The 83,064-nt window shown below is 67.5% G+C and carries 77 protein-coding genes, 3 tRNA genes, 1 other RNA gene and 1 pseudogene (1 of these 82 cut by a window edge); 41 read left to right on the top strand and 41 right to left on the bottom strand.

What is annotated here, in order from left to right; all coding sequences use genetic code 11:
- Positions 1–329 precede the first annotated feature (329 nt).
- The 3 genes from JX613_RS06865 (at position 330) to JX613_RS06855 (ending at position 3,499) form a co-directional block, all read left to right on the top strand.
- Positions 330–1,628 (top strand): COG4223 family protein, encoded by a 1,299-nt coding sequence (locus tag JX613_RS06865; protein ID WP_207100714.1) that lies wholly within the window; start codon positions 330–332, stop codon positions 1,626–1,628.
- A 25-nt stretch (positions 1,629–1,653) separates the two neighbouring features.
- Positions 1,654–3,354, top strand: a complete 1,701-nt coding sequence (locus JX613_RS06860; RefSeq protein ID WP_419538820.1) for a heme biosynthesis protein HemY — start codon at positions 1,654–1,656, stop codon at positions 3,352–3,354.
- Between the two features lie 69 nt (positions 3,355–3,423).
- A tRNA-Thr gene (locus tag JX613_RS06855) sits at positions 3,424–3,499 on the top strand.
- A 56-nt stretch (positions 3,500–3,555) separates the two neighbouring features.
- Here JX613_RS06855 and JX613_RS06850 read toward each other — a convergent pair.
- The 3 genes from JX613_RS06850 to metG form a co-directional block, all read right to left on the bottom strand.
- Positions 3,556–3,641, bottom strand: a tRNA-Leu gene (locus tag JX613_RS06850).
- 59 nt (positions 3,642–3,700) lie between these two features.
- The gene (gene rocF / locus JX613_RS06845; RefSeq protein WP_207100712.1) at positions 3,701–4,621 is read right to left on the bottom strand and encodes an arginase; all 921 of its coding nucleotides are present in this window, start codon (positions 4,619–4,621) and stop codon (positions 3,701–3,703) included.
- 75 nt (positions 4,622–4,696) lie between these two features.
- Positions 4,697–6,415 (bottom strand): methionine--tRNA ligase, encoded by a 1,719-nt coding sequence (gene metG / locus JX613_RS06840; protein ID WP_207100711.1) that lies wholly within the window; start codon positions 6,413–6,415, stop codon positions 4,697–4,699.
- Between the two features lie 203 nt (positions 6,416–6,618).
- Here metG and JX613_RS06835 point away from each other — a divergent pair, with 203 nt between their 5' ends.
- Positions 6,619–7,107, top strand: coding sequence for a BLUF domain-containing protein (locus tag JX613_RS06835; protein WP_207100710.1), 489 nt, complete (start codon positions 6,619–6,621; stop codon positions 7,105–7,107).
- 61 nt (positions 7,108–7,168) lie between these two features.
- Here the strand turns inward: JX613_RS06835 and JX613_RS06830 are convergent, their stop codons facing one another.
- Positions 7,169–7,795, bottom strand: a complete 627-nt coding sequence (locus tag JX613_RS06830; protein ID WP_207100709.1) for a GcrA family cell cycle regulator — start codon at positions 7,793–7,795, stop codon at positions 7,169–7,171.
- Positions 7,796–7,926: 131 nt separating this feature from the next.
- Between JX613_RS06830 and JX613_RS06825 the strand changes: the two genes are divergently transcribed.
- The 4 genes from JX613_RS06825 (at position 7,927) to JX613_RS06810 (ending at position 13,279) form a co-directional block, all read left to right on the top strand.
- Positions 7,927–8,745, top strand: coding sequence for an ABC transporter permease (locus JX613_RS06825; protein WP_237168402.1), 819 nt, complete (start codon positions 7,927–7,929; stop codon positions 8,743–8,745).
- Between the two features lie 141 nt (positions 8,746–8,886).
- On the top strand, positions 8,887–10,053 hold the full coding sequence (locus JX613_RS06820) for an aspartate aminotransferase family protein (protein WP_207100708.1): 1,167 nt from the start codon (positions 8,887–8,889) through the stop codon (positions 10,051–10,053).
- Positions 10,054–10,240: 187 nt separating this feature from the next.
- Positions 10,241–11,167 (top strand): ornithine carbamoyltransferase, encoded by a 927-nt coding sequence (gene argF, locus JX613_RS06815; protein WP_207100707.1) that lies wholly within the window; start codon positions 10,241–10,243, stop codon positions 11,165–11,167.
- A 132-nt stretch (positions 11,168–11,299) separates the two neighbouring features.
- Positions 11,300–13,279: a PhoX family protein gene (locus tag JX613_RS06810; RefSeq protein WP_207100706.1), complete on the top strand. Its 1,980-nt coding sequence runs from the start codon at positions 11,300–11,302 to the stop codon at positions 13,277–13,279.
- Positions 13,280–13,409: 130 nt separating this feature from the next.
- Here JX613_RS06810 and JX613_RS06805 read toward each other — a convergent pair whose 3' ends face one another.
- A complete protein-coding gene (locus JX613_RS06805; RefSeq protein WP_207100705.1) occupies positions 13,410–15,005 on the bottom strand; it encodes a phosphoenolpyruvate carboxykinase in 1,596 nt (531 codons plus the stop codon).
- Positions 15,006–15,216: 211 nt separating this feature from the next.
- Between JX613_RS06805 and JX613_RS06800 the strand changes: the two genes are divergently transcribed.
- The 6 genes from JX613_RS06800 to JX613_RS06775 all read left to right on the top strand — a co-directional run bounded on the left by JX613_RS06800 (position 15,217) and on the right by JX613_RS06775 (position 18,455).
- Positions 15,217–15,627 carry an HPr kinase/phosphorylase gene (locus JX613_RS06800; RefSeq protein ID WP_207100704.1) on the top strand — a complete coding sequence of 137 codons (411 nt, stop codon included), beginning with the start codon at positions 15,217–15,219 and terminating at the stop codon, positions 15,625–15,627.
- A gap of 32 nt (positions 15,628–15,659) precedes the next feature.
- On the top strand, positions 15,660–16,661 hold the full coding sequence (gene rapZ, locus JX613_RS06795; RefSeq protein ID WP_207100703.1) for an RNase adapter RapZ: 1,002 nt from the start codon (positions 15,660–15,662) through the stop codon (positions 16,659–16,661).
- Positions 16,658–17,077: a PTS sugar transporter subunit IIA gene (locus tag JX613_RS06790; RefSeq protein ID WP_207100702.1), complete on the top strand. Its 420-nt coding sequence runs from the start codon at positions 16,658–16,660 to the stop codon at positions 17,075–17,077. Before rapZ ends, JX613_RS06790 begins: the two co-directional genes overlap by 4 nt.
- On the top strand, positions 17,077–17,355 hold the full coding sequence (locus JX613_RS06785) for an HPr family phosphocarrier protein (protein ID WP_207100701.1): 279 nt from the start codon (positions 17,077–17,079) through the stop codon (positions 17,353–17,355). The genes JX613_RS06790 and JX613_RS06785 overlap by 1 nt, the downstream gene beginning before the upstream one ends.
- Entirely contained in the window at positions 17,356–17,970 is a 615-nt protein-coding gene (locus JX613_RS06780) for a WHG domain-containing protein (protein ID WP_207100700.1), read from the top strand.
- A gap of 104 nt (positions 17,971–18,074) precedes the next feature.
- Complete coding sequence (locus JX613_RS06775) at positions 18,075–18,455, top strand: DUF2852 domain-containing protein (protein WP_207100699.1); 381 nt, start codon at positions 18,075–18,077, stop codon at positions 18,453–18,455.
- Between the two features lie 31 nt (positions 18,456–18,486).
- Here the strand turns inward: JX613_RS06775 and betC are convergent, their stop codons facing one another.
- The 7 genes from betC to gabT all read right to left on the bottom strand — a co-directional run bounded on the left by betC (position 18,487) and on the right by gabT (position 26,701).
- Positions 18,487–19,977, bottom strand: coding sequence for a choline-sulfatase (gene betC, locus JX613_RS06770; RefSeq protein ID WP_272874511.1), 1,491 nt, complete (start codon positions 19,975–19,977; stop codon positions 18,487–18,489).
- Between the two features lie 4 nt (positions 19,978–19,981).
- Positions 19,982–20,914, bottom strand: coding sequence for a choline ABC transporter substrate-binding protein (choX, locus tag JX613_RS06765; RefSeq protein WP_207100697.1), 933 nt, complete (start codon positions 20,912–20,914; stop codon positions 19,982–19,984).
- Between the two features lie 87 nt (positions 20,915–21,001).
- Positions 21,002–21,877 carry a 3-hydroxybutyryl-CoA dehydrogenase gene (locus JX613_RS06760; RefSeq protein WP_207100696.1) on the bottom strand — a complete coding sequence of 292 codons (876 nt, stop codon included), beginning with the start codon at positions 21,875–21,877 and terminating at the stop codon, positions 21,002–21,004.
- The gene (locus JX613_RS06755) at positions 21,874–22,794 is read right to left on the bottom strand and encodes a phosphate acyltransferase (RefSeq protein WP_207100695.1); all 921 of its coding nucleotides are present in this window, start codon (positions 22,792–22,794) and stop codon (positions 21,874–21,876) included. Before JX613_RS06755 ends, JX613_RS06760 begins: the two co-directional genes overlap by 4 nt.
- Complete coding sequence (gene buk / locus JX613_RS06750) at positions 22,788–23,900, bottom strand: butyrate kinase (protein WP_237168401.1); 1,113 nt, start codon at positions 23,898–23,900, stop codon at positions 22,788–22,790. Before buk ends, JX613_RS06755 begins: the two co-directional genes overlap by 7 nt.
- Positions 23,901–25,340 (bottom strand): aldehyde dehydrogenase family protein, encoded by a 1,440-nt coding sequence (locus JX613_RS06745; RefSeq protein WP_419538819.1) that lies wholly within the window; start codon positions 25,338–25,340, stop codon positions 23,901–23,903.
- Positions 25,341–25,405: 65 nt separating this feature from the next.
- Entirely contained in the window at positions 25,406–26,701 is a 1,296-nt protein-coding gene (gene gabT, locus JX613_RS06740) for a 4-aminobutyrate--2-oxoglutarate transaminase (protein WP_207100694.1), read from the bottom strand.
- Between the two features lie 143 nt (positions 26,702–26,844).
- Between gabT and JX613_RS06735 the strand changes: the two genes are divergently transcribed.
- Positions 26,845–27,423 (top strand): cupin domain-containing protein, encoded by a 579-nt coding sequence (locus tag JX613_RS06735; RefSeq protein WP_207100693.1) that lies wholly within the window; start codon positions 26,845–26,847, stop codon positions 27,421–27,423.
- A 39-nt stretch (positions 27,424–27,462) separates the two neighbouring features.
- Here the strand turns inward: JX613_RS06735 and capA are convergent, their stop codons facing one another.
- Positions 27,463–29,586 carry a caprolactamase subunit alpha gene (capA, locus tag JX613_RS06730; protein ID WP_207100692.1) on the bottom strand — a complete coding sequence of 708 codons (2,124 nt, stop codon included), beginning with the start codon at positions 29,584–29,586 and terminating at the stop codon, positions 27,463–27,465.
- A gap of 74 nt (positions 29,587–29,660) precedes the next feature.
- Complete coding sequence (gene capB, locus JX613_RS06725; protein WP_207100691.1) at positions 29,661–31,409, bottom strand: caprolactamase subunit beta; 1,749 nt, start codon at positions 31,407–31,409, stop codon at positions 29,661–29,663.
- Between the two features lie 264 nt (positions 31,410–31,673).
- Here capB and JX613_RS06720 point away from each other — a divergent pair, with 264 nt between their 5' ends.
- A complete protein-coding gene (locus tag JX613_RS06720) occupies positions 31,674–32,627 on the top strand; it encodes an AraC-like ligand-binding domain-containing protein (RefSeq protein WP_207100690.1) in 954 nt (317 codons plus the stop codon).
- 214 nt (positions 32,628–32,841) lie between these two features.
- Positions 32,842–34,212: a purine-cytosine permease family protein gene (locus tag JX613_RS06715; protein WP_207100689.1), complete on the top strand. Its 1,371-nt coding sequence runs from the start codon at positions 32,842–32,844 to the stop codon at positions 34,210–34,212.
- Positions 34,213–34,497: 285 nt separating this feature from the next.
- On the opposite strand, the pseudogene JX613_RS06710 reads toward JX613_RS06715, so the two are convergent.
- The 3 genes and pseudogenes from JX613_RS06710 to xseA all read right to left on the bottom strand — a co-directional run.
- Positions 34,498–35,931: pseudogene (locus JX613_RS06710) on the bottom strand (ABC transporter permease subunit); the annotation flags it as partial.
- Positions 35,932–36,124: 193 nt separating this feature from the next.
- Positions 36,125–37,144 (bottom strand): IS110 family RNA-guided transposase, encoded by a 1,020-nt coding sequence (locus JX613_RS06705; RefSeq protein WP_207100688.1) that lies wholly within the window; start codon positions 37,142–37,144, stop codon positions 36,125–36,127.
- Positions 37,145–37,216: 72 nt separating this feature from the next.
- Positions 37,217–38,773 carry an exodeoxyribonuclease VII large subunit gene (gene xseA, locus JX613_RS06700; RefSeq protein ID WP_207100687.1) on the bottom strand — a complete coding sequence of 519 codons (1,557 nt, stop codon included), beginning with the start codon at positions 38,771–38,773 and terminating at the stop codon, positions 37,217–37,219.
- Between the two features lie 62 nt (positions 38,774–38,835).
- On the opposite strand from xseA, the gene purD reads away from it, so the two are divergent.
- On the top strand, positions 38,836–40,092 hold the full coding sequence (gene purD / locus JX613_RS06695; protein ID WP_207100686.1) for a phosphoribosylamine--glycine ligase: 1,257 nt from the start codon (positions 38,836–38,838) through the stop codon (positions 40,090–40,092).
- A 59-nt stretch (positions 40,093–40,151) separates the two neighbouring features.
- On the opposite strand, the gene JX613_RS06690 is transcribed toward purD, so the two are convergent.
- Positions 40,152–41,171, bottom strand: a complete 1,020-nt coding sequence (locus JX613_RS06690) for a ribose-phosphate pyrophosphokinase (RefSeq protein ID WP_207100685.1) — start codon at positions 41,169–41,171, stop codon at positions 40,152–40,154.
- 85 nt (positions 41,172–41,256) lie between these two features.
- Here JX613_RS06690 and JX613_RS06685 point away from each other — a divergent pair, with 85 nt between their 5' ends.
- Both JX613_RS06685 and JX613_RS06680 read left to right on the top strand, forming a co-directional pair.
- Positions 41,257–41,856 (top strand): 2-hydroxychromene-2-carboxylate isomerase, encoded by a 600-nt coding sequence (locus JX613_RS06685; RefSeq protein ID WP_207100684.1) that lies wholly within the window; start codon positions 41,257–41,259, stop codon positions 41,854–41,856.
- Entirely contained in the window at positions 41,853–42,629 is a 777-nt protein-coding gene (locus JX613_RS06680) for an alpha/beta fold hydrolase (RefSeq protein ID WP_207100683.1), read from the top strand. The genes JX613_RS06685 and JX613_RS06680 overlap by 4 nt, the downstream gene beginning before the upstream one ends.
- On the opposite strand, the gene JX613_RS06675 is transcribed toward JX613_RS06680, so the two are convergent.
- The 3 genes from JX613_RS06675 to rsmI all read right to left on the bottom strand — a co-directional run bounded on the left by JX613_RS06675 (position 42,626) and on the right by rsmI (position 44,391).
- Positions 42,626–42,973 carry an H-type lectin domain-containing protein gene (locus JX613_RS06675; protein WP_207100682.1) on the bottom strand — a complete coding sequence of 116 codons (348 nt, stop codon included), beginning with the start codon at positions 42,971–42,973 and terminating at the stop codon, positions 42,626–42,628. The genes JX613_RS06680 and JX613_RS06675 overlap by 4 nt on opposite strands.
- An 87-nt stretch (positions 42,974–43,060) precedes the next feature.
- Positions 43,061–43,498: a YraN family protein gene (locus JX613_RS06670; RefSeq protein WP_207100681.1), complete on the bottom strand. Its 438-nt coding sequence runs from the start codon at positions 43,496–43,498 to the stop codon at positions 43,061–43,063.
- Between the two features lie 2 nt (positions 43,499–43,500).
- Positions 43,501–44,391, bottom strand: a complete 891-nt coding sequence (gene rsmI, locus JX613_RS06665; protein WP_207100680.1) for a 16S rRNA (cytidine(1402)-2'-O)-methyltransferase — start codon at positions 44,389–44,391, stop codon at positions 43,501–43,503.
- Between the two features lie 90 nt (positions 44,392–44,481).
- On the opposite strand from rsmI, the gene JX613_RS06660 reads away from it, so the two are divergent.
- The 3 genes from JX613_RS06660 (at position 44,482) to murJ (ending at position 50,013) form a co-directional block, all read left to right on the top strand.
- Positions 44,482–45,693: a penicillin-binding protein activator gene (locus JX613_RS06660; protein WP_207100679.1), complete on the top strand. Its 1,212-nt coding sequence runs from the start codon at positions 44,482–44,484 to the stop codon at positions 45,691–45,693.
- Positions 45,694–45,758: 65 nt separating this feature from the next.
- Complete coding sequence (locus JX613_RS06655) at positions 45,759–48,479, top strand: [protein-PII] uridylyltransferase (RefSeq protein WP_419538821.1); 2,721 nt, start codon at positions 45,759–45,761, stop codon at positions 48,477–48,479.
- A gap of 4 nt (positions 48,480–48,483) precedes the next feature.
- Positions 48,484–50,013 (top strand): murein biosynthesis integral membrane protein MurJ, encoded by a 1,530-nt coding sequence (murJ, locus tag JX613_RS06650; RefSeq protein WP_207100678.1) that lies wholly within the window; start codon positions 48,484–48,486, stop codon positions 50,011–50,013.
- On the opposite strand, the gene JX613_RS06645 is transcribed toward murJ, so the two are convergent.
- Together JX613_RS06645 and JX613_RS06640 are read right to left on the bottom strand one after the other, a co-directional pair.
- Positions 50,010–50,765 carry an SDR family NAD(P)-dependent oxidoreductase gene (locus JX613_RS06645; protein WP_207100677.1) on the bottom strand — a complete coding sequence of 252 codons (756 nt, stop codon included), beginning with the start codon at positions 50,763–50,765 and terminating at the stop codon, positions 50,010–50,012. The genes murJ and JX613_RS06645 overlap by 4 nt on opposite strands.
- Positions 50,766–50,814: 49 nt before the next feature.
- Positions 50,815–51,516 carry a rhomboid family intramembrane serine protease gene (locus tag JX613_RS06640; protein WP_207100676.1) on the bottom strand — a complete coding sequence of 234 codons (702 nt, stop codon included), beginning with the start codon at positions 51,514–51,516 and terminating at the stop codon, positions 50,815–50,817.
- A gap of 76 nt (positions 51,517–51,592) precedes the next feature.
- On the opposite strand from JX613_RS06640, the gene trpS reads away from it, so the two are divergent.
- Positions 51,593–52,627 carry a tryptophan--tRNA ligase gene (gene trpS, locus JX613_RS06635; protein WP_207100675.1) on the top strand — a complete coding sequence of 345 codons (1,035 nt, stop codon included), beginning with the start codon at positions 51,593–51,595 and terminating at the stop codon, positions 52,625–52,627.
- Positions 52,628–52,939: 312 nt separating this feature from the next.
- Here trpS and JX613_RS06630 read toward each other — a convergent pair whose 3' ends face one another.
- The 4 genes from JX613_RS06630 to rplU form a co-directional block, all read right to left on the bottom strand.
- Entirely contained in the window at positions 52,940–53,926 is a 987-nt protein-coding gene (locus JX613_RS06630) for an LLM class flavin-dependent oxidoreductase (RefSeq protein ID WP_207100674.1), read from the bottom strand.
- Positions 53,927–54,065: 139 nt separating this feature from the next.
- Positions 54,066–54,635 carry a GNAT family N-acetyltransferase gene (locus JX613_RS06625; RefSeq protein WP_207100673.1) on the bottom strand — a complete coding sequence of 190 codons (570 nt, stop codon included), beginning with the start codon at positions 54,633–54,635 and terminating at the stop codon, positions 54,066–54,068.
- 93 nt (positions 54,636–54,728) lie between these two features.
- Positions 54,729–55,001, bottom strand: coding sequence for a 50S ribosomal protein L27 (gene rpmA, locus JX613_RS06620; protein ID WP_207100672.1), 273 nt, complete (start codon positions 54,999–55,001; stop codon positions 54,729–54,731).
- 12 nt (positions 55,002–55,013) lie between these two features.
- Entirely contained in the window at positions 55,014–55,376 is a 363-nt protein-coding gene (rplU, locus tag JX613_RS06615) for a 50S ribosomal protein L21 (RefSeq protein ID WP_207100671.1), read from the bottom strand.
- A gap of 264 nt (positions 55,377–55,640) precedes the next feature.
- Here rplU and JX613_RS06610 point away from each other — a divergent pair, with 264 nt between their 5' ends.
- Complete coding sequence (locus JX613_RS06610; protein ID WP_207100670.1) at positions 55,641–56,615, top strand: zinc-binding metallopeptidase family protein; 975 nt, start codon at positions 55,641–55,643, stop codon at positions 56,613–56,615.
- On the opposite strand, the gene JX613_RS06605 is transcribed toward JX613_RS06610, so the two are convergent.
- Positions 56,612–58,420 (bottom strand): ABC-F family ATP-binding cassette domain-containing protein, encoded by a 1,809-nt coding sequence (locus JX613_RS06605; RefSeq protein WP_207100669.1) that lies wholly within the window; start codon positions 58,418–58,420, stop codon positions 56,612–56,614. The two genes, JX613_RS06610 and JX613_RS06605, sit on opposite strands and share 4 nt — an antisense overlap.
- Positions 58,421–58,527: 107 nt before the next feature.
- Between JX613_RS06605 and JX613_RS06600 the strand changes: the two genes are divergently transcribed.
- Positions 58,528–59,466, top strand: coding sequence for a nucleoside hydrolase (locus JX613_RS06600; RefSeq protein ID WP_207100668.1), 939 nt, complete (start codon positions 58,528–58,530; stop codon positions 59,464–59,466).
- Here the strand turns inward: JX613_RS06600 and JX613_RS06595 are convergent.
- The 8 genes from JX613_RS06595 to pyrH all read right to left on the bottom strand — a co-directional run bounded on the left by JX613_RS06595 (position 59,463) and on the right by pyrH (position 67,976).
- Complete coding sequence (locus tag JX613_RS06595; RefSeq protein ID WP_207100667.1) at positions 59,463–60,083, bottom strand: OmpH family outer membrane protein; 621 nt, start codon at positions 60,081–60,083, stop codon at positions 59,463–59,465. The genes JX613_RS06600 and JX613_RS06595 overlap by 4 nt on opposite strands.
- Positions 60,084–60,091: 8 nt before the next feature.
- Positions 60,092–62,392, bottom strand: a complete 2,301-nt coding sequence (gene bamA, locus JX613_RS06590) for an outer membrane protein assembly factor BamA (protein ID WP_207100666.1) — start codon at positions 62,390–62,392, stop codon at positions 60,092–60,094.
- 105 nt (positions 62,393–62,497) lie between these two features.
- The gene (gene rseP, locus JX613_RS06585) at positions 62,498–63,829 is read right to left on the bottom strand and encodes an RIP metalloprotease RseP (RefSeq protein WP_207100665.1); all 1,332 of its coding nucleotides are present in this window, start codon (positions 63,827–63,829) and stop codon (positions 62,498–62,500) included.
- Entirely contained in the window at positions 63,826–64,983 is a 1,158-nt protein-coding gene (gene dxr, locus JX613_RS06580) for a 1-deoxy-D-xylulose-5-phosphate reductoisomerase (RefSeq protein ID WP_207100664.1), read from the bottom strand. Before dxr ends, rseP begins: the two co-directional genes overlap by 4 nt.
- A 3-nt stretch (positions 64,984–64,986) precedes the next feature.
- Positions 64,987–65,832, bottom strand: coding sequence for a phosphatidate cytidylyltransferase (locus JX613_RS06575; protein WP_207100663.1), 846 nt, complete (start codon positions 65,830–65,832; stop codon positions 64,987–64,989).
- Positions 65,829–66,563: a polyprenyl diphosphate synthase gene (uppS, locus tag JX613_RS06570; RefSeq protein ID WP_207100662.1), complete on the bottom strand. Its 735-nt coding sequence runs from the start codon at positions 66,561–66,563 to the stop codon at positions 65,829–65,831. The genes JX613_RS06575 and uppS overlap by 4 nt, the downstream gene beginning before the upstream one ends.
- Before the next feature lie 9 nt (positions 66,564–66,572).
- A complete protein-coding gene (frr, locus tag JX613_RS06565) occupies positions 66,573–67,136 on the bottom strand; it encodes a ribosome recycling factor (protein ID WP_207100661.1) in 564 nt (187 codons plus the stop codon).
- 105 nt (positions 67,137–67,241) lie between these two features.
- Positions 67,242–67,976 carry a UMP kinase gene (gene pyrH / locus JX613_RS06560; RefSeq protein ID WP_207100660.1) on the bottom strand — a complete coding sequence of 245 codons (735 nt, stop codon included), beginning with the start codon at positions 67,974–67,976 and terminating at the stop codon, positions 67,242–67,244.
- A gap of 94 nt (positions 67,977–68,070) precedes the next feature.
- On the opposite strand from pyrH, the gene miaA reads away from it, so the two are divergent.
- Both miaA and JX613_RS06550 read left to right on the top strand, forming a co-directional pair.
- Complete coding sequence (gene miaA / locus JX613_RS06555) at positions 68,071–68,964, top strand: tRNA (adenosine(37)-N6)-dimethylallyltransferase MiaA (protein ID WP_419538818.1); 894 nt, start codon at positions 68,071–68,073, stop codon at positions 68,962–68,964.
- A 76-nt stretch (positions 68,965–69,040) separates the two neighbouring features.
- Positions 69,041–70,042 (top strand): AraC family transcriptional regulator, encoded by a 1,002-nt coding sequence (locus JX613_RS06550; protein WP_207100658.1) that lies wholly within the window; start codon positions 69,041–69,043, stop codon positions 70,040–70,042.
- On the opposite strand, the gene JX613_RS06545 is transcribed toward JX613_RS06550, so the two are convergent.
- On the bottom strand, positions 70,030–70,785 hold the full coding sequence (locus JX613_RS06545; RefSeq protein WP_207100657.1) for an RlmE family RNA methyltransferase: 756 nt from the start codon (positions 70,783–70,785) through the stop codon (positions 70,030–70,032). The genes JX613_RS06550 and JX613_RS06545 overlap by 13 nt on opposite strands.
- A gap of 1 nt (position 70,786) precedes the next feature.
- On the bottom strand, positions 70,787–71,908 hold the full coding sequence (locus tag JX613_RS06540; protein ID WP_207100656.1) for a Ppx/GppA phosphatase family protein: 1,122 nt from the start codon (positions 71,906–71,908) through the stop codon (positions 70,787–70,789).
- 130 nt (positions 71,909–72,038) lie between these two features.
- Here JX613_RS06540 and JX613_RS06535 point away from each other — a divergent pair, with 130 nt between their 5' ends.
- The 6 genes from JX613_RS06535 to JX613_RS06510 all read left to right on the top strand — a co-directional run bounded on the left by JX613_RS06535 (position 72,039) and on the right by JX613_RS06510 (position 76,448).
- Complete coding sequence (locus JX613_RS06535) at positions 72,039–72,722, top strand: MOSC domain-containing protein (protein WP_207100655.1); 684 nt, start codon at positions 72,039–72,041, stop codon at positions 72,720–72,722.
- Complete coding sequence (gene pdxY, locus JX613_RS06530; protein ID WP_207100654.1) at positions 72,719–73,555, top strand: pyridoxal kinase; 837 nt, start codon at positions 72,719–72,721, stop codon at positions 73,553–73,555. The genes JX613_RS06535 and pdxY overlap by 4 nt, the downstream gene beginning before the upstream one ends.
- A gap of 15 nt (positions 73,556–73,570) precedes the next feature.
- Positions 73,571–74,017 (top strand): PaaI family thioesterase, encoded by a 447-nt coding sequence (locus tag JX613_RS06525; protein WP_237168398.1) that lies wholly within the window; start codon positions 73,571–73,573, stop codon positions 74,015–74,017.
- Between the two features lie 57 nt (positions 74,018–74,074).
- On the top strand, positions 74,075–75,475 hold the full coding sequence (gene gndA / locus JX613_RS06520; RefSeq protein WP_207100653.1) for an NADP-dependent phosphogluconate dehydrogenase: 1,401 nt from the start codon (positions 74,075–74,077) through the stop codon (positions 75,473–75,475).
- Between the two features lies 1 nt (position 75,476).
- Positions 75,477–75,831: a transfer-messenger RNA gene (gene ssrA / locus JX613_RS06515) on the top strand.
- Positions 75,832–75,974: 143 nt separating this feature from the next.
- Positions 75,975–76,448: an SspB family protein gene (locus tag JX613_RS06510; protein WP_207100652.1), complete on the top strand. Its 474-nt coding sequence runs from the start codon at positions 75,975–75,977 to the stop codon at positions 76,446–76,448.
- A 25-nt stretch (positions 76,449–76,473) separates the two neighbouring features.
- On the opposite strand, the gene JX613_RS06505 is transcribed toward JX613_RS06510, so the two are convergent.
- Positions 76,474–78,069, bottom strand: a complete 1,596-nt coding sequence (locus JX613_RS06505) for a peptide chain release factor 3 (RefSeq protein ID WP_419538817.1) — start codon at positions 78,067–78,069, stop codon at positions 76,474–76,476.
- Positions 78,070–78,145: 76 nt separating this feature from the next.
- A tRNA-Thr gene (locus JX613_RS06500) sits at positions 78,146–78,220 on the bottom strand.
- A gap of 134 nt (positions 78,221–78,354) precedes the next feature.
- Between JX613_RS06500 and JX613_RS06495 the strand changes: the two genes are divergently transcribed.
- From JX613_RS06495 to JX613_RS06470, 6 genes are all read left to right on the top strand, one after another.
- Positions 78,355–78,519, top strand: coding sequence for a hypothetical protein (locus tag JX613_RS06495; RefSeq protein ID WP_207100650.1), 165 nt, complete (start codon positions 78,355–78,357; stop codon positions 78,517–78,519).
- Positions 78,520–79,791: a UDP-N-acetylglucosamine 1-carboxyvinyltransferase gene (gene murA, locus JX613_RS06490; protein ID WP_207100649.1), complete on the top strand. Its 1,272-nt coding sequence runs from the start codon at positions 78,520–78,522 to the stop codon at positions 79,789–79,791. It begins immediately after the preceding gene.
- A 3-nt stretch (positions 79,792–79,794) separates the two neighbouring features.
- Positions 79,795–80,271: a DUF2948 family protein gene (locus tag JX613_RS06485; RefSeq protein WP_207100648.1), complete on the top strand. Its 477-nt coding sequence runs from the start codon at positions 79,795–79,797 to the stop codon at positions 80,269–80,271.
- A 92-nt stretch (positions 80,272–80,363) separates the two neighbouring features.
- The gene (hisD, locus tag JX613_RS06480; RefSeq protein ID WP_207100647.1) at positions 80,364–81,677 is read left to right on the top strand and encodes a histidinol dehydrogenase; all 1,314 of its coding nucleotides are present in this window, start codon (positions 80,364–80,366) and stop codon (positions 81,675–81,677) included.
- A complete protein-coding gene (locus JX613_RS06475; RefSeq protein ID WP_207100646.1) occupies positions 81,674–82,153 on the top strand; it encodes a UPF0262 family protein in 480 nt (159 codons plus the stop codon). Before hisD ends, JX613_RS06475 begins: the two co-directional genes overlap by 4 nt.
- 2 nt (positions 82,154–82,155) lie before the next feature.
- Positions 82,156–82,620, top strand: a complete 465-nt coding sequence (locus tag JX613_RS06470) for an arsenate-mycothiol transferase ArsC (protein ID WP_207100645.1) — start codon at positions 82,156–82,158, stop codon at positions 82,618–82,620.
- Positions 82,621–82,686: 66 nt separating this feature from the next.
- Here the strand turns inward: JX613_RS06470 and JX613_RS06465 are convergent, their stop codons facing one another.
- Entirely contained in the window at positions 82,687–82,911 is a 225-nt protein-coding gene (locus JX613_RS06465) for a DUF1127 domain-containing protein (RefSeq protein ID WP_207100644.1), read from the bottom strand.
- Positions 82,912–83,048: 137 nt separating this feature from the next.
- On the opposite strand from JX613_RS06465, the gene JX613_RS06460 reads away from it, so the two are divergent.
- Positions 83,049–83,064: the 5' portion of a LysR family transcriptional regulator gene (locus tag JX613_RS06460; RefSeq protein WP_207100643.1), read on the top strand. It continues 851 nt past the right edge of the window; the window shows 16 of its 867 coding nt (coding positions 1–16); the start codon lies at positions 83,049–83,051; its stop codon lies off the right edge, out of view.

Raw genomic sequence — 83,064 nt, 5'->3', positions numbered from 1 at the left:
GGCTGGTGGCCGAGGCCGCGCGGGGCGCGCGGGCGCCCTTGTGGCCGGTCGCGATCAGCGCCGCCGCGCTGGCCGCCTGGGACGGACCGGCAGCGGGGGGCCGCATCGCCGATTCGCCCGATGCCGCCGCCATGGCCCGGGCGATCCGCAGCCTTTCCCTGACGGAACAATGATGCGCAGGGCGGGTTGAGAAGCAGCCCCTGGCTGATTAGGCTGCGGGCCACGCGCGGCCATGCCTGCTGCCGCGATGACGGGGACAGAACGTGAAAAAGCCAGACAAGACCAGAAGCCCGAGCCGAACCGAAGTTTCGCGGGACGAGACGCCCCTGATGCTGAAAAAGGACGCCGCCGAACCGGGCGTGATCGCGCAGGCCGAGACCGGCCCCGGCGACGGCAGCGCGGCCATGGCGACCGGGGGCGAGATCACACCCATCGAATCGACCCTGCTGGGCGACGGCACCGGGCAGCATCCCGCAGCCGAACGCAAGGCGGAAGCTGTCAAGCCGGATGTGGTGCTCACGGACGCGCCGACGGATACACCCGCGCAGACGGTGCTGCGCGATACACCGGCCCCCGCTGCGGCTTCGACCCCCGTGACCCCTGTAAACCCCGCACCCGCGCAGACGGTGACGGTGCGGAAGACCGGCTTCTGGCCCGTGGTCCTGGGCGGTGTGGTCGCGGCGGGCCTTGGGTCGGCGGCGACGATCTGGGCGCTGCCGCACCTGCCCGCAGGCTGGCTGCCCCCGCAGCCCGCCGCCCAACCCACTGACGCGCCGCAGGTCGATGTCGCCGCCCTGCGCGCCGAGGCCGTCAGCGCCGCCGAGGCCGCGGCCGCCGAACGGATCGACGCCCTGCGGGCCGAGCTTGAGGCGGCCGAGGCCGCGACGCCGGACACGCCCCCCGGACCCTCGGCCGAGGATCTGGCGGCCTTGCGCCAGCAGATCGAACAACAGGCCGCGCAGATCGGGGAACTGTCCGCCCGTCCGCAAATCGACCCCGAACTGGCCGCCCGCGTGCAGACCCTGGCGGACCAGGCCGATACGTTGGAACAGCAGCTGCAAACCGCCGCTCAGGCCGCGCAGGCGCAGATCAACGCGGCCCAAGCCGAGGCGCAGCAGCTGCAGCAGGCCGCCACCGAGACCACCCGCCGGGCCGAGGCGGTCGCCGCCATCGCCGCCCTGCAAACCGCGCTGGATCGCGGCGTCACCCCCGACGAGGCGCGCCAGACCCTTGAAGGCGCGGGGATCGAGACGCCCGAGGCGCTGACGCGCCCGGTGCCCAGCCTCGACAGCCTGCAGGCCGACTTCCCCGAGGCCGCGCGCGCCGCCCTGCGCGCCGCGCTGCGCGAGGAAAGCGCGGCGGGCAACGGCAGCCTGTTCACCAACTTCCTGCGCGCCCAGACCGGCGCCCGGTCCGTCGAGCCGCGCGAAGGCAATGACCCTGACGCGATCCTGTCGCGCGCCGACGCCGCCGTCGAGGCGGGCCACATCGGGGATGCCGTGACGGAAATCGAGGCCCTGCCCGAGGACGCCCGCGCCGCCCCCGCCATGGCCGACTGGCTGGCGGGCGCCACGACCTATCGCGACGCGCAGGCGGCCCTGTCCGACCTGTCCGCCCCTTCAAACTGAGGTCCGGGCAATGCTTCTGTCCTTGTTGAAAATCCTGTTCTTCTTTGCCGTTGTCCTGGTGATCTCGCTTGGCGCGCTTCACCTGTCCGAGACCGGGCAGATGCTGCGCATCGAATACGGGGGGACCGAATACGCCCTGACCCCGGTCAAGGCGGTCGTGGCGCTGCTGGTGCTGATGGTGCTGGCCTGGCTGGCCTTCAAGGCGCTTGGCCTGGCGCTGGCCTTCATCCGCTTCCTGGCGGGGGACGAAACTGCCATCGACCGGTATTTCGCCCGGTCCCGCGAACGCAAGGGCTATGCCGCCCTGGGCGAGGGGATGCTGGCCGTGGCATCCGGCGAGGGCAAGCTGGCGCAGGACAAGGCCGCCAAGGCCGAGAAATACCTGAACATGCCCCATATCACCAACCTGCTGTCGGCCCAGGCCGCCGAGGTCGCGGGCGACAAGGCCCGCGCGGGCCAGGTTTATCGCACCCTGCTGGAAGACGACCGCACCCGTTTCGTGGGTATCCGGGGGTTGATGCGCCAGAAGATGGACGAGGGCGACACCGCCACTGCGCTTTTGCTGGCGCAAAAGGCCTATGCCCTAAAGCCCAGGCACCGCGAGCTGCAGGACACGCTTCTGGGCCTGGAAATGCGCGAGGGTGACTGGAAGGGCGCGCGGCAGCTTTTGAAGGACAAGCGCCGCCAGGGCGACCTGCCCAAGGACGTGCACATCCGCCGCGACGCCGTGCTGGCCCTGCAGGAAGCCAGCGAGGTTCTGGCTCATGGCAACTCCATCAGCGCGCGCGAGGCCGCGATTTCGGCCAACAAGGCCTCGCCCGACCTGATCCCGGCGGCGGTGCTGGCCGCGCGCAGCTATATCGCGCAAAAGGATTACCGCAACGCCTCGCGCGTGCTGGAAAAGACCTGGTCGGTGCGCCCGCATCCCGACGTGGCCGCGGCCTATGCCGAGATCGTCCCGGACGAGACGCCCGCCGCCCGCCTGGCCCGCTTCAACCGCCTGATCGCCAAAAGCCCGGACCACGAGGAATCGCGCCTGCTCAAGGCCGAGCTGCTGCTGGCGGCCGAGGATTTCCCCGGCGCCCGCCGTGCACTTGGTGACCTGGCGGAAAAGCATCCCACCGTGCGGACGCTGTCGATCATGGCGGCGGTCGAACGGGGCGAGGGCGCCGACGACAGCGTCGTGCGCGGCTATCTGGCGCGTGCGCTGACGGCCTCGCGCGGGCCGCAATGGGTGTGCGACAAGTGCCACAACGTGATGGCCGACTGGTCGCCCACCTGCGACAGCTGCGGCGGCTTTGACACGCTGACCTGGAGAGAGCCCGACAGCGTGCGCCCGGTCGCGACCGCCACGGGCGCCGAGATGCTGCCCCTGCTGGTCGGCGCGCCCAGGCACGAGCCCGTGGCGGAACCTGTCCCGGCTGCCGAGGCAGCCCCGGCGCCCGAGGTTGTGGCGGATAAGCCCGCCGAGGCCCCCAAGCCCCGCCCGGTCGAGATCGCGGACGTGGCCCCCGGCATGGTGCCGCGCGAAAGCGACTATGTCAGCGTCGAGCCCGCCCGCACCATCACCACGCCCGAGCCTGCGCCAGCCAGGCCGGAACCGCAGCCCGAACTGGTGATCGTCTCCACCCCGCCGTCGCGGCCCGTCGATGAGCCGGTTCTGATCCGCCCCGACGTGACCCCGCCCGAGGAAGCCGACTGGACCGAAGGCAAGACGCGGCCCTGATGCAGAAAAAGTGCCGCGCCCCCTTTTCCCCCACCCGGGAACCTGCTATCCGGCGCGGCACAACCTGATGCCGGTGTAGCTCAGCTGGTAGAGCACGTCATTCGTAATGATGGGGTCGGGGGTTCGAGTCCCTTCACCGGCACCACGGTTGTTCAAAAAGGCCAGTCCCCCGGGGCTGGCCTTCTGCTTTTCAGGGAAAACTGGTGCGGGCGGCGGGACTTGAACCCGCACGGGCTTGCGCCCCAGGGAGTTTAAGTCCCATGCGTCTGCCATTCCGCCACGCCCGCGCCTTGGGCGTCGCTAACGGGCGCCGCGCCGATTGGCAAGGCTTTCGGAAACTGCGGCCCTAGAAGCTTCGGGTGGGCCGGTCGAAGACCTTGCGGCCCATCAGGCTGCCCACCAGATCGACCATCAGCTTGGCCGTGCGGCCGCGTTCGTCCAGGAAGGGGTTCAGCTCAACCAGGTCCAAAGACGTGACCAGCCCCGATTCGTGCAGCAGCTCCATGACCAGATGCGCCTCGCGGAAGGTGGTGCCGCCCGGAACCGTGGTGCCCACGGCGGGCGCGATGGAGGGGTCGAGGAAGTCCACGTCCAGCGACACGTGCAGCATCCCGTTTTCCGCCCCCACGCGGTCCAGGAAGGCGCGCAGGGGGGCGACGATGCCCTGTTCGTCCAGAACGCGCATGTCGTTCACGGTGATGTCGATGGCCTGCATCGCGGCATGTTCGGCCGGATCGACGCTGCGGATGCCGAACATGCAGATGTTCCGGCCCGGCACCGGGTGGGGAAAGGGCGGAAAGGGATCGAAGCCCGGCAGCCCGAGGGCATAGGCCATGGGCGTGCCGTGCAGGTTGCCCGAGGTCGTCGTCCGCACCGTGTGGACATCGCTGTGGGCATCCAGCCAGATCACGAACAGGGGCCGCCCCGCGCGTTCCGCATGGACCGCCGCGCCCGCCACGGTGCCAAGCGCCAGGGCATGATCGCCGCCCATGGTGATGGGCAGGCCGTCTTGCAGGGCATCGGCCACGGCCTCGCGCAGGGCATCGGTCCAGGCGATCACCTCGGGCAGGTGATGGACGGCGGGGTTGGGGCAGGTGACGGCGGGCGCGGGACCGGGCGTCACGTCGCCGCGATCCTCGACCGAATGGTTCAGGGCTGTCAGCGTCTGCGCCAGTCCCGCGACGCGATAGGCGGCGGGGCCCATCAGGCAGCCGGGGCGGCGCTGGCCTTCGTCGATGGGCGCGCCCAGAAGGATGCAATGCGTCATGTCCAGCCTTTCGGTTGACGGCGTTCGCCGCAACTAAAGGCAGACCGGGCGGGAATGTCCACCGCCCGGCACGGGTTACTGGCGCACACCCTTGAAGCGGTCTTCCCATTCTGTCCGCTGGTCGTCGGTGATCTTGGCGAACAGCACGTCGGGCACGGCGAAGGCATGGCCGGGGGGCAGGGCGGACAGGGCGGCGGCCACGTCGTCGGGCCAGTGGTCGTCCGTGGTGCCCATCGCCTCCAGCATGGCTTGGGCCGCGAAGGGGATGAAGGGCGCGGACAGCACCGCGTAAAGGCGGATCAGGTTCAGGCCCAGGCGGACCTGCATCGCGGCCTGATCGGGATCGGACTTGTGCGTGGTCCACGGCGCGGCCGATTGCAGGTATTCGTTGCCCAGAACCCAGATGGCGCGCAGCTCGGACGCGGACTTGCGGACCTCCATCGCGGCCATGTGGTCTTCATAGGCGCGGATGCGGGCGGTCAGGGCCTCGATCAGCGCGGTTTCGGCGGGGCCATGGCTGCCGCCCTCGGGGACGGTTTCGCCGAACTTGGACCGGCAGAACTTGGTGATCCGGCTGACGAAGTTGCCCAACACGTCGGCCAGATCCTTGTTCACGGATTGCTGGAAATTCTCCCAGGTGAACTCGCTGTCGCCGGATTCGGGGGCGTGGGACAAAAGCCACCAGCGCCAATAGTCGGCGGGCAGGATCTCCAGGGCGTGGTCCATGAAGACGCCGCGCCCCTGGCTGGTGGAAAACTGCCCGCCGTCATAGGTCAGGTAGTTGAAGGACTTGATGTAATCGACCATCCGCCACGGCTCGCCCGAGCCGATCAGCGTGGCCGGGAAGGACAGGGTGTGGAAGGGCACGTTGTCCTTGCCCATGAACTGGGTATAGGTCACGTCCTCGGCCCCCTCGTCGCGGCGCCACCAGCGGCGCCAGGCGCTGTCCGGCTGGCCATGGGCATCGGCCCATTCGGCGGTGGCGGCGATGTATTCGATGGGGGCGTCGAACCAGACATAGAAGACCTTGCCCTCCATCCCCGGCCAGGGCTGGTCGCCGCGTTTCACGGGCACGCCCCAATGCAGGTCGCGGGTGATGCCCCGGTCCTGCAAGCCCTCGCCATCGTCCAGCCATTTGCGCGCGATCGAGGTGGTCAGGATCGGCCAGTCGGTCTTGCTGTCGATCCAGTCGCTGATCTGGCCCTTCAGTGCCGACTGGCGCAGATAGAGGTGCTTGGTTTCCCGCACCTCCAGGTTGGTGCTGCCGGAAATGGCGCTGCGCGGGTCGATCAGGTCGGTGGGGTCAAGCTGCTTGGTGCAGTTCTCGCACTGGTCGCCGCGCGCCTTGTCATAGCCGCAATTGGGGCAGGTGCCCTCGATATAGCGGTCGGGCAGGAAGCGGCCGTCATCCACGGAATAGACCTGCTTTTCGCTGACCTCGGCGATATAGCCGTTGTCGGCCAGCTTTCCGGCGAAATGCTGGGTCAGCACCCGGTTGCGGTCGCTGGAGGAGCGGCCGTAATGGTCGAAGGACAGGCCGAAGCCCCGCGCCAGGGCCGCCTGTTCGCCGTGCATCCGCGCGCAGTAATCGGCCACCGGCTCGCCCGTCTTGGCGGCGGCCAGTTCGGCGGGCGTGCCGTGTTCGTCGGTGGCGCAGATGAACATCACCTCGTGCCCCCGGGCGCGCAGGAAGCGGGCATAAAGATCGGCGGGAAGCTGGGATCCGACGAGGTTCCCCAGGTGCTTGATGCCGTTGATATAGGGCAGGGCAGAGGTGATGAGATGGCGGGCCATGGTCGCGTCCTTTACGGTCGGCGCTTGTGTAGCCGCCTTTCATCCCGATGGGAAGGATGCGGCCCTGGCCCCGGGCAGGGGCGCGGATCACCGGGAAAGGCTGCCGGAAAGGGCAGGCGGGTCGTTCCAATCCTAAGCATCATCGGTCTTGCCTTGCACAGGCAAAACGGGATCATGGCCCGGATTTCGAAACGATGATGGCCATGCTGGAAGATCCCTCCGCCGAGCGCCTTGACGTGCAGGAACAGTTCTGGAAGCCCGTCACCGAGGACAGGCTGGGCTATTGCCTGTATCGCAGCCTTGCCCAGCCAGGCCTTGCCGACGACCAGCTTGAGCGGATCATTGACCGCTCGCGCCAGCGCAACCGGTCGAACGGCCTGACCGGCTGCCTGCATTATGAAAACGGGGTGTTTTTCCAATGGCTCGAAGGACCGTGGCGGCAGGTCTTCCGGCTTCTCGACGCGCTGCGCGACGACGACCGGCACATGGACATGACGATCCTTGACCAGGGGTCGCTGGACCGGCGGCTGTTCCCGGACTGGAAGATGCGGTTTTCCGACCGGCGCGCCGCCTCGCTGTTCGACTGGCTTGCCGACTGGAACAGCCGGCCGGACGACGAGGGGGCCTATGCCGAACGGGTCGGGGTCTTTCTGCGGTCCATCAAGGCCGAAGGGCCGGGCAACGGGGCGTGATCGCCGCCGTCATGCGGAAAGGCCGCCCCGTGGGCGGCCTTTTTCGGGTCGGTGCCGGGACTTACCGCCGGCGGTCGCGGCGCGAGCTCATCGGCTGGAAGGCCACGCTGACATGGGCCTCGCAATACGGCTTGCCGGGCTGGCTGGGCAACCCGCAGAACCAGAACTTCTCGGTCGCGGGATCGCCGATCGGCCATTTGCAGGTGCGCTCGGTCAGTTCCATCAGGGTCAGCTTGCGGGCGCGCTTTTCCACCTCGCGGACCGAGGCCAGGGTTTCCGGGCTGATCTCGTTGGCGGACGGCTGCGGCGGCAGGGGCTGGCCCGCGGGCACGATGGGGCGGCGGGGGACGGGGGTGAAGACAGGCTGGGTCACGGGTTCTTCCTCGGCCGGTTGGGCGGGCGCGGCGGCGGCTGCCTCCGGCTGCGGTTCCGGGCGGATGTCGGGGGCGCTGGCGAGCGCGGGCTTGCGGTCGATCTTCTTTTCGGCCCCGGATCCGATGGCGGGTTCGGGGGCGGGGGCGGGCGCGGGTTCCGGTTCATCGTTGCGGTTCGACAGGCCAAGGCGGTGGACCTTGCCGATGACCGCGTTGCGGGTCACGCCGCCAAGCTCCTTGGCGATGGCGCTGGCCGACTGGCCTTCGGCCCACATGCGCTTCAGCGTCTCGACGCGTTCATCCGTCCAGGACATGGCTGCCTTTCCGGGCGCGCCCCAGCCTCAAAGCTGACCTGCCGCCCCATCTTGAAACCTGCGATTGCCCCCGTCAGAAACGGGATGCCCGGATTTAGCCGCCTGGCACCAGAAATTCAAGGACCGCGACGATGTCCCCCACGATCCGCCCCGAGTCCCCGGCCATGGGCGTGCGCCGTTTCGGCCGCGTCAACTGGCTGGGCCTGCGCACCCTCGCCACGCGCGAGGTGATGCGCTTCATGGCCGTCTGGCAGCAGACGGTCTTTGCGCCGCTGATGACGGCGGCGCTGTTCGTGCTGATCTTCGCCCTAGCGATGGGGCAGGGGCGGGGCCAGGTGATGGGCCTGCCCTATCTGGTCTTCCTGGGGCCGGGGATCCTGATGATGACGGTGATCCAGAACGCCTTCGCCAACACCTCCAGCTCGATCACCTCGGCCAAGGTGCAGGGCAATATCGTGGATACGCTGATGCCGCCTTTGTCGGCGGGCGAGCTGCTGGCGGGCTATCTGGCCGGGTCGGTCGCCCGCGCGGGGCTGGTGGGGGCGGTGATCGGCACCGGCATGGTTCTGGTCACGGGGCGGGGCATTGCCCATCCCGCCTGGGCGCTGGCCTTTGTCCTGCTGGCCGCGCTGATGCTGGGCGGACTTGGCATCCTGGCCGGGATCCTGGCGCAGAAGTTCGACCAGATGGCGGCGATCAGCAACTTCGTCATCACGCCGCTGTCCTTCCTGTCGGGCACCTTCTATTCGGTCCAGGCCCTGCCGGAACCCTTCCGCACGCTGTCGCACTGGAACCCGGTCTTCTACCTGATCGACGGCGCGCGATACGGCGTCACCGGCGTCAGCGACGCGCCGGTCGGGCGGGGGCTGCTGGTCTGCACGGCGGTCGTGGCGCTGGTCCTGGCCCTGGCCTGGCGCTGGCTGAAATCCGGCTATCGGATGAAAGCGTGATTGCGCGGGGGGCGAATCGGCGCTATCCCCACGGGCATGATCGCCTGGACCGCCTTTTCCGCCCGTCCCCGACGTTGACGCAAAGTCACCGTCCGATCCCGCCTGCCTTCCAGAATCGTCCTGCCAATCGGGGAGCCCCCTATGATTTCGCACGTCCTGCCGACCTATAACCGCGCGCCCATTGCCTTTGAGAAGGGCGAAGGGGCTTGGGCCATCGCCACGGACGGCAAAAGGTACCTGGACCTGGGGTCGGGCATCGCGGTGAACGTGCTGGGCCATGCGAATCCCGATCTGGTCGCCGCGCTGACCGAACAGGCGGGGAAAATCTGGCATGTCTCGAACCTTTACCAGATCCCGCAGCAGGAACGGCTGGCCGACCTGCTGGTGGACCACACCTTCGCCGACACAGCCTTCATCACCAATTCCGGGACCGAGGCCGCCGAGCTGGCGATCAAGATGGTCCGCAAATACTGGCATGAAAAGGGCGAGGACCGCATCGAGATCCTGACCTTCGAGGGCGCCTTCCACGGCCGCTCGACCGGCGCCATCGCGGCCTCGGGGTCGGAAAAGATGACCAAGGGCTTCGGCCCGCTGATGCCGGGCTTCCGGCAACTGCCCTGGGGCGACATGGCCGCGCTGAAGGCCGCCATCAGCGACCGGACGGCGGCGGTGATGCTGGAACCCGTGCAGGGCGAGGGCGGCATCCGCCCGCTGCCCGACGCGGACCTGCAACAGATCCGCGCGCTCTGCGACCAGCACGGCGCGCTGCTGGTCTTGGACGAGGTGCAATGCGGCATGGGCCGGACGGGCCGCCTGTTCGCGCATGAATATGCGGGCATCACCCCCGACATCATGATGGTCGCCAAGGGCATCGGCGGCGGCTTCCCCCTGGGTGCGGTGCTTGCGACCGAGGCGGCTGCGGCGGGCATGGTTGCGGGCACGCATGGGTCCACCTATGGCGGCAACCCCCTGGCCTGCGCCGTGGGCGCCCGGGTGATGGAGATCGTCGCCGACGACGCCTTCCTGGCCGAGGTCAACCGCAAGGCCGCCCTGTTCCGGCAAAAGCTGGAAGGCCTGGTCGCCGCGCATCCCGATGTCTTCGAGGCCGTGCGCGGCCAGGGCCTGATGCTGGGCCTGAAATGCAAGCTCGCACCGACCGACCTGGTCAAGGCGGGCTATGCCCAGCACCTGCTGACCGTGCCCGCCGCCGACAACACCCTGCGCCTGCTGCCGCCCTTGAACATCACCGATGACGAAATCGCCGAGGCGGTGGCCCGCCTCGACCGCGCGGCGGCCAGCCTTGCGTGACCTCGCGACCCTGCACGGCACCGGCGGCGGGAACCATCCCTGCCGCCTGCTGACGCGCCGACGATAACCGCTTCTTCTTCACGCAAATATCCCGGGGGAACGCGCGGCACGCGCGTGGGGGCAGCGCCCCCTCTTGACCCGGGCCAGCCAAGCGGGCTTCCTTGCCCAAATCGCGAAAGACGCAAAGATGAAGCATTTTCTGGACATCCACACCACCGGCAAGGCGGATCTGCGGTCGATCATCGACCAGGCCCTTGCCATGAAGACCGCCCGCAACGGCCGCCCCAGGGGCGCGCCCGACGACGAACAGCCGCTGGCGGGCCGCATGGTCGCGCTGATCTTCGAAAAGCCCTCGACCCGCACCCGCGTCAGTTTTGATGTGGGCGTGCGGCAGATGGGCGGGCAGACCATGGTCCTGTCGGGATCCGAGATGCAGCTGGGCCATGGCGAAACCATCGCCGACACCGCCCGCGTGCTGTCGCGCTATGTGGACCTGATCATGATCCGCACCTTCGAGGAAGCGACCCTGCTGGAAATGGCGGAACACGCCACCGTGCCCGTCATCAATGGCCTGACCAACCGCACCCATCCCTGCCAGATCATGGCCGACGTGATGACGTTCGAGGAACATCGCGGCCCCATTGCCGGCCGCAAGGTGGTCTGGGTCGGCGACGGCAACAATGTCTGCGCCAGCGTGATCCATGGGGCGGGCCAGTTCGGATACGACTTCACCTTCAGCGGCCCCCCGCCCTTGGACCCCGAGGCCGAGGCGCTGGACTTCGCCCGCGCCCAGGGCGTCCGGGCCGAGATCGTGCGCGACCCTGCCAAGGCCGTCGAGGGCGCCGATCTGGTCATCGCCGATACCTGGGTGTCGATGCACGACCCCCAGTCCGCCAAGGAACGCCGCCACAACCAGCTGCGGGGCTATCAGGTGAACGAGGCGCTGATGGCCAAGGCCAAGCCGGACAGCCTGTTCATGCATTGCCTGCCCGCCCACCGCGAGGACGAGGTGACAAGCGCCGTGATGGACGGCCCCCATTCGGTCATCTGGGACGAGGCCGAGAACCGACTCCATGCCCAGAAGGCCGTGATGCGCTGGTGCCTGGGCCTCTGACCGGACGGTCCGAACGCCCGCCCTCTGGCGGGCGTTTCGCCAAAGCTTCACAATCCTGACGCATCCTTGTCGCACCACCTGCCTAATCGCTGCCCGACAGGCCATGTGGCCAAGACCAGCCAGGAGAGCGCGATGCGTGACCAGCAGACCCGACCCATCTTCCGCACCAGCAAGCTGGAGGACGCCGACGGTCCCGGCCTGAACCCCACCAGGACCCCCACCATGGGCGAGATCATCGCGGCGCGTTTCTCGCGGCGCGGTTTCCTGAAAGGCTCGATGGCGGTGACGGCGATTTCCGCCACGGTCAGCCCGATCGCGCTGCTCTCGGCCACGGATGCGCAGGCGTCCCCGGCCTCGGCCTTCACCTTCCCCGAGGTGACGGCGGACGTCGATGCCGATCACCATGTGGCCCCGGGCTATGACGCCGACGTGCTGCTGCGGTGGGGCGACAAGGTCTTTGCCGACGCGCCCGACTTCGACCCCCTGAACCAGTCCGAGGCCGCGCAGGAACGCCAGTTCGGATACAACAACGACTTCGTGGGCTTCATCCCCTTGGGCGGCGCGGACGACCGGGGCCTGCTGGTCGTGAACCACGAATACACCAACGACCACCTGATGTTCCCCGGCATCGTCACCATCACCGATGGCGAGATCGCGGTCTCCGAGGCCGACGAGACCCGCGTGGGCATCGAGATGGCGGCCCATGGCGGCACGATCATCGAGATCCGCAAGGTGGACGGCAAATGGCAGCCGGTGCTGGACGGTGCCCTGAACCGCCGCATCACCGCCAGGACCGCCATGGAACTGACCGGCCCGGCGGCGGGCCATGCGCGCCTGCAAACGGTGGCCGATCCCTCGGGCCGCGCCGTCATGGGCACGATCAACAACTGCGCGGGCGGCGTGACCCCCTGGGGCACCTGGATCATGGCCGAGGAGAACATCCACGGCTATTTCATGGGCACCCTGCCGGAAGGCCACCCCGAGGCCGCGAATTACGAACGCCTTGGCATCCCCGAGGCGACCTATGCCTGGGGCAGGTTCCACGAACGCTTCGATGTCTCGAAAGACCCAAACGAGGCCAACCGCTTCGGCTGGATCGTCGAGGTGGACGTGATGGACCCGGCCTCGACCCCGAAGAAGCGCACCGCGCTTGGCCGCTTCAAGCACGAGGGCGCGGAAAGCGTGGTCGCCAGGGACGGCCGCGTGGTCTTCTACCTAGGCGACGACGAGCGGTTCGACTATGTCTACAAGTTCGTCACGGCGGGCGCCTATAACCCCAATAACCGCGCCGCGAACATGGATCTGCTGGACGACGGCACGTTGTATGTCGCGCGCTTCCACGACGACGGCCGCGTCGAATGGCTGCCGCTGGTCCACGGCCAAGGCCCGCTGACCGCCGCCAACGGCTTTTCCTCCCAGGCCGACGTGCTGATCGAGACCCGCCGCGCTGCCGACCTGCTGGAAGCGACGCCGATGGACCGCCCCGAGGACATCCAGCCGAACCCGGTCACAGGCCGCGCCTATGTGATGCTGACCAACAACACCAGGCGCGACGAGGCGAACGCCGCCAACCCCCGCGTGGAAAACGCCTTCGGCCATATCATCGAGATCATCGAAGCGGATGGCGACTTCACCGCCACGACCGGCACCTGGGAAATCCTGGTGAAATGCGGCGATCCGAAGATTGCCGAGGTGGGCGCGACGTTTTCAACCGAAACCACCGTGAACGGCTGGTTCGGGATGCCCGACAACGCCGCCGTGGACAGCGACGGGCGGCTGTGGGTGTCCACCGACGGCAACTCGATGGGGGACACGGGGCGCACGGACGGGCTGTGGGCGGTCGATACCGAGGGCGCGGCGCGCGGCACCTCTCGGCTGTTCTATCGCGTCCCGGTCGGGGCCGAGATGTGCGGTCCCTGCATCACCAGGGACATGACCACCTTCTTCGTGGCCGTCCAGCATCCCGGCGATGGCGGCGAGGATTGGGAAGGCCACGGCCGCCCGTCCTATTACGAGGATCTGTCGACCCGCTGGCCGGATTTTGACGACGCGATGCCGGTGCGCCCGGCGGTGGTGGCGATCACGAAACAGGGCGGCGGCCGGATCGGGTAGGCCCATGGTGCGTGCAAGCACGCACCCTACGGATTACCGACCGCTGTAGGGTGCGTGCTTGCACGCACCGCGTCCCGAAAGCAAAAGGCCGCGCAACCCGCGCGGCCTTTCCTGTTCATGTCCGGCCCGTTCAGCCGATAGCCGCCGCGCGCACTTCGTCGTCGATGGCTTCCAGATATTGCGCGAAGTTGTCGCTGAACATCTGCACCAGCTTGGCGGCCTGCTTGTCATAGGCAGCAGCATCCGCCCAGGTCTGGCGCGGATCCAGCAGCCTGTCCTCGACGCCCGGCACGGAGACCGGAACCTCGAAGCCGAAGTTCGGATCCTTGCGGAACTGCACGTCGTTCAGGCTGCCATCCAGGGCGGCGGCCAGCAGGGCGCGGGTCGCAGCGATGGGCATCCGCTTGCCGGTCCCGAACGCCCCGCCGGTCCAGCCGGTGTTGACCAGCCAGCAGCTTGCGCCATGCTGGGCGATCTTTTCCTGCAACAGCTTGCCATAAACCTCGGGGCGGCGCGGCATGAAGGGCGCGCCGAAGCAGGTCGAGAAGGTCGGGATCGGCTCGACGATACCCACCTCGGTCCCCGGCGTCTTGGAGGTGAAGCCCGACAGGAAGTGATACATCGCCTGCGCCGGCGTCAGCCGCGCGATGGGGGGCAGCACGCCATAAGCGTCGCAGGTCAGCATGATCACGTTCTTCGGATGCCCGCCCAGGCTGGTGGGGGACGCGTTGCTGATCGCCTCCAGCGGATAGGCGCAGCGCATGTTGTCGGTGATCGAGTTGTCCTCGAAATCCAGCTCCAGCGTGTCGGGATCGGCCACCATGTTCTCGATCACGGTGCCGAAGCGAGAGCAGGTGGCATAGATTTCCGGCTCGGCCTTGGGCGACAGGTTGATGGTCTTGGCGTAGCAGCCGCCCTCGAAGTTGAAGATGCCCTTGTCCGACCAGCCGTGTTCGTCGTCGCCGATCAGCACGCGCGAGGGATCGGCCGACAGCGTGGTCTTGCCGGTGCCCGACAGGCCGAAGAACACGGCGCTGTCGTCGGGATTGCCGATGGCGTGGTTGGCGGAACAGTGCATCGGCATGATGCCCTTTTCCGGCAGCAGGTAATTCAGCAGCGTGAAGACCGACTTCTTGTTCTCGCCCGCATAGGCCGTGTTGCCGATCAGGATCAGCTTTTTCGCGAAGTTCAGCGCGATCACGGTTTCCGACCGGCAGCCGTGGCGTTCCGGGTCGGCCTTGAAGCCGGGGCAGTTGATGATGGTGAAATCGGGCACGAAGCTGGCCAGTTCCTCGGCGCCGGGGCGGCGCAGCAGGTGGCGGATGAACAGCCCGTGCCAGGCCAGTTCCGTCACCACGCGCACGTCCAGCCGGTTGTCGGCATCGGCACCGCCGAACAGATCCTGCACGAAGTAGTCGCGGCCCTTCATGTGCGCCAGCATGTCGGCGTGCAGGCGGTCGAAGGCCTCGGGCGACATGGGCTTGTTGTTGTCCCACCAGATCGTGTCCTCGACCTCGGGGGTGCGGACCACGAACTTGTCCTTGGGCGAACGGCCGGTATGGGCGCCGGTGGACACCAGGAAGGTGCCGCCCAGACCCAGCGTGCCTTCGCCGCGGGCCACCGCCTCGGTCATCAGGGCCGGTTCCAGAAGGTTGTAATAAACCCGGCCGAGCCCCTCGATTCCCTGATCCTCAAGCTTGCAGTTCGGGTTTACACGCATGGCCATAGCTTCGACGCTCCTTGGGGCAAATGGGCTTGCGACACTTTCGTGAAGCAGTATGGGGGCGGCTATAGCATGGCGCGAAATGCAAAAAAGAAGTTGGCGCGAACAGTTAGCGGAAACAGAGAATGTTATCGCAAACAGGATGGCTGGACCCTCGTTTCTCAACCTCGTGTTAGCCCGGGCAGGCGAAAATCGGGACAGGAGGTGATTCGCAATGCAGCTTCACGCGACCACGATTGCCCTGGACGGCGCCGGGCTGCTGATCCTGGGCCCCTCGGGTTCGGGCAAGTCGTCCCTGGCGCTGCAACTGATGGCGGCGGGGGCGATGCTGGTGGCCGACGACCGCACCGACCTGCGGCGCGAGGGCGATGCCATCATTGCCAGTTGCCCGCCCGCGCTGCTGGGCCGGATCGAGGCGCGGGGGGTGGGCATCCTGGCTGCCGCGCCCTCTGGCCCGGTCAGGCTGGTGCAGGCCGTCGATCTGGGCGCCGGGTCCGAGGATCGGCTGCCACAGTCGCGCAGCTATGATGTGCTGGGGGTGGGGCTGCCCCTTGTCACGGCCCCGTATCGACCGCATCTTTATGCTGCGTTGCGGCAGCTTTTGCTGGGCGGCCGCGTCGCATGACACAGGCGATAGGGCCCTTACAGGCAGGAAACATGGTCACCTTGGCCGACATCCCTACCCAGGCAGGATCCGTGGGAACCGCCCCTGACGAAGGGGTGCAGCGGCTGGTGCTGGTCACCGGCCCGTCGGGTGCGGGGCGGTCCACTGCGATCAACGTGCTGGAGGATCTGGGCTATGAGGCCATCGACAACCTGCCCTTGTCGCTGATCCCCCGGCTGCTGGACGGACCAAGCCGCCCCGTGCCCCTGGCGCTTGGGCTGGACGTGCGCAACCGCGACTTTTCCGCCAGCAACGTGATCGAGCTGATCGACAAGCTGACCCGTGACCCCCGCTACACCCCTGAGGTGCTGTTCCTGGACTGCGCGCCCGAGGTGCTGGAGCGCCGATATAACGAAACGCGCCGCCGCCATCCCCTGGCCCCCGACAGCGCCCCGGCGGCGGGCGTCATGGCGGAACTGGACCTTCTGTCGCCGATCCGGGTGCGCGCCGATGTGCTGGTCGATACGTCCGAGCTTTCGCCCCACGACCTCAAGGCCGAACTGACGCGGTGGTTCGACATCCGCCCGGACGGCAGGCTTTCCGTGTCGCTGCATTCCTTCAGCTACAAGCGCGGGGTGCCGCGGGGCATCGACATGATGTTCGACTGCCGCTTCCTGACCAACCCGCATTGGGAACCGGCGCTGCGTCCCCTGACGGGGCGGGACAGGGCGGTTCAGGATCACGTTTCGGGTGATTCGCGCTTCGCGGAATTCCTGGATCGCGTGTGCGGCATGATCCTGTTTCTGCTTCCAGCCTATGTCGAGGAGGGGAAGTCGCATCTTTCGGTCGGTTTCGGCTGCACCGGCGGACAACATCGTTCCGTCACTTTGGCTGAAAAGGTCGGTCTTACGCTTGCGAAGGCGGGCTGGCCGGTGTCAATAAGGCACAGGGAACTCGAGCGTCGCACACCGGCGCCGTCGGCCCTGGGGGATGCGTCCGGCATCGTCCAGGAGACGGGCCGGTTGCGCGCTGTTGAACGTGGTGGAACGCGTTGATTGGAATCGTGATCGTGGCGCATGGCGGCCTGGCCCGAGAGTATCTCTCGGCGGTCGAGCATGTGGTGGGTCCGCAAAGCGGCATTGCAGCCGTCGCGATCGAGGACGATCACGACCGCGCCGCCAAGACGGCCGAGATTCAGGCGGCGGCCAATTCGGTGGACGACGGCAATGGCGTGGTGGTGGTGACGGACCTGTTCGGGGGCTCGCCCTCGAACCTGTCGCTGCCGGCCTGCGCGGTGCGCGACCGGACCATCCTTTATGGCGCGAACCTGCCCATGCTGGTCAAGCTGGCCAAGTCGCGCCACCTGCCGGTGCCCGATGCCGTGGCCTTTGCCAAGGAAGCCGGGCGCAAATACATCAATTCCTACAACGTCCCGGTCGAGGCGGCGCTGGACACGGGATCGCGCTTCTGATGAACGGGCCGATCACGCGCCAGCTGGCGATCATCAACGAAAAGGGCCTGCACGCCCGCGCCAGCGCCAAGTTCGTGGATCTGGTCGAACGCTTTGACGCGCAGGCGCAGGTGGAAAAGGACGGCATGTCGGTGTCGGGCGATTCGATCATGGGCCTGCTGATGCTGACCGCGCCGCGCGGCAGCCAGATCACTGTGACCACCACCGGCCCCGACGCCGCCGCCCTGGCCGACGCGCTGGAGGCGCTGGTGGGGGATTACTTCGGCGAAGGCATGTAGGTGCCCGACCGCAAGACCTATCACCACGGCAACCTGCGCCAGGCCCTGGTCGATGCCACCGCCGCGCTGATCGAGGAAACCGGCCCCCTGGCCTTTACCCTGACCGAGGCCGCGCGCCGCGCGGGCGTGTCCCCCGCCGCCCCTTATCGCCATTTCAAGGGCCGCGACGACCTGCTGGAGGAGGTGGCCCGCCAGGGCTTCGTCGATTTCGGCACCCGGCTGGAGCGCGCCTTTGACAAGGGCCGGCCGCGGCCGCTGACGGCCTTCATGCGCATGGGGCAGGCCTATCTGGATTTCGCCGCCCAGCGGCCCGGGCATTACATGGCGATGTTTGAATCAGGCCTGTCCATCGCGGGCAATGCCGACCTGTCGGCGGCCTCCGAACGCGCGCAGCACATCTTGATCCAGGCGGCCGAAACCATGGCCGAACGCCTGCCCCCCGACCGCCGCCCCCCCGCCCGCATGGTCGCCAACCATATCTGGGCGCTGAGCCATGGCGTGGTGGAACTGTTCTCGCGCGGCAAGCCCGGCGGCCGCAGCCCGGTCAGCGCGGCCGAGATGCTGGAAAGCGGCGCCCTGATCTATCTGCGCGGGCTTGGCCTGATCGGCGAATAATTTTCGGCACGCCGCTTGAAGGGCGCCTTGCCGCGCCCATCTATGTAAATGTGATTAACATTAACATGGGAGGTTCCCCTCAGATGCACAGCGCATCCTATCGAATGCCCGCTTATCCCTTGCCGTCGCGCGTGCAGGGTCCGCTGATCCGCGCCCGCGACTGGCTGGACGAACGCGGCAAGCTGGCCTGGATCGCCGCGGTGGTTCTTGGCTTTGTCGTCTTCTGGCCGCTTGGCCTGGCCCTTCTGGCCTACATGATCTGGAGCAAACGCATGTTCAGTTGCAGCAACCGCCACAGCCGCGCCCGCTATTACGCCCCGTCCACCGGCAACAGCGCCTTTGACGCCTATCGCGAGGAAACGCTGAAGCGGCTGGAGGACGAACACCGCGAATTCGTGGACTTCCTGCAAAAGCTGCGCGAGGCCAAGGACAAGGCCGAGTTCGACCAGTTCATGCAAAGCCGCGGCGAAAAGACCGAGGCGTAAGAAAAAGGGCCGGGATGACCGGCCCTTTCCCTTATTCCCCGCGCGGGAACCGCTGGCTTTCCTCCAGCACGTTCAGGTCCATGTGGTTGCGCATGTAGCGTTCGGACGCGAGTTGCAGCGGCTGGTGGTCCCAGGGGTAATAGGCGCCGTTGCGCAGCGCTTCATAGACGATCCAGCGGCGGGCTTGGGACTGGCGCACCTCGGCGTCATAGGCGTCCAGATCCCAGTGCTGCATTGCCAGGACGCGCAGATGGGCCAGGGGCACGGCATGGCCGGGATCGCCCGCCACATTCTGGCGTTCCCCGGGGTCGGCTTGCAGGTCGAACAGCATCTCGGGGTCAGCCGCGCAGGCGATGTATTTCCACCGCCCGTCGCGCAGGGCGACCATGGGCGACACGCTGCCCTCGGCCGCGTATTCCATCGGCACCGGGCCGCGATCCGCGCCCTGGGCCAGCGAATGCCCGTCGGTCCAGGGGGCGATCTCCTCCATCGACAGACCGGCCAGGTCGCAGAGCGTGGGCAGAACGTCGATGGTGCTGACCGGCTGGTCCACCCGGCCCGGCGCCATGCCGGGGGCCGCGATCATCAGCGGCACCCGGGCCGAGCCTTCGAAGAAGTTCATCTTGAACCACAAGCCGCGTTCGCCCAGCATCTCGCCATGGTCGGACAGGAACAGGACGATGGCGTCTTGCCGGGTGCGGTCCAGCACGTCCAGGATTTCGCCGATCTTCTCGTCCACATAGGAAATGTTGGCGAAATAGCCCTGCCGTGCGCGGCGGACGTGATCGTCGGTGATCTCAAAGGCCCTCCAGTCGCAGGCGTCCATCAGCCGTTGCGAATGGGGGTCCATGTCGTCATAGGGGATGGCGGCGGGCGGCTCCAGTTCCGGGATGCCCTCATACAGATCCCAGTATTTGCGGCGTGCCACGAAGGGGTCGTGCGGATGGGTGAAACTGACCGTCAGGCACCAGGGCCGGTCGTCACGCCCGCGCGACAGGTCGTAAAGCTTGCGGCAGGCATTGAAGGCCACCTCGTCGTCGTATTCGTACTGGTTGGTGATTTCCGCCACGCCTGCGCCGGTGACGGATCCCAGGTTGTGATACCACCAGTCGATCCGCTCTCCCGGGCGGCGGTAATCGGGCGTCCAGCCGAAATCGGCGGGATAGATGTCGGTGGTCAGCCTCTCCTCGAACCCGTGAAGCTGGTCGGGGCCGACGAAATGCATCTTGCCCGACAGGCTGGTCTGGTAACCGCCCCGCCGCAGGTGATGGGCATAGGTCGGGATGTCCGAGGCGAACTCGGCCGCGTTGTCATAAACCCGCGTCCGGCGCGGCAACTGCCCCGACATGAAGCTGGCCCGCGCGGGCGCGCAAAGCGGGCTGCCGGTATAGGTGTTGGCGAAACGCGTGGACCGTTCAGCCAGGCGGCGCAGGTTCGGCGTGTGCAGGAAGGGGGCCGGGCCGTCGGGGAACAGCACCCCCGACAGCTGGTCCACCATCAGGATCAGGATATTGGGCTGCAAGGTCTTATCCGGCCACCGCTGCCTTGAGGGCGTCAACGCCCGGCTGCCCGTCCAGCGTGGTCACGCCGTCCAGCCACTTGTCCGCGGCCTGCGGGTTTTCGGCCAGCCATTCCCTGGCAGCCTCGCGCGCGTCCATGCCGTCGTCCAGGATCTTGCCCATCAGCACGTTTTCCATCGGCACGTCGAAGACCAGCTGGGTGAACAGCTTGGCGGCATTCGGGCAGGCCGCGACCCATTCCTTGCGCGCCAGCGTATGCACGGTCGCGCCGCCGAAATCGGGGCCGAACTGCTTGTCGCCGCCGGACAGATAGGTGATGGCGACAGCCTCGTTCATCGGGTGCGGCGCCCAGGCCAGGAACACGACCGGCTTGTCGCCGCTGCGCGTGACCTGCGCCAGCATGGCCTGTTCACCGGATTCCACCAGTTGCCAGTCGCCCAGGCCGAATTCGTCGGCCTCGATCATCGCCTGGATCGACTGGTTCGCGGGCGCGCCGGGTTCGATCCCATAGATCTTGCCGCCGAACGCGTCCTTCTGCGCGTCGAGATCCGCGAAGTCCTTGACCCCCGCATCCGCGCCCGCCTTGTTGACGGCCAGGGTGAACTTGGCGCCTTCCAGGTTCTGCGCCAGCACGGCGATGGTGCCTGCCGCGTCCAGGTCGTCGCGGAACTTCTGCTGGGCGGGCATCCAGTTGCCCAGGAACACGTCGGTCTGGCCGTTCTTCAGCGCCTCGTATCCGACCGGGACCGACAGGGTGGCGATGTCTGGCTTGTAGCCAAGCGCCTCCAGCAGCACCGCCGCCACGCCGTTCGTCGCGGTGATGTCGGTCCAGCCGGGATCGGAGTAGCGCACCGTGCCGCAGGTCTGCGCATCATCGGCCAGGGCGGGCAGGGCCGTTGCCGCCAGCATCAGGGCGGCCGTCATGGTCAGGGCCTTCATCGTTACCTCCTGTGGTTCTTTGTCTATCCGTGCAATCGAGAACGGATTGCCGCCGCCGTCGCGCCTGAATGCCACATGGGGCGCGTGTCAGCGCGTCGGCACCGGGGCTTCGCTGCGATAGTCGTAGAAGCCCCGGCCCGTCTTGCGGCCCAGCCAGCCGGCCTCGACATATTTGGTCAGCAGGGGGCAGGGGCGGTACTTGGTGTCGGCCAGGCCGTCGTGCAGCACGTTCATGATCGCCAGGCAGGTGTCGAGCCCGATGAAGTCCGCCAGTTCCAGCGGGCCCATCGGGTGGTTGGCGCCCAGCTTCATGGACTGGTCGATGGACTTCACGTTTCCGACGCCTTCATAAAGCGTATAGACCGCCTCGTTGATCATCGGCATCAGGATGCGGTTGACGATGAAGGCGGGGAAATCCTCGGCGCTGGCCGCCGTCTTGCCCAGCTTCTCGACGACCGCGTGCAATGTCCTGTAGGTCGCCTCGTCGGTGGCGATGCCCCGGATCAGTTCGACCAGCTGCATCACCGGAACGGGGTTCATGAAGTGAAAGCCCATGAACTTTTCCGGCCGGTCGGTGCGGCTTGCCAGCCGCGTGATCGAGATCGACGAGGTGTTCGAGGTCAGGATGGTGTGGGGCAACAGGTGCGGGACCAGATCCTCGAAGATCGCCTGCTTGACGGTTTCGCGCTCGGTCGCGGCCTCGATCACCAGGTCGGTCCGGCCCAGGTCGGCCAGGCGCAGGGTGGTGCGGATGCGGTCCATGGCGGCCCGTCTGTCGTCTGGGCTGATCTTGCCCCGGCTGGCCTGGCGTTCCAGGTTGCGGTCGATCAGCGCCAGGGCCTTCTCCAGCGCCTCGGGGCTGATGTCGGTCAGCAGCACGTCGTATCCGGCCAAGGCGAAGACATGGGCGATGCCGTTGCCCATCTGGCCCGCCCCGATGATCCCAACCGTTTGAACCGTCATGCCGGAACCCCTTCGGTGGCCAGCAGCGCCCCGGCCAGCAGAAAGCCCAGCAGCCGCTGGTCGGTCCCGTCGGCGCGGGAATTCAGCAACACCGGCACCCGCGCGCCCAGCACGATGCTGGCGGTGCGCGCCTGGCCGTGCAGCTTCCAGGCCTTGACGGTGGCGTTGCCCGCCTCGATCGAGGGGAACAGGATCAGATCCGCGCGACCGGCCACGGGCGAATTTTCCAGGCCCTTCTTCCGCGCCGCCGCTTCCGACAGGGCCACGTCATAGCCGAAGGGCCCATCGACCAGAACGCCCGCAAAGGCGCCCGTCGCCGCCTCAGCCGCAAGGGCTGCGGCATCGACGGTGGCGGGCTGGCTGTCGGCCACCTTTTCGGATGCGGCGATGGCCGCGACCCGCAGGGGGGTGACTCCAAGCGCGTGGAACAGCGCCGCCGCATTGGCGATGATCGCCCGTTTCTGGTCCAGCGTCGGCAAAGGCAGGATACCGTTGTCGGTGGCCCCGATCAGGCGCGGGACCGAGGGCATTTCCGCAAGCGTCAGGTTGGACAAGACGCCGCTGCCGCGCAGGCCGGTGTCGCGGGCCACCACGGCGCGCAGATAGGCGGCGCTGTCCACCTGGCCCTTGACCAGCATGTTGGCCCCGCCCGACCGGATGGCGGCCACCGCCAGGGACGCGGCCGTGGCGGCATCCGGCGCGTCAAGGACCGTCACCCGGTCCGCCAGGGCGGCGGGCAGCATGGCGCGGATGGCCCTGCCGTTTCCGGTCAGGACCGCCCCCCGGACCAGCCCCGCATCCGCCGCGGCGACCAGCGCGTCCAGCACGGCCGCATCCTCGGCCCCGGCGATGGCGGGGCGCAGCAGGGCGCGGCCCCGCAGCATCCGGTCCAGTTCGGCAAAGCTGCGGATCACCATGGCAGCGGCTCCACATCAAGGGTGACGGGCCAGGAACGTGCGGTCTCGACGCCCGCCAGGACACGGGCCGCGCCTGCGGCCAGCGCCTCGCTTTCGTGGCTGCCGGGATAGATGCGCAGGGGACCAAGCGCCGCGCAGCGCCGCGTCAGGGCATCGGTCAGCCGGGCGGAATGGGCCATGCCGCCGGTCAGGACGATGCCGTCGGGCCGGAAATCCAGCACGGACGCGACCGCGCCGATGGCCCGGGCGATCTGATACACCATCGCTTCCCAGACCAGGCGGGCGCGGTTGTCGCCCGCGTCGATCATCGCCTCGACCCGGCGCATGTCCTTGGTGCCTAGATAGGCGAAGACGCCGCCCTGCCCGTACAGCCGCCGCTTCAGCGTGTCCTTGTCATAGGCGCCGGAATAGCACAGGTCGATCAGCGACATGGGCGGCAGACCGCCCGCCCGTTCCGGCGAAAAGGGCGAAATCTCCATCCGGTTCGAGCTTTCGACGATCCGCCCCCTCTTCAGCGCGGCGATGGAGATGCCCGCCCCCATATGGGCCACCACAGCGTCCAGCCGGTCGAAGGGCTTGCCAAGGTCAGCGGCCAGGCGCCTGCCGCAGGCGCGGATGTTCAGCGCATGGACAAAGGAAAAGCGCGGCAGGTCGGGACAGCCCGACAGGCGGGCGACGGGGGGCAGTTCGTCCACCGACACCGGATCGACCACGAAGGCCGGGCATCCCGCCGCCGCCGCGATGCGGTTTGCCAGCGGCGCGCCCAGGTTCGAGGCGTGCTGATGCACGGGCCGGTGCAGCGCGAAATCGACCAGGTCGTCGTTGACGGCGATCACCCCCGCCGGAACCGGCGTCAGCATCCCGCCGCGCCCGGCGACCGCCGCAAGCCTTGCGCCCGCGCCCGCGCCTTGCAGCCAGTCCAGGATGGCCGCGCCCCGGAAGGGAAGCTGTTCGGCGATGGTGGCGAAGCGGGCCATCACCGTCTCGTCATGCTCGATCGTCTCCTCGGCGATGGGCGTCACCGCCGCGCCCTGGGCCCGGAACAGGCCAAGCCGCGTGGTGGTGGTGCCGGGATTGATGGTCAGGATGTCGGACTGTTGCATCATCTAACCCGCCAGGCAGTAGGAGGTCTTGACGGTCGTGTGGAACTCGACCGCGTGGCGGCCCTGTTCGCGCGGACCGTAGGAGCTGCCCTTGGTGCCGCCGAAGGGGACGTGGTAATCGACGCCCGCGGTGGGCAGGTTCGTCATCACCATGCCCGCCCGCGCCCGCCTGCGGAATTCGCGCGCATGGCGCAGCGACGTGGTGCAGATGCCCGCCGACAGGCCGAAGTCGCTGTCATTGGCGATGGCGACGGCCTGATCGAAATCGTCGACGCGGATCACCGCCGCGCAGGGGCCGAAGATTTCCTCGCGCACGCAGCGCATCGCGTTGTCGGCGCCCAGGAACAGGGCGGGACGCTGGAAGAACCCCTCGGTCGGGCCGTCCAGGCGCTCGCCGCCCAGAACCTCGCAACCCTCGGCGCGCGCCAGGGCGACATAGCGCAGGTTGCCCTCAAGCTGCGCCCCCGACACTACCGGCCCGATCTGGCTGGCGGGATCCAGCGCCGGGCCCACGCGCAGGGCCAGCATCGCGCGCGACAGCCGGTCCACGAAGGCGTCGTGGATGCCCGCCTGCACGATCAGCCGCGACGACGCGGTGCAGCGCTGGCCGGTGGAATAGAAGGCGCCGTTCAGGCAGGCATCCACCGCCAGGTCCAGGTCGGCGTCGTCCATGACCACCATCGGGTTCCTGCCGCCCATTTCCAGTTGCAGCTTCTTCATGCCGCCGATGGCGGTGGCGGCGATGGCGCGGCCCGTGGGGACCGATCCGGTAAAGGACAGGGCGGCGATCCCGGGGGCCTCGACGATGGCCTGGCCCACGACGCGGCCCGATCCCATGACCAGGTTGAAGACGCCCGCCGGGCAATCGGCGTCCTGGATGACCTGGGCCAGCAGATGCGCGGTGCCGGGCACCAGGTCGGCGGGCTTCAGCACCACCGTGTTGCCGAAGGCCAGCGCGGGCGCGACCTTCCAGGCGGGGATAGCGGCGGGAAAGTTCCAGGGGGTGATCAGGCCCACCACGCCCACCGGCTCTCGCGTGACCTCGATGTCCACGCCGGGGCGGACCGATGCCAGCGCCTCGCCGGGGATGCGCAGCGCCTCTCCGGCGAAGAAGCGGAAGATCTGGGCCGACCGGCGCACCTCGGCCAGGGCCTCGGGCAGGATCTTGCCTTCCTCGCGGGCCAGGGTGGTGGCGATCTCGGCCGCGCGCGCCTCGATCCCGGCGGCCACGCGGTCCAGCAGGTCGGCGCGCGCCTGCGGGCCTGCCGCGAACCAGGCGGGCTGCGCCGCCACCGCCGCCTCTGCCGCCTGCGCCACGTCATCGGCGCTGCCCGCGGCGTAAAGCCCGATCAGGTCGGCGCGGTCCGAAGGGTTGCGGTTCTCGACCGCCTCGCCGCCGTGAACCCAGCGGCCGTTGATCAGGTGGGGGCGGATGTCGGACACGGGGGGCCTGCCTTCGATTGCGGAACGGAAAGACGGCAGGCCCGCAGGCCCGCCGTCCGGAGGGATCAGGCGGCCTGGCGCATCGTCGCGGCCTCGATCGAGGCTTCGATGATGTCCAGCGCCTCGTCCAGCTGCGCCATGGGGATGGTCAGCGGCGGCAGCAGGCGGATCACGTTGTAGCGGGTGCCGCAGGACAGAAGGATCAGCCCGCGCGCCTCGGCCTCGGCCACGATGGCGCCGGCAAGGGCCGCGTCGGGAGCGTTGGTGGCGCGGTCGGTCACCAGTTCAAAGGCGTTCATCGCGCCCAGGCCGCGCACCTCGCCGATGCATTCCATGCCCTGCCGGGCGGCAATCTGCGTCAGGCGCGCCCGGATCACCTCGCCGATCTCGGCGGCGCGGTCGCACAGGCGTTCCTCGGCGATCACGTCGAGGACGGCATTGGCCGCCGCCACCGCCAGCGGGTTGCCCGCATAGGTGCCGCCGATCCCGCCGGGATCGGGCGCGTCCACGATGGCGGCCCGGCCCGTCACGGCCGACAGGGGGAAACCGCCCGCCAGCCCCTTGGCCATCGTCACCAGGTCGGGGGCCACGCCCGCATGGTCGAAACCGAACATGCGCCCGGTGCGCGCCATCCCGGCCTGCACCTCGTCCCCGATCAGCACGATGCCGTGGCGGTCGCAGATCGTGCGCAGCGCGCGCAGGAAGCTGACCGGCGCGATGGTGAAGCCGCCCTCGCCCTGCACCGGCTCGATGATGATCGCGGCCACGCGCTCGGGATCGACGGACGATGCCAGCAGGCGTTCCAGTTGCCCCAGGGCCTCGGCCTCGCTGACGCCGTGGAAGGCGTTGGGGAAGGGCGCGTGCAGGATTTCCGGCGGCATGGCGCCGAAGCCCTTCTTGTAGGGCGCGACCTTGCCGGTCAGCGCCATGCCCAGAAGGGTGCGCCCGTGGAAGGCCCCGGAAAACGAGATGACGCCCGACCGGCCGGTAAAGGCGCGCGCCATCTTGACCGCGTTTTCGACGGCCTCGGCCCCGGTGGTGACCAGCATGGTCTTCTTGGCGAAATCGCCGGGCGTGGCGGCGTTCAGGCGTTCGGCCAGGCGGATATAGGATTCGTAGGGCGCGACATGGAAGCAGGTATGGGTGAAGGCCTGCGCCTGTTCCGCGACAGCGGCCATCACGCGGGGGTGGCGGTGGCCGGTGTTGTTCACCGCGATGCCTGCGGCAAAGTCGATGAAGCGGCGCCCTTCGGCGTCCCAAAGCTCGGCATTCTCGGCCCGGGCGGCGTAGATGCCCCGGGTTCCCACGCCGCGCGCGACGGAGTTGGACTTGCGGGCAATCAGTTCGGCGGTGCTGGTCATCTGAACCTCATCGGATGGGTTGATTCTGAGTATGGTTCGCTCAATATATTGAGCAATATTTTTCATGATCCTGCGCACTCTGCGACAAGAATTCAAGCACTGTGACGCAGGAGGGGCCGCTACCGCCTGGAAAGGATGAACCCATGGAGGACTTCAATGTCGGTGAAAGACTGCGGGATTTGCGCAGAACTGCGGGTTTGTCGCAGCGGCAGCTGGCGGATGCCTCGGGCGTGCCGCATGGCCAGATTTCGATGATCGAGACGAACAGGTCCAGCCCATCAGTGGCGTCCCTGCGCAAGATCCTGGGTGGCATGGGCCTGACGATGTCGGAATTCTTCGAACCCGACATCCCGGCCAGCCAGGCGGTGTTCTTTCGCCCGCAGGACATGCGCGACCTGACCGCGCGGCTGTATTCGACGCTGGACGACGCCCGGGGCCGGATCACGCTGAAGCAGGTGGGCGACGCCCGAGCGCACAACCTGCAAATCCTGCACGAACGCTATGAACCGGGCGCCGACACGGGCGAGCAGATGCTGGAACACGCCTCGCATGAAGGCGGCGTGGTCATCGCCGGAGAGATCGAGCTGACCGTGGGCGAGGACATCGCGGTGCTGAAGGCGGGCGACAGCTATCTGTTCGATTCCACCCTGCCCCACCGCTTCCGCAACCTGGGCGACCGCGAGGCCGTGGTGGTGTCGGCCTGCACGCCGCCCTATCTGTGACGCGGGCGGGGCCACGGTCGGCCCCGCCCCCTGTTCCTCTCAGGCGTGTTCGGCGGCCAGTTCGGCGGTCTGCGCCGTCCGGGCCTCGGCCCCCAGGGTCAGGACATAGACGCCCGATTCGTGCAGGTCCGCCACCCAGCCGGGTTCGATGACGATGGTCGTCGTCACCTCCTGGATCACGGCGGGGCCGGAAATGCGGTCCCCCGCGCCCAGCAGCGCCCCGTCATAGACCGGCGTTTCATGGGCGATGCCTTCGGCGTTGAAGATCATCTCGCGCGTGCCGCGCAGGGCGGAATGGGCGCCCTTGCCCGGGGCCAGGGTGGTCCGGCCGGGCCTGTCCACGGCGCCGGTGATGGCGCTTTCGACATTGACGACCTCGACCGCGCTGTTCGGCTCGGAATAGGTGTAAAGCTCCTCGTGCCGGGCGTGGAAGGCGGCCTTCAGGCGTTCCAGCGCGGCTTCCGTGATCTCGAACGGGTCCACGTCCACGGTGCATTCATGCACCTGCCCGACATAGCGCATGTCCAGGCTGCGGCGGATGCTGACCTTCTGCTCGGTGAAGCCGTCCAGGGCCAGATCCTCGCGGCCCCGCGTCTCCAGCCCGTTGAACAGCCGGTCCAGATGGGCGGCGGCTTCGGCCCCTTCCAGCCGCACGGGCGCGGGGGCCATGTAGTTGTATTTCACGTCCGACAGGATCTGGCCAAAGGCGCAAAGCCCCGAGGCGAGTTTCGAGACCAGCACCTTGCGGATGCCCATCTCGCGCGCCAGCGCCGTGATATGCGCGCCCGTGGCGCCGCCCGCGCAGTTCAGCACGAAGTCGCGCGGGTCATAGCCGCGTTCCACCGACACCCGGCGGATGGCGTTCACCATGTTGTTGTTGACGATGGTGAACATGCCGTATGCGGCCTTTTCGACGCTGATGCCCAGCGGATCGGCCAGATGCGTGCGGATCGCCGTCCGCGCCTTCTCCACATCCAGCGGCAGGCGGCCGCCGACCAGCCCTTCGGCGTTCAGATAGCCCAGGACCAGGTTCGCATCGGTGGTGGTGGGCTTTTCGCCGCCCTTGCCATAGCAGGCGGGCCCGGGTTCGGACCCGGCCGATTGCGGACCCATCTGCAACAGGCCCATGCCGTCGATCCAGCCGATCGAGCCGCCGCCCGCACCCAGGGTTTCCACCTGGATCATCGGGATGCCGATGCGATAGCGCAGGAAGTCGATGTTCTTGGACACATTGGCGCGGCCGTCGCGGGTCAGGGTGATGTCGAAGGACGTGCCGCCCATGTCCACCGTGATGATGTCGCGCATCCCCCAGGGCTCGCCCAGCCACATCGCGGCCTGCGGCGCGGATGCGGGACCGGAATTGATCGCATAGACCGACTGGTCGGCCACGATCCGGCCAAGCGCCAGCCCGCCGTTCGACTGGAAGTAACGCACCGGCTGGCGCGCGCCTAGACGCTGGAAATAGGCATCCACGGCCCGGACATAGCGTTGCAGGATCGGCGCCAGATAGGCGTTCACGATCGCGGTCGAGGTGCGGGTGTATTCGCGCACCTGCGGGTAAAGCTGGCTGCCGATGGTCAGGCGCACGTTGGGCATCATCTCGCGCACGATGGCGGCGGCGCGCTGTTCGTGGTCGGGATGCAGGACCGACCAGACGAAGGAAATGGCGACCGATTCCACGCCTTCGCGCAGGAAATGGCGGCAGGCTTCGCGCACCTCGTCTTCGTTCAGGGGCGTGTGGACGGTGCCGTTCGACAGCACGCGTTCGGACACGCCGCGCCGCAAATACCGTGGCACCAGCATGGTCGCGGGCGGGTATTCGGGATCATAGCGATAGCCGTCTTCCTTGTGGCCCAGGCGGATCTCGATGCTGTCCTCGTGGCCCTTGGTGGCGATCAGGCCGGTCTTGGCGCCGGTATGGGTGATCAGCGCGTTCAGGCCCACGGTGGTGCCGTTGATGCACAGATCCGCGTTCGAGACGATGGTTTCGGGCGAAAGGCCGGTTTCCTCCTCGATGATCTTCAGGCCGTTGCGAATGGCCTCGGTCGGGCGGTTGGGCGTGGACAGCGCCTTGAAGATGCGCACCTCGCCCTTGCGGTCGGCCAGGATGAAGTCGGTGAAGGTGCCGCCGGCGTCGATGCCAAGACGATACTGGTTCTGCATGGGATGGATCCTTTGCGGAAAGCCGGGGCGCAGGCGGCAGGCCGTGCAGGCCCCGGCGTCATGGGAATGGGGGATCAGGCGGCGCGCAGGCGCGCGGTCGCGGCCTCGTCCACGGTCAGCGATGCGGGATCGGCGATCACCACGCCATAGTCGCGGCGCGCGCCCTCGACGCTGACAAGGCCGTCGCGGACATCCTGCAGAACGCGAGCGATGTCGCGTTCGAACGGGTTGCCGTAACCGCCGCCGCCGGGGTTCTTGTTGGCCGCGCGTTCGCCGGGCTGGATGGTCTCGATCACGTTTTCGGTGATGACCCGGGTTTCGCCGTTCCGCGTGACCTCAAGCCGGCCGACCTTGGTTTCCACCATCTCGGACCGGGCGCCGGCCGCGCCCATGGCGGGGATGCGGCGGCCTTCCCCAAAGGTGATCAGCGTCATCGGGCTGTCCAGCGGCTCGACCTCCCAGCAGGTGCCGGAGCCGCCGCGATGCTTGCCCGCGCCGCCCGAATCCTCCATCAGGGAATAGCGGTGGATGATGATCGGATAGCTGTGTTCCAGCATCTCTATATCGCCGCTGGTCAGCGCGCCGAAGCAGCATTCCGGCCCGCAGGCGTGCCAGCCGTCCTGCGTCGCCGTGGCCCCCGCCCCCGAGATGATTGAGGCCAGCACCATGGTTACGTATTCCTCGTCGTGGCGGGTGTCCCAGCCGGCGATGTTGCAGCCGTTGGCATGGCCCCAGCTGGCCGACACCTTGGCGGGCGCCGCCTGTTCGAAGGCCAGCCGCACCGCGTCGGTCAGCGTTTCCATCGGTGTGGTGGTGCAGTTCATGTGCGGCGCGGGCGACTGCGCGTTGCACAGCGTCCCCTTGGGCCCCATGTCCGTCGTCACGCAGCGATACAGCCCCTCGTTATAGGGCGGCGGAAGCTGGGCGAACATCATCAGCCCCAGGTAAACGCCGGAATGGCTGTTTCCTTCATAGCTGTTGATGAAATAGGGCACCTGCGGGGGCGAGTTGACGGCGATGTGGCAGCTGTCGCCGGCGATGGTGACGGTGGCCGTGATCTCGAAATCGCCGAAGCCGTGGCCCGCGTCCTCCAGGATGGCGGTGCCGGAATAGGTGCCGTCGGGCACCTCGGCGATCAGCTTGCGCATATGCGCCTCGGCCATGTCCAGCAGTTCGGCGATGCAGTCCTGCACGACCTCCTTGCCGTATTTGTCCATCATGCGGATCAGGGCCCGCGCGCCGACCTGGCAGGCCCCGATCAGGGCGTTGAAGTCGCCTTCCTGGTCGCGGCGCGCCCGCATGTTGGTCAGCAGCAGGTTCATCACGTCCTTGCGGGGACGGCCCCGGTCCCAGATCTTGACCGGCGGGATGCGCAGCCCTTCGGCAAAGATCTCCTTGGCGTTGGGGTTGTAGCCGGCGGGCACCGGGCCGCCGATATCGGTCAGGTGGCCCTTGCAGACCGTCCAGAAGACCAGCTCGCCCTGATAGAAGACCGGCATGTACATGCAGGTGTCGATGATGTGCGACCCGCCATAGGCCGGATCGTTGTGCAGGATCAGGTCGCCCTCGTGGATGTCGCCCTCGAAATATCCCGCGACCGACTTCATCGCCGGGATCAGCGAACCCAGGTGGATCGGGATGTCCTGGCCCTGCAGGATCATCTCGGGCGTGTGGTTGAACAGCGCGGTCGAATAGTCATGCGCCAGGTTGAAGACCGAACTGCGCGCCGTCTGTTCCAGGGTCAGCGTCATTTCCCGCTGGGCGGTTTCCAGCACGCCGCGCACCACCGACAGCGTGATCGGGTCCACATTGCGTTTCTTCATTGCTCAAGCTCCTCCTGCTCTGGCAGGGGCGGCGGGGGTCTCCTCATCCGGTCCACCGCCCGGCATCGGTCGAGAATGGCCGCGAACACCCCCCCGTTCTTGCAGCGGGGCGAAGGAACTGTTGCCGATGCGTGAAGGACTGGGGCGGCATTTGCCGCAGGGCGCATGAAACCTTGCCGGCCCGCGCGGAACGGGCCGAATCTGGCGTCTTGCGACGGCGCGGCCCGCCCTCTACCATGGCCGGGCTTTCTGGGAGGAGGGCACATGGACGTTACCGCATACAGCACTGCGGGAATCGATCCCGCCGCCCGCGCCGCGGAATGGAGCCGGGTGATCGCGGACACCTATTTCCCGCTGCAACTGACCTTCCGGGAACCGGCGGGTTTTTCGGGCAGGCTGGAACGGCGCAGCATGGGGCAGGTGTCGCTGTCGCGGCTGGCCACCGGCCCGATGCAATACGAACGCCAGGCCCGCCACATTTCCCATACCGGCCCCGAGGAATACCTGATCACCGTGCCCCGGCGCGGCCCGGTCAGCTTTCGCCAGCTGGGGCGCGACGTGCGCTGCGACCCGGGCGGCTTCATCGTCGAACGCGGCGACGAGCCCTACCGCTTTTCCTATGCCGAGCCGAACGAGCTGTGCGTTCTGAAGATCCCCAAGCGGATGCTGGCCGAAAGGCTGCGCAGTCCCGACCGCTTCTGCGCCATGGTGATCGACGCCCGGTCCGGCCTGCCCCGGCTGATGACCGCCATGATGTCGGAACTGCAATCGCTGACCGGCACCGAATCCCATGCCGCAGCCCTTCTGGGGCGCCAGATCGTCGAGGTTCTGGCCATCGCCCTGGACGAACGCCTGGACCGCGACGACGGGGTCAAGTCCTCGGTCCGGGCGGGCCATCTGCGCCGGGCGGAACGGGTGATCCGGCAGAACCTGTCGAACCCGGCGCTGTCGCCCGATTTCGTGGCGGACCAGTGCGGCATCTCGAAACGCTATCTGCACGAACTGTTCAGTGACACGGACAAGACCGTGGCGCAGTTCACCCGCGAGGAACGGCTGTTCGCGGCGCGCGACGCGATGTCCTCGTCGCAGACGCTTTCGCTGGCCGAAATCGCCTATCGCTTCGGCTTTTCCGACCAGGCGCAGTTTTCGCGGCTGTTCAAGGCGCAGTTCGGCATGACGCCTTCGGACTGCCGCCGCACGGCCTTCAGCGCGGCCTGACAAGAAATCGCGCATTGCCGGACAAGACGCGCCCGGCGCCCTTGCCCACGATCACCGGCACTGAAACGGGGATCACGCCACCTGCGGGCGCCGGTCACGTCCTGGCGCCCGGGATCACTGCAAGATGTCTGGAAAAAGGCATGGGCGGCCGCAGGCCTGTCCCTGCACCCCCCCGTTCAGTCAAAAGTCCAACGAAACACGGGGAGTTTTATCAATGGCTGGAACCCTGCAAGCCGCTTCGGACGAAGCGCAGGAGCTGGAGTTTTCCGATCGCCCGGTGCCTGCCGACCAGCGCATGGCCCGCCTTCCGCTGACCATGGCCTGGTGGTCGGTCTGTTCGGCGATGTTCTATCTTGTCGTGTCGGCCACGCTGGCGCTGGCCTATGGCTCGGTCAACGCGATCATCGGCCTGGTGCTTTCGGTCGCGGCCTATGCCGCCGTGAATGCCGTCCTGGTGCGCCATGCAATCCGCACGGGGCTGTCGGTGTCGCTGTTCTCGCGCATCCTGCTGGGGCGCACGGGCGCTGCCATCGCCACGCTGATCTTCTTTGCCACCGCCATCTATTACGCGGTCTTCGAGGGATCGGTGATCGCCCTGGCGATCCAGAGTTATGCCGGACTGGCCTATCCCCTGGCCGCGCTGGTGGTGGTGGTCTATTCCGTGCTGCTGATCTTCGGGTCGATCCAGAACTGGCTGGACAAGCTGAACGGCCTGCTGCTGCCCTTCTACCTGATCGGGCTTCTGTCGGCGGTGGGCCTGGCTGTGGCCGAATACGGCTATTCCGACGCCTGGCTGACCCTGGGACCGGACGGCGGCGCGTCTGCCACCGGCTGGTGGGACTGCTTCGTGGCCTTCATGGGCATCTGGATCCTGATGATGTTCACCTATGACTATGCCCGCTTCGGCAGGCCCGAGGACGCGTCCTATCACGCCACGATCAATTTCGGCGCGCCCTTCTATCTGGTGGCCTTCCTTCTGAACGGCCTTGCGGGCATCTTCCTGGCCGCAAGCCTGCCCACCGAAGGCGGCGTGACCGAGGTGTCGGTCGTCCTGGCGCTGATCCAGCTGATGGGTCTGGCGGGACTGGCCTTTGTCTGGATCAGCCAGACGCGGATCAACACCGCCAACTACTACCTGGCCGCCGTGAACATGGAGAGTTTCGCCCAGACGGTGTTCCGGCTGAAGCTGCCGAAAATCTTCTGGGCCTGCGTGGTGGGCGTCATCTGCTATCTGCTGATGCTGGCCGATGTGTTCGCCTATATCCTTCAGGCCCTGGCCTATCAGGGCATCTTCGTGGTGGCCTGGGTCGGCATCGCGCTGGTCCACATCCTGACCGAGGGCAAGGCGGGCGCGGCCCATGACCGGGTCAGCTTCCGGCTGCGGGATACCGCTGCGGTCAATCCTGCGGGCCTTGGCGCCTGGCTGCTGGCCGCGGGGATCGGGCTCGCGCTGCATTTCGCGGGCGGCGCGGCTGCCACCTTCTCGGCCCCTGTGACCTTTGTCGCGGCGGCGGCGGTTTACGCCGTCCTGAACCGCCGTTCCCCCCAGTCCGACATGGCACCGCACGGCCGGATTGGCGGATGATCCAGCGCCGGGCCGGCTGGATTCACCCCTCCGGCCCGGAAACCATTGCCCGTCCGTAACCTTGGCCCGCGCTGCGGACCGCAAGATAGTGCGCCACCGGTCACAGCGATGCCTGCCTGCCATCGCCTGACGGTCATGCGCCAAGCTGAAGAAGCTGTTTGCCGGACAAGGATGTCCCGCAGGCGCAAGCTCGAGGGTCTTTTCGGATCTGCGTGACGAAGTGACCCGGTGGAAGGGCTGGCGCATCGAGGCCGCGACGGGTTCGAATTCCGCGTCGATCTGCTTCAGCGCGGTCAGCGCCGTCAGGTGGCCCACGGTGTAGAAATGCGTGACCGTGGACAGCACCAGGATCGCCATGGTGCCATAGATGGCGTTCAGCGGGTTGGCCGGGTTGTTGAAGAAGAAGATATAGGCCAGCCCCAGCACCATCCCCGGCACCGCCATGGGCAGCATCGCCAGGAACTGGAACAGCCCCCGGCCCAGGCGGAACCCGTCGATCTTCTCGACCATGTAGGCGCCGGTGAAGACGATGGCCGTGCCGATCACCGCCGTCAGCCCGGCCAGCTGGATCGAGTTCCAGTAGGCCCGCCAGCCGCCCCCGTCCATGCGGTCAAAGGCATAGTTGGCAAGGCTGGGCGTCATGTCATAGGGCCACAGCCGGACCAGCGCGGCCAGCTGGCAGGTGCCGATGATGGCCAGGATGAACAGCGCGATCAGCCCGCACCAGCCAAGGCACAGCATGTCGAAGCCGCGCCGGGGCTTGGGCTGGTAGGGCACCGATTTCGCCGACAACAGCGAGACCTGCTTTTTCTGCACATGCCGGTCCACCAGGAAGGCCAGCACCGCCGGAACCAGCAGCACCACCGACACCACCGCCCCCATCTGGAAGTTCTGCTGGCCGATCACCTGCTTGTAGATGTCGATGGCCAGCACGCTGTATTGCCCGCCGATGACCTTGGGCAGGCCGAAATCGGTGATGACCAGCGTGAAGGTCACGAAGGCGGCCGAGATCAGGCCGTAGCGCGCCCCGGGGATCGTCACCGTCCAGAAGGTCCGCCAGGCCGAGGCGCGCAGCGACTCCGCGGCCTCGTACTGGCGCTGGTCCGACAGCGCCAGCGCGGTCGAGATGATGATCAGCGCATGGGGAAAGGTGAAGAACACCGACCCGATGATGATCCCCAGCGGGCCATAGATCGAATGGCCCATCAGCAGCCCCTTCAGCAGGCCCTGGTTGCCGAACAGATAAACCAGCCCGATCCCCGGCAGCAGCGAGGGCACCAGGATCGGCATCATGGCGATCATCTTCATCGTGCCCTTGAAGCGCATCCGGCTGCGGGTCAGGGCATAGGCAAAGCCGAAGGCCATGCCCACCGTCAGGACGGTGCTGACGGTCGCGATGAACAGCGAATTGGTGACCGACCGGAACAGCGCCGGGTTCGAGAAATAGGCCACATAGTTCTGCACCCCCACCGATGCGGCGGGCAGCAGGCTGATGCGGCGGAAGGCATTGCTGTCATACTGCACCCAGTCCTGCGACGACACGCGCTCCAGCCCGACCAGCCAGCTTGCGCCGGGCTCGGTCGCCCGGATGCGGTACTCCACCGGGCTGCGGAAGCTGAAGTCCGGGAACAGGTCAGGCGCCGACAGCCGCCCTTCCGAGAACGTATGGCCCGCCCCGTCTGCAAGGGTGTATTTTGAAGTAAGCTCGTCAGTCTGCATCAACGTATCCGGTCTCGAGGTTCTGCCTCGGCCAAGATGGGGTCCGCGCGCCGACGTCCTCATAATCAGAGCGGCCTCGAAGGCCATTCAATAGTTTCAGGATTCGCCGCCGCCGGTCGACTGTCAGGCCATCTTCTTCACACCTCCCGCAGACAGGCGACGGGCGGGTTGCTGCCCGCTCCGCCTCCTATTTCTATGCCGCCATCGATCTATAGCTGTCGCCCGTGCGCAGAACTGCCCAGATGATACGCGCCAGTTTCGCAGCCAAAGCCACGACAACGACATTCTTGTGCGCCCGCGCCGACAGGCTGCGCAGCCAGGCTCCGAGCAGCGAAGGGTCGTTCGTCAGCCGCGGCAGGACAGCTCGAGCGCCATGGATCAGCGTACTGCGCAGATAGCGGTTGCCGCGCTTCGAAATGCCCAGAAGTTTCGGCTTTCCACCTGTCGTGGCCTGTTTCGGGACAAGTCCAAGCCAGGCCGCCAGATCACGGCCCCGATTAAAGCAGCGCGCATCCCCGACAGCAGCAATGAATGCTGTTGCGTTGATGACCCCGACGCCCGGGATCGACGTAAGACGCCGCGCAGGTTCATCGTCCCGTGCCATCCGAACGAATTCTGCATCGAAGGCAGCAATACGCCGGTCGAGATCCCGCCACTCCGATCGCAAGTCCTCGACCAAGAGCCGGATGCGGGGCGACACGTGCGGACGCTCTTCATCGGTAAACACTTCCAGCTCTGTTTCCAGACTCTTGCGACCTTTGGCGGCCACAATGCCCCGCTCCAGCAGCAGGGCGCGAAGATGGTTGATCAGCGCCGTCCGCTCGGCAACCAGGCGGGACCGTGCGCGATGAAGGGCCTGAACGTCCGACTGGACCTGGGTCTTCACCGGAACAAAGCGCATGGTCGGACGCGTCGCAGCCTCCGCAATCCCTTCGGCATCCCGGTCGTCGTTCTTCTGAGCCTTCACATAAGGCCGAACATATTCCGGAGACATCAAACGCACCTCGCGCCCCGCGGCTTCGAAAACACGACCTAGATGATGCGCGCCACAACAGGCTTCCATGGCAATCGCACTGTTTGGAAGACCGAGAACGAAATCGACGAGGCCGCTGCGCCGAAGTCGTCGCCGCAGCACGACAGCTCCCGAACCGTCCAAGCCCACCACGCTGCACAGGTTCTTGCCTAGATCAACACCAAGAATACTGATCGACATAGCTCCGCTCCTTTCCTCACCAAACAAAGCGATCGTACCAGATCGCGCCGGGAGGGGCGGGCCATCCAATAATCAGAACAGGGATTTCTGTTCAGGCGGCTTGGGTTTGCGGGTAGGTTTCGGCGGGGCACCTTCCGGGCGAGCCGTCACCCGGCCATCGGCGAATTCCAGATCCATCTGCGGTATCTGGCGCGCCGCCTGACCCGTTGTGATCACGCCATCGGGGCCGTGGACCACCACGAAGCCACGCTTCAGCGTTTCCTTGTAGCCCAGCGACAGGCGCAGCCGGTCCACCCGCTGCATCGCCTGGTCGCGGTTGCGGATCGCCCGCTGCACGGCCTGATCCAGCCGCCGCGTCAGATCGGCCAGCCGCTGATCCTGCTGCGCGATCGCCCGCCGCGTGCCCGCCAGCACCCGTGCCAGCGAGGCTTCCAGCCGTTCCCCCATTGCCACCATCCGGTCGCGCCGCCGTTCCAGCCGCCGGGTCGCGGCCGAGTCCAGCCGGTGTTCCAGCCCGTGCAGCACATGGGCCTTGCGGTCGGTGAAGCGCCGCAGCAAGGCCACCGGCATGGGCCGCGCCGCAAGCTGGTGCCTGCGGGTGCGGACCAGCCCGTGCAGCGCGGGATCCAGCCGACCAGCCCACAGGTCCAGCCGCTGCCGCGCGCCCTCGGTCAACGCGCCGGGGCGGCCAAGCGCGCGGGACAGGTCGCGCAGCCGCTGCCGGGGGCGGTCGATGTGATGCTGGCTGCACCGCATCAGCCTGGCCTGCGATTCGGCTAGGCGCGCCGACAGTTCCGCCAGCACCGGAACCGCCATTTCCGCCGCAGCCGTCGGGGTCGGTGCGCGGCGGTCGGATGCGAAGTCGATCAACGTGGTATCTGTCTCGTGCCCCACGGCCGAGATCAGCGGGATGCGGCTTTCGGCGGCGGCGCGAACCACCGCCTCCTCGTTGAAGCCCCACAGATCCTCAAGGCTGCCGCCGCCCCGTGCGACGATCAGCAGGTCCGGGCGCGGAATCGGCCCACCCTGCGGCAGATCGTTGAAGCCCCGGATCGCGGCGGCCACCTGCGGCGCGCAACCCTCGCCCTGAACGGCCACGGGCCAGATCAGCACGCGTGTCGGAAAGCGGTCGCGCAGCCGGTGCAGGATGTCGCGGATCACCGCCCCGGACGGCGAGGTCACGACCCCGATCACACGCGGCAGCGACGGCAGCGGACGCTTGCGCGCCTCGTCGAACAGCCCCTCGGCCGCAAGGGCCTGGCGGCGCTTTTCCAGCATCGCCATCAGCGCGCCAAGGCCCGCGGGCTCGATCTGGTCCACGATCAGCTGGTATTTCGACTGGCCCGGAAAGGTGGTGATGCGGCCGGTGGCGATGACCTCCATCCCCTCCTCGGGGCGCTGCGCCAGACGCGCCGCCTGCCCCTTCCAGGTCACGGCGGCCAGGACGGATCGGTCGTCCTTGAGGTCGAAATAGATGTGGCCCGATGACGGGCGCGACACGCGGCCGATCTCTCCGCGCACGCGGACGCGGCCGAACTGATCCTCCAGGCTGCGCTTGACCGCCCCCGACAGTTCGGAAACCGTGAATTCATGGGCGTTGCTGCCCGGCGCGTCTTCCAGCAAATCCATGCGTCTTGTTCCCTTCGGCAGCCCAGACTAGAACGCCGCGACCAGAAGCGAAAGGGCGGCCCATGAACATCCTGATCCTCGGCGGCGGCGGGCGCGAACACGCGTTGGCCTGGGCGATCCGGCAGAACCCGAAATGCGACCGCCTGATCGTGGCGCCGGGCAACGCGGGCATCGTCAATGTCGCCGAATGCGCCGACCTGAACATCCTGTCGCGCGCCGAGGTGCTGGAGTTCGCCCAGGAAAATGCCATCGACTTCGTGGTGATCGGCCCCGAGGCGCCGCTGGCCGCAGGCGTGTCCGACGCGCTACGCGACGCGGGCTTCCTGGTCTTCGGACCGTCGCAAGCCGCAGCCCAGCTTGAAGCATCGAAAGCCTTCACCAAGGAAATCTGCGACGCCTGCGGGGCGCCCACCGCCGCCTGGGCGCGCTTCACCGATGCCGCAAGCGCCCGCGATTACGTCTCCGCCCAGGGCGCCCCCATCGTGGTCAAGGCCGACGGCCTGGCCGCGGGCAAGGGCGTCACCGTGGCCGAAACCGTGGATCAGGCGCACGTCGCCATCGACGCCATCTTCGACGGCGAGTTCGGCGAGATGTCCGTCGTGATCGAGGAGTTCATGGCGGGCGAGGAAGCCAGCTTCTTCATCCTCTGCGATGGCACCGATTGCCTTTCCATCGGCACCGCCCAGGACCACAAGCGCGTGGGCGACGGCGATACCGGCCCGAACACCGGCGGCATGGGCGCCTACAGCCCCGCCCCCATCCTGACGCCTGCCCTGCAGGACCAGGTCATGGCACAGATCGTCCGCCCCACCGTGGCCGAGATGGCCGCGCGCGGGATGCCGTTCCAGGGCGTGCTTTACGCGGGGCTGATGATCCAGGACGGACGCGCCCGGCTGGTGGAATACAATGTCCGCTTCGGCGATCCCGAATGCCAGGTGCTGATGATGCGGCTTGGCGGACAGGTGCTGGACCTGCTGCTGGCCTGCGCCGAGGGGCGGCTGGCCGGAACCTCGGTTAACTGGGCCGACGACCATGCCCTGACCGTGGTCATGGCCGCCCGGGGTTATCCGGGCGCCTATCGGAAAGGAAGCATCATCAAGGGCTTGGACACCCTGTCCGAGACCAGTTTCGCCATGACCTTCCACGCGGGCACCACCGCCAAGGACGGCCACATCATCGCCACCGGCGGCCGCGTCCTGGCCTGCACCGGACGCGGCGCGACCCTGGCCGAGGCGCACGCCCGCGCCTATGCCCAGGTGGACGCCCTCGACTGGCCCGAGGGGTTCTGCCGCCGCGACATCGGCTGGCGCGCGCTCTAGGCTTCTTCTTCACTCAAATATCCCCGCCGGAGGCATCCGACGGGGCCGCAAGCGCAAGGTCAGGGGTTGGAATACAGCCCCTCATAGATCGGCAGCAGGGTATCCGTCTCGAACAGGCTGCTGACGGATGTGCCGTTCCAGATGTTCAGGATCGCTTGCGTGAACATCGGCGCGGTCGGAACGATGCGGATGTTGGGCGCGGATTTTACCGCCTCGGTCGGCTGGATCGAATCGGTGATGACCAGCGACTTCATCACCGACTTGGCTACACGCTCGACCGCCGGGCCGGACAGGACGCCATGGGTGATATAGGCGTGCACCTCGGTCGCGCCGCTGTCGGTCAGGGTCTGCGCGGCCTTCACCAGCGTGCCTGCGGTGTCGCAGATGTCGTCCACGATGATGCAGACCTTGCCCTCGACATCGCCGATCACGGTCATCTCGGCCACCTCGCCCGCCTTCTCGCGGCGCTTGTCCACGATCGACAGCGGCGCGCCGATCCGCGTCGCCAGTTCCCGCGCGCGGGCCACGCCGCCCACGTCGGGCGAAACCACCATCAAGTCGTTCATGCGGCCCCGGAAATGATGCTGCACGTCCAGGGCAAAGACCGGCGCGGCGTACAGGTTGTCCACCGGAATGTCGAAGAAGCCCTGGATCTGGGCCGCGTGCAGGTCCAGCGTCAGAACCCGGTCGATCCCGGCTTCGGTCAGCAGGTTCGCAACCAGCTTGGCGCTGATCGGGGTGCGGGCCTTGGCGCGGCGGTCCTGGCGGGCATAGCCGAAATAGGGAATGACCGCCGTGATCCGCGCCGCCGAGGACCGCCTCAGCGCATCGGTCATCACCATCAATTCCATCAGGTTGTCATTGGCCGGGTTCGAGGTCGGCTGGATGATGTACATGTCCTCGCCCCGGACATTCTCGAACACCTCGACGAAGATTTCCTGATCGTTGAACCGCTCGATCCGCGCATCGCAGAGACTGACATTCATCCCCCGGTGCATCGACATGCGCCGCGCGATGGCTGCGGCAAGGGTCCGGTTGGCATTGCCGGAAATCAGCTTGGGTTCGGTCATGACGGGCATGAAAAGGGCCTTTGCGCGGGGATTCGCCAGATTGCGCCCGCCTTAGCACCCGGTTAGCCTGCGGGCAAACCGCAACGGGATCGTTATGGCTAACATCGACTACTACTTCGGGACGATCAGCCCCTGGGCCTATCTGGCAGGCGACCGGCTGGAACGGATGGCAACGCGGCACGGCGCGACGATCACCTACAAGCCGCTGGACCTGCTGCAGCTTTTCGACCGCACCGGCGGGGTGCGCCCGGCCAGCCGCCACCCCAGCCGGATGGAGTATCGCGCGCAGGAATTGCCCCGCTGGGCCGATCACCTGGGAATGCCCCTGAACCTGAAGCCCGCCTTCTGGCCCGTGAACATGGCGCCGTCCTCCTATGCCATCATCGCGGCGCAACAGGCGGGCGGCGGCGACCTGGGCGGGCTGGTGCAGGGTTTCCTGCGCGCCGTCTGGGCCGAGGACCGCGACATCAGCGACGACGCCGTGATCCGCGACATCCTGGGCGCGCATGGCTTCGACCCCGCCCTGGCCGACACGGGGCTGTTCGTCGGCGCCGAAACCTATGGCCGCAACCTGGAACAGGCGGTCGAGGCCGGGGTCTTCGGATCGCCCTTCTATGTGGTGCGGGACAGCGGGCAGAAGTTCTGGGGCCAGGACCGGCTGGATTTCCTTGACCGGCACCTCGCCACGCTATGACCGGCATCCACAAGCGCCACTGGCCCGGCGACAGGGACCGTCCGGCCCTGGCGCTCCATTGCATGATGGGCAGCGCGGGCTACTGGGGACCGATCGCCCGGCGGCTGGAGGGCCGTGTCGATCTGATCGGCTTCGACATGCCGGGTCATGGCCGCAGCGGCCCGTGGATGGACGGGACCGAGGGCCCGAATTTCCACACCGCCGTCACACGGATCGCGGCCAGCTTCATCGACCGCCCGCTGGATCTGATCGGTCACAGCCTGGGCGCGACTGTCGCCCTGCGCATCGCGGTCGCTGCGCCCGAGGCCATCCGCAGCCTGACCCTGGTCGAGCCGGTGCTGTTCGCCGCAGCCCCCGACGCAGATCAGGAAAACCGCGACCGGATCATCGCGGGCCACCTGGCCCAGGGCCGCACCGAAGATGCCGCCCGGGCCTTTATCGACATCTGGGGCGCGCAGCCCTTCGACGACCTGCCCCCGCCTGCCCGCCGGATGATGACCGACCAGATCCGTCTGGTGGCCGCGACCGACGACACCCTGACCCATGACCGCGCGAACATCCTGCGCGAGGGCGGGCTGGAGGCCATCGACGCCCCCGTCCTGATCATCGCCGGAGAGCGGACGCCCCCGGTCATCCACGCCATCGCCGATGCCCTGGCCACGCGCCTTGCCGATGTCGGCCGCGCCACGGTGCCCGGGGCCGGCCACATGCTGCCGCTGACCCATCCGGACGAAACGGCAGGCCTGATCGCCGTCAACCTCGACCGCGCCTAGACGGCGAAGTCGTCGTCATGGGGGACCGCGCCGATGGCCAGCCATGAGGCGCGGATGCGGGCGACCCGCGTGTCGTCCCAGGTGCGGAAGACGATGTCGAAGCCCCGTGCGGTGACCTGTTCGGCGCAGATGTCGGCCCGCTGGTTCGCATCCCCCGCAATATCCCACATCCCGACCGAGACATGGACCGCAGGCGGGGCGACGAAGGGCTCGGGAAAGCTCACGGTTTGGCGGACGGCACGCGGCCCCTCGCCCGACCACATGATGCCCTGATCCTCGCATGCGGAAAACAGCAGCCGGGTTCCCTGGCATACTCCCACCGCGTGATGACCAATTCGCTGCATGAAAGACCTTCAACCCGCCATCGGGGCAAAGTTAACGTTTGGCGATGCCCTAAGGCTGCCGACCCGGCGAACGAAGTGCCGCATCGTTCAGGCAAAGGCCTCCTCGAAGGCCCGCTCCAGGATCTCGATCCGGCCCTGACCATCGACCAGGGCCGCGTCGAAGCGCATCTCGGGCAAGGGCGCGTGGCCTTCCTTGTCGCAATATTCCAGCGCGGCACGCATGATGCGGCCCTGCTGGGCCGCACCCAATCGCTGCGCGGCCTCGTGATGGGTCGCGGACTGCTTGACCTCGACAAAGATCAGGCATTCCCTGTCCCGGCAGATCAGGTCTATTTCCCCTGCCTTTCCGCGCCACCGACGGGCGAGGACCGTCATGCCCCTGCCTTCAAGAAGGCGCGCGACGCCATCCTCGGCCAGGGCTCCCGACAGATGGGCAAGCCGCCCCCGCGAACGACGCGCAGCCGACACCGCCCGGGGCGTGACCGGCTGCGACCAGTCGAAATCCCCCGCCTTGGCATAGCTCATGATCACCCCTTGTCTTCGCCCAAGGCCAGCGCGATCTGGTAAACATCGCGCCGTGCCAATCCCAGTTCCGCCGCAACCTCTTTCGCGGCGTCCTTTACCGTCATCCGCCCCAGCCTTCCCCGCAGGGCCTGCCGGATCGTGTCGTCATCGGCCACCACCGCACCCGGCCGGTCGACCAGCATCACCACCTCGCCCTTCAGGGCGGCCATGCGGGGATCCCGGGCCAGTTCGGCGGCGGTGCCGCGGATCACCTCCTCGAACTTCTTGGTCAGTTCCCGCGCCACCACCGTAATCCGATTCGCGTCAATCTCGCACATCTCTTCCAATGTTTGATTAACGCGCCGGGGGCTTTCAAACAGGATCAACGTCGCATCGACCGCCATCCACTGCCGCAGCCAGGTCATGCGCGCCCCCTTGGTGGACGGGGGAAAGCCCGCGAACAGGAAGCGGTCGCTGGGCAGGCCCGACAGGCTCAGCGCCACCAGCGGGGCCGAAGGACCGGGAATGGCATGGACGCGGTGGCCTGCCCCTGCGGCCTCGCGTGCCAGGCGGAAGCCAGGATCGGCCACCAGCGGCGTTCCCGCGTCCGAGGCATAGGCCACGCTTTGCCCCTGCTCCAGCGCCGCCAGCAGCGCGGGACGCGCCCGGTCGCCGTTGTGGTCGTGATAGGGCAGCACGCGCCGCCCGCGCAGGGGGATGCCATGGATGTCCAGCAGGTGGCGCAGCACGCGCGTATCCTCGGCCGCCAGCACATCGGCGGCATTCAGCACGTCCAGCGCCCGCAGGGTGATGTCGCGCGCCGTGCCGATTGGGGTCGCCACCAGATAGAGGCCTGCGTCAAGCCGCCTGTCCTCGACATGGGCGGTCAGGCGCTGCGGGGGCTGGATGTCCATTCTCGTTTTCCTTCCGACTGATTGCCAAGCCAAGCCGTTGGTCCTAGGCTGCCCGCAGCTCGCCGATATCTTACAGCAGGGAAGTTTCATATGGTCGTTTCCGCCACAACCGGGCCTGCCGCCGGATTGCGCCGCGTCGTCGTCCGGGCCGCCGCCATCCTGTCCGCCTTCGTCCTGGCCGCCTGCGAGCCCACCGGCGGGTCGCAGACGGTCAGCGGCCCCGCCGTCGGACCCCTGATCAACCCGGGCGAGCCCGTGCGCGTGGCCCTGCTGGCCCCGGGCGGCAGCGGATCGGCCGACCTGGAATGGCTGTCGCGCAGCCTCAAGAACGCCGCGCGGATGGCCGCCGCCGATGCGCAGGGCGCCACCATCGACCTGCGCGTCTATGACACCGGCACCAGCACCGCGCAGGCCGTGGCCCAGGCCAATGCCGCAGCCGACGCGGGCGCGCAGATCATCGTGGGCCCGCTGTTTGCCGAGGGCGCGAATGCCGTGGGCAACGCCATGCGGCCGCGCAACATCAATGTCCTGACATTTTCCAACAATGCCGAGATCGCGGGCGGCAACGTCTTCATCCTAGGCAACAGCTTCGCCAATGTCGCCAACCGGCTGGTGGCCTATGGCGCGCGCCAGGGCAAGCGCAACATCTATGTCGTGGCCGAGGACGACATCGCGGGCCAGCTTGGCGGCCGCGCCATCGAGACCGCCATCGCCCGCAACGGCGCGCGGCTGGCCGGGCGCAGCAACCATCCCGTTTCGGTCACGGGCATCGACGCGGTGGTCCCGCAGATCACGGCCGCCGCGCAGTCGGGCAAGGTCGATGCCGTCTTCATGACCGCAAACAACCAGGCCGTGCTGCCCTATCTGACGGAAAAGCTGGCCGCTGCCGGGGTCCGGTCCCCGGTGACGCAGATGATGGGCCTGACCCGCTGGGACCAGCCCGCCAACCGCATCGGGATGCCGCAACTGCAGGAAGGCTGGTTCGCGATCCCGGACCAGGGCCTGAAGGCGCAGTTCGACGCCCGCTATCGCAGCGCCCATGGCGAGCAGCCGCATGAACTGGCAAGCCTGGCCTATGACGGGGTGGCCGCCATCGCATCCCTGGTGCGCAGCGGCAAGCGCAATGCGCTGACGACCACCGGGCTGACGCAGAACGCGGGCTTTGCGGGCGTCGGCGGGGTGTTCCGGCTGCGTGCGGACGGAACCTCGGAACGCGCGCTGGCGGTCGCAACCCTGCGCGGCAACCGGCTGGTGATCCTTGATCCCGCGCCGCGCGGCTTTGGCGGCGGCTTCGGGTTCTGACCTTGGCCGACCTGCCTGACACGGCGATCCCTCAAAGCGCCCCGGCCCTGCCCGGGGCGCATCCCATCTTCGACCCCGCCAGCTTCCTGCCGGTCCTGGACCAGGCCCTTGCCGGGCTGACCGACCGCAAGGACATCCGCGCCCGCACCGTGGCGCTGCTGTCGGACGCGCGGGCCGAGGCCATGGCCGCGATCGAGGCGGGCCTTGCCAGCCACCCCCGCGCCGCGCGCGAAACCGTGCGCGCCATCGCCACCCTGACGGACGGCATCGTCATCGCCACCCATCATGTCGCCACCACCCACCTGCACCCGCAGCGATCCTCGTCCGAGGCCGAGCGCCTGGCGGTGCTGGGCGTCGGCGGCTATGGCCGGGCGGAAATGGCCCCCGCGTCCGACGTGGACCTGCTGTTCCTGACGCCGTGGAAGATCACCGCCTGGGCCGAAAGCGTCGTTGAATCGATGCTGTATATCCTGTGGGATCTGAAGCTGAAGCTGGGCCATTCCATCCGCAGCGTGGACGACTGCATCCGCCTGGGCGCGGGCGACATGACCATCCGCACCTCGCTTGTGGAACACCGGCTGGTCACGGGCCATGCCCCCCTGGCCGAGGAATTGCGCGAACGCCTGTGGGTCGAGCTGTTTTCCCGCACCGTGCCCGAATTCATCGAGGCCAAGCTGGAGGAACGCGCCGCCCGCCATCAGCGCCAGGGGGGCCAGCGATATGTCCTGGAACCCAACGTCAAGGAGGGCAAGGGCGGGCTGCGCGACCTCCAGACGCTCTACTGGATCGCGAAATACATCCATCGCGTGGACCGCGCGGTCGAGCTGATCGACCTGGGCGTCTTCACGCGAGAGGAACACGGGGCCTTCTGGCAGGCCGAGGACTTCCTTTGGGCCGTGCGCTGCCACCTGCACCTGATCGCGGGACGTCCCGTGGATGTCCTGTCCTTCGACATGCAGGTCGAGGTCGCGCGGCGCATGGGCTACAAGGACACCTCGGCCCGGCGCGGGGTCGAGTATTTCATGCAGGACTACTTCCGCCACGCCACCCATGTGGGCGAATTGACCCGCGTCTTCCTGACCGAGCTTGAGGCCCGCCACGTCCGCAGCGCGCCCTTCCTGGGCCGGCTGTTCCGCCGCCGCCGCAAGATGCGCGAGGGCTTCACCGACAACCTGGGCCGCCTCAGCATCGCCGACGATGCCGCCTTCCTGAAGGATCCCCTGAACATCCTGCGCCTGTTCGAGGAGGCGCTGCGCACCGGCATCCTGATCCACCCCGACGCCATGCGCCTGGTCGCGGCCAACCTGGACCTGATCGACGACAGGGTCCGCGCCGACCCGGAAGCCACGCGCATCTTCATGGACCTGCTGCTGAAGCACGGCAATCCCGAACGGGGCCTGCGCCGCATGAACGAGCTGGGCGTGCTGGCCGCCTTCATCCCGGAATTCGAGCCGGTCGTGGCGATGATGCAGTTCAACATGTATCACCACTACACCGTGGACGAACATTCCATCCAATGCGTCGCGGCCCTTGCCGAGATCGAGCGGGGCGAGCATCCCGAGGATCTGCCGCTGTCCAGCGAGATCATGGAAAGCGGCGTCAACCGCCGCGTCCTGTATCTGGCGGTTCTGCTGCACGATATCGGCAAGGGCCGGCGCGAGGATCACTCGATCCTGGGCGCCCGGCTGGCGCGGCGGATCGCGGCGCGCTTCGGCTTTCCGCAGGACGACATCGACACGGTGGAATGGCTGGTCCGCAACCACCTGCTGATGTCGGACGTGGCGCAGAAACGCGACATCGCCGACCCCCGCACGCTGCGCGACTTCGCCAAGGCGGTGAAGACCCGCAGGCGGCTGGACATGCTGCTGGTGCTGACGGTCTGCGACATCCGCGGCGTCGGCCCCGGCACCTGGAACAACTGGAAGGCCGCGCTGCTGCGCAGGCTGCACACGGAGACCGCCGCCGTCCTGGAAAACGGCATGGAGGATCTGAACCGCGACCGCCGCCAGAGCGAGGCCAAGCGCAGCCTGCGCCACATGCTGATCGCCAAGGGATGGGAGGCGCGGACGATCCGGGCCGAACTGGGGCGGCATTACGACAGCTATTGGTCGGGCCTTCCGACGGAAACGCAGGCCTGTTTCGCGGAAATGCTGCTGGGCATCGGGCCGGACGAGATCCGCATCGACCTGCGCGCCGATCCCGACCGGGACGCCACGCGCGCGGCCTTTGTGCTGGCCGACCATCCGGGCATCTTCTCGCGCCTCTGCGGGGCCTTGACGCTGATGGGGGCGAATGTCGTGGACGCGCGCACCTATACGACACGCGACGGTTTCGCCACCGCTGTCTTCTGGGTCCAGGATCCTGACGGCAGCCCCTTTGACGAAGACCGGATGCCCCGCCTGCGCCAGAAGATCCTGCGCATCCTGAGGGGCGAGATCGTCGCGCGCGAGGCTTTCGCCACCCGCGACAAGCCCAAGAAGCGCACGCGCGAGTTCAAGTTCCCGACCCATGTCACCTTCGATAACGAAGGCAGCGACATCTATACCATCATCGAGGTCGATACCCGCGACCGGCCGGGCCTGCTTTACGACCTGACGCGGACGCTGGCGGCGAACCATATCCAGATCGTCAGCGCCGTGATCGCGACCTTCGGCGCGCAGGTGGTGGACAGTTTCTATGTCAAGGACATGTTCGGCCTGAAGCTGCACAGCGAGGCCAAGCGCGACGCCTTGGAAAAGAAGCTGCGCGCGGCTATTGCCGACGGGGCGAAACGGGCAGAGGCTTGAACACATGAAATCGGGACTGGTGCGCGGGTTCCTCTCGGTCGGGATCTGGACCTTCGTGTCGCGTGTGTCGGGCTTTGTCCGCGACATCCTGATGGCCGCCTGGCTGGGCAGCGGCGCCGTGGCCGACGCCTTCTTCGTGGGCCTGTCGCTGCCCAACATGTTCCGCCGCTTCTTCGCGGAAGGGGCGTTCAACACGGCCTTCGTGCCCATGTTCGCCAAGAAGCTGGATGACCACACGGACGCCCAACGCTTCGCGTCCGAGGCGTTCTCGGGCCTGCTGATGTCCGTGCTGCTGCTGTCCGCCGTCGCCATGGTCTTCATGCCGGGACTGGTCTGGCTGATGGCCTCGGGCTTTGCGGGGGACGACCGCTTTCCGCTGGCCGTGCAGTATGGGCGGATCATGTTCCCCTATATCCTGCTGATCTCGCTGGCCTCGATGATCTCGGGCGTGCTGAACGCGAATGGCCGCTTTACCGCCGCCGCCGCCGCGCCGGTGCTGCTGAACCTGCTGTTCATCGCAGCCATGGCGGTGGCCTGGTGGCAGGGATGGGACGTGGGCCTGACGCTGGCCTGGGCCACGCCGCTGACGGGGATCGCGCAGCTTGCGCTGGTCTGGTGGGACGCGCATCGCACCGGCTGGTCCTTCCGACCGCAGCGCCCGCGCCTGACCCCCGACATGCGCCGCCTGCTGGCCGTGGCCCTGCCCGCCGCCTTTGCGGGGGGCGTGGTCCAGATCAACCTGCTGGTCGGCCGCCAGGTCGCCAGCCATTTCGAGGGCGCGATTTCCTGGCTGTCCTATTCCGACCGCCTGTATCAGCTTCCCTTGGGCGTGGTCGGGGCGGCGGTGGCCGTGGTCCTGCTGCCCGAACTGGCGCGCCGCCTGCGCGCGGGCGATCACGCGGGCGGGCAATCCGCCTATTCGCGGGCGACGGAATTCGGGTTGTTCCTGACCCTGCCCGCCGCCTTCGCCATCGCCGTGATCGCCGAACCCATGGTCCGCACCCTGTTCGAGCGCGGCCAGTTCACGGCTTATGACACCACCCAGACGGCCCGCGCGCTGATCGTCTATGCCTTCGGCCTGCCCGCGTTCGTGCTGCAAAAGATCCTGCAACCGCTCTATTTCGCGCGAGAGGACACGAAGACCCCGTTCCGCTATGCCCTGTGGTCGATGGTCGTGAACGCGATCGTGGCCTTTGGCCTGATGCCCTGGCTGGGCTTCCTGGCCGCCGCCCTGGGCACCACCGTCGCCGCCTGGATCATGGTCGCGCAACTGTGGTGGGGCACCCGCGCCATGGGCGACGCCGCCCGCGCCGACGACCGCCTGCGCCGCAAGACGCCGCTGATCGTGCTGTCGTCGGCGCTGATGGCGGGCGCGCTGTGGGCCATCATGGGCTGGCTGGACCGCGCGGGCGTCGGGCGCGTGCCGGGGCTGGCGGTCCTGGTCTTCGGGGGCGCAGCGATCTATTTCACGCTCAGCTTTGCGACGCGGGCCTATCGGCTGTCCGAATTGAAGGCGGCGGTCCGGCGGGGCTAGCGCGCCGTATAGCCGCCATCGACCAGGTGACAGGATCCGGTGATGAAGCTTGCCAGATCCGACAGCAGGTAAAGCACCAGCGAGGCAACCTCGTCAGCCGTGCCCAACCGCCCCAAGGCGTGCTGCGTGGCAAGGTAATCCAGCGTCGCCTTGTCCAGGTTGTCGTCCACCATCGGCGTGCTGATGAAGCCCGGGCCCACCGCGTTCACCCGGATCCCGTCGCCCGCATGTTCCAGGGCCGCCGTCTTGGTCAGCCCGTTCACGCCATGCTTGGCCGCGACATAGGCCGACGATTGGGCAAAGCCCACCGAGCCCAGGATCGACGACACGTTGACGATGGCCCCGCCCCCGGCCCGCTTCAGCGCCGGAATGGCAAAGCGCATCCCTAGGAATACCCCGATCAGGTTCACGTCGATGACCTTCCGCCAGGCCTCGACCGGGTATTCGCCCGTCGGCGCCTGCGCCCCGCCGATCCCGGCATTGTTCACCATGTGCGACAGCGATCCCGTGCGGTCTTCGGCAAAGCGCACCAACTGTTCGACATCCTCTTCGCTCGCGACATCGGCGGCACAGGCCAGGGCGCGGCCCCCTGCGGCGGTGATCGCATCGGCGACAGCCTGCGCCGCATCCAGCTTAAGGTCCGACACGATCACCGTGCCGCCACATGCCGCATAACCTTCGGCAATCGCCTTGCCGATGCCGGATGCGGCGCCCGTCACGATGCCCGTCTTGCCCGCAAAGTCGATCTTCATCGGATAACCCTTTCTTGATCTGTGTTCGACCAGCCTAGCACGGGCGCCCTTACCGCGCCCTGATCTGGCGCAAGACCCGCTGCACGCCGCCATCGACCAGCACGAAGCTGAGCAGGAAGCCCGCGCCAAAGCCCGCGATCTCGGCGATCCAGCCATAGCCCGCGCCGCCGAAGACGATGCCGAACACCAACTGGAAGGCCAGCAGCATCCCGATCAGCGTGAAGGCCCGCATCCGGTTGGCATGGACCGTCCCCAACCGCGACCACAGCAGGAAGGTGAAGGCGCCCACCAGCCCATAGACCGCCGGATAGCCGCCGATCAGCGGCCCCGGCCGTCCCGGCAGGACCGAGATCGCCGCCGTATAGACCAGCGCGCCCCCGATGGCCGATCCCAGGAACAGCGCCACGACGGCCCAGGGGCGGAACTCGCGCGCGATCATGTTGCCAAGCGCCAGGGTGAAGACCACCACGAACAGCGCATGGGTGAAGGACGTGTTGACGAAGCTGTAGGACAGGATGCGGTAAGCCTGGTCCCAATCCACCGCGCCCAGTTGCCACATGCGCTGCACCATCTCGGGCGCGAAGGCGGTCATCTGCATGGCCGTCAGCCGCAGGCCCACCCCCTGCGCCCCGCCGACCAGCCCGGTCTGGCCCAGCAGGAACACGATTTCCCCCGCGATGGCCGGCAGGGCCAGCGCCCAGAGAACCGCCGGCAGCGGGTTGAGCGGAGAGACGGGCATGGCCTGGCGCATCGGATTTCCTTCGCGGTTGCGGTCGCTTTGGCCAAGGGCTAAGCCACTGGCAGCGAAAATCCAAGCAGGCCCGCACATGACCGAGACGCCAAAGACCCGTTTCAAACCCCGCATCTTCTCGGGCATCCAGCCCTCGGGCGGGCTGACGCTTGGCAACTATCTGGGTGCGCTCAAGCGTTTCGCGGCCCTGCAGGGGGGCGAGGCCGAGACGATCTATTGCCTTGTGGACCTGCACGCGATCACCGTCTGGCAGGACCCCGAAACCCTGCGCCGCAATATCCGAGAAGCCGCGGCGGCCTTCATGGCGGCGGGCGTCGATCCCGCGCAATCGGTCCTGTTCAACCAGAGCCAGGTGTCCGCCCACGCGGAAATGGCGTGGCTTTTCAACACAGTTGCCCGCGTCGGCTGGATGTACCGGATGACGCAGTTCAAGGACAAGGCGGGCAAGAACACCGAAAACGTCAGCCTTGGCCTGCTGGCCTATCCTGCGCTGATGGCCGCCGACATCCTGACCTATCAGGCAACCGCCGTGCCGGTCGGCGAGGATCAGAAGCAGCACCTGGAACTGACCCGCGACATCGCGGCCAAGTTCAACCACGACTACGGCGTCGAGCAGTTCCCGATCACCGAACCCCTGATTGAGGGCGTGGCGACCCGCGTCATGTCGCTGCGCGACGGCAGCAAGAAGATGTCGAAATCCGACCCCTCGGACGCCAGCCGCATCAACCTGACCGACAGCGCCGATGCGATCGCCCAGAAGATCCGCAAGGCCCGCACCGACGCCGACCCCCTGCCCGGCAGCACCGACGGCTTGAAGGACCGCCCCGAGGCGCGCAACCTGGTCAACATCTATGCCGCCTTGGCGGACGAGACCCCCGACCAGGTTCTGTCCCGGTTCGAGGGCCAGGGCTTCGGCGCCTTCAAGCCCGCGCTGGCGGACCTGGCCGTCGCCTCGCTGGAGCCGATCACGCGGCGGATGAACGACTACATGGCCGACCCGGCGGAAATCGACCGCATCCTTGGCCAGGGCGCGGTTCGCGCGGACGAGATCGCGACCCCGATCCTGGACCGCACCAAGGAGATCATGGGCCTGCTGCGCACCCGGCCCTGATTCGTCCTGCTTCTGCCTGGAAGCCGCCGCTGCCTGGGCATCGGCGGCCTTCCTTTGGCGGCCTGAGGGGATTCGCTTTCGGATCAGGTGCTTGGCAAACTCCCGACTGAAAATATCAACTATATGATTTTGCTGGATTTTTCTTGCGGCTAAAACCGGGCTGCGTTATACGGATCCCAACAAGGCCAGCCAGCGAACCTGCCAGCCAGCTTTCGGACCCAGCAAGCCAGCATCGCGCCAGCCCGCAATGGTCCTGCCAGCACCATGCCAGCCGCCATTGCCCGCAAGACAGCACAGCGCCATCCTGCCAGCCTATAGCGACCCCATGACCTCGGCGCCGATCTGGAAGCTGCGCAGCCGCGCCGCATGGTCGTGGATCTGCCCGGTCAGGATCACCTCGTCGGGCTTATGCTGCGCGATCAGCGCCTGCATCTGGTCCCTCACCTGTCCTGCATCGCCGACCGCGCTGATCTTCAGCGCCTGATCGACCATGCGCCGCATCTGCGGCCCGATTTCGGCATCCAGGTCGCGCACCGGGCGCGGCAGCTTGCCCGGCATCCCGGTCCGCAGCCGCGCAAAGACCAGCTGCATCGAGGTCCGCAGATACCGCGCCTCCTCAGCGTCATCGGCGGCAAAGACGTTGACGGCGATCATCACCTGCGGCCGGTCGTTCCACGGGCCAGGACGGAAACGGTCGCGATAGATGGCGATGGCCTGCTCCATGTCGCCCGGCGCGAAATGGCTGGCGAAGGCATAGGGCAGCCCCAGATGCGCCGCCAGTTGCGCGCCGAACAGGCTGCTGCCCAGGATCCAGACGGGCACATTCGTCCCCTCGCCCGGCAAAGCGCGGACAGCGGCGCCAGGACGTTCGGGGCCGAGGTAATCCAGCAGCTCGACCACGTCCTGCGGAAAGCTGTCGGCCATGGGATCGCGGCGCAGCGCACGGATGACCGCCCCGTCCCCACCCGGCGCACGGCCAAGGCCCAGGTCGATGCGGTCGGGAAAGGCCGTCGCCAGCGTGCCAAAGGCCTCGGCCACGGTCAGGGGCGCATGGTTCGGCAGCATGATGCCGCCCGCGCCCACCCGCATCCGCGATGTCGATTGCGCCACCAGCCCGATCAGCACCGCCGTCGCCGCGCTGGCAATGCCGGGCATGTTATGATGTTCGGCCAGCCAGAAGCGGCGATAGCCCCAGCCTTCCGCCCGGCGCGCCAGGTCAAGCGTGTTGCGGATGGCGTCCCGGGCCTCGAAACCCTCGGGCACCGGCGACAGATCGAGAAGGGAATACGGAATGCTCATACCGCCGAATTATGCTCTCGGTCCCCGAATGCAAGCGGCCGGCTGCAGAATCTGCAACCGGCCTTCTTCTTCACGAAAATATCCTCGGGGGTGAATGGCGCGCCCGCGCGCCAGAGGGGGCGCGAGCGCCCCCTGCGCCTCAGGCCATCTTGCGCAGATAGGTCCAGGTCGGCACCCGGGCATTGCGCGCCACCGACCAGCTTTCGGCATCGCCCAGATAGACGAAGCCACAGTTCGTCAGCACGCGGGCCGATCCGGGATTGTCCTGAAACGCCTCGGCGAACAGGGTTCGCGCCTTGTGGGGGTTGGCCTTGACCAGCGCATCCACCGCCTCGGTCGCGAAGCCGGTGTTCCAGAAGCCTGCGCCGATCCAGAAGCCCAGTTCGGACTGGTCCCCCTCCATCCGCGTCAGCGACACCACGCCCAGCAGTTCGGCCAGATTGTTCCCGAACCCGTCAATGGCCCAGACATCCTCGCTCCGGTCCGACGACAGGGCGCGGGCGACAAAGCCTTCGGACGCGCCGGGCGGCAGCGGATGCGGGATCGCCCGCGTCCCTTCGGCCACGCGCTTGTCGGCGGTGTAATGCGCGATCATCCCCGCGTCGGATGGACGCAACGGGCGCAGGATGAACCGTTCGGTGGCGATGACGGGCTGGTTCAGCGCAGAGTCCGAAATCTTCAGATCGTCCAAGCGCGTTCCTTCCCGCATCGGTGCAGACATGACCATCTTCCCTCCCCGGAAAACAGGCTGGGGGACCGGCTTTCGCCGATCCCCCTGTAACAGTGAAATGTTAAGCTCGGGTTACTCGGCGGCTTCGAGGGTCGCGGGAATCACCGAAATGAAGGTGCGGCCCTTCAGACCTTTCTTGAAGGTCACATGGCCGTCGGCCAGGGCGAACAGGGTATGGTCCTTGCCCATGCCGACATTGGTGCCAGCCCACCACTTGGTGCCGCGCTGACGCACGATGATGTTGCCGGCGATGGCTTCCTGGCCGCCATACAGCTTGACGCCCAGACGGCGACCGGCCGAATCGCGACCGTTGCGGGACGAACCGCCTGCTTTCTTGTGTGCCATGGGTCAGTCTCCTTACGCGTTTTCTTTGGTGCGCGCGCCGACGGCGGTCTTCACGCCGGTCGAGGCCGCGCCTTCGGCCAGAACATCGGTCACCCGCAGCAGGGTCAGCTGCTGGCGATGCCCGCGCGTGCGCTGCGAGCTGTGCTTGCGGCGGCGCTTGACATAGGTGATGACCTTGTCGGCCTTGATCTGGTCGATCACCTCGGCCTGCACGCAGGCGCCGCCCACCAGGGGGGCGCCCAGGGTCGATCCGACCATCAGGATCTCGTTGAACTGGACCTTGTCGCCAGCCGCGGCATTCAGCTTTTCAACGCGCAGGATGTCGCCCGCCTGCACCTTGTATTGCTTGCCGCCCGTCTTCAGAACCGCGAACATCGCTTCGTTTCCTTCATTGCCGCGCCCTATGGCCCCGGATCGTTCCGGCGTCTGGGGTTTCCCCGCCTTCGGACAGCGCATCCCGCGCATGGGGATGTGATTCAAAATAACATGCCGGCCAAGGGCGTTCGCCCGGCCGGTCCGCGTGGATATGGCGGATTCTTCCCCTCAAGTCAAGCATCGGTTGGGCCGCGGAATTTCCGTCGCGGCATGGAACCTTGGCGCGCGGCAAGGTTTTGTCAGCAGCCCTCCAAGGAATCCATCATGCAGAGTTTCACCTGTCCCGCCTGCAGCGCCCGCGTCTATTTCGACAACCTCTTCTGCGCCTGCGGCCAGCCGCTGTTCTACGAACCCGAGGCCCGCGCCATGTGGAACGAGGCCGAGCCCTGCGCCAACCGCGACACGATCCAATGCAACTGGGCCGCCGTCCCGGGCGAGACGCTGTGCCGGTCCTGCGCCCTGTCGGACACGGTGCCCGCGCTGAACGTGGGCGACAACCAGCAGCTTCTGGCGCGGGCGGAACGGGCGAAACGCTGGGTGCTGGCGAACCTGTCGAACTGGCAATGGTTCACGGATGCCGATCAGGGGATGCGGCCCCGCTTCCAGATGCTGTCCGAAAACACCGGCGCCGGGCGGGCCGAGCAGATCATGATGGGCCATGACAACGGCGAGATCGTCATCAACGTGACCGAGGCGGACGAACTGATCCGCGTCCAGCGCCAGCACCAGCTGGGCGAGCAATACCGATCCATGGTGGGCCATTTCCGGCACGAGCTGGCGCATTTCCTGTTCGACCGCCTGGCCGCCGCGCCGGGATTCACCGATCAATTCCGCCCGCTGTTCGGGGACGAGACCGCCGATTACGCCGCCGCCCTGAAAGAGCATTATGACAACCCCAAGGATCCGGGCGAGGATTTCATCACCGCCTATGCGACATCCCACCCGCACGAGGACTGGGCCGAGACTGTCGCCCATCTGCTGCACATGGTCGATTTCACCGACAGCTTCGTCAGCGCCGGGCTGTCGATGAAGGGCATCCCCGAAGGCTATCAGCCCTATGCCGAAGGGGACGCCGACACCCTGCTGAACATCGCGGCCGAGGTGGCCATCGCCATCAACGACATCAACCGCGCGCTGGACAACTCGGACCTGTATCCCTTCATCCTGACGCCGAAGATTCGGGAAAAGATCAAGTTCGCGCATGGCTGGATCAGCAACCATGCCGAACGCGGGGCCTAGGGTGCGGCCTTTTCCTCCAGCGTCAGCCATTCCTCCTCGGCCTCCGACAGGGCCTGCTGGCGTTCGGCCAGCGCCTCGGTCGCCTTCTGGAACTTGGCGGGCGCGGCGGTGAACAGGTCGGGCTGCGCCAGGAATTCGGTCAGCCTGGCGATCTCGGCCTCCAGCCGCTCGATCACGGCGGGCAGCGCGTCGAGGCGGTGGCGTTCGGTGAAGGTCAGGCCTGGCTTGGCGGCCCTGGTCTTTTCGGGTGCGGCCTCGGGCTTTTTCGGCGCGCTGTCCAGGGTGGCGGGCGCATCCTCGCCCCGCTGGGCGCGGTAATCGGACCAGCCGCCGGCATAGACGATGGCGCGGCCGTCGCCTTCCATCGCCACGGTGGTGTCGGCCACGCGGTCGATGAAGTCGCGGTCGTGGCTGACCAGCAGCACGGTGCCGTCATAATCGCCCAGCAGATCCTGAAGCAGATCCAGCGTTTCCACGTCCAGGTCGTTGGTCGGTTCGTCCAGCACCAAGAGGTTCGACGGGCGCGCCATCAGCCGCGCCAGCAGCAGCCGCGCCTTTTCGCCGCCCGACAGGCTGCGCACCGGCGCGCGGGCCTGCGCGTCGTCGAACAGGAAATCCTTGAGATAGGCCACCACATGCCGGGGCTGACCACGCACCATCACCTGGTCCGCCCGGCCCGAGACGCGCATGTCGGGATCGCCCGTCAGCGATTCCCACAGCGTCTGGTCGGGGTTCAGCGCCGACCGCGTCTGGTCGAAGACCGCCGGTTCCAGGTTGGTGCCCAGCGTGACCGTGCCCTGGTCCGGCGCGATTTCCCCAGTCAGCATCTTGATCAGCGTGGTCTTGCCCGCGCCGTTGGGTCCGACAAAGGCCACCCGGTCGCCCCGGTTCACCCGCAGGTCGAAGGGCCGCAGGATCACGCGGTCGCCAAAGGCCTTGGCGATGCCCTTGGCCTCGATCACCTTCTTGCCCGACTGCGGCCCGCTGTCCAACGCCATGGCCGCCGTGCCCTGCCGCCGGATCTGGGCGCTGCGTTCGGCGCGCAGCGCGGCAAGCGCGCGGACGCGGCCCTGGTTGCGCTTGCGGCGCGCGCTGATGCCCTCGACGGCCCAACGGGCCTCGGCCTTGATCTTGCGGTCCAGCTTGTGGCGGGCGTCATCCTCGGCCGACCAGACAGCCTCGCGCCAGTCCTCGAACCCCTCGAAGCCCTTTTCCTGGCGGCGCACCTCGCCCCGGTCGATCCACAGGGTGGCGCGGGTCAGGCGGCGCAGGAAGGCGCGGTCGTGGCTGATGATGACATAGGCCGCGCGGGTCTGCGACAGGTGATCCTCCAGCCAGCCGATCGCCTCGATGTCGAGGTGGTTGGTGGGTTCGTCCAGCAGCATCAGTTCGGGCGCCTGCGCCAGCAGCTGGGCCAAGGCGGCGCGGCGGCGTTCGCCGCCCGATGCGGTATCGACAGGGCGGGCGGGATCGAACTTCAGCCCCTCGGCGGCCATGGCGACGCGGTAGGATTCGGCTTCCGGCAGGCCGGATGCGGCGAAATCCCCCAGGGTGGCAAAGCCCGACAGATCGGGATCCTGCTCCATGTAGCCGGTGGACACGCCCGCGCTGACCACGACCTCGCCCCGGTCCGGCTCGACCAGGCCTGCCATGACCTTCATCAGCGTCGATTTGCCCGATCCGTTGCGGCCCACAAGGGCCACCCGGTCGCCCGGCTGGATGGTCAGGGACAATCCGTCGAACACGGGATCGCCGCCAAAGGTCAGCGAGATGTCGGTCAGTTGTAACAGGGGTGCGCGTGCCATGCCTGCGCCCTATCGCGGGGCGCGCGGGCGGTCAATGGATCGCACGTCGGGGGGCTTGCGTCCCCGGCGTTTCGATCCCACAACAACGGCGCAATTCAGGAGTGAACATGGCCCGCAAGATCATCATCGACACCGATCCCGGCCAGGACGACGCGGTGGCGATCCTGCTGGCGCTGGCCAGCCCCGAACTGCAGGTGCTAGGCCTGACGGCCGTCGCGGGCAACGTGCCGCTGCCGCTGACGGCGCTGAACGCGCGCAAAATCGTGGAACTGGCGGGGCGGCCCGACATCCCGGTCTTCGCGGGCTGCGACCGGCCCCTGGCGCGCAAGCTGGTGACGGCGGAAAATGTCCACGGCCAGACGGGCCTGGACGGGATCGAGCTGCCCGAGCCCACCATTCCCCTGCAGCCGCAGCACGGCGTCGACTTCATCATCGACACGCTGCGCCGCGAACCTGCGGGCACGGTGACGCTGGTGCCCGTCGGCCCGCTGACCAACATCGCCCAGGCCTTCCGCCAGGCCCCGGACATCGTGGCACGCGTCCCCCAGATCGTCCTGATGGGCGGCGCCTATTTCGAGGTGGGCAACGTCACCCCCGCCGCCGAGTTCAACATCTATGTCGATCCCGAAGCCGCCGCCGAAATCTTTGCCGCAGGCGTGCCGCTGGTCGTGATGCCGCTGGACGCCACGCATCAGGCGCTGACCTCTCGCGACTGGATCGAGGGGGTGCGCGCCCTGCCCGGCCGCTGCGGCCCCGCCGTCGCAAGCTGGACCGATTTCTTTGAACGCTTCGACAAGGAGAAATACGGAAGCCAGGGCGCGCCCCTGCACGACCCCTGCACCATCGCCTGGCTGCTGCGCCCCGACCTGTTCGAGGGGCGTCGGATCAATGTCGAGATCGAGACCGAAGGCCGCTTCACCACCGGCATGACGGTCGCCGACTGGTGGCGCGTCACGGGGCGGCCTGCCAACGCGCTGTTCATCCGCCATGTGGACCGGGACGGCTTCTTCGCCCTGCTGAGCGAACGGCTGGCGCGGCTGCCCTAGGGCTGGCCGCCCTTCAGGGGCACCTTTCCCGCGCCGTCGCCCAGTTCCGCGTTCAGCCGCGCGATCAGATCCTGCGTCAGGTCGATGGCGTCCAGCGACACGAAGACCGTGCGCCGGTCCAGCACCGCGACCGCGCCGCGTTCCTGCATCATCTCGCCCATCAGGGGCAGGGCCGCGCGATAAAAGGCCGCGCGGTCGGCCGCGGCCCAGGCGTTCAGATCCTGCACGACCTGCGCGCGCTGGCGCCTGATCTCGGTCGCGCGGGTGTCGAAGGCCTCGGCCTGCTGGCGGAACTCGGCCGGGTCCAGCGTGGCGCGCTGCCGGGTCAGGGCCGCTTCCTCGTCCGATAACTGGGCGGCAAGGCGGTCGTTCTCGGCCTCGATCTTGCCGCCTTCCTCCTCCAGCACGCGCTGCGTGCGCTTGCCCCAGTCGGATGCGGTGAACAGCACCTCCTGATCGACGGTCAGGACCGGGGCCCCGGCCAGGGGCTTGGTGTCGGCCGGCGTGCGGATGGTGCGCGAGGGCAGTTCCGGCGCGGCAGGGGCGCCCTCCGGCCCCTCTTGCGCCAGCGCCCCGCCCGCCAGGACAAGCAGCGCGCAGGCCGCAAGCCGCCGCACGGCCCCCATCAGAACCGCGTCGAGATGGTCAGGTCGAAGTTCTGCTCCTCGTCGTAGTCTTCCTTCTTGAGCGCCTTCGAGAAGTTGAACCGCAAGGGGCCAATGGGCGTCGTCCAGAACAGCGATGCCCCGACCGAGGCGCGGATGTTCATCGAATCGTCCACGATATTGCCCTTGGTCCCGACCGTGTCGTCCAACCCCCAGATAGAGCCCACATCGGCGAACAGACCGCCGGAAATCCCGTATTCCTCGGGCAGGCCCACAGGGAACTGCGCCTCGGTGCGGACCACCCAGAAATAGTTGCCGCCCAAGCCGTCCTGGTTTTCCGCCGCAAGGTCGCGCGGGCCGATGCCGTTGGGCTCGAACCCGCGAATGCGGGTGCCGCCGCGATAGCGGTCCAGGATCCAGGTGGAATAGTCGTCATAGGAATGGATCGCGCCCGCCTCGAATTCGGCGCGCAGGGTCACTTCCTCGCGCCAGGCGGTGCTTTCCACCCCGGCCAGCCCGCTGGTCGTCACGCTTTTCGTGTCGCCGCCAAGCCCCGCGAAATCCTGCGAGAAGCGCAGCTTGTAGCTGGTCAGCGGGTCCAGCCCGGTGACGCGCGTGTCCCACAGATAGCTGTAGCCAAGCGCCGAGGTGACGCGCTGCCCTTCCTCGGCCTGCAGCAGTTCCGAGCTGTCCTCCTCGACCCCGCCCAGGGTTTCCTTGGAAATGCGGTAGCGCAGTTCCAGGCGCCCGTTCTGCGAGATGGGAAACTCGATCGACGGACGGATCCCGACAGACCGGGTGTTGTAGTCCGAGTTCAGGGCTTCCGTGACGTTGTAATAGGTGTTGAACCCGAACCGCAGGTCGCGGCCCAGGAAATAGGGCTCGATAAAGGTCAGCGAGGACGACTGGTCGCCATCGGCGGTGGAAATGGACAGCCCGACCGTCTGGCCCCGGCCCAGGAAGTTGTTTTCCTGCAGGGACGCGTTCAGCCCCACGCCCGAGGACACGCCATAGGACGCCCCGAAGGACAGCGAGCCCGTGGGCTGTTCTTCCACGTTCACATCGACGATCACCTGTTCGTCGCTGCTGCCGGGGCGGCTTTCGACCTGGGCGTCGCTGAAATAGCCAAGCGCGCGGATGCGTTCGGCGGCGTTGCGGATTTCGCGGGGGCTGAAGGGATCGCCCTCGACCGTGTTGAACTGGCGGCGGATCACCTGGTCCAGCGTGGTCGTGTTCCCCTCGATGTCGATGCGTTCGACAAAGACGCGCGGGCCCCGGGTGACGGCGAAGGTCAGGTCCAGCGTCTGGTTCTGGGGGTTGCGCGTCACGCGCGGTTCGATGTTGACGAAGTTCAGGCCCTGCTGGATCGCCACCGTCTCCATCCGGCGGATGGTGTTGTCGATGGCGGCGGGGTTGTAGATGTCGCCCCGCCCGACGCGGTTCTGCGCGGCAAAGGCCGCCGCATCGACGCCCGGGATCTCGGACACGGTGTTGACTTGCGCGAAACGATAACGCGGGCCTTCCTGGATGTTGAAGGTGATGTAGAAGGCGTCGCGTTCGCGCGCCAGTTCCGGGGCCACCGCCTGCACCCGGAAGTCCGCATACCCACGCGAGCGATAGAAGTCGGTCAGCAGTTGTTCGTCCAGTTGCAGCCGTTCGGGCGCAAAGGTGTCGCGGCGGATGAAGGTGCGCAGGATGCCCGCCTGCTTGGTGTCCAGGACGTTGCGCAGGCGGCGGTCGCTGAAGGCGCGGTTGCCGGTGAAGCCGATGCGCTCGATTTCCGTGACATTGCCCTCGCGGACCTCGAAGACCAGGTCCACGCGGTTGTCGCTGCGGCGGATGATGCGCGGATCGACGCGGGCGGCCAGGCGGCCTTGTGCGGCATAGGCCTGGGCGATGTTGTTGGCGTCCTGCAGGGCCTGGCTGGGTTGATAGACCCGGCGCGACTTGCTTTGCACCACCTCGGCCAGTTGTTCGTCCTTGATGCGGCGGTTGCCCTCGAAGCTGATCTGGTTGATCGTGGGGTATTCGCTGACCCGGATCACCAGGACGCCGCCCTGCGGGACGATCTCGACCGTCTCGAACAGGCCGGAATTCTGCAACCGTTGCAGCGCGTCGTTCAGATCGCCCGCCGAGACATCCTGCCCGCGCGCGACATTGGCATAGGACAGCACGGTGGCCGGTTCGACCCGCTGCGCGCCCTCGATGCGCACGTCGTTGAAGACATAGGCTGCCGCAGCACCCGGGATCAGCACCGCCGGGGCCGCGATCGTCAAGGCGGTCATCAGCGCGACAGCGCCCTTGCCCAGTTTCCGTGTCATTGCTGCCCCTCTTGCCGTCAGCCTGAAACGGCGCTGTTTTCAGCACCTTCTTTTGCACCAAGCTTGTGCATCAATCCGTCCGCCCTGTCAAAAGCGCATCGCGGCTCAGGGGCAGAAAAGATCGTTGGTGAGCCCGAAAATCATCAGCGACAGAACCGCCGCCATGCCGACCGCCGTCAACAGGTTCAGCGCCTTGTCCGAAGGCGGGCGGCCGGTCACCGCCTCCCATGTGTAGAACATCAGGTGCCCGCCATCGAGGACCGGGATCGGCAGCAGGTTCAGGAACCCGATGGCCGCCGACAGCACCGCGATCCACCACAGGAAATTGCCGCCCCCCGCGCTGGCCGCCTGGCCCGTGCTTTCCGCGATGCTGATCGCGCCGCCCAGGTTGCACGTCCCGATCTGGCCCGAGATCATCGCCCACATCCCCGACAGCGACGAGGCGACGATCCCCCAGGTCTGCCCGACGCCCAGCCAAAGGGATTCCAGCGGCCCGGCGCGGCGGGTGGCGGGGGCAAAGAAGCTTTCGCCACCCGTCACGCCGATCAGCCAGCGGCGCTCATAGCCGCCGCCATCGGCGGGCAGATCCTGCATCTTGGGGGCCAGCGTGTAATCCGCGACGCCCGTTCCCGGACGCCAGACCTGCAGGGCCAGCGGCTGCCCCTCGGCGGCCTCGACCGCCTCGCGCATCTGGGTGAAGCGGCTGACGGGCTGGCCCTCGATGGCCACGACCACATCGCCCGCGCGCAAGCCTGCATCGGCCGCCGCGCTGCGGGGGGCGACGCCGCTGATGCGGGCCGGCATGGGGTCGGGACCGCGCACGGCGATCTCGGCCCCCTGGCGCAGGACGCGCCAGTCCTGGTGATCGGCGACGGGCAGCGTTTCCGCGATCCGGCCGATGTCGCGCCAGCTTTCCACCGGCTGGCCGCCCACGGCCAGGATCCGGTCGCCAGGCTGCAAGCCGTTTACCACGCCCGGCGGAGCCTCGGCGATGGTTCCGACCTGCGGTTCGTCCGTGGGCAATCCCTGGACCAGCGCGAAGCCGCCAAAGACCAGGATCGACAGCACGAAGTTGAAGACCGGCCCCGCCAGCAGGGTGGCAAAGCGCGCCCACAGCGGCGCGCCGGACAGCGTCTGCCGCCGCAAGGCCGGATCGACGGGGCGGCCGGTGCCCGCGCTGGCGGCATTGGCGTCGCCCAGGAAGCGGACATAACCGCCCAGCGGGATCGCCGCCACCTGCCACAGCGTGCCCCGCCGGTCGCGGCGCGAGATCAGGCGCGGGCCAAAGCCCACGGAAAACACCTCGGCCCGGATGCCCGACAGCCTGCCGATGTAGTAATGGCCGAATTCGTGAACGGTCACGATCACCGCCAGGGCCAGGAAGAACGCCGCCAGCGTCCACAGCGTGCTGCCGAATTGGGGGATCAGGTCACTCATGCGGCGGCTTCCTTGCGTGCTTCGCGGTCCCAGTGCAGGACCGTCTCCAGGTCCGCCGGATCATCGCCGAAACCGCCCCGCCCCGACAGGGCCCCCAAGGTCATTTCCACGCGAGGAGCCATGGCCGTGAACCCGATCCGCCCGGCGATGAAGTCGTCCAGCGCCTGTTCCTTGGCCGCGTTGAAGACCGCCCCCGCCATGCCGCCCGCCGCCATCACCTCTCGCGCCAGGCGCAAGGCGGGCCAGCGGGCCTCGTCCGGGGCGCGGAAGGTCAGGCTGCCAAGCGCCGCCAGATCCAGCGGCGCCACCGGCAGGGGCGCGCGGCGGGGCCAGTTCAGCGCATAGCCGATGGCATGGCGCATGTCGGGCGCGCCCAGATGGGCGATGGTGCCGCCATCCACATGGCTGACCATCGCGTGGATGATGGATTCCGGGTGGACCAGAACCCTGATCTGGTCCGGGCGCAGGCCAAAAAACTCTTTCGCCTCGATGACTTCCATCGCCTTGTTGAACATCGACGCGCTGTCGATGGTGATGCGCTGGCCCATGGCCCAGTTGGGGTGGGTCGAGGCCTCGGCCACCGTCGCGGCCGCCAGCCGTTCCAGCGGCCAGTCGCGGAAGGCCCCGCCGGATGCGGTGATGGTCACGTTCTTGACGGAATCGAGGTTGTCCTGGCCAAGCGCCTGAAAGACAGCGGAATGTTCCGAATCGACCGGCAGGATGGTGGCCCCGCTGGCCTTGGCCGCACGGCGCAGCAAGGGCCCCGCGCAGACCAGCGATTCCTTGTTGGCCAGCGCCAGCACGCCCCCTTGGGCAAGCGCCGTCAGCCCCGGCACCAGCCCCGCCGCGCCGACAATGGCCGACAGCACCCAGTCGGCGGGACGCTGCGCCGCCTCGACCAGGGCCTGCGGACCCGCCGCAGCCTGAACCCCGCTGCCCGCCAGGGCCGCGCGCAGGTCGTCCAGCAATTCGGGATGCGCGGTCACGGCGACCTCGGCCCGCAGATCGCGCGCCATCTGCGCCAGCCGCGCGATGTTGCGCCCGCCGGTCAGCGCGACCGTCTGGTAAGCCGCAGGCCCGCCTGCCCGGCGGATCAGGTCAACGCCATTCGCCCCGACCGAGCCGGTGGCCCCGAAAATCGAAATCCGTCGCATTCGTCAATTCACCGCGGGCAAGGCCGTCAACAGCCCGATCAACATGGTGGCCAGCACCGCGCCCGTCACGGCATCGAAGCGGTCCATGAAGCCCCCATGCCCGGGGATCAGGTTGGAACTGTCCTTGACCCCGGCCCGGCGCTTGAGCCAGCTTTCGGCGATGTCGCCCATCTGGCCCGCCAGGCAGACGATCGGCGAACACCAGACCAGCATCGCATCGCCGCGCCCAAGCCGCCACAGCACGGTTCCCAGCAGCAGCGCGCCGATCCACCCGGCCACGGTCCCCGACCAGGTCTTCTTGGGGCTGAGCGAGGGCCAGAACTTCGGCCCGCCGATCATGCGGCCGAAGAAATAGCCCGCCGTGTCAGACACGATCACGATCCCCATCAGCCACAGCACGAAGTTCAACCCGTAGGCCTCGCGGAAGCCGACCAGGCCATAGGCCACCAGCATGATCGCCAACCCGAAGATCGCATAGGTCCAGCGGTCGCGCGTCGCGGCGCCGGGGATGCCCGCGACCAGCGGGAACAACAGCGCCAGAACGGCAGCCGGATGGCCGAACATCGTCGCCACGACCTGCGACATGAAGGCGATGACCGCCAGCGCAAAGGGCCGCCAGGCGCCGAAGATGCCGGGATGCAGGCGGGGGTTCTTCCAGCCCGTCATCGCCGCCAGTTCCCAGAAGGTGATGGCCGAGATCGCAGCCAACGCCAGCCGCAGCCAGACCCCCGTCGCCACCGCCAGCATGATGCCGATGCCCAGCAGCACCAGCGTCGAGGCGACACGGCGCGACAGGTCGGCCCATTTCCCCGGCGGGGGCTTCAGCGCCTGGACGCGCCCCGCGCTCATACGCCCCCGAAGCGGCGGTCGCGCATCCCGAAGCGGTCCAGGATCTGCGCAAGGTGGTCAGGGGTGAAATCCGGCCAAAGCGTCTTCGTGAATTCGTATTCCGCGTAAGCCGCCTGCCAGGGCAGGAAGTTCGAGGTCCGCGTCTCGCCCGAAGTGCGGATCACCAGGTCCGGGTCGGGATGGCCCGCCGTGTCCAGGCAGGCGGACAGGTCGGCTTCGGTCGGCGTCTCGATCTCGCCCCGCGCGATCTTCTGGGCAAGGCGCGTGGAGGCGCGGGTCAGTTCATCCCGGCCACCATAGTTGATGGCGACCGTCAGGTTCAGCCGGGTGTTGCCCGCCGTCCGCGCCTCGATCGAGGACATCAGCGCGCGCAACTTGTCGTCCAGCCGCTCGCGCCCGCCGATGAAGCGCAGGCGCACGCCCTCGGCGGCCATGCCCTCGGCCTCGTACTGGATATAGCGGCGGAAGATCTTCATCAGGCCAAGGACTTCCTCGGTCGACCGCTTCCAGTTTTCCGTGGAAAAGGCGTAAACGGTCAGCCAGTTCACGCCCAGGTCGGGACAGGCGCGGACGATCTGCTTGACGCGCTCGGCCCCCCGGCGGTGGCCGACAAGGCGGGGCCAGCCGCGCTCGGTCGCCCAGCGGCCATTGCCGTCCATGATGATCGCGACGTGACGAGGCCGCTGATCGACCCCGCCCGATAACAGCAGCGGTGCGGTTTCAGCGGCCATTCTTGTCCCTCAGACCTGCATGATTTCGGCTTGCTTGCCTTCAAGCGCCTGATCGACAAGGGCGATCATCTTGTCGGTCAATTCTTGCACGGCGGTTTCCCAGAACTTCTGGTCATCCTCGGGCATGCCGTTCGACTTGCCCTTCTTGATCTGGTCCATGCCGTCGCGGCGCACGTTGCGGATCGCGACGCGGGCATGTTCGGCATATTGGGCCGCGACCTTGGTCAGCTCGCGCCGGCGTTCCTCGTTCAGCTCGGGGATCGGCAGCATGATGATCGTGCCGTTCGTCTGGGGATTGATGCCCAAGCCGGATTCGCGCAGCGCCTTTTCGACCTTGCCGACCATGCCCTTGTCCCAGACGTTGATCGTGACCATGCGCGGTTCCGGCACGTTGACGGTGCCCAGCTGGTTGACCGGCGTCATCTGGCCATAAGCCTCGACCTGCACCGGCTCGACCATGGAGGCCGAGGCGCGGCCCGTGCGCAGCGACGCGAATTCATGGCGCAGGCTTTCCATCGCCCCTTTCATCCGCCGTTCCAGGTCGTCGATGTCGATTTCGATGTCCTCTGCCATGGAAACTGCCCTCATCTTGATTTTGTCCGCTTGTAGCGGGATTTCCAAATCTTGGCAAAGCCTTTGCCCGTAAAATGCGCCAGGCTTCGCCAGCAAGGCCGCGGCCTAGATATGCACCCGCGTATAGGTGCCCCGGCCTTCCAGGATGCCCCGGAAGCCGCCCGGCTCGTCCAGCGAGAAGACGATGATCGGCAGGCGGTTGTCGCGGGCCAGCGCAATGGCGGATGCGTCCATCACGCCCAGGTGCTTCTGCAACACCTCGTCATAGCTGACCTCGCCGTAACGCTTTGCATCGGCGTGCTTTTTCGGGTCCTTGTCATAGACCCCATCGACCTTGGTGCCCTTGAAGATCGCCTCGCAATTCATCTCGTTCGCGCGCAGCGTGGCGGCCGTGTCGGTGGTGAAATACGGGTTCCCGGTGCCGGCGGCAAAGATCACGATGCGCTTCTTTTCCAGGTGCCGGATGGCGCGGCGGCGGATGTATGGCTCGCAGACCTCGTCCATGCGGATGGCGCTGATGACGCGGCAATGCAGGCCCTTGGCCTCCAGCGCGGATTGCATGGCCAGCGCGTTCATGACGGTCGCCAGCATCCCCATGTAGTCGGCTGTCGTCCGCTCCATCCCCTGGGCGCTGCCTTGCAGGCCCCGGAAGATGTTGCCGCCGCCGATGACCATGCAGACCTCGACCCCCATCTTCTGGACCGATTCGACCTCGTCGGCGATGCGCGCGACGGTGGGGGGATGCAGGCCATAGCCTTGATCGCCCATCAGCGCCTCGCCCGAGATTTTCAGCATCACCCTGCCGTATTGCGTGGGCGCCGCGTTCTGATGATCGGTCATGTCCATTCCTTCGTATCCAGCGCCGGTCGCTTTCATCGCGGCGCAAAATGTCGCAAAAGGCGCCGGTGTTCAACTGCCCGGAAACCGCCCCATCGTGACCCCTCTGCATCAGATCGACCCTGGGCGCCACCTGCTGATCGCGGGCCCCACGGCCAGCGGCAAGTCGGCGCTGGCCCTGACCGTGGCGCGCGAACAGGGCGGGCTGGTCGTCAACGCCGATGCCTTGCAGATCTGGTCCTGCTGGCGGGTGCTGACCGCGCGTCCGACGCCCGGGGACGAGGCGGCCACCCCCCACGCGCTTTACGGCCATGTCGCCCCTGGCGTGACCTATTCCGTGGGCGACTGGTTGCGCGACGTGGCGAGCCTGCGGGACCGGCGGTTGATCGTGGTGGGCGGGACCGGGCTTTACCTGACCGCGCTGACGCAGGGGCTGGCCTATGTCCCGCCCGTGCCCCCTGCCATCCGGGCCGAGGGGGACGCCCGGCTGGCGGTCGACGGCGGGCTGGCGCGCATGGTGGCAGATCTGGACCCCGCCACCCGCGACCGCATCGATACCCTGAACCCCGCCCGCGTCCAGCGCGCGTGGGAGGTGCTGACCGCCACCGGGCGCGGGCTGGCCGACTGGCAGGCCGACACACCCCCGCCGCTGATCGCCCCGGCGGATGCGCAGCGCATCCTGGTCACGGCGGATCGCGACTGGCTGGCCGACAGGATCGCCCACCGCTTCCACGCGATGATGCAACAGGGCGCGCTGGAGGAGGCGCGCGCCATGCTGCCGCAATGGGATCCCGCGCAGCAATGGGCCCGCGCCATCGGCGCGCCCGACCTGGTGGCGCATCTGCGGGGCGAGATCGACCTGCCCACCGCGACCGAGCGCGCGATCATCGCCACGCGCCAATATGGCAAGGCGCAGCGCATCTGGTTCAGGGGGCGGATGAAGGACTGGCAGCCCGTCCAGGCTGACGCAAAAAGCACAGGAGGCAACTGATCGCCCACGACGGCGTTGAGTTTCAAACATTCATCGGCAACAATTCGCTTATTGTCCTTTTTGTCAGGCGAATCTCATGTCGGCGTTCGAGCATTCGCAGTGGAAAGACGGCTTTCCCTTCTCGCCCAGCCAGATCCGGGCGGGGCGGCACCTGGGGGTGGACGGGGTCAACGCGCCCGTTATCGCCGACGCGTCCCCGCCACCCGCCGGTCCCCCGGCAGCCCCGCAGCCCCAGCACCGCCCCGAGCCCGCCGCGCTGCAACCCGCCTGGCGCGAGGCGCATCCCGTCGCGCGGCAAAGCGGCATCCGCCTGCTGCCACTGGCGGCCTTCCTTTGGGGCAGCCGGGCCAATCCGCCGCAGCCCCGCACCCGCCCCGATCATGTGCTGGTCTGGGTGACCCAGGGGCGCGTGCAGCTTGATTTCCCCCGCGACCGCCTTTGCCTGCGGCCGGGCGAGTTGCGCTATATCCCGGCGGGCACCGCCTTTGCGGCCTCGCCCGCCCATGGAACCACCGGCCACGTGGCGCTGATCTCGGCCCGGTTGGGGGCGCAGGCGGTGCCGCCCCTGCCCGATCATGTCCTGGCCGCGCAGGTCGGCAGCCATGCCCCGCAGTTGGAGGCCACGCTGCGCGAGATCGGGGTCGAGACGCCGGGCGGCGATCCCGGAACCCTGTCCTGCCTGATGAACCTTTTGTCGCTGCGCCTGCGCCAGCTTGCGCCGGGCCGGGCGCCCGATAGGACAGAGACCGGCTTTCCCGACCGCCCGCTGATCGACCGCTTCCTGGCGCTTGCCCGCGAACAACTGGGCGAATCCCGGTCCGTGGCGGAACTGGCCGCCGACCTGGGCAGCAGCACGCTGCAACTGGACCATGCCTGCCTTGCGGCCCATGGCAAGCGCGCGGTGGAACTGATCCACGAATTGCGGCTGGACTGTGCGGCCCGGATGCTGCGCGAAACGACGCATCCGACGCAGCGCATCGCGGTGGACCTGGGCTATTCAAGCCACGCTCATTTCATCCGCGCCTTTGTAGCCGCCACGGGGCGCAGGCCCGAGGTGTTCCGCGCTCAGTCCCGCTGATCGGCCCGCTGATCGGCCTGCCTTCCGCGAAACCCCGTGGCGACCACGAATTTCTCGGACGAATCGCTGCGGCTGGCGGGCGGCTTGACGTTGGCGACCTTGTCGAAGTTGCGCTTCAGCATGGCCTGCATCTCGGTTTCCGCCCCGCCCGCCAAGACCTTGGCGACAAACGTTCCACCGGGTTCGAGGACATCGAAGGCGAAGGCCGCCGCAGCCTCGACCAGGGCCACGATGCGCAGGTGGTCGGTCCCCTTGTGTCCGGACGAGGCGGCGGCCATGTCCGACATGACCACATCGGCAGGCCCGCCCAGCCATTCCTTGACCTTGGCGTCGGCGCCGTCCTCCAGGAAATCCAGCTGGTGAATCTCGGCCCCCGCGATCGGATCGACCTCTTGCAGATCGACGCCCAGAACCTTGCCGACGGCCTTGCCGCCCTTCTCGCCCAGGGCATTGACGCGACCGACGGCGACCTGGCACCAGCCGCCGGGCGCGCAGCCCAGATCGACCACGCGCGCGCCGGGCACCAGAAAGCGATACTTGTCATCCAGCTCCAGGATCTTGAAGGCCGCGCGTCCGCGATATCCCTCGCGCTTGGCGCGGGCGACATAGGGGTCGTTCAACTGCCGTTCCAGCCACAGCGTGCTGGACAGCTTGCGGCCCTTGGCGCTCTTGACCCGCACGCGCAGGTCGCGCGCGCCGCGCCCGCTGGATTTCCCCTCGCGGCTGGTGGGTGCCTTTGTCATCTCATGCCACTCCGTTCAATCCATCGGCTGCCAGCACCCCATCGCGCACCATCTGGGCGTAAAGCAACCCCTCTCGCAGCCCGCGGTCGGCGACCGACAGCTTGCTGGTGGGCCAGATCCGCATCAGGGTTTGCAGGATCGCCGCGCCTGACATGATCAGCGCGTGGCGTTCGCGCCCGATGCGCGGGTCGGCGCGGCGTCCGTCGGGGCCAAGCTGCAGGTATGAATGGATCACCCGGTCGATCTGGGTGCTGGTCATCTCCAGCCCGTCCACCTTGGTCCGGTCATAGCGGCGCAGGCCCAGGAAGCTGGCCGCGACCGTGGTGACCGTCCCCGAGGTGCCGATGATCTGGAACCCCTCGTCCGGCGAGCCTTGGGCATAGGGGGTGAAGCCCGCCAGCATTTCCTCGAAATACCAGGACATCAGGGCAAAGCGGCCCCCGTCGTCCTCGACATCGGCGAACTGGTCGCGCAGGGTCGCCACGCCCAAGGGCACGCTGATCCAGTCCACCACGCGGGCCCCGCCCGGCTGCGGATTGCCGAAGCCGTCCGACAGCCGCATGATCGCGCGCGGGCGTTCCTTGGGCTCCACATCCTCCAGGTCGATCCAGACAAGCTCGGTCGATCCGCCGCCGATGTCGACGACCATCAGCGTTTCCGTCTTGTGGCTGACCAGCGGCGCGCAAGAGATCACGGCCAGACGGGCCTCCTCCTCGGCGGTGATGGTCTCGATCTGCAACCCGGTTTCCCGCCGGATGGTGCGCAAAAGGTCGCGGCTGTTCCGCGCGCGGCGGCAGGCCTCGGTCGCGACCAGGCGCATGTTGCGCACGCGGTGCTGTTCCAGCTTGCGCCGGCAGACCTGCAGGGCATGGACCGTGCGGGCCATGGAACTGCGCGACAGGCGGCCAGACGCCTCCAGCCCCTGGCCAAGCTGCACCGGCTTGGAGAAGCTGTCGATGACCTGGAACTGACTGCCCTTCGGTCGGGCAATCAGCATCCGGCACGAGTTTGTGCCAAGGTCGAGGGCAGCGTAAAGCGCCCCCTCCTCGGGGTTTCGGGTGCCGGACGGCTCTACCGCGGTTTTCGGGAACGCGTCCGCACCCGCAGGACGCTTGGGCGTCATGACGATACGCCCTCCGATATCAAGTTGAACAAAACGTAACCTGCGCCCCCCGACCATTCAAGGGGCGCTGAATCGCTGATTGCCGACGCCGTGCCAATCGGTTGATAACGGTGTCAAGTTTGCCCTTGGAATGACCATGCCGACCACCCTGTTGACCGGACCTGTCGCGCCCCTTGCCGGGTCCGACGCGACAAGCGCCATCGCCAAGACGCCGGTGACTGCCCCGCTGTGGCTGGGGGCCGAGGGGTTGCAGGGCGACGCCCAGGCCGACCGGCGCGTCCATGGCGGGCCGGAAAAGGCCCTCCACCATTATCCCTGGGATCATTACGCGGCGTGGCGCGCGGACCTGGGCAGCCTGCCCCTGCTGGACGCGCCCGGGGCCTTTGGCGAGAACATCTCGGTCGCGGGGCTGACCGAGGATGGCGTGGCGGTGGGCGACATCTTCCGGCTGGGCGGCGCGCTGGTGCAGGTCTCGCAAGGCCGCCAGCCCTGCTGGAAGCTGAACCACCGCCTTGGCGTGCCCGACATGGCGCGCCGCGTGCAGGACACGGGCCGCACGGGCTGGTATTACCGCGTCCTGCAGCCGGGCATGGTGGCACCCGGCGATGATCTGGCGCTGATCGACCGGCTGACCCCGGACTGGACGCTGCGGCGGTTGTGGCGGGCGATGTATGTGGACCGCCTGAACCGCGCCGAGCTGGAGGCCATCGCCGCCCTTGACGTGCTGGCCAAGGGTTGGCGCCGATACGCGCAACGCCGCCTGGACAGCGGCCGGGTCGAGGACTGGCGCCCCCGGCTGGAGGGGCAGGCATGAAGCCGCCGCTGGTGATCTCGATCCAAAGCCAGGTCGTCCACGGCCATGTCGGCAATTCCGCCGCCGTCTTTCCCATGCAGGCGGCGGGGCTGGAGGTCGCGGCGATCCCCACGGTGATCTTTTCCAACACGCCCGACTATCCGACGCTGCGCGGCGCGCCGGTGGCCCCGGACCTGTTCGCCGACCTGCTGCTGGGCGCGTGGGAACGTGAATTGCCGCAGCGCGCGGCGTGGCTGATGACCGGCTATATCGGATCGGTCGAGGTCGCGCGGCTGGCGGCGGATTTCGTGGCGCGCGCCAAGGCGGCCAATCCGGGCCTGCGATACCTGTGCGACCCGGTGATGGGCGATCACGGGCCGGGCCTCTATGTGCCCGCCGAACTGGCCGCGATCATGCGCGACCGGCTGCTGCCGCTGGCCGATCTGGCGACGCCCAATTCCTTTGAACTGGGCCACCTGACCGGCCGCACGATCACCGCCATGGCCGACCTGCACGCCGCCGCCGCCGATCTGCGCATGGCGTCGGGGGCCACGCTGGTCGCCACCGGCTGCGTGCTGGGGGACAGCCCGGCGGGTCATCTGGAAAGCGTGATCCTTGGCCCCGACGGGGCGACGCGGCATCCGACACCACGCCTGCCCGTCGCGCTTCCTGGCACCGGCGACCTGTTCGCCGGGCTGATCGTAGCGTCCCTGGGCCGGGGCCGCAGCCTGCCCCAGGCGGTGGAAACGGCGCAGGATCTGACATCGGCGGCGCTGGCCCATGCCGACCGCATCGGCGCGAACGAGGTCGTGCTGTCCGACCCCGGCTTCCGCGCCGCCCTGCTGACCCTGTAGCCACCGGAGGAGATGATGGAGATTGGCAGCGACCTGCCCGACGCGACCGTGGCCCGCATCCGCGACAGCTTTGACCGCCAGGGTCTGATGCGCCTGCTGGGGGCCGAACTGGCGGATGTGAGGGCCGGGCTGGTCACGATCCGCCTGCCCTTCAAGCCGGACCTGACCCAGCAGCACGGCTATTTCCACGCGGGCGGCACGGCCTCGGTCGCGGATTCGGCGGGCGGCTATGCCGGGTTCACGCTGATGCCCAACGACAGTTCGGTCCTGACGGTGGAATTCAAGCTGAACCTGATCAACCCTGCGCAAGGCGAATACCTTGAGGCCACGGGCCGCGTCGTCAAGCCGGGCCGCACGCTGACCATCTGCCAGCTGGAAGTCTGGGGTGTCACGCCGGGCAAGCGCATCCATGTGGCGACAGGGTTGCAGACGCTGATCTGCGTGCAGGGCAGGCCAGCGTGACATCCCTGTCCTGTTAGCGTAAACGCCCGCAAGATTGATTTGCGGAAAGGTTGCATCATGGCACAGGCTCGGATCGGGCTGATCGGATTGGGAACGATGGGCGCGGCGCTGGCGCTGAACATCGCCGAAAAAGGCTTTCCCGTCGCGGTCTGGAACCGCACCACCGCCGTGACGCGGACCTTCGCCGCAGGCGCGGGCGATCTGGCAAGCCGAATCATCCCCGCCGAGACGCTGGCCGATCTGGTCGCGGCCATCGCGAAGCCCCGCGCAATCATCCTGATGGTGCCCGCCGGTCAGCCGGTGGACGACCAGCTTGCCGCGCTTGCACCCCTGCTGGACGCCGACGACCTGGTGATCGACGCGGGCAACGCCGATTTCCACGACACCAACCGCCGCAATGCCGCAGGCCTGCCCTTCCGCTTCCTGGGCATGGGCGTTTCAGGCGGAGAAGAAGGCGCGCGCCACGGTCCCGCCATCATGGGCGGGGGCGACGCCGCCGATTGGGCGCGCGTGGCCGAGGTGATGACCGCCATCGCCGCCCGGGCCGAGGACGGCACCCCCTGCGCCGCCCGGATGGGCGATGCGGGCGCGGGGCATTTCGTGAAGATGGTCCACAACGGCATCGAATATGCCGACATGCAGATGATCGCCGAGGTTTACGGTCTCTTGCGCGACGGCATGGGGCTGGACGCCGCCGCGATCAGTGCGGCCTTCGCGGGCTGGAACGAAGGCGCGCTGAAATCATACCTGATCGAGATTTCGGCCGCCGTGACCGCCGCCGCCGATCCCCAGACCGGCAAGCCCATGGTGGACGTGATCCTGGACCGCGCGGGCCAGAAGGGCACCGGCCGCTGGACCGCCATCGAGGCGCAGCACCTGTCCGCCCCCATCCCGGTGATCGAGGCCGCCGTGATGGCCCGCAACGTCTCGGCCCGGCTGGACGAACGGCTGGCCGGTCAGGCGCTGTTCGGTCCCGCCCCGCAGCCCTGCGCGATCGGCGCGCAGGTGCTGGAACAGGCGCTGATCGCGGGCAAGATCCTCTGCTATGCGCAGGGCTTTGCGATGATCTCCGCCGCGTCCGAGCGATTCGGCTGGACGCTGGATCTGCCGGAAATCGCCCGCGTCTGGCGGGCAGGCTGCATCATCCGCTCGGCCATGCTGAACGACATGGCCGCCGCCCTGGCCGCCGATCCCGCCCGCAACCTGATCATGGCGCCCTTCTTCGCGCGACTTCTTGAGGCCGCCATGCCCGCGCTGCGGCAGGTGGTGTCCCAGGGTGCGGCGGCAGGCCACGCCCTGCCCGCGCTGGCGTCCGGGCTAATGTGGTTCGATCTGATGCGCACCGGGCGCGGCACCGCGAACCTGATCCAGGCGCAGCGCGACTTCTTCGGCGCGCACGGCTTCCAGCGCATCGACGGTCTGGACGCGCCGCACGGACCCTGGGGCGTGACCGCGTGACGGTCTTGCAGGCCGCAAATCCCGCGCCTATATTCGACCTGTCCGGGGCAACCCGGACTATGGACATAAACGCGCATGGAATAAGCGGATCGGACCCGGGGGCGGTACCCGGCGACTCCACCAGATCACCCTCGTTGGGGGGCCTCGGGGTCGAAACAGGATCGACGAACGTCTAAAGATGTTTGCTTTGTCTCGGTGAGCTACCACCGTTATCGGTGCAAAATGTACAGTTGCCAACGACAACCGTGCTCCGGTCGCGCTGGCTGCGTAAGCAGTCCGCAAGATCGAAACCCAAGCCCTTGCGCCTAGCAGCGTAAGGCGGGGCCCGCAGGAGCCTGGCAACAGAATCCTGCACCTTCAACCCCTTGCCGGACATGCCTGTCACAGCGCCCCTATGCGTTCGGGCGGGCGTTGCAGGTTTCTTGCCCAAGCGTCAGCCGCCCCCCTTTTCAATACCCGTCATATGCCTATGCTGGCCCGAAATTCGAAGGGGACGGGCATGGCGCGAACGGGAATTGATTATGGCGGAATGATGCACCGCGCGCTGCAGGGGCTGATTGCAGACGTGCTGGAACGTGTGGCCGAACACGGGTTGCCGGGCGATCATCACTTCTTCATCACCTTCGACACCCGCGACGAAGGCGTCGAGATGGCCGACTGGCTGCGCGAACGCTACCCCGAGGAAATGACCATCGTCATCCAGCACTGGTTCGACAACCTGACCGTGGACGACGAAGGCTTCACCGTAACCCTGAACTTCGGCAACTCGCCCGAGCCGCTGCGCATCCCCTTCGACGCGCTGCGGACCTTTGTGGACCCTTCCGTCGAATTCGGCCTGCGCTTCGAGACGCAGGAATCCGAGGACGAGGATGATGAGGACGACGAAGACGGCGATGAGGACGGCGACGACAGCCCCGACGGCGCGCCGAACGGCGGCGGAGAGGTCGTGCAGCTGGACCGCTGGCGGAAATGAAAGGGGCGCCTGACGCGCCCCCATCCTAAACCATCATTTCCTTGGTCGCCGTCAGCCGCAATTCCGGGTGATCGCGCGCCACGCGGTCGATGTCCCATTGCAGCCGCGTCAAGTAAACCATGTCGCCGTCGTGGTCCTGGGCGATGTGGCCCTTGTTGGCGTTGACAAAGGCTTCCACCTTGTCGCGCGGCCCCGCCACCCAGCGGGCCGAGGTGAACTGCGACCCCTCGAAGCGGACGGGGATGCCGTATTCGATCTCGATCCGGCTGGCCAGAACCTCGAATTGCAGCGCGCCAACGACGCCCACGATGAAGCCCGAGCCGATCATCGGCTTGAAGACCTTGGCGGCACCCTCCTCGGCGAACTGCATCAGCGCCTTTTCCAGGTGCTTGGCCTTCATCGGATCGGTCGCGCGCACCGTTTGCAGCAATTCGGGCGCAAAGGACGGGATGCCGGTAAAGCGCAGCGCCTCGCCTTCCGTCAGCGCGTCGCCGATGCGAAGCTGGCCATGGTTCGGGATGCCGATGATGTCGCCCGCCCAGGCTTCCTCGGCCAGTTCGCGATCGGCGGCCAGGAACATCACGGGGTTCGTCACCGCCATGGGTTTTTTCGTGCGCACATGGACCATCTTCATGCCGCGTTCGAAATGGCCCGAGGCCAGGCGCACGAAGGCCACCCGGTCGCGGTGCTTGGGATCCATGTTGGCCTGCACCTTGAAGACGAAGCCGGTGACGGGCTTTTCCTCGGGCGCGATTTCCCGGTCGGCGGCGTTCTGGGGCTGCGGCGCGGGGCCGTATTCGCTGATGCCCTTCATCAGCTCGCGCACGCCAAAGCTGTTGATCGCGCTGCCGAACCAGATCGGAGTCATGTGCCCTTCCAGGAAGGACTTGCGGTTGAAGGCGGGCAGCAATTCGCGCGCCATCTCGACCTCGTCGCGCAGCTTCGCCAGCAGGTCGGCGGGAACGTGATCGGCCAGCTTGGGATCGTCCAGCCCTTCCATCTTGACCGATTCCGCCACCTTGTTGCGGTCGGCGCGGTCCATCAGCTCCAGCCGGTCGTGCAGCATATCATAGCAGCCGATGAACTCGCGCCCCACGCCGATGGGCCAGGATGCCGGGGCCACGTCGATGGCCAGGCTTTCCTGGATCTCGTCGATGATCTCGAAGGTGTCGCGGGATTCGCGGTCCATCTTGTTGCAGAAGGTCAGGATCGGCAGGTCGCGCAGCCGGCAGACCTCGAACAGCTTGCGGGTCTGCGATTCGACGCCCTTGGCCCCGTCGATCACCATGATCGCCGCGTCCACGGCGGTCAGCGTGCGATAGGTATCCTCGGAAAAGTCGCTGTGGCCCGGCGTGTCCACCAGGTTGAAGCGATAGCCGTCGAAGTCGAAGGACATCGCGGATGCGCTGACGGAAATCCCCCGCTCCTGCTCCATCTTCATGAAGTCCGACCGCGTGCGCCGCGCCTCGCCCTTGGCGCGCACCTGCCCCGCCATCTGGATCGCGCCACCGTACAGCAGGAACTTTTCGGTCAGCGTGGTCTTGCCCGCGTCGGGATGCGAGATGATCGCGAAGGTCCGGCGGCGGGCGATTTCGGGCGGAAGTGAGGGGCGGTTTGTCATGCGCGGCATGTAGCGTGCGCAGGGCGGATGCGCAATCGCCCGGTGCGTCTTGGGATGGTTTGCTGCGGTGTGAGGATGGTGCTGTGAGAGAGGATTGAACTCTCGACCTCACCCTTACCAAGGGTGTGCTCTACCACTGAGCTACCACAGCATCGTGAGGGGGCGTTTAGACAAAGCCCGGGCCCGGCGCAAGGGGGCTTGGCAGAAAAATCGCTCCCTCCCTCAAACCGGCCCCCCCTGCGCGCTTTGCTGGACTGTAGCCGCAACCGGCGCTAACAGGTGCGGATGAACGAGCGCCCGGACGACAAGAAGAAGCAGGACACGCGCGAGGATCGGCTGCGGGCCGCTCTGCGCGCCAATCTGCAGCGCCGCAAGGCGCAGGCACGCGCGCGGGCCGCGCAGGACGACCCCGGGCAGCAGGACAGTGATACAGGCAAGGACGACGCTTAGATGGACCAGATCATCGTTCGCGGGAACGGCCCGCTTTCGGGGGAAATCCCCATTGCGGGCGCCAAGAACGCCTGCCTGACGCTGATGCCCGCGACGCTGCTGACGGACCAGCCGCTGACGCTGACCAATGCGCCGCGCCTGTCGGACATCCGCACCATGACCGCCCTGCTGCGATCCCTGGGGGCCGAGGTGGCGTCCTTGCAGGACGGCCAGGTGCTGGCGCTGTCCAGCCACGACCTGACCAGCCATCGCGCGGATTACGACATCGTGCGCAAGATGCGCGCGTCCATCCTGGTGCTGGGGCCGATGCTGGTGCGCGACGGCCGGGCCGAGGTGTCCTTGCCCGGTGGCTGCGCGATCGGCGCGCGGCCGGTGGACCTGCACCTGAAGGCCTTCGAGGCCATGGGCGCGGAACTGGACCTGCGCGACGGCTATGTCCATGCCAAGGCCCCTGCGGGCGGGTTGCGCGGGGCGGTGGTGGATTTCCCGCTGGTGTCGGTTGGCGCGACCGAGAACGCGCTGATGGCCGCCACCCTGGCGCGCGGCACCACGGTGCTGAAGAACGCCGCGCGTGAACCGGAAATCGTCGATCTGGCCCGCTGCCTGAGGGCCATGGGGGCGCAGATCGAGGGCGAGGGCACATCCACCATCACCATCCAGAGCGTCGATGCGCTGCACGGCGCGACCCATCCCGTCGTCACCGACCGGATCGAGCTTGGCACCTATATGCTGGCGCCCGCCATCTGCGGGGGCGAGGTCGAATGCCTGGGCGGCCGGATCGAGCTGCTGTCGGCCTTTTGCGAAAAGCTGGACGAGGCGGGCGTCCGCGTCACGGAAACCCCGCGCGGCCTCAAGGTCAGCCGCAAGAACGGCGGCATCCGCGCCGTGAATGTCACGACCGAGCCCTTCCCGGGCTTCCCCACCGACCTTCAGGCGCAGTTCATGGCGCTGATGTGCGTGGCCGAGGGCACCAGCGTGCTGGAGGAAACCATCTTCGAGAACCGCTTCATGCACGCCCCCGAACTGACCCGCATGGGCGCCCGGATCGAGGTTCATGGCGGCCATGCAACCGTCACCGGGGTTGACGGGTTGCGGGGGGCGCCGGTGATGGCGACCGACCTGCGCGCGTCCGTCAGCCTGATCCTGGCCGGGCTTGCCGCCCAGGGCCAGACCACCGTCAGCCGGGTCTATCACCTGGACCGCGGCTATGAGCATGTGGTCCGCAAGCTGCGCGGCGTCGGCGCCCAGATCGAACGCGTGAAAGAGGAGTAAGCGATGCCACAGGATGCCCGTTTCGCCGATGCCGACCCCGCCCCTCTGGCGCTGATGGCCGAGGATGAACAGGATCTGCGCATCCTGTCGGCGCTGTTGCAGGACGCGATCCTGCCCGCGTCCGAGATGTCCTATGACCCGCGCGGGCGGACGCTAGCCCTGCTGCTGAACCGCTTCCGCTGGGAGGATGCCGAACAAGCGGCGGCCGAGGGGCGCGATTACGAACGCGTCCGGTCGGTCCTGCTGATCCGCGACGTGCAGCGCGTGCTGTCCGACGGCATCAGCCGCGACGCGGACACGGTGCTGGAACTGCTGGCGATGGTCTGGCAGCCGGGCCCCGATGGCACCGGGCGGCTGCTGCTGGAATTCGCGGGCGACGGGACGCTGGCCGCCGAACTGGAATGCATCAACATCGACCTGCGCGACGTGACGCGGCCCTATCGCGCGGTGTCGGGCAAGGCGCCTGCGCATCCCGACTAAGGGGGTATTTGGGCAACGAAGAAGCGGCCCCTTGTGGTGCTTGAGGCGGGCGGGGGTTGCGGCTAACAAGGCGTGACACCAGAGGACAGACCATGCCCGTCACGCTGAACACATCGGAGCCCGGTTTCGAGACCCGCTTTGCCGACATGCTTTCGGCCAAGCGCGAGGATTCGACCGATGTGAACGACGCCGTGGCCGCGATCATCGCCGATGTGCGCAAACGCGGCGACGCGGCCCTGTGCGATCTGACCAGCCGCTTCGACCGGCTGGACCTGACCCCCGACCGCCTGCGCTTTTCGCCAGAGGAGATCGCGGCGCAGGTCGCCCATGTCCCGGCCCAGGACCGGGCGGCGCTGACGCTGGCGGCTGACCGGATCCGCGCCTATCACGAACGACAGATGCCCCAGGACGCAAGCTGGACCGATCCGCAGGGCGCGACGCTGGGCTGGCGCTGGACGCCCGTGTCGGCGGCGGGGCTGTATGTGCCGGGGGGACAGGCGGCCTATCCGTCCTCGGTGCTGATGAACGCGATCCCGGCCCGGGTCGCGGGGGTCGAGCGGCTGGTGATCTGCGTGCCGACGCCGGGCGGCCACCTCAACCCGCTGGTGCTGCTGGCAGCCCAACTGTCGGGCGTCACCGAAATCTATCGCATCGGCGGGGCGCAGGCCGTGGCGGCGATGGCTTACGGCACCGACACCATCGCGCCGGTGGACAAGATCACCGGGCCGGGCAACGCCTATGTCGCGGCGGCCAAGCGCCAGGTCTTTGGCCGCGTCGGCATCGACATGATCGCCGGTCCGTCCGAGGTTCTGGTCATCGCCGAAGGGAACCAGCATCCCGACTGGCTGGCGCTGGACCTGCTGGCGCAGGCGGAACATGACGCCGACGCGCAGTCGATCCTGATCACCACCGATCCCGTCCTGGGCCATGCCGTCGCGGGCGCCGTGGACCGCATCCTGCCCACCCTGCCCCGCGCCCGGATCGCGGGGGCAAGCTGGCGCGACTACGGCACCATCATCATCGCCCGCGACCTGGACGAGGCCGCCGCCCTGTCGAACCGCATCGCGCCCGAGCACCTGGAGCTTTGCGTGGACGACCCCGAGGCGCTGGCCGCGAAATGCGTCCATGCGGGCGCGATCTTCCTGGGCCCGCACACGCCCGAGGCCGTGGGCGATTACGTCAGCGGCCCGAACCATGTCCTGCCCACGGCGCGGTCGGCGCGGTTTTCGTCCGGGCTGTCGGTGCTGGATTTCCTGAAACGCACCACCATGGCGCGGCTGACGCCCGGCGCGCTGAACGCGGTGGGCCACGCCGCCATGCGCCTGGCCGCCGCCGAGGGGTTGCAGGCGCATGGCGAATCGATCCGCGTCCGGCTGGAGCAGCTGAACGAAAGGCCCCCCGCATGAGCCGGATCATCCACATCGAGATCGACGACTCCCAGGCACCCCCCGCAACCCCCGAGATGGAGCAGGAACGCCGCGTGGCGATCTTCGACCTGATCGAGGACAACAGCTTCAGCGTCCCCGGCCGCGACGGCCAGCCCGCGCCGCAGGGGCCGTTCCGGCTGGACCTGTGCATCCGCGAACGCCGCCTGGTCTTCGACCTGGCCGGCGAAGGCGGCGACAAGGTGGCCGAGTTCCACCTGTCGATGGGCCCGTTCCGGCAGGTGACCAAGGATTACTTCCAGATCTGCCAAAGCTATTTCGACGCCGTGAAGCGTCTGCCCCCCGCCCAGATCGAGGCCATCGACATGGCCCGGCGCGGCATCCACAACGAAGGCGCGCGCACCCTGCAGGAGCGGCTGGAAGGCAAAGCCGAACTGGACATCGACACCGCCCGGCGCCTGTTCACCCTGATCTGCGCCCTGGTGCCCCAGGGCTGACGATGGCGCAGAACACGATCCCCGCCTCGGTCCTGTTCTGTTGTGATCACAACTCCATCCGCTCGCCCATTGCGGAAGGGATGATGAAGAAGTTCTATGGCCGCGCGGCTTACGTCCAGTCGGCGGGCGTCAAGAACGACATGGAGGTGGACGGCTTCGCCATCGCCGTCTGCGACGAGATCGGCGTCAGGATCGAGAACCACCGAAGCCGTTCCTTTGACGAGATGAAGGACTGGGGCGACGACCTGGGCGGCTTTGATCTGATCGTGGCGCTGTCGCCCGCCAGCCAGCGGCAGGCGCTGGAACTGACGCGGGTCTATCACCTGGACGTGGAATACTGGCCGATCATGGACCCCACCGGCCTGGCCGAGGGTCGCGAGGCGAAGCTTGCCGCCTATCGCCAGACCCGCGACCAGATCAGGACGCGCATGATCGAACGCTTTGGCCCGCCCAGGGCCGAGGAGTAGCGCAGAAAAAACCGCGCCGGCCCGGTGCGGGCGGCGCGGCAGTGTGGCAATCCTGATGGGGTAAGATCAGCGACGCCAGTTGGTGGGCACGTCCCAGATGGGACGCGCGATCTCGTCCGCGGCCTGTTCGCGGGTCAGGCCGACATCGCGCAGCTGCTCATCGCCCAAATGAGCCAGAGCCTGGCGGGATCGGCGGACGCTCAGCATGGTCAGAATCCGCTTGGCCCAGGACGGGCGCGGGAAAGGGCCGTGCCCGGCAAGGACATGAAGCGATGTGGTCTTGATGGCCATCGTTCATCTCCGGTGATTGAAAGCATCATTTTTGGTGATGCGTTAGTGGCTTATGATTTCCGTCCTTGATTGATAGATTCGCCAGATGTATTTTTGAAACGAATGTTTTTGATCCCTTCCATCAGGAATGTTGAACGATGCGCAATCTGGACA

Source organism: Paracoccus shandongensis (assembly GCF_017315735.1).
GTDB lineage: Bacteria > Pseudomonadota > Alphaproteobacteria > Rhodobacterales > Rhodobacteraceae > Paracoccus > Paracoccus shandongensis.
This window is presented reverse-complemented; position numbering and strand designations above follow the sequence as displayed.

Coding starts and splice junctions, on each gene's coding strand:
- argF (WP_207100707.1), top strand. CDS start 10,241: ATGAAGCATTTTCTGGACATCCACACCACCGGCAAGGCGGATCTGCGG.
- JX613_RS06680 (WP_207100683.1), top strand. CDS start 41,853: ATGACCGGCATCCACAAGCGCCACTGGCCCGGCGACAGGGACCGTCCG.
- JX613_RS06760 (WP_207100696.1), bottom strand. CDS start 21,877: ATGACGGTTCAAACGGTTGGGATCATCGGGGCGGGCCAGATGGGCAAC.
- gndA (WP_207100653.1), top strand. CDS start 74,075: ATGGCACAGGCTCGGATCGGGCTGATCGGATTGGGAACGATGGGCGCG.
- JX613_RS06825 (WP_237168402.1), top strand. CDS start 7,927: ATGTCCCCCACGATCCGCCCCGAGTCCCCGGCCATGGGCGTGCGCCGT.
- JX613_RS06835 (WP_207100710.1), top strand. CDS start 6,619: ATGCTGGAAGATCCCTCCGCCGAGCGCCTTGACGTGCAGGAACAGTTC.
- JX613_RS06505 (WP_419538817.1), bottom strand. CDS start 78,069: ATGACAAACCGCCCCTCACTTCCGCCCGAAATCGCCCGCCGCCGGACC.
- JX613_RS06470 (WP_207100645.1), top strand. CDS start 82,156: ATGGCGCAGAACACGATCCCCGCCTCGGTCCTGTTCTGTTGTGATCAC.
- JX613_RS06495 (WP_207100650.1), top strand. CDS start 78,355: ATGAACGAGCGCCCGGACGACAAGAAGAAGCAGGACACGCGCGAGGAT.
- JX613_RS06660 (WP_207100679.1), top strand. CDS start 44,482: ATGGTCGTTTCCGCCACAACCGGGCCTGCCGCCGGATTGCGCCGCGTC.
- JX613_RS06685 (WP_207100684.1), top strand. CDS start 41,257: ATGGCTAACATCGACTACTACTTCGGGACGATCAGCCCCTGGGCCTAT.
- rseP (WP_207100665.1), bottom strand. CDS start 63,829: ATGAGTGACCTGATCCCCCAATTCGGCAGCACGCTGTGGACGCTGGCG.
- dxr (WP_207100664.1), bottom strand. CDS start 64,983: ATGCGACGGATTTCGATTTTCGGGGCCACCGGCTCGGTCGGGGCGAAT.
- JX613_RS06830 (WP_207100709.1), bottom strand. CDS start 7,795: ATGTCCTGGACGGATGAACGCGTCGAGACGCTGAAGCGCATGTGGGCC.
- murJ (WP_207100678.1), top strand. CDS start 48,484: ATGAAATCGGGACTGGTGCGCGGGTTCCTCTCGGTCGGGATCTGGACC.
- capB (WP_207100691.1), bottom strand. CDS start 31,409: ATGAAGAAACGCAATGTGGACCCGATCACGCTGTCGGTGGTGCGCGGC.
- JX613_RS06605 (WP_207100669.1), bottom strand. CDS start 58,420: ATGGCACGCGCACCCCTGTTACAACTGACCGACATCTCGCTGACCTTT.
- JX613_RS06705 (WP_207100688.1), bottom strand. CDS start 37,144: ATGTCGATCAGTATTCTTGGTGTTGATCTAGGCAAGAACCTGTGCAGC.
- buk (WP_237168401.1), bottom strand. CDS start 23,900: ATGATGCAACAGTCCGACATCCTGACCATCAATCCCGGCACCACCACC.
- JX613_RS06550 (WP_207100658.1), top strand. CDS start 69,041: ATGTCGGCGTTCGAGCATTCGCAGTGGAAAGACGGCTTTCCCTTCTCG.
- gabT (WP_207100694.1), bottom strand. CDS start 26,701: ATGACCAGCACCGCCGAACTGATTGCCCGCAAGTCCAACTCCGTCGCG.
- JX613_RS06630 (WP_207100674.1), bottom strand. CDS start 53,926: ATGAGCATTCCGTATTCCCTTCTCGATCTGTCGCCGGTGCCCGAGGGT.
- JX613_RS06675 (WP_207100682.1), bottom strand. CDS start 42,973: ATGCAGCGAATTGGTCATCACGCGGTGGGAGTATGCCAGGGAACCCGG.
- metG (WP_207100711.1), bottom strand. CDS start 6,415: ATGGCCCGCCATCTCATCACCTCTGCCCTGCCCTATATCAACGGCATC.
- JX613_RS06510 (WP_207100652.1), top strand. CDS start 75,975: ATGGCGCGAACGGGAATTGATTATGGCGGAATGATGCACCGCGCGCTG.
- JX613_RS06575 (WP_207100663.1), bottom strand. CDS start 65,832: ATGAGCGCGGGGCGCGTCCAGGCGCTGAAGCCCCCGCCGGGGAAATGG.
- bamA (WP_207100666.1), bottom strand. CDS start 62,392: ATGACACGGAAACTGGGCAAGGGCGCTGTCGCGCTGATGACCGCCTTG.
- JX613_RS06610 (WP_207100670.1), top strand. CDS start 55,641: ATGCAGAGTTTCACCTGTCCCGCCTGCAGCGCCCGCGTCTATTTCGAC.
- JX613_RS06690 (WP_207100685.1), bottom strand. CDS start 41,171: ATGCCCGTCATGACCGAACCCAAGCTGATTTCCGGCAATGCCAACCGG.
- rpmA (WP_207100672.1), bottom strand. CDS start 55,001: ATGGCACACAAGAAAGCAGGCGGTTCGTCCCGCAACGGTCGCGATTCG.
- JX613_RS06535 (WP_207100655.1), top strand. CDS start 72,039: ATGACCATGCCGACCACCCTGTTGACCGGACCTGTCGCGCCCCTTGCC.
- JX613_RS06865 (WP_207100714.1), top strand. CDS start 330: ATGCTGAAAAAGGACGCCGCCGAACCGGGCGTGATCGCGCAGGCCGAG.
- rocF (WP_207100712.1), bottom strand. CDS start 4,621: ATGACGCATTGCATCCTTCTGGGCGCGCCCATCGACGAAGGCCAGCGC.
- JX613_RS06800 (WP_207100704.1), top strand. CDS start 15,217: ATGCAGCTTCACGCGACCACGATTGCCCTGGACGGCGCCGGGCTGCTG.
- JX613_RS06735 (WP_207100693.1), top strand. CDS start 26,845: ATGGAGGACTTCAATGTCGGTGAAAGACTGCGGGATTTGCGCAGAACT.
- JX613_RS06640 (WP_207100676.1), bottom strand. CDS start 51,516: ATGCGCCAGGCCATGCCCGTCTCTCCGCTCAACCCGCTGCCGGCGGTT.
- JX613_RS06545 (WP_207100657.1), bottom strand. CDS start 70,785: ATGACAAAGGCACCCACCAGCCGCGAGGGGAAATCCAGCGGGCGCGGC.
- JX613_RS06485 (WP_207100648.1), top strand. CDS start 79,795: ATGCCACAGGATGCCCGTTTCGCCGATGCCGACCCCGCCCCTCTGGCG.
- trpS (WP_207100675.1), top strand. CDS start 51,593: ATGACCGAGACGCCAAAGACCCGTTTCAAACCCCGCATCTTCTCGGGC.
- JX613_RS06755 (WP_207100695.1), bottom strand. CDS start 22,794: ATGGTGATCCGCAGCTTTGCCGAACTGGACCGGATGCTGCGGGGCCGC.
- JX613_RS06625 (WP_207100673.1), bottom strand. CDS start 54,635: ATGCGGGAAGGAACGCGCTTGGACGATCTGAAGATTTCGGACTCTGCG.
- JX613_RS06720 (WP_207100690.1), top strand. CDS start 31,674: ATGGACGTTACCGCATACAGCACTGCGGGAATCGATCCCGCCGCCCGC.
- rapZ (WP_207100703.1), top strand. CDS start 15,660: ATGGTCACCTTGGCCGACATCCCTACCCAGGCAGGATCCGTGGGAACC.
- JX613_RS06600 (WP_207100668.1), top strand. CDS start 58,528: ATGGCCCGCAAGATCATCATCGACACCGATCCCGGCCAGGACGACGCG.
- rplU (WP_207100671.1), bottom strand. CDS start 55,376: ATGTTCGCGGTTCTGAAGACGGGCGGCAAGCAATACAAGGTGCAGGCG.
- JX613_RS06465 (WP_207100644.1), bottom strand. CDS start 82,911: ATGGCCATCAAGACCACATCGCTTCATGTCCTTGCCGGGCACGGCCCT.
- JX613_RS06475 (WP_207100646.1), top strand. CDS start 81,674: ATGAGCCGGATCATCCACATCGAGATCGACGACTCCCAGGCACCCCCC.
- JX613_RS06805 (WP_207100705.1), bottom strand. CDS start 15,005: ATGGCCATGCGTGTAAACCCGAACTGCAAGCTTGAGGATCAGGGAATC.
- frr (WP_207100661.1), bottom strand. CDS start 67,136: ATGGCAGAGGACATCGAAATCGACATCGACGACCTGGAACGGCGGATG.
- JX613_RS06775 (WP_207100699.1), top strand. CDS start 18,075: ATGCCCGCTTATCCCTTGCCGTCGCGCGTGCAGGGTCCGCTGATCCGC.
- JX613_RS06810 (WP_207100706.1), top strand. CDS start 11,300: ATGCGTGACCAGCAGACCCGACCCATCTTCCGCACCAGCAAGCTGGAG.
- hisD (WP_207100647.1), top strand. CDS start 80,364: ATGCCCGTCACGCTGAACACATCGGAGCCCGGTTTCGAGACCCGCTTT.
- choX (WP_207100697.1), bottom strand. CDS start 20,914: ATGAAGGCCCTGACCATGACGGCCGCCCTGATGCTGGCGGCAACGGCC.
- JX613_RS06525 (WP_237168398.1), top strand. CDS start 73,571: ATGGAGATTGGCAGCGACCTGCCCGACGCGACCGTGGCCCGCATCCGC.
- pyrH (WP_207100660.1), bottom strand. CDS start 67,976: ATGACCGATCATCAGAACGCGGCGCCCACGCAATACGGCAGGGTGATG.
- purD (WP_207100686.1), top strand. CDS start 38,836: ATGAACATCCTGATCCTCGGCGGCGGCGGGCGCGAACACGCGTTGGCC.
- JX613_RS06715 (WP_207100689.1), top strand. CDS start 32,842: ATGGCTGGAACCCTGCAAGCCGCTTCGGACGAAGCGCAGGAGCTGGAG.
- uppS (WP_207100662.1), bottom strand. CDS start 66,563: ATGGCCGCTGAAACCGCACCGCTGCTGTTATCGGGCGGGGTCGATCAG.
- pdxY (WP_207100654.1), top strand. CDS start 72,719: ATGAAGCCGCCGCTGGTGATCTCGATCCAAAGCCAGGTCGTCCACGGC.
- xseA (WP_207100687.1), bottom strand. CDS start 38,773: ATGGATTTGCTGGAAGACGCGCCGGGCAGCAACGCCCATGAATTCACG.
- murA (WP_207100649.1), top strand. CDS start 78,520: ATGGACCAGATCATCGTTCGCGGGAACGGCCCGCTTTCGGGGGAAATC.
- JX613_RS06785 (WP_207100701.1), top strand. CDS start 17,077: ATGAACGGGCCGATCACGCGCCAGCTGGCGATCATCAACGAAAAGGGC.
- JX613_RS06820 (WP_207100708.1), top strand. CDS start 8,887: ATGATTTCGCACGTCCTGCCGACCTATAACCGCGCGCCCATTGCCTTT.
- JX613_RS06540 (WP_207100656.1), bottom strand. CDS start 71,908: ATGACGCCCAAGCGTCCTGCGGGTGCGGACGCGTTCCCGAAAACCGCG.
- rsmI (WP_207100680.1), bottom strand. CDS start 44,391: ATGGACATCCAGCCCCCGCAGCGCCTGACCGCCCATGTCGAGGACAGG.
- capA (WP_207100692.1), bottom strand. CDS start 29,586: ATGCAGAACCAGTATCGTCTTGGCATCGACGCCGGCGGCACCTTCACC.
- JX613_RS06670 (WP_207100681.1), bottom strand. CDS start 43,498: ATGAGCTATGCCAAGGCGGGGGATTTCGACTGGTCGCAGCCGGTCACG.
- JX613_RS06645 (WP_207100677.1), bottom strand. CDS start 50,765: ATGAAGATCGACTTTGCGGGCAAGACGGGCATCGTGACGGGCGCCGCA.